Annotated in this window: 90 protein-coding genes and 1 pseudogene (1 of these 91 cut by a window edge); 51 read left to right on the forward strand and 40 right to left on the reverse strand. The window is 73.5% G+C overall.

Annotated elements, in window-relative coordinates:
• The 3 genes from ACZ4WZ_RS03825 to ACZ4WZ_RS03835 form a co-directional block, all read left to right on the forward strand.
• Positions 1–269, forward strand: the end of a protein-coding gene (locus ACZ4WZ_RS03825) for a ZIP family metal transporter (protein WP_467884673.1). The gene continues 481 nt to the left of window position 1, outside the view; the window shows 269 of its 750 coding nt (coding positions 482–750); its start codon lies beyond the left edge, outside the window; it ends in the stop codon at positions 267–269.
• 200 nt (positions 270–469) lie between these two features.
• On the forward strand, positions 470–2,041 hold the full coding sequence (locus ACZ4WZ_RS03830) for an alpha/beta hydrolase (RefSeq protein ID WP_467884675.1): 1,572 nt from the start codon (positions 470–472) through the stop codon (positions 2,039–2,041).
• A gap of 206 nt (positions 2,042–2,247) precedes the next feature.
• The gene (locus tag ACZ4WZ_RS03835; protein WP_467884676.1) at positions 2,248–3,099 is read left to right on the forward strand and encodes an MBL fold metallo-hydrolase; all 852 of its coding nucleotides are present in this window, start codon (positions 2,248–2,250) and stop codon (positions 3,097–3,099) included.
• A gap of 37 nt (positions 3,100–3,136) precedes the next feature.
• On the opposite strand, the gene ACZ4WZ_RS03840 is transcribed toward ACZ4WZ_RS03835, so the two are convergent.
• A complete protein-coding gene (locus ACZ4WZ_RS03840; protein ID WP_467884678.1) occupies positions 3,137–4,504 on the reverse strand; it encodes a family 43 glycosylhydrolase in 1,368 nt (455 codons plus the stop codon).
• Between the two features lie 322 nt (positions 4,505–4,826).
• On the opposite strand from ACZ4WZ_RS03840, the gene ACZ4WZ_RS03845 reads away from it, so the two are divergent.
• Positions 4,827–5,030, forward strand: a complete 204-nt coding sequence (locus ACZ4WZ_RS03845; protein WP_467884680.1) for a hypothetical protein — start codon at positions 4,827–4,829, stop codon at positions 5,028–5,030.
• A 96-nt stretch (positions 5,031–5,126) separates the two neighbouring features.
• Positions 5,127–6,473, forward strand: a complete 1,347-nt coding sequence (locus ACZ4WZ_RS03850; RefSeq protein WP_467884681.1) for a nucleotide sugar dehydrogenase — start codon at positions 5,127–5,129, stop codon at positions 6,471–6,473.
• Between the two features lie 15 nt (positions 6,474–6,488).
• On the opposite strand, the gene ACZ4WZ_RS03855 is transcribed toward ACZ4WZ_RS03850, so the two are convergent.
• Positions 6,489–7,916 carry a lipase maturation factor family protein gene (locus ACZ4WZ_RS03855; RefSeq protein WP_467884683.1) on the reverse strand — a complete coding sequence of 476 codons (1,428 nt, stop codon included), beginning with the start codon at positions 7,914–7,916 and terminating at the stop codon, positions 6,489–6,491.
• Between the two features lie 309 nt (positions 7,917–8,225).
• On the opposite strand from ACZ4WZ_RS03855, the gene ACZ4WZ_RS03860 reads away from it, so the two are divergent.
• The 3 genes from ACZ4WZ_RS03860 to ACZ4WZ_RS03870 all read left to right on the forward strand — a co-directional run bounded on the left by ACZ4WZ_RS03860 (position 8,226) and on the right by ACZ4WZ_RS03870 (position 13,245).
• Complete coding sequence (locus tag ACZ4WZ_RS03860) at positions 8,226–10,514, forward strand: amylo-alpha-1,6-glucosidase (RefSeq protein WP_467884685.1); 2,289 nt, start codon at positions 8,226–8,228, stop codon at positions 10,512–10,514.
• Positions 10,511–11,587: a glycosyltransferase family 4 protein gene (locus tag ACZ4WZ_RS03865; protein WP_467884687.1), complete on the forward strand. Its 1,077-nt coding sequence runs from the start codon at positions 10,511–10,513 to the stop codon at positions 11,585–11,587. Before ACZ4WZ_RS03860 ends, ACZ4WZ_RS03865 begins: the two co-directional genes overlap by 4 nt.
• Positions 11,588–11,700: 113 nt before the next feature.
• On the forward strand, positions 11,701–13,245 hold the full coding sequence (locus ACZ4WZ_RS03870) for an FAD-dependent oxidoreductase (RefSeq protein ID WP_467884689.1): 1,545 nt from the start codon (positions 11,701–11,703) through the stop codon (positions 13,243–13,245).
• 12 nt (positions 13,246–13,257) lie between these two features.
• Here the strand turns inward: ACZ4WZ_RS03870 and mmsB are convergent, their stop codons facing one another.
• The 3 genes from mmsB to chvE all read right to left on the reverse strand — a co-directional run bounded on the left by mmsB (position 13,258) and on the right by chvE (position 17,238).
• Positions 13,258–14,493, reverse strand: coding sequence for a multiple monosaccharide ABC transporter permease (gene mmsB, locus ACZ4WZ_RS03875; RefSeq protein ID WP_467884690.1), 1,236 nt, complete (start codon positions 14,491–14,493; stop codon positions 13,258–13,260).
• A 3-nt stretch (positions 14,494–14,496) separates the two neighbouring features.
• Positions 14,497–16,044: a multiple monosaccharide ABC transporter ATP-binding protein gene (gene mmsA, locus ACZ4WZ_RS03880; protein WP_467884692.1), complete on the reverse strand. Its 1,548-nt coding sequence runs from the start codon at positions 16,042–16,044 to the stop codon at positions 14,497–14,499.
• Between the two features lie 99 nt (positions 16,045–16,143).
• Entirely contained in the window at positions 16,144–17,238 is a 1,095-nt protein-coding gene (gene chvE / locus ACZ4WZ_RS03885) for a multiple monosaccharide ABC transporter substrate-binding protein (RefSeq protein WP_467884694.1), read from the reverse strand.
• A 365-nt stretch (positions 17,239–17,603) separates the two neighbouring features.
• Between chvE and ACZ4WZ_RS03890 the strand changes: the two genes are divergently transcribed.
• Positions 17,604–18,593: a LacI family DNA-binding transcriptional regulator gene (locus ACZ4WZ_RS03890; RefSeq protein WP_467884979.1), complete on the forward strand. Its 990-nt coding sequence runs from the start codon at positions 17,604–17,606 to the stop codon at positions 18,591–18,593.
• A 6-nt stretch (positions 18,594–18,599) separates the two neighbouring features.
• A pseudogene (locus ACZ4WZ_RS03895) lies at positions 18,600–18,858 on the forward strand (hypothetical protein); the annotation flags it as partial.
• 55 nt (positions 18,859–18,913) lie between these two features.
• On the opposite strand, the gene xylA reads toward ACZ4WZ_RS03895, so the two are convergent.
• Positions 18,914–20,086 (reverse strand): xylose isomerase, encoded by a 1,173-nt coding sequence (gene xylA / locus ACZ4WZ_RS03900; RefSeq protein ID WP_467884696.1) that lies wholly within the window; start codon positions 20,084–20,086, stop codon positions 18,914–18,916.
• Between the two features lie 98 nt (positions 20,087–20,184).
• Between xylA and xylB the strand changes: the two genes are divergently transcribed.
• On the forward strand, positions 20,185–21,615 hold the full coding sequence (gene xylB / locus ACZ4WZ_RS03905; RefSeq protein WP_467884697.1) for a xylulokinase: 1,431 nt from the start codon (positions 20,185–20,187) through the stop codon (positions 21,613–21,615).
• 15 nt (positions 21,616–21,630) lie between these two features.
• Positions 21,631–22,842 (forward strand): ROK family protein, encoded by a 1,212-nt coding sequence (locus ACZ4WZ_RS03910; protein WP_467884699.1) that lies wholly within the window; start codon positions 21,631–21,633, stop codon positions 22,840–22,842.
• A gap of 150 nt (positions 22,843–22,992) precedes the next feature.
• Here ACZ4WZ_RS03910 and araA read toward each other — a convergent pair whose 3' ends face one another.
• Both araA and araB read right to left on the reverse strand, forming a co-directional pair.
• The gene (araA, locus tag ACZ4WZ_RS03915) at positions 22,993–24,504 is read right to left on the reverse strand and encodes an L-arabinose isomerase (RefSeq protein WP_467884701.1); all 1,512 of its coding nucleotides are present in this window, start codon (positions 24,502–24,504) and stop codon (positions 22,993–22,995) included.
• Positions 24,505–24,588: 84 nt separating this feature from the next.
• Positions 24,589–26,283, reverse strand: a complete 1,695-nt coding sequence (gene araB, locus ACZ4WZ_RS03920) for a ribulokinase (protein ID WP_467884703.1) — start codon at positions 26,281–26,283, stop codon at positions 24,589–24,591.
• A 470-nt stretch (positions 26,284–26,753) separates the two neighbouring features.
• Here araB and ACZ4WZ_RS03925 point away from each other — a divergent pair, with 470 nt between their 5' ends.
• The 5 genes from ACZ4WZ_RS03925 (at position 26,754) to ACZ4WZ_RS03945 (ending at position 32,751) form a co-directional block, all read left to right on the forward strand.
• On the forward strand, positions 26,754–27,752 hold the full coding sequence (locus tag ACZ4WZ_RS03925; protein WP_467884704.1) for an ABC transporter substrate-binding protein: 999 nt from the start codon (positions 26,754–26,756) through the stop codon (positions 27,750–27,752).
• A gap of 93 nt (positions 27,753–27,845) precedes the next feature.
• Positions 27,846–29,405 carry a sugar ABC transporter ATP-binding protein gene (locus ACZ4WZ_RS03930; RefSeq protein WP_467884706.1) on the forward strand — a complete coding sequence of 520 codons (1,560 nt, stop codon included), beginning with the start codon at positions 27,846–27,848 and terminating at the stop codon, positions 29,403–29,405.
• A complete protein-coding gene (locus ACZ4WZ_RS03935) occupies positions 29,402–30,502 on the forward strand; it encodes an ABC transporter permease (RefSeq protein ID WP_467884708.1) in 1,101 nt (366 codons plus the stop codon). The genes ACZ4WZ_RS03930 and ACZ4WZ_RS03935 overlap by 4 nt, the downstream gene beginning before the upstream one ends.
• On the forward strand, positions 30,499–31,521 hold the full coding sequence (yjfF, locus tag ACZ4WZ_RS03940) for a galactofuranose ABC transporter, permease protein YjfF (RefSeq protein WP_467884710.1): 1,023 nt from the start codon (positions 30,499–30,501) through the stop codon (positions 31,519–31,521). The genes ACZ4WZ_RS03935 and yjfF overlap by 4 nt, the downstream gene beginning before the upstream one ends.
• A 105-nt stretch (positions 31,522–31,626) precedes the next feature.
• Positions 31,627–32,751 (forward strand): aldose epimerase family protein, encoded by a 1,125-nt coding sequence (locus ACZ4WZ_RS03945; protein ID WP_467884712.1) that lies wholly within the window; start codon positions 31,627–31,629, stop codon positions 32,749–32,751.
• Positions 32,752–32,833: 82 nt separating this feature from the next.
• On the opposite strand, the gene ACZ4WZ_RS03950 is transcribed toward ACZ4WZ_RS03945, so the two are convergent.
• Complete coding sequence (locus ACZ4WZ_RS03950; RefSeq protein WP_467884982.1) at positions 32,834–33,856, reverse strand: LacI family DNA-binding transcriptional regulator; 1,023 nt, start codon at positions 33,854–33,856, stop codon at positions 32,834–32,836.
• Between the two features lie 386 nt (positions 33,857–34,242).
• Here ACZ4WZ_RS03950 and araD point away from each other — a divergent pair, with 386 nt between their 5' ends.
• Positions 34,243–34,980 carry an L-ribulose-5-phosphate 4-epimerase AraD gene (gene araD / locus ACZ4WZ_RS03955; protein ID WP_467884714.1) on the forward strand — a complete coding sequence of 246 codons (738 nt, stop codon included), beginning with the start codon at positions 34,243–34,245 and terminating at the stop codon, positions 34,978–34,980.
• Between the two features lie 69 nt (positions 34,981–35,049).
• Here the strand turns inward: araD and ACZ4WZ_RS03960 are convergent, their stop codons facing one another.
• The 4 genes from ACZ4WZ_RS03960 to rpmB form a co-directional block, all read right to left on the reverse strand.
• Positions 35,050–36,231: a GTP-binding protein gene (locus tag ACZ4WZ_RS03960; RefSeq protein WP_467884716.1), complete on the reverse strand. Its 1,182-nt coding sequence runs from the start codon at positions 36,229–36,231 to the stop codon at positions 35,050–35,052.
• Positions 36,232–36,235: 4 nt separating this feature from the next.
• A complete protein-coding gene (gene rpmF / locus ACZ4WZ_RS03965; protein ID WP_467884718.1) occupies positions 36,236–36,406 on the reverse strand; it encodes a 50S ribosomal protein L32 in 171 nt (56 codons plus the stop codon).
• Between the two features lie 145 nt (positions 36,407–36,551).
• Positions 36,552–36,857 carry a 30S ribosomal protein S14 gene (rpsN, locus tag ACZ4WZ_RS03970; RefSeq protein ID WP_467884719.1) on the reverse strand — a complete coding sequence of 102 codons (306 nt, stop codon included), beginning with the start codon at positions 36,855–36,857 and terminating at the stop codon, positions 36,552–36,554.
• Entirely contained in the window at positions 36,857–37,093 is a 237-nt protein-coding gene (gene rpmB / locus ACZ4WZ_RS03975; RefSeq protein WP_467884721.1) for a 50S ribosomal protein L28, read from the reverse strand. Before rpmB ends, rpsN begins: the two co-directional genes overlap by 1 nt.
• 217 nt (positions 37,094–37,310) lie before the next feature.
• On the opposite strand from rpmB, the gene ACZ4WZ_RS03980 reads away from it, so the two are divergent.
• The 3 genes from ACZ4WZ_RS03980 to rpsR all read left to right on the forward strand — a co-directional run bounded on the left by ACZ4WZ_RS03980 (position 37,311) and on the right by rpsR (position 39,010).
• Complete coding sequence (locus ACZ4WZ_RS03980) at positions 37,311–37,556, forward strand: type B 50S ribosomal protein L31 (RefSeq protein ID WP_467884722.1); 246 nt, start codon at positions 37,311–37,313, stop codon at positions 37,554–37,556.
• A complete protein-coding gene (locus ACZ4WZ_RS03985; RefSeq protein ID WP_467884724.1) occupies positions 37,556–38,707 on the forward strand; it encodes a CobW family GTP-binding protein in 1,152 nt (383 codons plus the stop codon). Before ACZ4WZ_RS03980 ends, ACZ4WZ_RS03985 begins: the two co-directional genes overlap by 1 nt.
• Before the next feature lie 66 nt (positions 38,708–38,773).
• Positions 38,774–39,010 carry a 30S ribosomal protein S18 gene (gene rpsR / locus ACZ4WZ_RS03990; protein ID WP_467884725.1) on the forward strand — a complete coding sequence of 79 codons (237 nt, stop codon included), beginning with the start codon at positions 38,774–38,776 and terminating at the stop codon, positions 39,008–39,010.
• Here the strand turns inward: rpsR and ACZ4WZ_RS03995 are convergent.
• Positions 38,995–39,624, reverse strand: coding sequence for a GNAT family N-acetyltransferase (locus ACZ4WZ_RS03995; protein ID WP_467884727.1), 630 nt, complete (start codon positions 39,622–39,624; stop codon positions 38,995–38,997). The genes rpsR and ACZ4WZ_RS03995 overlap by 16 nt on opposite strands.
• A 121-nt stretch (positions 39,625–39,745) precedes the next feature.
• Between ACZ4WZ_RS03995 and ACZ4WZ_RS04000 the strand changes: the two genes are divergently transcribed.
• Genes ACZ4WZ_RS04000 through ACZ4WZ_RS04045 form a run of 10 tightly spaced genes read left to right on the forward strand, consistent with a single transcriptional unit; the run spans position 39,746 to position 51,046 of the window.
• Positions 39,746–41,020: an ATP-grasp domain-containing protein gene (locus ACZ4WZ_RS04000; protein WP_467884729.1), complete on the forward strand. Its 1,275-nt coding sequence runs from the start codon at positions 39,746–39,748 to the stop codon at positions 41,018–41,020.
• Positions 41,021–41,055: 35 nt separating this feature from the next.
• Complete coding sequence (locus ACZ4WZ_RS04005; protein WP_467884984.1) at positions 41,056–41,910, forward strand: Rossmann-like domain-containing protein; 855 nt, start codon at positions 41,056–41,058, stop codon at positions 41,908–41,910.
• Positions 41,907–43,046, forward strand: a complete 1,140-nt coding sequence (locus ACZ4WZ_RS04010; protein ID WP_467884731.1) for a PLP-dependent cysteine synthase family protein — start codon at positions 41,907–41,909, stop codon at positions 43,044–43,046. The genes ACZ4WZ_RS04005 and ACZ4WZ_RS04010 overlap by 4 nt, the downstream gene beginning before the upstream one ends.
• Complete coding sequence (locus tag ACZ4WZ_RS04015) at positions 43,043–44,107, forward strand: dipeptide epimerase (protein ID WP_467884733.1); 1,065 nt, start codon at positions 43,043–43,045, stop codon at positions 44,105–44,107. Before ACZ4WZ_RS04010 ends, ACZ4WZ_RS04015 begins: the two co-directional genes overlap by 4 nt.
• On the forward strand, positions 44,104–45,474 hold the full coding sequence (locus ACZ4WZ_RS04020; RefSeq protein WP_467884734.1) for an MFS transporter: 1,371 nt from the start codon (positions 44,104–44,106) through the stop codon (positions 45,472–45,474). The genes ACZ4WZ_RS04015 and ACZ4WZ_RS04020 overlap by 4 nt, the downstream gene beginning before the upstream one ends.
• Positions 45,471–46,304 carry a class I SAM-dependent methyltransferase gene (locus tag ACZ4WZ_RS04025; RefSeq protein ID WP_467884736.1) on the forward strand — a complete coding sequence of 278 codons (834 nt, stop codon included), beginning with the start codon at positions 45,471–45,473 and terminating at the stop codon, positions 46,302–46,304. The genes ACZ4WZ_RS04020 and ACZ4WZ_RS04025 overlap by 4 nt, the downstream gene beginning before the upstream one ends.
• Positions 46,301–47,887, forward strand: a complete 1,587-nt coding sequence (locus ACZ4WZ_RS04030; RefSeq protein WP_467884737.1) for an ABC transporter substrate-binding protein — start codon at positions 46,301–46,303, stop codon at positions 47,885–47,887. The genes ACZ4WZ_RS04025 and ACZ4WZ_RS04030 overlap by 4 nt, the downstream gene beginning before the upstream one ends.
• A complete protein-coding gene (locus ACZ4WZ_RS04035; protein ID WP_467884987.1) occupies positions 47,875–48,831 on the forward strand; it encodes an ABC transporter permease in 957 nt (318 codons plus the stop codon). The genes ACZ4WZ_RS04030 and ACZ4WZ_RS04035 overlap by 13 nt, the downstream gene beginning before the upstream one ends.
• Positions 48,828–49,643: an ABC transporter permease gene (locus ACZ4WZ_RS04040; protein ID WP_467884739.1), complete on the forward strand. Its 816-nt coding sequence runs from the start codon at positions 48,828–48,830 to the stop codon at positions 49,641–49,643. Before ACZ4WZ_RS04035 ends, ACZ4WZ_RS04040 begins: the two co-directional genes overlap by 4 nt.
• Complete coding sequence (locus tag ACZ4WZ_RS04045; protein WP_467884741.1) at positions 49,640–51,046, forward strand: ABC transporter ATP-binding protein; 1,407 nt, start codon at positions 49,640–49,642, stop codon at positions 51,044–51,046. The genes ACZ4WZ_RS04040 and ACZ4WZ_RS04045 overlap by 4 nt, the downstream gene beginning before the upstream one ends.
• A 69-nt stretch (positions 51,047–51,115) precedes the next feature.
• On the opposite strand, the gene ACZ4WZ_RS04050 is transcribed toward ACZ4WZ_RS04045, so the two are convergent.
• The 5 genes from ACZ4WZ_RS04050 to ACZ4WZ_RS04070 are packed head-to-tail and all read right to left on the reverse strand — an operon-like array spanning position 51,116 to position 57,033.
• Positions 51,116–52,537, reverse strand: coding sequence for an MATE family efflux transporter (locus ACZ4WZ_RS04050; protein ID WP_467884742.1), 1,422 nt, complete (start codon positions 52,535–52,537; stop codon positions 51,116–51,118).
• Positions 52,538–52,540: 3 nt separating this feature from the next.
• Complete coding sequence (locus ACZ4WZ_RS04055; RefSeq protein WP_467884744.1) at positions 52,541–53,569, reverse strand: cysteine synthase family protein; 1,029 nt, start codon at positions 53,567–53,569, stop codon at positions 52,541–52,543.
• A 43-nt stretch (positions 53,570–53,612) separates the two neighbouring features.
• Positions 53,613–54,989, reverse strand: coding sequence for a type III PLP-dependent enzyme domain-containing protein (locus ACZ4WZ_RS04060; RefSeq protein ID WP_467884746.1), 1,377 nt, complete (start codon positions 54,987–54,989; stop codon positions 53,613–53,615).
• Complete coding sequence (locus tag ACZ4WZ_RS04065; RefSeq protein ID WP_467884748.1) at positions 54,980–56,005, reverse strand: ornithine cyclodeaminase family protein; 1,026 nt, start codon at positions 56,003–56,005, stop codon at positions 54,980–54,982. The genes ACZ4WZ_RS04060 and ACZ4WZ_RS04065 overlap by 10 nt, the downstream gene beginning before the upstream one ends.
• 32 nt (positions 56,006–56,037) lie before the next feature.
• Positions 56,038–57,033, reverse strand: coding sequence for a TauD/TfdA family dioxygenase (locus ACZ4WZ_RS04070; protein ID WP_467884750.1), 996 nt, complete (start codon positions 57,031–57,033; stop codon positions 56,038–56,040).
• A gap of 322 nt (positions 57,034–57,355) precedes the next feature.
• Between ACZ4WZ_RS04070 and ACZ4WZ_RS04075 the strand changes: the two genes are divergently transcribed.
• From ACZ4WZ_RS04075 to ACZ4WZ_RS04090, 4 genes are read left to right on the forward strand one after another with little or no spacing between them, the layout of a single operon-like run.
• Positions 57,356–58,903, forward strand: coding sequence for an ABC transporter substrate-binding protein (locus ACZ4WZ_RS04075; RefSeq protein ID WP_467884752.1), 1,548 nt, complete (start codon positions 57,356–57,358; stop codon positions 58,901–58,903).
• On the forward strand, positions 58,891–59,913 hold the full coding sequence (locus tag ACZ4WZ_RS04080) for an ABC transporter permease (RefSeq protein ID WP_467884754.1): 1,023 nt from the start codon (positions 58,891–58,893) through the stop codon (positions 59,911–59,913). Before ACZ4WZ_RS04075 ends, ACZ4WZ_RS04080 begins: the two co-directional genes overlap by 13 nt.
• The gene (locus ACZ4WZ_RS04085) at positions 59,910–60,758 is read left to right on the forward strand and encodes an ABC transporter permease (protein WP_467884755.1); all 849 of its coding nucleotides are present in this window, start codon (positions 59,910–59,912) and stop codon (positions 60,756–60,758) included. Before ACZ4WZ_RS04080 ends, ACZ4WZ_RS04085 begins: the two co-directional genes overlap by 4 nt.
• Entirely contained in the window at positions 60,755–62,269 is a 1,515-nt protein-coding gene (locus ACZ4WZ_RS04090; RefSeq protein ID WP_467884757.1) for an ABC transporter ATP-binding protein, read from the forward strand. The genes ACZ4WZ_RS04085 and ACZ4WZ_RS04090 overlap by 4 nt, the downstream gene beginning before the upstream one ends.
• Here ACZ4WZ_RS04090 and ACZ4WZ_RS04095 read toward each other — a convergent pair.
• Entirely contained in the window at positions 62,246–62,641 is a 396-nt protein-coding gene (locus ACZ4WZ_RS04095) for an ArsR/SmtB family transcription factor (protein WP_467884759.1), read from the reverse strand. The two genes, ACZ4WZ_RS04090 and ACZ4WZ_RS04095, sit on opposite strands and share 24 nt — an antisense overlap.
• Positions 62,642–62,746: 105 nt before the next feature.
• Here ACZ4WZ_RS04095 and ACZ4WZ_RS04100 point away from each other — a divergent pair, with 105 nt between their 5' ends.
• From ACZ4WZ_RS04100 to ACZ4WZ_RS04120, 5 genes are all read left to right on the forward strand, one after another.
• Positions 62,747–64,738: a heavy metal translocating P-type ATPase gene (locus ACZ4WZ_RS04100; protein ID WP_467884990.1), complete on the forward strand. Its 1,992-nt coding sequence runs from the start codon at positions 62,747–62,749 to the stop codon at positions 64,736–64,738.
• A gap of 400 nt (positions 64,739–65,138) precedes the next feature.
• Positions 65,139–65,378, forward strand: coding sequence for a hypothetical protein (locus tag ACZ4WZ_RS04105; protein ID WP_467884761.1), 240 nt, complete (start codon positions 65,139–65,141; stop codon positions 65,376–65,378).
• A 99-nt stretch (positions 65,379–65,477) separates the two neighbouring features.
• Positions 65,478–66,284 carry a hypothetical protein gene (locus ACZ4WZ_RS04110; protein ID WP_467884763.1) on the forward strand — a complete coding sequence of 269 codons (807 nt, stop codon included), beginning with the start codon at positions 65,478–65,480 and terminating at the stop codon, positions 66,282–66,284.
• A gap of 116 nt (positions 66,285–66,400) precedes the next feature.
• Positions 66,401–68,518 (forward strand): NHLP family bacteriocin export ABC transporter peptidase/permease/ATPase subunit, encoded by a 2,118-nt coding sequence (locus ACZ4WZ_RS04115; protein WP_467884991.1) that lies wholly within the window; start codon positions 66,401–66,403, stop codon positions 68,516–68,518.
• A 1-nt stretch (position 68,519) separates the two neighbouring features.
• Positions 68,520–71,420 (forward strand): NHLP bacteriocin export ABC transporter permease/ATPase subunit, encoded by a 2,901-nt coding sequence (locus ACZ4WZ_RS04120; RefSeq protein ID WP_467884765.1) that lies wholly within the window; start codon positions 68,520–68,522, stop codon positions 71,418–71,420.
• A gap of 27 nt (positions 71,421–71,447) precedes the next feature.
• Here ACZ4WZ_RS04120 and ACZ4WZ_RS04125 read toward each other — a convergent pair whose 3' ends face one another.
• The 11 genes from ACZ4WZ_RS04125 to ACZ4WZ_RS04175 all read right to left on the reverse strand — a co-directional run bounded on the left by ACZ4WZ_RS04125 (position 71,448) and on the right by ACZ4WZ_RS04175 (position 83,332).
• The gene (locus ACZ4WZ_RS04125) at positions 71,448–72,452 is read right to left on the reverse strand and encodes a glycosyltransferase family 9 protein (RefSeq protein ID WP_467884766.1); all 1,005 of its coding nucleotides are present in this window, start codon (positions 72,450–72,452) and stop codon (positions 71,448–71,450) included.
• On the reverse strand, positions 72,452–73,864 hold the full coding sequence (locus ACZ4WZ_RS04130) for a PfkB family carbohydrate kinase (protein ID WP_467884768.1): 1,413 nt from the start codon (positions 73,862–73,864) through the stop codon (positions 72,452–72,454). Before ACZ4WZ_RS04130 ends, ACZ4WZ_RS04125 begins: the two co-directional genes overlap by 1 nt.
• Complete coding sequence (locus ACZ4WZ_RS04135) at positions 73,861–74,514, reverse strand: D-sedoheptulose-7-phosphate isomerase (RefSeq protein ID WP_467884770.1); 654 nt, start codon at positions 74,512–74,514, stop codon at positions 73,861–73,863. Before ACZ4WZ_RS04135 ends, ACZ4WZ_RS04130 begins: the two co-directional genes overlap by 4 nt.
• Positions 74,515–74,606: 92 nt before the next feature.
• Complete coding sequence (locus ACZ4WZ_RS04140) at positions 74,607–75,857, reverse strand: glycosyltransferase (RefSeq protein WP_467884772.1); 1,251 nt, start codon at positions 75,855–75,857, stop codon at positions 74,607–74,609.
• The gene (locus ACZ4WZ_RS04145) at positions 75,854–76,816 is read right to left on the reverse strand and encodes a glycosyltransferase (RefSeq protein WP_467884773.1); all 963 of its coding nucleotides are present in this window, start codon (positions 76,814–76,816) and stop codon (positions 75,854–75,856) included. Before ACZ4WZ_RS04145 ends, ACZ4WZ_RS04140 begins: the two co-directional genes overlap by 4 nt.
• On the reverse strand, positions 76,813–77,904 hold the full coding sequence (locus tag ACZ4WZ_RS04150) for a glycosyltransferase family 9 protein (RefSeq protein ID WP_467884775.1): 1,092 nt from the start codon (positions 77,902–77,904) through the stop codon (positions 76,813–76,815). The genes ACZ4WZ_RS04145 and ACZ4WZ_RS04150 overlap by 4 nt, the downstream gene beginning before the upstream one ends.
• Complete coding sequence (locus ACZ4WZ_RS04155) at positions 77,901–78,593, reverse strand: D-glycero-alpha-D-manno-heptose-1,7-bisphosphate 7-phosphatase (RefSeq protein ID WP_467884776.1); 693 nt, start codon at positions 78,591–78,593, stop codon at positions 77,901–77,903. Before ACZ4WZ_RS04155 ends, ACZ4WZ_RS04150 begins: the two co-directional genes overlap by 4 nt.
• On the reverse strand, positions 78,590–79,690 hold the full coding sequence (locus ACZ4WZ_RS04160) for a glycosyltransferase family 2 protein (protein ID WP_467884777.1): 1,101 nt from the start codon (positions 79,688–79,690) through the stop codon (positions 78,590–78,592). The genes ACZ4WZ_RS04155 and ACZ4WZ_RS04160 overlap by 4 nt, the downstream gene beginning before the upstream one ends.
• Complete coding sequence (locus ACZ4WZ_RS04165; RefSeq protein ID WP_467884779.1) at positions 79,687–81,342, reverse strand: carbamoyltransferase family protein; 1,656 nt, start codon at positions 81,340–81,342, stop codon at positions 79,687–79,689. The genes ACZ4WZ_RS04160 and ACZ4WZ_RS04165 overlap by 4 nt, the downstream gene beginning before the upstream one ends.
• A gap of 100 nt (positions 81,343–81,442) precedes the next feature.
• Complete coding sequence (locus ACZ4WZ_RS04170) at positions 81,443–82,405, reverse strand: NAD-dependent epimerase/dehydratase family protein (RefSeq protein WP_467884781.1); 963 nt, start codon at positions 82,403–82,405, stop codon at positions 81,443–81,445.
• Between the two features lie 183 nt (positions 82,406–82,588).
• Positions 82,589–83,332: an SDR family oxidoreductase gene (locus tag ACZ4WZ_RS04175; protein WP_467884782.1), complete on the reverse strand. Its 744-nt coding sequence runs from the start codon at positions 83,330–83,332 to the stop codon at positions 82,589–82,591.
• Positions 83,333–84,057: 725 nt separating this feature from the next.
• Between ACZ4WZ_RS04175 and ACZ4WZ_RS04180 the strand changes: the two genes are divergently transcribed.
• From ACZ4WZ_RS04180 to ACZ4WZ_RS04200, 5 genes are all read left to right on the forward strand, one after another.
• Positions 84,058–85,326, forward strand: a complete 1,269-nt coding sequence (locus ACZ4WZ_RS04180; protein ID WP_467884994.1) for an MFS transporter — start codon at positions 84,058–84,060, stop codon at positions 85,324–85,326.
• 773 nt (positions 85,327–86,099) lie between these two features.
• Complete coding sequence (locus ACZ4WZ_RS04185; RefSeq protein WP_467884784.1) at positions 86,100–87,122, forward strand: DNA topoisomerase IB; 1,023 nt, start codon at positions 86,100–86,102, stop codon at positions 87,120–87,122.
• A gap of 39 nt (positions 87,123–87,161) precedes the next feature.
• The gene (locus ACZ4WZ_RS04190; RefSeq protein WP_467884786.1) at positions 87,162–87,959 is read left to right on the forward strand and encodes an SDR family NAD(P)-dependent oxidoreductase; all 798 of its coding nucleotides are present in this window, start codon (positions 87,162–87,164) and stop codon (positions 87,957–87,959) included.
• Positions 87,960–88,079: 120 nt separating this feature from the next.
• Positions 88,080–90,080 carry a hypothetical protein gene (locus tag ACZ4WZ_RS04195; protein WP_467884788.1) on the forward strand — a complete coding sequence of 667 codons (2,001 nt, stop codon included), beginning with the start codon at positions 88,080–88,082 and terminating at the stop codon, positions 90,078–90,080.
• Between the two features lie 4 nt (positions 90,081–90,084).
• A complete protein-coding gene (locus tag ACZ4WZ_RS04200; RefSeq protein ID WP_467884789.1) occupies positions 90,085–91,557 on the forward strand; it encodes an ABC transporter substrate-binding protein in 1,473 nt (490 codons plus the stop codon).
• A 99-nt stretch (positions 91,558–91,656) separates the two neighbouring features.
• Here the strand turns inward: ACZ4WZ_RS04200 and ACZ4WZ_RS04205 are convergent, their stop codons facing one another.
• Positions 91,657–92,166, reverse strand: coding sequence for a hypothetical protein (locus ACZ4WZ_RS04205; RefSeq protein WP_467884791.1), 510 nt, complete (start codon positions 92,164–92,166; stop codon positions 91,657–91,659).
• A gap of 253 nt (positions 92,167–92,419) precedes the next feature.
• Between ACZ4WZ_RS04205 and ACZ4WZ_RS04210 the strand changes: the two genes are divergently transcribed.
• Positions 92,420–93,739: a polysaccharide deacetylase family protein gene (locus tag ACZ4WZ_RS04210; protein ID WP_467884792.1), complete on the forward strand. Its 1,320-nt coding sequence runs from the start codon at positions 92,420–92,422 to the stop codon at positions 93,737–93,739.
• A 76-nt stretch (positions 93,740–93,815) separates the two neighbouring features.
• Here ACZ4WZ_RS04210 and ACZ4WZ_RS04215 read toward each other — a convergent pair whose 3' ends face one another.
• The gene (locus ACZ4WZ_RS04215) at positions 93,816–95,939 is read right to left on the reverse strand and encodes a transglycosylase domain-containing protein (protein ID WP_467884794.1); all 2,124 of its coding nucleotides are present in this window, start codon (positions 95,937–95,939) and stop codon (positions 93,816–93,818) included.
• A gap of 268 nt (positions 95,940–96,207) precedes the next feature.
• Between ACZ4WZ_RS04215 and ACZ4WZ_RS04220 the strand changes: the two genes are divergently transcribed.
• From ACZ4WZ_RS04220 to ACZ4WZ_RS04240, 5 genes are all read left to right on the forward strand, one after another.
• Positions 96,208–97,353 (forward strand): amidase domain-containing protein, encoded by a 1,146-nt coding sequence (locus tag ACZ4WZ_RS04220; protein WP_467884796.1) that lies wholly within the window; start codon positions 96,208–96,210, stop codon positions 97,351–97,353.
• Positions 97,354–97,661: 308 nt separating this feature from the next.
• On the forward strand, positions 97,662–99,074 hold the full coding sequence (locus ACZ4WZ_RS04225; protein ID WP_467884798.1) for a family 2B encapsulin nanocompartment shell protein: 1,413 nt from the start codon (positions 97,662–97,664) through the stop codon (positions 99,072–99,074).
• 91 nt (positions 99,075–99,165) lie between these two features.
• The gene (locus ACZ4WZ_RS04230) at positions 99,166–100,539 is read left to right on the forward strand and encodes a family 2 encapsulin nanocompartment cargo protein terpene cyclase (protein ID WP_467884800.1); all 1,374 of its coding nucleotides are present in this window, start codon (positions 99,166–99,168) and stop codon (positions 100,537–100,539) included.
• 2 nt (positions 100,540–100,541) lie between these two features.
• Complete coding sequence (locus ACZ4WZ_RS04235; RefSeq protein WP_467884802.1) at positions 100,542–101,447, forward strand: geranyl diphosphate 2-C-methyltransferase; 906 nt, start codon at positions 100,542–100,544, stop codon at positions 101,445–101,447.
• A 502-nt stretch (positions 101,448–101,949) separates the two neighbouring features.
• Positions 101,950–102,294, forward strand: a complete 345-nt coding sequence (locus ACZ4WZ_RS04240) for a hypothetical protein (protein WP_467884804.1) — start codon at positions 101,950–101,952, stop codon at positions 102,292–102,294.
• 54 nt (positions 102,295–102,348) lie between these two features.
• On the opposite strand, the gene ACZ4WZ_RS04245 is transcribed toward ACZ4WZ_RS04240, so the two are convergent.
• From ACZ4WZ_RS04245 to ACZ4WZ_RS04275, 7 genes are all read right to left on the reverse strand, one after another.
• Positions 102,349–103,653: an MDR family MFS transporter gene (locus ACZ4WZ_RS04245; protein ID WP_467884805.1), complete on the reverse strand. Its 1,305-nt coding sequence runs from the start codon at positions 103,651–103,653 to the stop codon at positions 102,349–102,351.
• The gene (locus tag ACZ4WZ_RS04250; RefSeq protein ID WP_467884806.1) at positions 103,653–104,747 is read right to left on the reverse strand and encodes a PLP-dependent cysteine synthase family protein; all 1,095 of its coding nucleotides are present in this window, start codon (positions 104,745–104,747) and stop codon (positions 103,653–103,655) included. The genes ACZ4WZ_RS04245 and ACZ4WZ_RS04250 overlap by 1 nt, the downstream gene beginning before the upstream one ends.
• A 122-nt stretch (positions 104,748–104,869) precedes the next feature.
• Positions 104,870–105,286: a hypothetical protein gene (locus ACZ4WZ_RS04255; protein ID WP_467884808.1), complete on the reverse strand. Its 417-nt coding sequence runs from the start codon at positions 105,284–105,286 to the stop codon at positions 104,870–104,872.
• Between the two features lie 88 nt (positions 105,287–105,374).
• Positions 105,375–105,827 (reverse strand): hypothetical protein, encoded by a 453-nt coding sequence (locus tag ACZ4WZ_RS04260; RefSeq protein WP_467884809.1) that lies wholly within the window; start codon positions 105,825–105,827, stop codon positions 105,375–105,377.
• Positions 105,828–105,947: 120 nt separating this feature from the next.
• Entirely contained in the window at positions 105,948–106,502 is a 555-nt protein-coding gene (locus tag ACZ4WZ_RS04265; RefSeq protein ID WP_467884811.1) for a universal stress protein, read from the reverse strand.
• A gap of 94 nt (positions 106,503–106,596) precedes the next feature.
• Positions 106,597–108,105 (reverse strand): sensor histidine kinase, encoded by a 1,509-nt coding sequence (locus ACZ4WZ_RS04270; protein ID WP_467884813.1) that lies wholly within the window; start codon positions 108,103–108,105, stop codon positions 106,597–106,599.
• Complete coding sequence (locus tag ACZ4WZ_RS04275) at positions 108,098–108,775, reverse strand: response regulator transcription factor (RefSeq protein ID WP_467884815.1); 678 nt, start codon at positions 108,773–108,775, stop codon at positions 108,098–108,100. Before ACZ4WZ_RS04275 ends, ACZ4WZ_RS04270 begins: the two co-directional genes overlap by 8 nt.
• Positions 108,776–109,197: the final 422 nt, after the last annotated feature.

The raw sequence follows: 109,197 nt of genomic DNA on the forward strand, positions 1-109,197 counted from the left end.
TGAGGAGCGCCGGGCGCAGCCGGGCCTACGTGTTCGCCCTGTGGGGGAGCATCGCCGTGATCAGCGGACTGGCCGCCCTGGCCGGGTACGCGCTGCTGGGAGGGGCTTCCGAAGCGACGATGGCCGTGATCACCGCGGTGGCCGGCGGGGCGATCCTGGCGATGATCGCCGACACGATGATCCCGGAGGCGTACGGCAAGGTGCACCTGCTGACGGGCCTGGTCACCGTGGTGGGCTTCCTGTCCGCGTTCGCGCTGTCCCACCTGTAGCCGCCGCGTGCCGGGCGGGCCCGACCCCGGACCGTCGGCGATCCGGCGACGGCCCGCCCGGCCGGGGCGAGCCCCGGGGCCGTCCTCCCCGGGGCGGAGGCCGCACCGGGACGAGGGTCCCGGACCGGCGGCGGGCGGGACCAGGGTCCTCGTGCCCCGGGTCGATGTGCCGTACGGGGGCCCGTTCGTAGCCTCGGGGCATGCGATCACCCCGAACGGCCATCAGCCCGCCCCTGCGCAACGCCCTCGCCCTGGGCCTCGCCCTGTCCGCCTGCCTCACCGGGTCTCCCGCCCTCGCCGCGGCCGGCGAAGGGGGCACCGGGCTCGACCGGTACTACCGCCAGCGGCCCGACTGGGGCAGCTGCGCCAAGGGACCTGACGACACGGCGGGCCGCGACCTCGACCGGGCCGGCGTACGCTGCGCCGACGTGACCGTTCCGCTGGACTACTCCGCTCCCCGGGGCCGCACGATCACCGTCGCCGTATCCCGGCTCAAGGCCACCGACACCCGCCACCGCATCGGCTCGATCCTGCTGAACAACGGCGGCCCGGGCGGAGGCGCGGTCGCCTCACCGCCGGACATGCGCAAGGCGATGAAGGGCGTCGGCGCGCGCTACGACATCATCGGCTTCGACCCGCGCTTCGTCGGCCGCAGCACCCCGCTGGACTGCGGCTGGCCCGTCGGCATGACCTGGCTGTCGTCGGGCGACGGCCGGGCGGGCTTCGACCGGCAGGTCACCCTCCAGAAGAGCCTCGCCGACAAGTGCCGCGCCACCAACGCCTCCGTGCTCCCGCACGTCAGTACCCGCAACACGGCCCGCGACATGGACGTCATCCGCGGCGTGCTCGGCGAGCGGAAGATCTCCTACCTGGGCTATTCGTACGGCAGCTACCTGGGCACGGTCTACACCCAGATGTTCCCCACCCGCTACGACCGGGTGGTCTTCGACGGCGCGGTCGCCCCGGCCGACTACCGTGCCCGGCTGCTCCAGGGCACCGAGCGCGAGAACGAGCGGGCGCTCGCCGACTGGGCCGACTGGGCGGCACGGCGCCACGACACCTACGGGCTCGGCCGCACCCGCGCCGAGGTGCTCGCCACCATCGGCCGTATCGTCACGGCGTCGGCCCGCGCCCCCTTGACCATCGGCACCGGCACCGACACCTTCCGGATCGACGACAGCCAGGTGCCGCTCCTGCTCTTCTCGGGCATCTCGGACGACACCGACCCGGCGCGGGCGTCCTTCGGGGAACAGATGTCGGCCCTGGCCAAGGCCGCGGAGGGCGTGCCGAGCACGCTGTCGCCGGAGTTCGCCACGGCGCTCCGGTACGCGCTGCGCGGCGAGGGCGAGCCCACGGGCGCGCAGGCCGCGATCATCTGCGGGGACGTGGCCGCCCCGCGCGACCCGGAGCTCTACTGGCGCGACATCGAACGCAACCGGGCGAAGCACCCCCTCTTCGGCCCCCTGACCGACAACATAGGCCCGTGCGCCTTCTGGGACCGCCCGCGCGAGGAACCCACCCAGGTACGGCGGGACACCCCCGCCCTGATCGTGGCGGCCACCGGCGATCCGCGCACCACCTACCGCAGCAGCGTCGCCCTGCGCGGCCTGCTCCCCAGCTCCAGGCTGCTCACCCTGGAGGGCGCCAACCGGCACGCCCTCTTCGGGCTCTACGGCAACACCTGCGTGGACGACCAGGTCAACGCGTACCTGGCCACCGGCACCCTGCCGAAGCAGGACCGGACCTGCGCCCAGCAGGCCGGACCGCAGTGAGGAAGCCGCCGACGGCCGCCCAGGGGACCGCCGGCACCTGATGGTTCCCGGTCCCGCACGCAGGACGCCGACGCCGGACCGGGCCGCAGGCCCCGCGCGGGAGCAGCGGCCCGGGTGCGCGGCCGCCCTGCGTTTGCGGCGGCCGCGCACCGGGGCTGCACTGGATTCATGGACGCTGCGATGACTCCGTCCTAGGGAGAGCAGCGATGACAAGCACGGAAAACTTCGACCTCCTGCGGCCGTACGAGATCGCCGAGGAGACGTTCGTCATCCCGTGGGCCCTGCAGGCCCCGCCGGTCGGCCACTTCCCGATGAACTCCATGGTGATCCGGGGAGCGGAACCGATCCTCGTGGACACCGGGGCGCCCGCGGTGCGCTCCCAGTGGCTGGAGGCGGCCTGGTCGGTGGTGGATCCCCTGGACGTACGGTGGATCTTCCTCACCCACGACGACCGTGACCACGCCGGCAACCTCCTGGCGGTCCTCGCGGAGTGCCCGAACGCGACACTGCTGACGACATGGTTCTCCATCGGCCGCATGGCCGAGGAATGGGAGACCCCCGTCAACCGGTGCCGCTTCATGATCGACGGCGACACCATCGACGCGGGCGACCGCACCCTGGTCGCCAAGCGGCCGCCCCTGTACGACAACCCCACGACCCGCGCCCTCTTCGACACGAAGACCGGCGTCCTGTGGTCCGTGGACACCTTCGCCACGAACGTTCCCACCCCCATGCCCGAAACGGCAGCGCTGACGCCGGACGAATTCCGCGACGGACAGTTCTTCGGCGGACGCCTGGTCTCCCCCTGGTCCGCCCTGCTGGACGACGAGAAGTTCGGGGCGGTCGTCACCGGCTTCCAGGACCTGAACGCCGAGGTCATCGCCGGCTGCCACTGCCCGGTCCTCCGCGGCCCGCACATCCCCGAGGCCTACGACCTCCTGCGCCGGCTCCCCGGAATCCCGCCGTGGACGGAGTTCACCCAGGCCGACCTGGACCAGTGGATGGCGGCGGCCGAAAGCTCGGTTCCGCCGGAGCAGCCGCGGCCGTCGGGGACCTGAGCCGCGCCCGCCGCGCGGCGGGCGCGACCGGCGGGGCTCAGGCCAGTTCCACGCCGTCCAGCTCGGTGAAGTACTCACCCTTGGACAGACGGACCGTGTTCCATCCTCCGGAGAGGGTCACGGACGTCTCGGTCGTCTTCCAGGTGTCCCAGCCGGTGTGCCAGTAGCGGACGGTACCGGCGGCGGTGCCGTTGACCGAGAGGCGGTGGGTCGCGTCCACCGGCGTTCCCGCGGCGTCCCTGGAACCGTTGCCGAACCGCACGGACAGCAGGTGCTCGCCCGCCGACGCGGCGAAGACCGTGAACTCCACGTAGCTGTCGTCGTGGTCGATGCCCCCGACCGCCCGTCCGCCGGAACCGCCCGCGGCGTCACGGACCAGTGCGTGGTGCACGCGCGCGTCCTCCGCCTCATGGAGGACCTTGCTGCCGCGTACGACGGGCCGTCCATGCGCGAAGCCCAGGTCGGCCACGTGCATCGGCCGGCGGCCGTAGTCGGCGCTCCAGCCGTGGAAGACGATCCGGTCACGGCCGTCGGGGCCGGTCATCACGTCCTGCCCGCCGGGGCCGCGTACCCTGCCCGAGAAGCTCTCCGTCGTCATCAACGGGCCGGCCGCCTTGACGTACGGGCCCGTCAGCGCGGGTGCCACCGCGTAGCCGGTCCTGTACTTGTCACGCCGGTAGTCACCGGCCGAGTAGAACAGCACATAGTGGCCGTCCCGTTCGACGAGGGTGGGCGCTTCCACCAGCCCTTCCCCCGGGTCCTGCCCGATCAGCCTGACCGGGTCCCCGGTCGTACGGGTACCGTCCCACGAGGTGGGCTGCAGGTACAGCCAGGTGTCCATGCCGCAGCAGTTGCCGTCGTTCTTCCACAGCAGGTAGCGCTGCCCCCGCTCGGTGTGGCTGGAGGCGTCGATCGCACCGCCCTCCGAGGCCGGGCACACCAGCGGCCCGTCACCGGCCGGCCGGAAGGGGCCCGCCGCGGAGGAGGACAGCGCGACTCCGACGCACTGCTTGTCCGTCGCCCTGTCCCGGGCCGTGTAGTGCATGGTGAAGCCGTTGCCGTTGTCGTACACCTCCGGCGCCCACACGAGGTCGCGGTGGGGGACCGCCCAGTCACCCAGCACGGGCAGGACGTCACCGCTGTCGACCTGCCAGTGCACCAGGTCGCCGGAGGTCGCGTGCTGGATGTTCTTGCCGTCGCCGTTGGTGGCGTACGCGTGATACGTGCGGCCCACCCTCACGATGTCCGGGTCGGGGAAGTTCCGGTCGATCACCGGACCGTCCGCGGCGGCCAGGGCAGGGCCCCCGGCCGGGCCCAGGAATATGGCCGCGGTGACGGCGGCCAGTGCGAGACAGCGCCCGAAGCGGCGCGTGAGGCGGGGCTTGAGGTGATGAGGAAGGGGCATGGCGCTCCGATGCCGCGCGTCCGGGCCACCCGAAGCCGGTGGTACCGGCGATGGCTGGTGGCCCGAGCGCGTCAGGTCAGTGTCCGGACGGTTCCGCAGTGACAACGCGCCGGCGCGCCCGCCGTTGCGCGACACGGCGGGTCGGGAGCCCGCGGACCGCCGCCGGCGGTGCCCACGGCGGCCCTTTCCGAGGGGACGGCTGGGCCGGGGAGATCAGCTCCGGTCACGCGTGAGGGTGGTCCGGCCGCGGGCCGCCTTGTCCCCGTCCGCCGTGGCGTGGCAGCGTCACATGTCCTTGATCCGGACAGAGGGAGACGCCCGCATGACCGAGGACCTGGCCACAGACACCATCCGGAAGCTGGAGGACCTCGTGGCGTCGAACTCCCTGCCGGAGCACACCGTCGAACTGCTCCAGGTCTCCCTCGACCAGGCCCGGGCGGCGAAGGCGGCGGGTCACGACCAAGAGGCGATCACCATCGCCGGCCAGGCCCTGCAGACGGCGGAGGACGCTTCCGGGGACCGGTAGCCCTGCACGCACTCCGTCTCCCCGGCGCGGCAGGCGGACCAGGCGGACCCGGCGGACCAGGCGGAGCCGGCGGAGCTGTTCGAGTGAGGAGTGGCCGTGCGGGTGGCAGTGGTGGGCCAGGGTTACGTCGGGCTGACGGCTGCCCTCGGGCTGGCGGCGAAGAAGCACCAGGTGGTCGGGGTGGAAGCCGACCCCCGGCGGCTGCGGCTGTTGGCCGAGGGAAAGGTGCCGTTCGAGGAGCGGGGCTTCGACGCACTCCTGGCCGAGGCTCGCGGCGCCGGTACGCTGGCCTTCGCCGGGGCGCTGTCGGCGCTCCGCGATCCGCTGGACGCCGTACTGATCGCCGCGGGCTCCCCGCCGACCGTCACCGGCCGGCCGGACCTGGCCCAGGTGCGGGCCGCCCTCGCGGACGTGCTGGCGCTCCCCTCGCTGCCGGGCCTGGTGGTGGTCAAGTCCACGGTGCCGCCCGGGACCAGCGCCGACTGGCTGGCCGCCCCGGGCGCCGAACCGCTGCGCACCCGCTACGTCTACAGCCCCGAGTTCCTCAGCCAGGGCCGCGCCGCCGAGGACTGGAACCATCCCGCCCGGATCGTCGCCGGTCTCGCCGAGCCCGGACTGCTCGGCCAGGTCCGCGAGCTGTACCGGGGCATCGACGCCCCCTGGGTGGTGACCGACCCCACCACCGCCGAGACGGTCAAGTACGCCGCTAACGCCTTCCTCGCGACCAAGGTCAGCTTCGTCGGCGACCTGATCACCCTGTGCGAGGGGACCGGCGCCGACATCGACGACGTGCTGACCGGCGCCGGACTCGACCCGCGCATCGGCACGGCCTTCCTGCGCGCCGAGGCCGGCTACGCCGGATCCTGCCTGCCCAAGGACACCCTCGCGCTGCGGTACTGGTCCCGCCTCGCCGGGCATCCGCTGCCGGTGATCGAGGCCGTCATCGCCGCCAACCGCGCCCAGGTGCTGCGTCCGGTCAGGCTGGTGCGCGACCACCTCGGCCCGGTACCCCTCGCCGGGGACGGGGCCGTCGTCGCCGTCCTCGGCCTGCGCTACCAGGTGTGGACGGACGACCTGCGCGACGCGCCCTCCATGACGATCGTCCCGGAACTGCAGGCGCTGGCGGGCACCGTACGGATCTGGGAGCCCTCCGTCCCGGCGGCGGACATCACGGGGCTGTTCCCCGGCACCCAGCCGGTCGCCGACCTCACCGAGGCGCTCGCCGGGGCGGCGGCGGCCGTCGTCCTGACCGACTGGCCGCAGGTCACCACCGCCGAGTGGGCCGCCCACGGGCGGCACATGGCGGCGCCGCGGCTGCTGGTCGACACCAAGAACTGCCTGCCGCCCGCCGCCGTCGCCCACACCGGTATCCGCTACCTCTCCATGGGGCCCCGCCGCAATGACGGCCGGAGCGGCTCCTCGGCCGGTCCGGGCGACCGCTGACCCCCCCCGCGCCGCTCAGTCGGCCCTGGTCACCGGTGGGACGTACTCGGCCACGAGGCCGCGCTGCCACCAGGCGCCAGTGTCACGCCGTTCGCGTCGGCTGGTGAAGCGGTAGTGGTAGAGCCGGGCGCGCAGGTAGGTGGGGGGAGCGGTGGGGAAGGGATTCTCCCCGAGCAGCTTGAGGACCGCCGGATCGTTGTCGAGGAGCTTGCCGAGGAGCGGTCCGAACCAGCCGCGGGCGTAGGCGGGCGAGAGCGCGGCGAACCACAGGAGCCAGTCGAGCCGCAGGTGGTAGGGGGCCACCTGCGGGGGCCGCCGGCGGACGTCACCGGGCTTTCCCCTGAAGCCGTACTCCCTCCACCGCGTGTCCGCCGTGATCTCGGGCTCGTCGGTCCCCTCGATCACCACCTCCAGGCGGATCCTGCTGACGCTGCCGAAGGCTCCGTAGGTGTTGACCAGGTGGAAGGGATTGAACGAGGAGTTCATCACCTGGTGCCGCGAGAGCATGTTGCGCACCGGCCAGTAGCTGAGCACGGCCACCAGGGCGGTGACGGCGATGACCAGGCCCTGGTACCACCCCGGTGGGGCGGCGAAGGCCGGAGGCTCCGGCAGGGGGAGCACGTCGGCGGCCCGTCCGCCGTCCACGGCGGACAGCGCGAGGAGGACGGCCAGCCAGTTGAGCCAGGCGAAGTTGCCGGACGCGACCAGCCACAGCTGGGTGACGACGATGAAGCCCGCGGCCACGCTCGCGACCGGCTGCGGCGCGAACAGCAGTACCGGTGCCACCAGCTGCGCCGCGTGGTTGCCCGCCACCTCGACCCGGTGCAGGGGCCTGGGCAGGTGGTGGAAGGCCCGGCTGAGCGGTCCCGGCATCGGCTGCGTCTCGTGGTGGTGGTACAGGCAGGTCAGGTCGCGCCAGCAGGAGTCTCCGCGCAGCTTGATCAGTCCCGCTCCGAACTCCAGCCGGAAGAGCAGCCAGCGCAGCAGGAACAGGACCAGGACGGGCGGCGCCGTGCGCTCGTTGCCGAGGAAGACGGCCAGGAAGCCCGCCTCCAGCAGCAGGGATTCCCACATGAACGCGTACCACGTCTGCCCGACGTTCACGATGGACAGGTACAGCACCCACAGGGCCGCCCACATCGCCACGGAAGCCCACAGGGGCACCCGGTCCGCCGCCCCCGCGGCCAGGGCGGCGGAGAGCGCCACGCCCGTCCACGCGACGGCCGCGAAGAAACGGTCCGAGTAGTGGAGGTGGAAGACGGTCGGCGTCCGCCGGAACGTGGTGGCGGCCAGGAAGCGTGGCACCGGGAGCAGCCCGCGTTCGCCGATGAGCGCCCGGTACTGGTGAACCGAGCTGAGGAAGGCCACGAGGTACAGGACGGCCAGACCCCGCTGGAACACCAGACGGCCCAGCCAGTAGTCGGTATCCGTGAACCACTCCACGGCACTCTCCTGCGCGGCGACGCGGGCGGCACCCGCCCCGGCGGATCGCGGCCCGTACTCCCTACCAGTAAGAACACCCGGGGCCGGCCGGCATTCCTGTGCGCCCCCCGCCGAAGCAGCCGAGACGTTGGCCCAGGCGGTGGACGAGTTCCCCTGCCCGGTCGCGCTGCCTGGGTGACGCCCCGTTCCGTGCGGTACGACTTGATCGATCCCTACGTCTGCCACGGGGCTGACGGACGTCACCCCGCCCTGAGCGGCGCGGGCCGACGCTACGGCGGGGGCCATGGGCTTCAGCCATCAGGAGGAAGCATGAGCGCGGGATTCGACACGATCGTCGAGCACGAACCCGCAGTGCACACCACAGCCACGGTGACGCTGGTCGAGGGGCCGACGTTCTGTGTCTCCGGAACGTCGGGGGACATGGAGGCGGACTCCCCGCAGGGGCTGTTCTTCCGCGACACCCGTGTCATCTCCGACTGGCGGCTGCGACTGGACGACCGGCTTCCGCACGAGCTCACGGTGCTGTCCGGGGACCCGTACAGCACCACGTTCGTGGCCCGCGTCCCCCCACTGGGCTCGGAGACCGAAGTACTGCTGGAACGCCGGCGCTACGTCGGTGACGGCATGCGGGAGGACCTCCACCTGCGGAACCTCGGCAACCGCCCGGTGTCACTGGTGCTCTCCCTGCACGTGGGCGCCGACTTCGCCGACCTGTTCGACGTGAAGGAGAACCGGGTGCAGTCCCGTGGCGAGGTCACCGCCTCGCCGGACGGCTCCGGCCTCACCCTCGCCCTGCTGGCCGGAGAGGCGCGGCGCGGGGTGCACGTGGAGGCCGCCGGTGCCCGGGCCCGGCCGGACGGCCTGGATTTCAGCGTCAGCCTCCCCGCACACGGCGACTGGCGCACGACCGTCCTGGTCCAGCCGAGCATCGACGGGCAACTGATCACCGGCACGTTCCCGACGGGAGCGGAGGTGGGCGAATCCTCCCCCGCGCGGCGGATGCGGGCGTGGCGCGAGGGCGCCCCGCGCGTCGGTGAGATCGAGGACCCCGAGCTCCGGCGGACGCTGCGGCGCAGCGTGGAGGACCTCGGGGCGCTGCGGATCTTCGACCCGCTGCATCCGGAGAACGTGGCCGTCGCGGCCGGCGCGCCGTGGTTCATGGCGCTCTTCGGACGTGACTCCCTGCTGGCCTCCTACATGGCGCTGCCTCTGGACCCGAGCCTGGCCCTGGGTACCTTGCAGACCCTGGCCCGCGCGCAGGGCCGCACCGTCGATCCCCGGACGGAGGAGCAGCCGGGACGGATCCTGCACGAGACCCGGTTCGGTCTGGACTTCCCGCTGGCCCGCGGCGGCGGCAGCGTCTACTACGGCACCGCCGACGCGACACCGCTGTTCGTGGTGATGCTGGGGGAGCTGCGGCGCTGGGGGATCGCACCGGCGGCCGTCGACGCGCTCCTGCCCCATGCCGACCGGGCGCTGGAGTGGATCGAGCGGTACGGCGACCGGGACGGCGACGGCTTCGTCGAGTACCACCGGATGACGGACGACGGCCTGCTCAACCAGGGCTGGAAGGACTCCTTCGACGGCGTGAACTTCGCCGACGGCCGCCTCGCCGAGTCACCGATCGCCCTGTGCGAGGTGCAGGCCTACGTGTACGCGGCGTACGTCGTGCGGTCGCACTTCGCGCACGAGGCCGGGGACACGGCCGCGGTCGAGCACTGGGCGCGGCGGGCCGCCGCGCTGAAGGAGGCGTTCAACGAACAGTTCTGGCTGCCCGACAGGGGGTGGTTCGCCATCGGCCTCGACCGGGACAAACGCCCCATCGACTCGCTGGCCTCCAACATGGGGCACTGCCTGTGGACCGGGATCGTCGACGAGGACAAGGCGGCCCGGGTGGCGGAGCGGCTGCTGTCGCCGGAGATGTTCACCGGCTGGGGGGTGCGTACGCTCGCTTCCTCCATGGGCGCCTACAACCCGATGAGCTACCACAACGGGTCGGTCTGGCCGCACGACAACGCCATCGTCGCGACCGGCCTGATGCGCTACGGCTTCGTGGAGGAGGCCCAGCGCGTGGCGACCGGCATCCTGGACGCCGCGGAGGCGTTCGGCGGCAGGCTGCCCGAGCTCTTCTGCGGCTTCGACCGCAGTGAGTACGAGGCACCGCTGCCCTACCCGACCTCCTGCTCCCCGCAGGCCTGGGCGGCCGCGGCCCCGGTCCAGCTCATGCGGGCGCTGCTGCGGCTGGACCCGTGGATGTCGCACCGGCAGGTGTGGGTGGCACCGGCCTGGCCCCAGCGCTACGGCCGCCTGCACGTCCACAACCTGCCGCTCGCCGGCGGCCGCGCGGAGCTGTGGGTGGACGGCGCGTCGACCCGTCTGGAGGGCCTCGCCGACGACGTGGAAGTCATCCTGCAGCCGCGCAAGCCGCTCGCCGCGGCGCCGAGCCACCGGAGGCCGCCGACGGGTCCGCCCCCGGCCGGTGGCACCGCAGAGCACACAGACCACGCAGGCCACGCAGGCCGCACAGACCACGCAGCCCATGCAGACCACGCAGACCACTCAGGACCCGCGGGGTCCGCAGGGGGGAGCAGCTCATGAACCGTCCTCTGGACATCGCCATCGTTTCCACGCCCTGGTTCCAGCTTCCGCCCGCCGCCTACGGGGGCATCGAGTCGATGTGCGCCGACCTGGTCGACGGCCTCGTGGAGCTGGGCCACAAGGTGACCGTCATCGGAGTGGGCCTCAACGGGACCAAGGCCGATTTCATCGCCACCGACACCATGGCCCGGGGAGACACACGGCTCGGGAGGGCCGGACCGGAGGTGCTGCACGCGGCGCGCGCGGCACAGGTGCTCCGCACCCTTCAGCCGGACATCATCCACGACCACAGCACCGCCGGACCGCTCCAGGCGGGTCAGCGGCCGGTCCCCACCGTGGTGACCGCGCACGGACCCGTCTCGGGCGAGCTCGGGGACTACTACCAGGCGCTGGCCGGCTCGGTGAGCCTGGTGGCGATCTCCCGCGCCCAGCAGGAGCAGGCCCCCGGCCTCCCCTGGGCCGGGCAGGTCCACAACGCCGTCCGCACCCTCGACCACCCCTTCCGCGAGCACAAGGGCGACCGCGTGGCCTTCCTCGGCCGGATCGCCGCCGAGAAGGGCGTTCACCTCGCCATCGACGCCGCCCGCCGGGCGGGGAAGGCGATCACCATCGCCGGCAAGTGCAACGACCCGGACGAGGAGCCGTACTTCAGGAACGAGGTCCTGCCCCGCCTGGGCGAGGACGCCGAATGGGTGGGCGAGCTGGACCAGGCGGCCAAGCGAGAGCTGCTCGCCGATGCCCAGTGCCTGCTCTTCCCGATCTGCTGGGAAGAGCCCTTCGGCATGGTGATGATCGAAGCCATGGCATGCGGCACCCCCGTCGTGGCGCTGCGGCGGGGATCCGTGCCCGAGATCGTCGACCACGGTGTGACGGGCTTCGTGTGTGACGACCCGGCCGAGCTGGCGGACGCGATCCGCAACGTCAGCCGCCTCTCCCCCCGGGACTGCCGGGCGCGGGTGCTCGACCGGTTCGACACCTCCCGCATGGCGGCGGCGTACGCCTCGCTCTACGAGGAGCTCGCCGGCCGGCGCACGGACCGGCTCGCCCCTGGCCACGGCCTGAGCAGCACGTAGCGGGCCGTGCACGCACAGGAGCGGCCCTCCCCTTCGTCCCGTAGCGCGGGCGCGCCCCGCGCTACGGGCGAGGCGGACGCATTGCGACGGGAATCCCTGGGCAGGCGCCGGACATGAACCTAAGCCCCTCCCCGGGCCGGTCGTACTGGATGCAGACGGCCGAGATGCCCGCCTTCGCCCCCCTGTCGACCGCCACGGAGGCGGACGCGGCCGTCATCGGCGGCGGCATCGCCGGCCTCAGCGTGGCCTGGGAACTCGCCCGCACCGGGCTCAGCGTCGTCGTGCTGGAGGCCGACCGCCTCGCGGGAGGCGTGACCGGCCACACCACCGGAAAGCTCACCGCCCTGCACCCCGGGGTGTACGACACGCTGCGCAGCAGGCACGGGGAGGACGCCGCCCGCCGCTACGCCACGTCCCAGAGCGCCGCGCTGCGCCACGTCATCGAGGTGGTCCGCGACCTCGGCATCGACTGTGACCTGGAACGCCGCCCCGCCCTCACCTACTGCGAACGGCCCGACGGCGTGGAGGCGCTGCGGGCGGAGGTCGAAGCCGCCCGGGCGGCCGGTCTCGACGCCTCCTTCGTCACCGAGACCGGTCTGCCGTATCCGGTCGCGGGCGCCGTCACGCTCGGGGACCAGGCGCAGTTCCACCCCCTCGGATACCTGCGCGGTCTCGTCGACGACCTCGTCGCGCGCGGTGGGCGGCTGTACGAGCACACCCGTGTCACCGGCCTCGACGGGGGCGATCCGTGCCGCGTCACGACCTCTTCCGGGACCGCCGTCACCGCCCGGCACGTGGTCATCGCCACCCACCACCCGGTCTTCGACCACGCCGTGCTCGCCACCCGGCTCACCCAGCGGCGCGACCTGGTCATCGCGGGACCCCTGCCCGCCGGCCAGGACCCGGACGGCATGTACATCACCAGGGAAGACGCCACGCGGTCCGTGCGCACCACGCCCCTCGCGGACGGCGGCCGGCTCCTGATCGTCGGCGGAGAGGCCTTCAGCCCGGGCAGCGGACAGGACACGGCGCAGGGATACGCCCGCCTGCAGGCGTGGACCGAGCGGTACTTCACCGGTGTGCCGATCACGCACCGGTGGGCGGCCCAGGACAACAGTTCCACCGACACGCTGCCCCTCATCGGCCGCTGGGGCACCGACGGTGAACACGTCTACGTCGCCACCGGATTCGCCGGCTGGGGCATGACCGGCGGAGTACTGGCCGGGCAACTCATCGCCTCCCTCGTCACCCGCGGCGAGGACCCGTGGTCCGGGCTCTACGACCCCCGTCGCTTCGGCGCCGCCCTCCGGTCGGCCCCCGAGTTCCTGAAGGCCCAGTGGGACGTCGGGAAGCACTTCGTCATGGACCGGCTGAAGGCCATGGGCGACGGTACGGGCGGCCCGGTCGACGCGCTGCGGCCGGGTGAGGCCACGGTCGTCCGGGCCGACGGCGGGCCGTGCGCCGTGCACCGCGACGACCAGGGGGAACTGCACGCCGTGTCGGCCGTCTGCACCCACCTCGGCTGCCTCGTCGCCTTCAACAACGCGGAACGGACGTGGGAGTGCCCCTGCCACGGCTCCCGCTTCGGGGTCGACGGCGAGGTCCTCCAGGGCCCCGCACTCGACCCCCTGGAACGACGGGACCCGAAGGACCTCTGAGGAGGGGCCCGGTCAGGTGCCGGCCTTGCGCTTGTTGTAGACGTCGAAGCCGACGGCCGCGAGCAGCACCAGGCCCTTGGTCACCTGCTGGTAGTCGGTACCCACGCCGACCAGCGACATCCCGTTGTTCAGTACGCCCAGCACCAGACCGCCGGTGAGGGCACCGAGGACGGTCCCCACGCCGCCGCTCGCGGAGGCACCGCCGATGAAGGCGGCGGCGATGGCCTCCAGCTCGAAGTTGATGCCGGCCTGCGGCGTGCCGGCGTTGAGCCGCGCCGCGAAGACCAGTCCGGCCAGGGCCGCGAGGACGCCCATGTTCACGAAGGCCAGGAAGACGACCCGCTTGCTCTTCACCCCGGACAGCCTCGCCGCCGCCTCGTTGCCGCCGATGGCGTAGGTGTGCCGGCCGAGGATCGAGTTGCGCATCACGTACCCGAAGCCGACCAGCAGGACGCCGAAGATCAGCAGGACCACCGGCACCCCGTGGTAGCTGGCCAGCAGCAGCGTGAAGGCCACCACGGCCGCCGCGATCGCGCCGAGCTTCAGCAGGAACAGCCCGCGCGGAAGCAGTTCCAGCCCGTACGACGCGGCCCGTCGCCGTCCGCGCACCTCCTGGAGGACCGTGACGGCCAGCACCACGAGGCCCAGCAGCAGGGTGAGGTTGTGGTAGTCGGTGTGCGGGCCGACCGCGGGGAGGAACCCGCTGCTGATGTTCTGGAAGCCCTTGGGGAACGGCGCCACCGACTGGCCGTGCAGGAGGATCTGGGTGCCGCCGCGGAACAGTAGCATGCCGGCCAGCGTGACGATGAACGACGGGATCCCGAGATGGGCGATCCAGAACCCCTGCCAGGCCCCGGCGAGGGCCCCGATCAGCAGCGAGACCGCCACCGCCACCGGCCACGGCACGTCGTGCTCGACCATCATCACCGCCGCGGCCGCCCCGACGAAGGCGGCGAGCGAGCCGACCGACAGGTCGATGTGCCCGGAGATGATGACGATCATCATGCCGATCGCCAGGATGAGGATGTAGCCGTTCTGCTGGATCAGATTGGTGATGTTGAGCGGCTGGAGCAGGATGCCGCCCGTCCAGATCTGGAACAGCAGCACGATCAGCGCCAGCGCGAGCAGCATCCCGTACTGGCGCAGGTTGCCGCGCAGCGCTCGGGCCAGTACGGCACCGGCCGAGGGCCGTCGGCCGGTCCGCGGGACGCCGGGCTTGGTGTCTGGGGTGGTCTCGGTCTGCGCCATGCCTCACACCTGCTTGTCGGGGTATGCCGCGCTCATGGTCATGAGCCGCATGAGGGATTCCTGGGTGGCCTCCGCACGGGGCACCTCACCGGTGATCCGGCCTTCGGCCATGGTGTAGACGCGGTCGCACAGGCCCAGGAGTTCGGGGAGTTCGGAGGAGATGACGAGGACCGGCTTGCCCTGGTCGGCGAGTCCCGCGATGACGGTGTAGATCTCCGCCTTGGCGCCGATGTCGATGCCCCGGGTGGGTTCGTCGAGGATCAGCACCTCCGGCCCGGCGAAGATCCACTTGCTGAGGACGACCTTCTGCTGGTTGCCTCCGCTGAGCTTGCCGGTCCGCGCGAACACCGAGGGGGCCTTGATGTTCATGCTCCGCCGGAACGATTCGGCGATCCGGGCCTCCTCGTGCCGGTCGACCCAGCCCCGCCGGGCGACCTTGCCGAGGGCGCTCAGCGAGATGTTCCGGCTGATGTCGTCGTCGAGGTCGAGGCCGAGCTGCTTGCGGTCCTCGGTCACGTACGCGATGCCGTGCCCGATCGCCTCCGGCACCGTCCGGGTACGGATCTCCCGGCCGTGCAGCCGTACGCGGCCGCCGGTCCACCGTCCGTACGAGCGGCCGAAGACGCTCATGGCCAGTTCGGTGCGGCCGGCGCCCATGAGGCCGGCGATGCCGACGATCTCGCCCCGGCGGACGTTCAGCGAGGCGCGGTCGACCACCCTCCGCCGGTGGTCGACCGGGTGCAGGACGCTCCAGTCCTCGATCTCGAAGGCGACCTCGCCGATCTCCGGGGTGCGCTCGGGGTAGCGGTGTTCCAGGTCGCGGCCGACCATGCCGCGGATGATCCGCTCCTCGGAGATGCCCTCGGGGCCGATCGTGAGGGTCTCGACGGTCCGGCCGTCACGCAGGATGGTGACGGCGTCCGCGACCCGGGCGATCTCGTTCAGCTTGTGCGAGATGAGGACGCAGGCGATGCCCCGCGCCTTGAGTCCGAGGATCAGGTCGAGCAGCTTGCGGCTGTCCTCGTCGTTCAGCGCGGCCGTCGGCTCGTCCAGGATGAGCAGTCTGACGTCTTTGGCGAGGGCTTTGGCGATCTCGACCAACTGTTGTTTGCCGACGCCGAGATCGGTGATCCGGGTGTGCGGGCTCTCGTCGAGCCCGACCCGCCGGATCAGTTCGGCGGCGTGGGTCAGCGTCCGGTGCCAGCTGATGAAGCCCCGGGTGGCGTGCTCGTTGCCCAGGAAGATGTTCTCGGCGATGGACAGGTGGGGCACGAGCGCGAGTTCCTGATGGATGATCACGATGCCCTGCCGCTCGCTGGCCCGGATGTCCCGGAACCGGCAGGGGCGGCCCTCGAAGCGGATCTCGCCCCGGTAACTGCCGTGCGGGTGGACCCCGCTGAGCACCTTCATCAGGGTGGACTTGCCGGCGCCGTTCTCGCCGCAGACGGCGTGCACCTCACCCGCGGCCACGGTCAGGTTGACCTCGGAGAGCGCTTTGACACCGGGGAACGACTTGCTGATCGAGCGCATTTCGAGAACGGGTCCGGCCATGGCTGTGCGTCCGTATCGTTCGGGGCGGTGCGGGTGCGGGGCGATGGCCCGGGCGTCGCGCCGCCGGTTCGGCTCGGGCCCCTGGGCGGGGCCCGAAGGCTACGTGAGCTGGTCCGCGGTGTACTGGCCGCTGTCCACCAGGACCTTCCGGTAGTTGTCCTTGTCGACGCTGACCGGCTGGAGCAGCTGGGCCGGGACGGTCTTGACGCCGTTGTCGTACTGGCTGGTGTCGTTGACCTCGGGCTTGCCGCCGGTCAGCAGGGCGTCGCCCATCTGGACCGCCGCCTTGGCCAGTTGACGGGTGTCCTTGTAGACGGTCTGGGTCTGCTCGCCCGCGATGATCGATTTCACCGAGGCCAGTTCGGCGTCCTGGCCCGTGACGACGGGCAGGGGCCGGCCGGTGCCGTAGCCGACGCCCTTGAGCGAGGAGATGATGCCGATCGAGATGCCGTCGTACGGCGAGAGCACGGCGTCGACGGGGGCGGCGGTGTACGACTTGCTCAGCAGGTTGTCCATCCGGGACTGGGCGAGACCGCCGTCCCAGCGCAGGGTGGCGATCTGGTTGAACGAGGTCTGGCCGCTCCGCACGACCAGCTTCTTGTCGTCGACGTACGGCTTGAGGACGCTCATGGCCCCGTTGAAGAAGAAGTCGGCGTTGTTGTCGTCCGGTGAGCCGGCGAACAGCTCGATGTTGAACGGGCCCTTGCCGTCCTTGAGACCGAGCTTGTCGACGATGTAACCGCCCTGGAGGACGCCGACCTTGTAGTTGTCGAAGGTCGCGTAGTAGTCGACGTTCCCCGTGCCGCGGATCAGCCGGTCGTAGGAGATGACGGGGACGTGCGCGTCGGCGGCCTTCTGCAGCACGTTGGTGAGCGAGGAACCGTCGATCGGGGCGATCACCAGCAGCTTGGCCCCCTTGGTGATCATGTTCTCCACCTGGGACACCTGGTTCTCCACGACGTTGTCGCCGTACTGGAGGTCCGTCTTGTAGCCCTTGGCCTGGAACTCCTTGGCCATGTTGGTGCCGTCGTTGATCCAGCGCTCCGACGACTTGGTCGGCATCGCGATGCCGATGAGGCCGCCTTTGGCGTTCCCGCCGGTCCCGCCGTCGCCCGCTCCGTTGGCGCTCTGGCCGCAAGCCGCCAGCGACAGTGTCAGGCCCACGGTGGCAAGGCTCGCCGAAAGCTTCCGCACAGTTCCTCCAGTGGTGGTGCGCGACCGGCACGGTGCGACCCGGTCGGGCGACCGGGAGCGGTCGGGCAGGACGGCCGGGGAGTGGTTTCCTCGCCCTCGGCGAAGTCGGTTGCTGCGGCTCCTGCCTGGCGATACCTGAGTGTTAACGCTCACAAGAGTGTCGTCAAGGGGCGTGTCCGGATCATCGTCGGACGACGAGGGAGCAGGCGGCCGGCCCCTTCGGCGGGGCGTCCGCGCATCGGCCCCCGCGCTCGCCCGTGCCCGCGTGGCCTTCGGCGAGAGGCGGTGGCGTACCGTGGCCCGCAGTCGAGGAGGGAGTGCGAGTGGGAGCCGACGGTGCCGGGGCCGAGCAGCGCCACCCCGTGATGGCGGACGTGGCCAAACTGGCCGGCGTGTCCCACCAGACGGTGTCACGGGTGCTCAACGGCGCCCCGCACGTACGGCCCGGCACCCGGGACCGGGTGCTCGCCGCCATCCGTGAGCTGGACTACCGCCCGAACTCCGCCGCCCGGGCCCTGGTCACCCGCCGCTCGCAGAACCTCGGGGTGGTCAGCTTCGGATCGACCCTCTACGGCCCCGCCTCCATGCTGGACGGTATCGAGCAGGCCGCGCGCGGCGCGGGGTACTCCGTCAGCGTCACCAGCCTGCGTTCCCTGGACGGCCGCTCGGTCCAGGAGGCCGTCGACCGGCTCCGCGACCAGGGTGTGGAAGGCGTCGTCGTGATCGCGCCCCAGATCTCCGCCGTCAGCGCGGTGGCCGGGCTCTCCAGCTCCGTGCCGGTCGTCGCGGTCGGATCGGGCAGCCGTTCGCGGGTTCCCATGGTCTCGGTGGACAACCGGTCCGGTGCCGAGGCAGCGACCCGGCACCTGCTCCAGCTGGGCCACCGGACCGTGCACCACCTCGCCGGCCCGGCCGGCTGGCTGGAGAGCCAGGACCGCGAGGAGGGCTGGCGCGGCACGCTCGAGGCCGCCGGGGCCCCCGTGCCGCCTGTCGAGCGCGGCGACTGGAGCGCACGCTCCGGCTACCGGGCGGGCCTGCGGATCGCCGGGCTGAGCGACGTCACCGCCGTCTTCTGTGCCAACGACCACATGGCCCTGGGCCTGCTGCGCGCCCTGCACGAGGCCGGCCGCTCGATCCCGGGCGACATCGGCGTCGTCGGCTTCGACGACATTCCCGAGGCGGCCTACTTCACCCCGCCCCTGACCACCGTGCGGCAGGACTTCGCCGAGCTGGGCCGCCGGGCCCTGGAACTGCTCGTCGAGGAGCTGGAGGGCGTCGCGCACACCCCCACCCACGTGCGGATCGCGCCCGAGATGGTGCTGCGCCGCAGCGCGGGCCCCGCCCCCCGCCGTTGAGCCCGCACCGCCGGCGGGCGCGGCACCGGCTTCGCCACCGACGCCGCCGGCCGGCACTTCGTGTCCGGACAGCTCTCCCTCGGGGTGGGGGAGCCGGGGTACGGGCTGCGGGAGCGGTTCACCCGTTCGCGACGAGGCCACCGTCAACCGCTTCGTCGACGGCACGGCGGGGCGCGGCATCCCGCTGAGCGTCTTCCGCCTCGGCCGCTTCTGGACGCGCGAGTACCCGTGGTGCGACGTCGCGCGGCACCCGGACGCCTTCCCCGGGGAGGGCGCCCCCGGCCGGGCCGTGGCACGCCGGCCCGGCTCCTGACTGCGCCTCAGCGGGCGCCGAGGAGGTGTTCGAGGGCGAGCTGGTCCAACTGCTCGAAGGCCATGCCGCGGCGGGCGGCGGCCTCGGCGTCGAACCCGTCGGAGGCGGAACGGTCGGCCAGCAGTCCGGCCAGGCCGTCCTCGGCGGTGGGCAGGGCGAGCTCGGGCAGCCGGGAGGCGTCGAGGGCGGCCCGTACGTCCGGGTCGGCCCGGAAGGCGCGGGAACGCTCCGCCAGCAGCAGGTAGTTGCGCATGCAGGCGGCCGCCGAGGCCCACACCCCCGCGGAGTCCTCGGTGCGCGGCGGCTTGAAGTCGAAGTGACGGGGGCCGTCGTAGCCGGCCGACTCCAGCAGGTCGACCAGCCAGAAGGCCTGGCGCAGGTCGCCCGCGCCGAAGCGCAGGTCCTGGTCGTACTTGATGCCGGACTGGCCGTTGAGGTCGATGTGGAACAGCTTGCCGTGCCACAGGGCCTGGGCGATGCCGTGCGGGAAGTTCAGCCCGGCCATCTGCTCGTGGCCGACCTCCGGATTGAGGCCGACCCGGTCGGGCCGCTCCAGCTCGTTGATGAACGCCAGGGCGTGGCCGATGGTGGGCAGCAGGATGTCGCCGCGCGGCTCGTTGGGCTTCGGCTCGATGGCGAAGCGCAGATCGTAGCCCTGGGCCTCGACGTACTCGCCGAGCAGGTCGAAGGCCTCCTTGAGCCGGTCCAGCGCCGTGCGGACGTCCTTGGCCGCGCCCGACTCCGCGCCCTCGCGGCCGCCCCAGGCGACGTACACCGAGGCGCCGAGTTCCACGGCCAGGTCGATGTTGCGGATCGTCTTGCGCAGCGCGTAGCGGCGTACGGCCCGGTCGTTGGCGGTGAACGCGCCGTCCTTGAACACCGGGTGGGTGAACAGGTTGGTGGTGGCCATCGGCACCTTCAGCCCGGCCGTGTCCAGTGCGGTGCGGAAGCGCTTGACCGCCTGCTCGCGGGTGGAGTCGTCGGCGCCGAAGGGGATCAGGTCGTCGTCGTGGAAGGTGACGCCGTAGGCGCCGAGCTCGGCCAGCCGCCGCACGGCCTCGACCGGGTCGAGGGCGGGCCGGGTGGGATCGCCGAAGGGGTCCCGGCCCTGCCAGCCGACGGTCCAGAGGCCGAAGGTGAACCTGTGCGCGGGAGTGGGGACGAGCGGGTCGCTGGTCATGGGGCGCTCCGGATCCATGCCGAGGGAGGGCTATTTGTTATGGCAGAAAACAAATTAGTATGCCGAGACGTCAGAAGGAAACCCCACCGGAGGAACGCATGTCCGCCCAGCGTGTCGTGATCGGTGTCGACAGCTCCACCCAGTCCACCAAGGCCCTCGCCGTCGACCTGGACTCCGGTGCCGTCCTGGGCGAGGGCCGCGCCCCGCACACCGTCAGCGCGGGCGCCGGACGCGAGAGCGACCCCGAACGGTGGTGGCGGGCGCTCGGCGAGGCCATGGCCGCCACGGGGTGGGCCGACCGCGCCGCCGCCTGCTCGATCGCCGGCCAGCAGCACGGCCTGGTCACCCTCGACACGGCCGGCCGGCCGGTGCGACCGGCACTGCTGTGGAACGACGTACGCTCCGCCCCGCAGGCCGCCGCACTCGGGGCCTCGTTCGGGCCGGCGGAACTCGCCCACCGCACCGGCAGCGTCCCGACGGCCGCCTTCACCGCCGCCAAATGGGCCTGGCTGCGCGCCAACGAGCCCGCCGCCGCCGACCGCGTCGCCGCCGTCCGGCTTCCCCACGACTACCTCACGGAGCGGCTGACCGGAGAGGCGGTGACCGACCGCGGTGACGCGTCGGGAACCGGCTGGTGGGGCCCGGACGGCTACGACCGGGACATCCTCGGCCGGATCGGCCTCGACCCCGGGCTGCTGCCCCGGGTCCTCCCCCCGGGCGCCCGGGCCGGCGTCGTCCGGGCCGGGATGCCGCTGCGCGAGGGCGCGCTGGTGGCCACCGGAACCGGCGACAACATGGCCGCCGCCCTCGGGCTCGGCCTGACGCCCGGACGGCCGGTGCTCAGCCTCGGCACCTCCGGCACCGTCTACGCCGTCGGCCGGACCCGGCCGGCCGACCCGAGCGGAACCGTCGCCGGCTTCGCCGATGCCCTCGGCGGCTGGCTGCCGCTCGCCTGCACGCTCAACTGCACCCTCGCCGTCGACCGCTTCGCCGCCCTCCTCGGCCGCGACCGCGAGGACGCCCAGGGAGGCGGCACGGCGGTGGTGCTCCCGTACCTGGACGGCGAGCGCACCCCGGACCTCCCGGGTGCTTCCGGCCTCGTCCACGGCCTGCGCCACGACACCACACCGGGACAGCTGCTCCAGGCCGCCTACGACGGTGCCGCGCACGCCCTGCTCGTGGCCCTGGACGACGTGCTGCGCGCCGGAGGCGAGACGCCGGCGCCCGACGAACCACTGCTGCTCATCGGCGGCGGCGCCCGCGGCAGGGCCTGGCAGCGGACCGTCCTGAGGCTGTCCGGCCGGGCGGTCCAGGTGCCCGAGGCCCGGGAACCGGTCGCGCTCGGGGCCGCCGCACAGGCCGCCGCACTGCTCACCGGAGAGCCCGCCGACGCGGTCGCCCGGCGCTGGCGGACCGCCGGGGGCCGGGTACTGGACCCCGTCACCCGTGACGACGACACGCTCGAACGGATCACCAGTACGCTGCGTCGGGCGCGGGCGTTGCAGGAGGTCCCGCCGGAAGGGCGATAGGGAGGGCGGCGGCTCATGACGGCGAGGGGCAGGGCGGGCGGGGGCGCGGAGGCCGTGCCCGCCTCGCAGCAGGGGATGCGCCGGCAGAACCTTGCGGCGGTGATCGGCGCGGTCGCCGCGCACGGCCCCCTCTCCCGGGCGGACGTCGCCGGGCACACGGGCCTGACCAGGCCGGCCGTCTCCTCCATGGTCGACGAGCTCATCGGCCGGGGAGCCCTCACCGAAACGGAGACCGCGCCCAGCGGACGCGTCGGCCGCCCCGGCCGGGCACTGGCCCTGAACGACCGGGGTCCCTCGGGCCTCGGCCTGGAGATCGGCGTCACCCACCTCGCCGCCTGTGTCGTGGACCTGCGCGGCGAACCCCGGGTGTGGCGCCGGGTCGAGCGGGCCAACGCGGGCCGGCCGGCCGGGCGGGTCCTGGCGGAGGCCGCCGCACTGGGCGCCGAGGCGGAGTCCGAGGCCGCCGCCCTCGGCCTGCGCGTCGAGGGCCGTGTCCTGGCCGTGCCGGGGGTGGTGCCCAACGCGCCGGGCGGGCTGGTCGAGAACGCGCCCAACCTCGGCTGGCAGGCGGTCCGCCCCGCCGACCACTGGCCCGACCGGGCGGCCGTTCCCGAGCCGGAGAACGAGGCCAACCTGGGGGCGCTCGCCGAGCAGTGGCACCAGGGGAACCCCGCCGAGACCTTCGTCCACGTCTCCGCCGAGGCCGGAATCGGGGCCGCACTGGTCATCGGCGGGCAGCTGTTCCGGGGCGCCCGCGGCTTCGCCGGCGAACTGGGTCACCTGCCCGTCCACCCGGAGGGCCCCCGCTGCGCCTGCGGGGCCCGCGGCTGCCTGGAGCAGTACGCGGGCCGGGCCGCCGTGCTGCGCGAGGCCGGGCTGGGTTCCGCCGGCGATCCGGTGGCCCTGCTGGCCGAGCGGGCGGCCGCCGGGGACGCGCCGGCCCTGGGCGCCCTGGACCGCGCGGGACGGGCCCTGGGCCTCGCCCTCACCTCGGCGGTGAACCTGATCGACCCGGACGCGCTCGTCCTGGGCGGAGCCTACGCCGAACTCGCCGACTGGCTCCTCCCGCCGGTCCGCGCCGAACTGGCCGCCCGGGTCACCGTCCGCCCCTGGGCCCCGGAAGCGGTGCGCCCCTCGGCCCTGGGGCGGCGCGGGCCGGTGCTGGGCGCGGCATGGTCGACCGTCCGGCGGATCATCGCCGACCCCACCCGCCTGCCCATGGGCTGAGGGCGTTCCGTTGATCCCGGCCGGGATCAGGAGACGGCCGAGGGCGCGGGTCCTCCCGTCGATTCGTGACGCGTGCGTGGACGGGGCCGGGCTTCTGATCCCCCCGTCCGGATCGGCATCGGCCAGGGGCCGCTCCGTGCTCCGCCGGGTTCACAGCCCCAGTGCCAGCCGGTAGTACGCCTGGCTCCAGCGGAGTTCACGCCGGAACCGCTTCGGGGTGGTGGTCCCGTCGATGAGGACGAGTTCCATGCGGAGCATCTCCGCCAGGTCGTCGAGGTGGTCGGAGGTGAGGGCGGTGCTGAGGACGGTGTGGTGCGGCCCTCCGGCCGTCAGCCAGGATTCCGTGGAGGTCCGCAGGTCGGGGTGGGGCCGCCAGACCGCGCGGGCGACGGGCAGGGCGGGCAGCGGCCGGGGCGGTGCCACCACGTCGATGTCGTTGGCGATCAGACGGAACCGGTCGCCGAGGTCGGCGAGGCCCACCACCACGCCCGGCCCGGAGGCCGCGTCGAAGACCAGGCGCACCGGGTCCTCCCGCCCGCCGATGCCGAGGGGGTGGATCTCGCACCTGGGCCGGTCGGCCGCGATGGTGGGGCAGACCTCCAGCATGTGCGCCCCGAGGATGAGCTGGTTGCCGGGCGTCATGTCGTAGGTGTAGTCCTCCATGAAGGAGGTGCCGCCCGGGAGGCCGGCGGCGGCCGCCTTGAGGGCGCGCAGCAGGGTGGCGGTCTTCCAGTCGCCCTCGCCCCCGAAGCCGTAGCCCTGGGCCATGAGCCGCTGGACCGCCAGGCCCGGCAGCTGGCGCAGGCCTCCCAGGTCCTCGAAGTTGGTGGTGAAGGCCCCGAAGCCGCCCGCTTCGAGGAAGGTGCGCAGACCGGCTTCGATGCGGGCCGCGTAACGCAGCGCGTCGTGCCGTTCTCCTCCCGGCCGCAGTTCCGGCGCCAGGTGGTACAGGTCCGCGTACTCCTTGACGAGGGAGGTCACGTCGGTCTCGTCCGCGGCGTCGACGACCTCCACCAGGTCGTTGACCCCGTAGGTGTTGACGGAGACGCCGAAGCGCAGCTGGGCCTCGACCTTGTCGCCCTCGGTGACGGCGACGTCGCGCATGTTGTCGCCGAACCGGGCGACCTTGAGGACGGCCAGTTCGGACCGCGCGGCGGCGGCCCGCGCCCAGACCGCGACGCGCGCGGTCGTCACCGGATCGCTGACGTGCCCGGCCACGGTCTTGCGGGGTACCCCGAGACGGGCCTGGACGTGCCCGAACTCGCGGTCCCCGTGGGCGGCTTGGTTGAGGTTCATGAAGTCCATGTCGATGGTGTCCCAGGGCAGGGCCACGTTCGACTGGGTGTGGAGGTGCAGCAGCGGCTTGCGCAGCGCGTCCAGTCCGGCGATCCACATCTTGGCCGGCGAGAAGGTGTGCATCCAGGCGATCAGTCCGATGCACCGGTCGTCGGCGTTCGCGTCGAGGCACGTCCGGCGGATGGCGTCGGCGCCGGTCAGTACCGGCTTCCATACGACTCGGGCGGGAAGGCCGGAGACGCCGGCCAGGACGGTGGCGATCCGCCGCGACTGTTCGGCGACCTGCTTCAGGGTCTCCTCCCCGTACAGGCCTTGGCTGCCGGTGAGGAACCAGATTTCCTGGGCGGGAGACGTTCGGCTGGGCACATGGACTCCTGGAGGTGACGTCCCGCCACGGGAGTGGGGGCGGCGGGCGGGCGGGAAAGTGGTGACGGACGGCGGGGCGAGGGGTCAGCCGGCGTTGCGGGCCGTGTCGCGGATGCTCCTCAGCCGGTGCAGCATGCCGCCGGTGCCGAAGTGGTCGTGCAGGAGCCGGTACTCGGCGAAGAGGGCGTCGTAGGCATCGGCCCGTGAGGCGTCGGGCGTGTAGACGGCGGGCCGTCGGCGGCCCATGGCGGCGGTGGCCGTGCGTACGTCCGCGTGGGCACCGGCGGCCACGGCGGCGTGGATGGCCGACCCGAGGGCGGGGCCCTGGTCGGACGCGGCGAGGGAGACGGGGCGGCGCAGCACGTCGGAGTAGATCTGCATCAGCAGTTCGTTCTTGGCCAGTCCGCCGGCGACGATGAACTCGCGCACCGGTACCCCGCCCGCCTCCAGCGCCTCCACGATGACGCGGGTGCCGAACGCGGTCGCCTCGAGCAGCGCCCGGTAGACGTCCTCGGGGCGGGTCGCGAGGGTGAGGCCCACGACGACCCCGGAGAGGTGGTGGTCGACGAGGACCGAACGGTTGCCGTTCAGCCAGTCCAGGGCGACCAGTCCGTGGCCGCCGACCGGCTGACCGGAGGCCTTCCGGGTCAGCAGGGTGTGCAGGTCCTCGCCGCGGTCGGCGGCCTCGGCGAGGTACTCCGCGGGGACGCCCTGGTCCAACACCCAGGCGAAGACGTCGCCGACCGCGCTCTGGCCGGCCTCGTAGCCGTAGGTCCCCTCGACGATGCCCCCGTTGACGACACCGCAGATGCCGGGGACGTCGGCGAGGACGGGGGCGTTCACGACGTGGCAGGTGGAGGTGCCCATGATGGCGAGCAGCTGCCCGTCCTCGACGGCCCGGGCCGCCGCTGCGGTGACATGGGCGTCGACGTTGCCCGCGGCCACCGCGATGCCGGGGCGCAGCCCCGTCCACGCCGCCGCCTCCGTGCTCAGCGAGCCCACGCGGGAGCCCAGCGCGGAGAGGGGGAACTCGAGGCGGGTGCGCGCGAAGTCGGCGAACCGGGGGTTCAGCGCGGCCAGGTACTCCTCGCTCGGGTAGGCGCCGTCCTGGTGGATGCCCTTGTACCCGGCCGTGCAGGCGTTGCGGGACTCGGTTCCGGTGAGCTGCCACACGATCCAGTCGGCGGCCTCGATCCACCGCGCGCAGGTGTCGTAGACGAGCGGATCCTCCTCCAGCACCTGGAGGGCCTTGGCGAACTGCCACTCGGCGGAGATCCTCCCGCCGTAGCGGGCGATCCACTTCTCCCCCCGGGCATGGGCGAGTTCGTTGATCCGGTCGGCGTACGGCTGGGCCGCGTGGTGCTTCCACAGCTTGGGCCACGCGTGGGGCCGTACGGCGAGCCCGGTCTCGGCGAGGGGCGTCCCGTCGGCCAGCGCGGGCAGCACGGTGCACGCGGTGAAGTCGGTGGCGATGCCGATCACCGCGGCGGGATCCACCCCGGCCGCCGCCACCGCCTCCGGGACGGCGCGGCACAGCACGTCCCGCCAGTCCTGCGGGTGTTGCAGGGCCCAGTCCGGAGGCAGCTGCGCACCGCCGTGCGGCAGGTGCCGGTCGATGACCCCGTGCCGGTAGGCGTGGACCGCCGCGGCCAGCTCCTGACCGTCGCGGACCCGCACCACTACGGCGCGGCCCGACAACGTGCCGAAGTCGACGCCGACCGTGTACTGCTCCGGTTCCTCGGAACACGGGGTGGGCGCGAGGGGATGGGGTGACGTCAAAGGAGTGCCTTTCGATGGAGTCGGAGGGGCAGCGGGCGGCCCGGCGGGCGGAGTGGCCCGCCCGCGCTCCCGGCAGTCGGCCCGCGTGATCGGCGGTCCTCGCAGTGTGAGCGCTAACAATGTCGCGAGGCAAGGGGTTCGGGCGGTCGTGTGCGGGCTTCGTCGGTGGAGCGGCCGCCGCGCGCGCCGGACGGGCGAGTCGATCTGCCCCCGCGACAGCGCGGGTTGCCGCTCTCCTCGGGCGGCGGGTCGGGCGGCGTCGCGGAAAGGCGGGGCCCGACCCGCCGCCGCACCCGGGATGGTCACGGACAGGTAACGCACGCAAGGGGCTTGAGAACGTGACTTGTTAGCGCTCACAATGCGACGGCGCCCCTTCCCCCAGGTGACCCCTCTCCTGTCGATCCCGACTCCGGCCGCCCCGGCCGTCGTGCGCCGCCGCCTTCTCCGTGCACCCCGAAAGGACCCCCGACATGGCTCGCAGAGCAGCCCTCGTACTCGCCGCCGCCCTCCTCGCCTCCACCGCGCTGACCGCCTGCTCCACCGAGAACCCCGGCTCCTCCTCAGCCCCGGGGGCCAAGAAGGGCTCCGGCGGGGCCATCACGCTCGGCTTCGCCCAGGTCGGAGCCGAGAGCGGCTGGCGCACCGCCAACACCAAGTCGGTCCAGGAGGCGGCGAAGAAGGCCGGGATCGACCTCAAGTTCTCCGACGCCCAGCAGAAGCAGGAGAACCAGATCAAGGCGATCCGCAACTTCATCCAGCAGAAGGTCGACGTCATCGCCTTCTCGCCGGTCGTGGAGTCCGGCTGGGACACCGTGCTGAAGGAGGCCAAGGACGCGGGCATTCCGGTCATCCTCACCGACCGCGCCGTGGACACCAAGGACACCTCCCTCTACAAGACCTTCCTGGGCTCGGACTTCGTCAAGGAGGGCAAGTCCGCGGGGGAGTGGCTGACCGGCGCGTACGCGAACGAGCAGGGCCCGGTGAACATCGTCGAACTCCAGGGCACGACGGGTTCCGCACCCGCCAACGACCGCAAGGCCGGCTTCGCCGAGGTCATCCGCGCCGACGGCAAGTTCAAGATCGTCGCCTCGCAGTCGGGCGACTTCACCCGCGCCAAGGGCAAGGAGGTCATGCAGGCGTTCCTGAAGTCCGAGAAGGACATCGACGTCCTCTACGCCCACAACGACGACATGGCCCTCGGCGCCATCCAGGCGATCGAGGAGTCCGGCAAGAAGCCCGGGACGGACATCAAGGTGATCTCGGTGGACGGCATCAAGGACGCCTTCGTCGCGATGACCGAGGGCAAGATCAACGTCGTGGTGGAGTGCAACCCGCTGCTCGGCGACCAGCTGATGGAGCTGGCCAAGAAGGTCGCGGCGGGCGAGGACGTGCCGCCCCGGGTCGAGACCGAGGAAGGCGTCTTCCCTCAGGACAAGGCCGCGGCCGCGCTGCCGTCCCGGAAGTACTGACGCGGCCCGTCCGGTGACGCGGGAGGACCGGACCCGGTGCCTCCTCCACCCTCCGGAGCCCGCTCCACCACCCCATCCACGAGAGGAGGGCGGATGGCATCCCCGTCCACCCCGCGGCCCGCGGACGCCGGCGGCCCGCCGCCGGTCCTGGAAGCCCACGGCATTCGCAAGCAGTTCCCGGGGGTGCTCGCCCTCGACGGAGTCGCCCTGCGGCTCTTCCCCGGTGAGGTGCACGCCCTGATGGGCGAGAACGGCGCCGGCAAGTCCACCTTGATCAAGGTGCTCACCGGTGTCCACCCCGCCGACGGCGGCACCGTCCTCGTCGACGGCCGGCCCCACACGTTCGGGGACCCCCTCCAGGCGCAGCAGGCGGGCATCAGCACCGTCTACCAGGAGGTCAACCTCTGCCCGAACATCTCGGTCGCCGAGAACATCCTCATCGGGCGCGAACCGCGCCGGTTCGGCCTCGTCCACTGGTCCGCGGCGCGGCGGCGGGCGGCAGAGCTGCTGACGGAACTGGACCTCGACCTCGACGTCACCGGTCTGCTCGGTTCGCACTCCCTGGCGGTGCAGCAACTGGTCGCCATCGTCCGGGCCGTGGACGTCTCGGCGAAGGTGCTCGTCCTGGACGAACCCACCTCCAGCCTGGACCGGGAGGAGGTCGCCCAGCTCTTCACCCTGGTACGGCGCCTGCGGGACCGCGGTGTGGCCATCCTGTTCGTCACGCACTTCCTCGACCAGGTCTTCGACCTCTGCGACCGCGTCACCATCCTGCGCAACGGCCGCCTGGAAGGCGAGTACCCCATCGGCGAACTCACCCCGGTGACGCTGGTGCAGCGCATGATCGGGGGCGAACTGGCCACCCTCGACCAGCTGTCCGACCGCGCCCACGAGACGGCGGTCGAACGGGCGGCCGGCGAGCCCTTCCTCCGGGCGCGGCAGCTGACCCGCACGGGCTCGGTCGAACCGTACGACCTCGACATCCATGCCGGTGAGGTCATCGGCCTGGCCGGCCTCCTGGGCTCGGGCCGCACCGAGGTGGCCCGCCTCCTGTTCGGCGCGGACAGCGCGGACGCCGGGGAAGTGAGCATCGAGGGCGAGAAGGTGCTCCTGCGCACCCCCCGCCACGCCATCGCCCGGGGCATCGCCTTCTGCTCCGAGAACCGCAAGTCCGAGGGACTGGTGGGCGAGCTCACGGTCCGCGAGAACATCGTCCTCGCCCTGCAGGCCGCCCGCGGCTGGACCAGGCCGCTGGCCCGTGCCAAACAGGACGAACTGGCACGCCACTGGATCGAAGCCCTGGACATCCGCCCCGCCGACCCCGAAGCGCAGGTACGCCACCTCAGCGGAGGCAACCAGCAGAAGGTCCTCCTCGCGCGGTGGCTGCTGACCGGACCCCGGCTCCTGATCCTCGACGAACCCACCCGGGGCATCGACATCGGGGCCAAGGCGGAGATCCAGAAGCTCGTGGCCCGCCTGGCGGGCGAGGGCACCGCCGTGCTGTTCATCTCGGCGGAACTGGAAGAGGTCCTGCGCCTGAGCCACCGCATCGCCGTGCTCCGCGACCACCGCATGGTGGCCACCCTCAGGAACGACGACACCGTCACACACGAACGCATCCTCACGACCATCGCCACCGGAGCGGACTCATGACCCCCCAGCCCGCCACGTCCGGGGCGGCCGACGGAATCCGGAGACGACTGGCCGGCCACCGCCTGCTGTGGCCGACGCTCGTCCTCCTCGCCCTGCTCCTCGGCAACCTCGCCTTCCACCACGACTTCTTCTCCGTCCGCGTACGCGACGGCCACCTCTACGGCAGCCTCATCGACATCCTCCAGTTCGGCGCGCCCCTCACCCTGGTGGCACTCGGCATGACCCTCGTCATCGCCACCCGCGGCATCGACCTCTCGGTGGGGTCCACCGTCGCCATCGCCGGGGCCGTGGCCTGCGCGCACATCTCCACCGCCGCGCGTCCCGGAAGCGTCGCCACCATGCTCACGGCCGTCGCCCTCGCCCTCGGCGTCGCCCTCGTGCTGGGCCTCGCCAACGGCTTCCTGGTGTCCGGGCTGGGGGTGCAGCCCATCGTGGCCACACTGATCCTCATGGTCGCGGGCCGCGGCGTCGCCCAGCTGATCACCGACGGCCAGATCATCACGGTGAGCAGCGGCCCGTACAAGATGATCGGAGGCGGCTACTGGCTGACCCTCCCCTTCGCCGTCCTCCTGGCCGCGGCCCTCGTCGCGCTCACCGCCTTCGTCACCCGTCGCAGCGCCCTCGGCATGCTGATCGAGTCCGTGGGCGGCAACCCCGCCGCCAGCCGTCTGGTCGGCATCCGGGCCGGCGGTCTGCTCGCCCTGGTCTACGTCTTCAGCGCGCTGTGCGCCGCCGTCGCCGGACTGATGATCAGTTCCAACGTCTCCAGTGCCGACGGCAACAACGCCGGCCTGTGGATCGAACTCGACGCCATCCTCGCCGTCGTCGTCGGCGGCACCGCCCTGACCGGAGGTCGCTTCTCCCTCGGCGGCACCGTCCTGGGCGCCCTGATCATCCAGACCCTCTCCACCACCGTCTACACCCTCGGCGTCCCGCCCGAGACCACCCTCGTCTTCAAGGCCTTCGTCGTCATCGTCGTCTGTCTCGTGCAGTCCCCCGTCTTCCGGGCCAAGGCCCTGCGCCGCCGCGGGACGCGCACCCCCCGATCGCACACCACGGCGGGCGCCGCCCCGCAGCAGCAGGAGGTACGCGCATGAGTACCGGCATCGCGGCCGCCGCCGCGCAGCTCGCCCGCCCCTTCGCGACGGTGTCCCCGCGCACCCGCACCCGTATCCCGCTGATCGTCACGGCCGTCCTGCTGACGGGCATGTTCGGCGTCGGATCGGTGCACTACGAGGGCTTCCTCTCCGCGCAAGTCGTACTGAACCTGCTGATCGACAACGGATTCCTGCTGGTCGTCGCGGTCGGGGCGACCTTCGTCATCCTCACCGGCGGCATCGACCTGTCCGTCGGCTCCATGGTGGCCCTGTCGACCATGCTCACCGCATGGCTGGTCGAGTCGCACGGGTGGCCCCTGGCCACCGTCATTCCCCTGGTCCTGCTGGTCGGCGCCGCGAGCGGGACGCTCATGGGCTGGATCATCCACACCTTCGAGATCCAGCCGTTCATCGTGACCCTGGCCGGCATGTTCCTCGCCCGCGGGCTCTGCTACACCATCAGCACCGAATCGATCACGATCGGCGACCCCACCACGGCGGCCATCGCGCAGACCCGCCTGTACGGCCCGGGAGGACTGTTCGTCTCCATCCCGGTCGTCATCGCCCTGGCCGTGCTGCTGACCGCCTTCGTCGTACTGCACCACACCCGCTTCGGCCGCACCGTGTACGCGCTGGGCGGCAACGAGTCCTCCGCGCGGCTGATGGGTCTTCCGGTGGGCTCCACCAAGATCGCCGTATACGCCGTCAGCGGCCTGTGCTCGGCGCTGGGCGGCCTGCTGCTGACCTTCTACATGCTCTCCGGCTACGCCCTGCACGCCATGGGCATGGAACTCGACGCGATCGCCGCCACCGTGATCGGCGGCACGCTGCTGACCGGGGGCTCCGGCTTCGTCCTGGGCACCGCCCTCGGAGTGCTCGTCCTCGGCATGATCCAGACGGTCGTCAACTTCCAGGGAACGCTCAGCTCCTGGTGGACCCGGATCGTCATCGGCGCCCTGCTGCTCGTGTTCATCGTGCTGCAACGGCTGATGGGCGGACGCCGCCCCGCCGCCGACTGATCCCCCGCCCCCTTCCGCCCGTACCTCCCGTGCCCACGCGTTCGGGTGCCGCGGCCACAGCCCGCCGCGGCCCCTCCGAGGGACCGACTTCCAGGGAACACCGCCGTGACCCACGCATCCGAACCCGCCGGCCGGACCGCCGGGTCCCCGCGGACCGCCCCCGGTCCGCGGACGGGCCGCCCCCTGCGCACGGCGGATGAGGGATCGGGGGAGAGATGGCGGTTCGGCTTCCCCGGCCGGGCCCGCGCGGAGGTCCACACGCGCGGCGCCCGCCTCCATTCCCTCACCGTGCCGGACCGCTGGGGCCACCCGGCCGATGTGGTGCTCGCCGCCCTCGACCCCGCCGCCCTCGAGGGTTCCGCACGCTACTTCGGTGCGACGGTGGGCCGTTACGCCAACCGCATCGCGGGCGGCCGGCTCGTCGTCGACGGCGTCACCCACCGGCTCGCCACCCAGGAGAACGGGCACACCCTGCACGGCGGTCCCGACGGGTTCGACCAGCGCGTGTGGCGGTGCGAACCCTTCCACTCCGCTCACCGCACCGGTGTCCGGCTGTTCCTGCACAGCCCCGACGGCGACCAGGGATTCCCCGGTGCCCTGGACGTCCGCGTGACCTACACGCTGGACCGGCGGGACAACCTGACCGTGTCGTACCGGGCGGTCGCCGACGCGCCGACGATCGTCAACCTCACCAACCACACCTACTGGAACCTCGAAGGAGAGGGACGCGGCACCGTCCTCTCCCACCATCTCCAGGTGGAGGCCCCCCTCTACACCCCCGTGGACGCCGAGCTGATCCCCGACGGCCCCCACCGCCCGGTCAGCGGCACCCCGTTCGACCTCCGCCGGCCCCGGCGGCTCTCCGACGCCCTGACCCGTACGGATCCGCAACTGGCCCTCGCAGGCGGCGGCTTCGACCACAACTGGGTCCTCGACGGCGCCCGGCGGGCCCGCCCCCGGAAGGCCGCCGTGCTGTACGCGCCCGCTTCCGGCCGCCGTATGGAAGTGCGCACCACGGAACCGGGCATCCAGGTCTACACCGCCCAGGGCCTGACCGGTGACATCACGGGCAAGGGAGGCAGGCCGTACCGGGCCTACGCGGGCGTCGCGCTGGAAACCCAGCACTTCCCCGACTCCCCGAACCGCCCCGACTACCCGACGGTCCTCCTGCACCCGGGCCTGCCGTACCGCTCCACCACGGTCCACGCCTTCACCTCCGTCGCCGCCTGACGGGCCGCCGTACGCGGTACCGCGGGGGCCGCCCGACCCCACCGCCCGTGGGGGAGCGGGCCCCGGGCGGTGGCGGTGGAGGTCATTCCCCGGCGGGTTGGATCCTGCGGGCCGTACTGGCGCGCACGATGAGCTCGGGCGCCACGACCAGGTGCGTCGGCTCGTCCGTCCGGCCCTCGATGTGGTCCAGCAGCAGCCCGATGCTGTCGCGGCCGAGGGAGGCGAAGTCCTGACGGATCGTCGTCAGCGGGGGCGGGAAGAACTCCGCCTCCGGGATGTCGTCGAAGCCGGCGACCGCCACGTCCTCCGGCGTGCGCAGGCCCGCTTCCCGCAACGCCCGCAGGACGCCGAGGGCCATCTGGTCGTTGGCGACGAACACCGCGGTGAGGCCCGGCCCCCGCCCCCGTGACGCCCGCACCCGACCGGCGAGCTGCTGGCCGGCCTGGTACCCCGACAGTGGACTCCAGTCGCCGCGCAGCAGGGGCGGCACCTCGGCGCCGGCCTCCCGCAGCGCGTCCTCCCACCCCTGCGTACGGGCCTCGCTCTCCAGCCAGTCGGGCGGGCCCGCGACGTGCCACACGGTGGCGTGGCCCGACGCGAGGAGATGCTCCGTGATCAGGCGGGCGCCGAGGTTCTGGTCCAGCGACACCCCGGGCAGGTCCAGGGTGTGGCCGCCTTCGACGGTGACCACCGGACACGGTGCCTCCAGTGCCGCCAGGGCCCTCACCGCGTCGCGCTGCGGAGTGACGGCGACGATCCCCTCCACCCCCCACCCGGCGAGGTGCTGCATGGCTTCGGCGAGGGCCGTCCGCGTGGCGGTCCGGAGCGTGACGGCGGAGGTCAGGTAACCCCGCTCCCGGGCCGCCTCCTGGACTCCCGCCACGGTGCTGGCGGGCCCGTGCAGCGTGGTGTTCACGGCGATGACGCCCAGCGTGTGGGTCCGGCGCGTGGCCAGGGCCCGGGCCGCCGAGTTACGGCGGTACCCCAGCTGCTCGATGACCTGCGTCACCGCGGCCCGGGTCTTGGCGCTGACGTTCGGGTGGTCGCTGAGCACCCGGGAAACGGTCTGGTGGGACACGCCGGCGACGCGCGCGACGTCCGTCATCGTGGGCGCTCGCGGGACGTCTGGGAGCTGGGTCAACTCTCTTCCTTTCCTCGTCGAGCGGCCTTCCCTCAAGGTACCGAACCGGCCGCGGCCCGCACACGTCCCGGACCGATCGGGAGAACGGCGGCACGGTATCGATGTTGGCGCTCACATTATGCAGCGATGACCGTGCGGGGTGGGCAGGAATCTTCTCCTCTCCTCTTGAGGTTTCTGCGTGTTAACGCTCACAATCTGAACCGGGGAAACCGCACCGGGGAAGCTGCGCTCGCGCAGCCGCGACGCCTGGCGCGGCCCCGATCGGTCCAGCCCATCCATGCGCGGCCGCGGGACCTGCCGGACGTCGGCACGGGAACCGGCGCGCATGCCGGAGAGACGGTGAGAGCGTAGTGAGCGAGACCCTCCTCAAGGACCTCCGTCGCGAGGTCCTCGCGGCCAACCTGCGCATCCCGGAAGCCGGACTCGCCACCCTCACCTGGGGAAACGTCAGCGGAGTGGATCGCGACGCCGGTGTCTTCGTCATCAAGCCGTCCGGGGTCTCGTACGCCGACCTCACCGAGGAGGACCTGGTGGTGGTGGCGCTGGAGGACGGGCGGGTGGTCGACGGGCACCTCAGGCCGTCCACCGACACCGAGACCCATCGGTGCCTCTACCGGGCCTTCCCCTCCATCGGCGGCGTCACCCACACGCACTCGGCGCACGCCGTCGCCTTCGCCCAGGCGCGCCGCCCCATCCCCGTGCTGGGCACGACGCACGCCGACACCTTCAACGGGCCCGTTCCCGTGACGGCGGACCTCACGGCCGAGCAGTGCGCGAAGGACTACGAGTACAACACCGGACAGGTGATCGTCGCCCGGCTCGACGGCGACCCCCGCCGGGCCGACGAGGTCCCCGGAGCGCTCGTCTCGCGGCACGGCCCCTTCACCTGGGGCGCCACGGCGAAGGCCGCGCTGGAGAACGCCGTCGTCTGCGAGGCGGTGGCGGAGATGGCGCTGCACACCCTGGCCCTGGGGTCCCGCCTCGGGCACACCTCCGAGCCGCCGGCGCACCTGCTGGCGCGGCACTTCACCCGCAAGCACGGACCGGACGCCTATTACGGCAACACCCCTCCCGCCCCGCGCCCCTGAGGGGGCGGCCAGGGCGGGTGTGCCGGGCCGGGTGGTGCCGTGGCTGCGACCACCACCCGGCCCGGAGTCTCAGACGGCCGCCGTGCCGGAAGCGGCGGCGTGCTCGTGCTCGCAGGCGTCGTCGATGCCGTACGTCTCCCACGCCGGGAACTCGTCCCCGGCGGGGACCGGTTCGTCCGGGCTGAGCAGACAGGCCTCGAGCGCCGCCCGGAGCGCGTCGGCGCGCAGGCCGGTGCCGATGAAGACCAGTTCCTGGCCCTGGGAGGAGTCCGGGCCGCGGGCCCCCGAGGGCTCGAACCGGGCCACCGCTCCGGCCTGGGACCACAGGCCGGTCACCCGGGGGCGGCTGGCGAGCCAGAAGAACCCCTTGGAGCGCAGGACCCGGCCGAAGGTGCCGCTGTCGAGGCCCTTGGTGACGAACGTCCACAGCCTGCCGGGGTGGAAGGCCGCGTCGGCGCGGAACACCAGCGAGGAGATGCCGTACTCCTCGGTCTCCGGGACGTGGTCCCCGTTGAGCTCCTTGACCCATCCCGGGGCCTGCTGGGCCCGCTCCACGTCGAACAGCCCGGTGCCCAGGACCTGTTCGAGCGCCACGTGGCCGCGTACGGCCGGCACGAGCCGGGCCTCGGGATTGAGCCGGGCGAGGGTGGCGCGCAGCCGGGCGGCGTCGTCCGGTCCGACCAGGTCGAGCTTGTTGAGGACGATGACGTCCGCGAACTCGACCTGGTCCATGAGCAGATCGCTGACGGTCCGCTCGTCGTCCTCGTACTGGTCGAGACCGCGCGCCACGAGTTCGTCCCCGCCGGCGAGTTCCCGGAGGAAGTTGGCGGCGTCGACGACGGTGACCATGGTGTCGAGGCGGGCGAGGTCGCCGAGGGTGGCGCCGTCGTCCCGGGGGAAGGAGAAGGTGGCGGCCACGGGCATGGGTTCGGAGATGCCGCTGGACTCGATGAGCAGGTAGTCGAACCGGCCTTCGCGTGCCAGCCGGTCGACTTCCTCGAGCAGGTCGTCGCGCAGGGTGCAGCAGATGCACCCGTTGGTCATCTCGACCAGCCGCTCCTCGGTGCGCGAGAGCGCCGCCTCGCCGCCGCGCACGAGCTCGGCGTCGATGTTCACCTCGCTCATGTCGTTGACGATGACCGCGACCCGCAGGCCTTCGCGGTTGCCGAGGACATGGTTGAGCAGGGTGGTCTTCCCGGCGCCGAGGAAGCCGGACAGAACCGTCACCGGCAGGCGGTCGTACGGGGCCACGAGGTCAGCCTTCGGGGTGGATGAGGCCGCGCTCGTACGCCTTCACCAGGCGTTGCGGGACCTGGTGGACGGTGCCGTCGACGGTGACCGGCACGAGCTGGGGCGTGGTCGCCTTCCACTGCGCGCGGCGGTGACGGGTGTTGCTGCGGGACATCTTCCGCTTGGGGACGGCCATGGTGTGGGGCTCCTCGTCTCGGTTACACGGGACGCTATATGAAAATGGATCCCATTACCAAATCAGAGGTGCGCGTACGCGTGCGGCATCCCGGGGCCCCGTGCCCCTCGGCGGGGTGCCGCACGCGTACGGAGGTGGAGGCTCGCTACCAGGAGGACTTGGTCACTCCGGGCAGGAAGCCGGCGTGCGCCTGCTGCCGGACCCGCACGCGGGAGAGTCCGAACTTGCGCAGGTGGCCGCGGGGGCGCCCGTCCACGCTGTCGCGGTTGCGGACGCGCGTGGCACTGGCGTCGCGCGGCTGGCGGCGCAGCTCCGCGAGGGCGGCGTCGCGTTCGGCCGTGGTGGAGGAGGCGCGGCGGATGGCCTCCTTGAGCTCGGCGCGCCGCGCGGCGTACCGCTCGACGGTCTCCTTGCGCTTCTCGTTCCGTGCGATCTTGCTCTTCTTCGCCATCAGGCCTTGCCTCCCCGGGCGCGGATCCGGGCCACGGCGGCCTCGATGCCGATCGCGTCCACGGTCTTGATCGCCTTGGCGCTGAGCGTCAGGCGGACGTGGCGCCCCTCGCTGGCGAGCCAGTACCGCTTGCGCTGGATGTTCGGGTCGAAGCGGCGCGAGGAGCGCCGGTGCGAGTGCGAAATGGTGTTGCCGAAACCGGGCTTGGCGCCGGTCAGCTGGCAGTGGGCGGACATGGTTCTGCTCCTTCTCCGAGGGGTCCCCTTGTTGATAATGGAAACCATTGTCATATACTAGCGGCATGAACGCGGCGGAATCCGCCCGTCACCGGGCTCCGCCCCATCGCGGGCGGCGCGTTCACCCACGTCACCCGCGAGAACCGGCCGCCGCACCTCCTTCCGCGAAGGGTGCCGACCCCGCGCCCCCGCCCCACCCTCGAAAGGCCCCCCTGCCATGAAGCCCGGGATCCACCCCGCCTACGGGCCCGTCGTCTTCCGCGACTCCGCCTCCGGCACCGCTTTCCTCACCCGCTCCACGATGACCAGCGACAAGACCGTCGACTGGGAGGGCGGCCACACCTACCCCGTCGTGGACGTGGAGATCTCCTCCGCGAGCCACCCCTTCTACACCGGCACCGCGCGGGTGCTCGACACCGCCGGCCGCGTCGAACGGTTCGAGCGCCGCTACGGGGCCCGCTGATGGCCCGCGGTCACCAGCTTCCCGTCGTACTCGTCGCGGGCCTCCACGCCGAGGCCCGCACGGAGGTCGTCGAACGCCTGCTGCGGAGCGTCCAGGGCAGCGTGGCGCTGCACCACGACCTGGCGGCGGCACCGGACGGCACCGTGCTCCGCCTGGTGCGGGACGCCTCGGGCGTCCTGTCCCGGGCGGAGACGCCCCTGGTCAACGACTGCGCCTGCTGCGCGCTGCGCGAGGACCTGGTGCCCGAGCTGGAACGCATGGCGGACGACGGCCTGACCCGGCTCGCCGTGGTCGAGCTGTGGGACTCGGTCGAACCGAAGGCCATGGCGGAGGTCATCGCCGGGCACGGCGGCGAACGGCTGGCCGTGACGGGCGTGATCACCGCCGTGGACCCCGCGCTCGTCCTGCCCTGCCTCACCAACGGCGACGACCTCGCCGAGGCCGGACTCGCCGCGGCCCCCACCGACCAGCGGACCGTCGGCGACACCTGGGCCCGCCAGCTGGAGTACGCGTCCGTCCTCGCCGTCGTCGACAGTGACGAGGCCGACGACGAGGACCACGCCCTGCTCGCACAGCTGCACCCCACCGCCCGCCGCGTCCCGGCCGCGTCGGCCGACCTCGCACGGGCCGCGTTCGCCGGTTTCGACGTCGAGGCCGCGGCGGCCGCACAGCACCCCGCCTGTGCGCTCCTGCCCCAGGACGCGGACGAGGCCGGGGTCACCACGTTCGTCTGGCACCGCCGCAGGCCCTTCCATCCGGAACGCCTCTACCGGGCGCTCGAGGACCTGTGCTGCGCCGCCGCCCGCAGCCGCGGCCGGTTCTGGCTCGCCGACCGCCCGGACACCCTGCTCGCCTGGGACGCGGCCGGCGGAGCGCTGTGCGTGGAGAGCGCCGGGCCGTGGCTGGCGTCACTGCCCGACGCGGCCTGGGAGATGGTCCCGCCCGTGCGCCGGGCGGCGGCCGCACTCGACTGGCACCCCGACCACGGTGACTGCTGCCAGCACCTCGTGTTCACCTCGCCCGGTCTCGACCGCGACGGCCTCGAACGGCTCCTCGACTCCTGCCTGCTGACGGACGCGGAGTACGAGGCCGGGCGTGAGGGCTGGAAGCGCCTGCCCGCCGCCTTCGACTCCCTCCTCGACGCCGCCTGACCCGTACGCCCTGCCCGCGGCCGCCCGCGGCCGCAGCCGAAACGTCCAGAACAAGGAGACACCGCCATGGCCCGAACCCCCCAGCCCCGCAAGCCCGTGAAGTCCCGCCCCAACCCGCTCGACGCCGCCGGGATCACCTTCATCGACTACAAGGACACCGACCTGCTGCGGAAGTTCATCTCCGACCGGGGGAAGATCCGCAGCCGGCGCGTCACCCGGGTCACGGCCCAGCAGCAGCGGGCTCTCGCCGCCGCCGTCAAGAACGCACGGGAGATGGCCCTGCTGCCCTACGCCGGCCGCTGAACCGCCGCGCCCGCCGGGGAGGAGGCGAAGGCGGGCGACGGCACGGCCCCCGCCGCGGGGAGCGGCATCTCGAAGTGGACGGTGCCGAAGCCTCCGTGTTCACCCGTGGTGCGGGCGTCGAAGACCTCGGTGGCCATGCTGCGCCAGAAGTGTTCCGCGCCGGGGATGTCGACGTTGGTGTGCAGGTAGACGCGTTCGTAGCCGGGTACGGCCGCGGCGAACGCACAAGCGGTGTGCACCATGGCGCGGGCGAGTCCGTGCCGCCGGTGGTCGGGGCGCACGTACACCCGCAGCAGCTGCGCGGTCCGTCCCGGGGGGTAGCGCTCGGTGAGGCTGCGCGGGTGCGGCGGATGGGCGGGGCCGCGCGAATGGAGTGCGGTGGTGCCGACCACCCCGCCGTCGTCGCGCACGGCCACGACGAGGGTGTGGCGGGGGTGCCGCAGGTAGGTGCCGTCGAGGTCGACGACGTCGGAGTGCCAGTCCGGCACGTACCCGTAGCCGAACTCCCGGTAGAAGGTGTCCAGCATGACGCTCCGGGCGCCGGGCAGGTCCTCGGCCCTCGCCTGCCGCACCGTGTACGGCCCGACCCTCTGATCCCGCGTCAGCACCTTCATCACACTCCGCCTCTCGTGTTCCGGGGCCGCAGGCTATCGGAAAACCGAGCTATTGGAAATGAAAACGATTTCTTATAACGTCTGCGTCGCACAGAGCCGACGCAGTCCGGGAGGAAGTCCTGTGGGACATCTGCTGGTGATCGAAAGCTGGGTGGGGTCGATGAGCAGGCTGCTGCCCAGGGCCATCCGAGAGGACGGGCACGAGTTCACCTTCGTGACCCGCGACCTGCACCACTACCTGCGCGCGCACCCCGAGGGGGACGGGCCGCATCCGCTGCTCACGGCCCGCAACGTCATCACGGCGGACACCAACGACACGGCCGCGCTCCTGGAACGGGTGGAGGGCCTGCACGCCGTCCTCGGCTTCGACGGTGTGGTCTCCTCGTGCGACTACTACCTGCCCGCCGTCGCGCACACCGCCCGCCGGCTCGGCCTGCCCGGTCCCTCCCCGGAGGCCGTCGAAGCGGCCTGCCGCAAGGACCTGACGCGCCGTGTGCTCGCTGACGCCGGGGTACCCGGGCCCCGGTTCGCGATCTGCGAGGGGGCCGGGGAGGCGGCCGCCGCCGCTCGTGAGATCGGGTACCCGCTCGTGGTCAAACCGGTGGACCTGTGTGCGGGCATGCTGGTCCGCGCGGTCGGCGACGAGCGCGAACTGGAGCGCGCCTGCCAGGCCCTCGCCGAGTTCCCGGTCAACGCGCGCGGTCAGGACCGTGCGCCGGTCATCCTGCTCGAGGAACTGCTGCACGGGCCCGAAGTCAGCGTCGAGACCGTCTCCTCCGGCGGTGCCACGCACGTCGTGGGCGTCACCGACAAGAGCGTCGGAGGGGCGCCCGCCTTCATCGAGACCGGCCACATGTTCCCGGCGGGCATCGACGGGACCATGGCGTCGGAGGCAGCCGGTACCGCGCTGGCGGCGGTCAAGGCCCTGGGCCTGGACCAGGTGGTCTGCCACACCGAGATCAAGCTGACGCCCGACGGACCCCGGCTGGTCGAGGTCAACCCCCGCCCGGCCGGCAACCGCATCACCGAACTCGTCCGGCACGTCACGGGCGTCGACCTGGCCGCCGCATGCGTCGACGTGGCGCTGGGGCGTACGCCCGACCTGACGCCGCGCCCGACCGGCGTACGCAGCGCCGCCATCTCCTTCCTGCTCCCCGGCACCGACGGCGTCCTCGCGGGCATCGAGGGCGCGCAGGCCGTACGTGCCCGGCCCGAGGTGCTGGAGCTCAGCCTCGCCGGACCGGGGCGCACCGTGCGGGCCGCCACCAGCAACAACGAGTACCTCGGCCACGTCATGACCGCCGACACCGAGGGCGGCGGCGCCCGCGCGGCCGCCGAGCGGCTCCTCGCCGGCCTGCGCCCGTGTTACGATCCCTCCCCGGCGGTGCCCGCGTGACCCTGCCCTCCCCGCCCGCACGCCGGACCGGAGTAGTGCCGCCCGGCGGCCGCGCGCAGGCCGACCCCGCCGTCCGGACCGTCGGCCAGCTGGTCGACGCGGTCCTGGCCGGGGCGTACGGCACCGACCCCGCCCGCGAGCGGATCTCGCTCGCCTTCACGACCGCCCAGGCCGTCCGGCACGAAGGGCGCGGCGGCGGCTACCGCAACGAGGTGCTCAGCCTGCGGCTCGACGCGGCCGTCGGATCCTGCGCGGTCGAGCCCGGAGCGCTGCCCGAAGGCGCCCTCGACGACTGCGTGGGCGCCACCGTCGCCGACCTCCTCGGCCACCCGCTCCTGCCCGTGCGGATCGCGGCGCTCGACGCCTACCTGGCTCACGCCCGCCCGCACACGCCGGACAACGGCGCCCGCCCCCACCCCCTGCCGGCCGGCAGCTCGCTCAGCCGGTCGCGGGCCCGGGCCCGGGCCGTCGTCGACCTGCTGCCCGCCGCACCCTCCCCGTCCGGCGGGGACCGGCCGGTCCTGGTGGTCGGAGTGGTCAACTCGCTCCTGGAGCAACTGCGCGCGAGGGGCCTCGACTACCTGCCGTGCGACCTCAAGGGCGGCACCACCGAGTGGGGAGAGCCCGTCCTCACCGACACGGCCGCACACCTGGAACGCTGCGGCGCCGTCCTCGCCTCCGGCATGACCCTCGGCAACGGCTCCTTCCAGACCCTGCTCGAGCACACCGCCGCGACCGGGAAGCCCCTCGTGATGTTCGCCCAGACCGGCAGCGCCGTCCTGCCCCGCTTCCTCGGAGCCGGGGTGAGCGCGGTGTCCGCCGAGCCGTACCCGTTCTTCTGGCTCGACGGCGGCCCCGGAGTCATCCACCGCTACGGAGGCCGTCCATGACCCTCGCTCCGCCCGTGCACCGGTCCCGGTCCGCCGCCAACCCGGACCTCCTGCCCCTGCTGGGGCGCACTCCCGTCGCCCGCGTCCACACGGAACTGCCCCACCCCCACCCCGGATTCTGGGCCAAGCTCGAATGCCTCAGCGCCGGGGGGATGAAAGCCCGCGCGGCGATGTCCATGCTCACCGGCGCCCGCAGGCGCGGCGAACTGCGCCCCGGAGCACCGGTCGTGGAGTCGACCTCCGGCACCATGGGCATCGGGCTCGCCTTCGCCGGACAGGCCCTCGGCCACCCCGTCATCCTCGTGGGCGACACCGAACTCGAACCCTCCATGCGCCAGTTGCTGCGCACCTACGGCGCCCGCCTCGAGCTCGTGGACCGCCCCGCGCCCCAGGGCGGCTGGCAGGCCGCCCGCATCACCCGGCTCCGCGAGGTCCTGGCCCGCACCGAAGGCGCGTACTGGCCCGACCAGTACAACAACCCCGACAATCCAGCCGGTTACCGCTCCATGGCCGCCGAACTCATCGCGCAGCTCGACCACCTGGACGTCCTGGTGTGCAGCGTGGGCACCGGCGGGCACAGCGCCGGCCTGGTCGGCCCGCTGCGCGGCCGCTGGCCCCGGCTGAAGGTCATCGGCGTCGACTCCGTCGGCTCCGCGATCTTCGGGCAGCCCGCCAGGCCCCGCCTGATGCGCGGACTCGGCAGCAGCATCCACCCCTCCAACGTCCGCCACGGGGCGTTCGACGAGGTGCACTGGGTGGGTGCCGCCGAGGCCGTCGACGCCTGCCGCCGGCTCGCGCGCGGCAGCTTCGTCAGCGGCGGCTGGAGCACCGGAGCCGTCGCCCTGGTCTCCGCCTGGGCCGCCAGGGCCGAGCCCGGCGCCGTCGTCGCCACCGTCTTCCCCGACGGCCCGCACCGCTACCTCGGCACCGTGTACGACGACGACTTCTGCCGCGCCCAGGGCCTGACCGCCACCGCCCCGGCCACCCGCCCGCGGGAGATCCCGCACCCGCGAGCGGCCGAGGCCCTCGGCTGGACCCGCTGCCGGACCGTCGTCGATCCCGCCACCGCCCTCGCCGCCGTCCCCGGCGGCGAAGCCCGCGCTCCCCGCGTTCCGGCCCCCGGAGGTGCCGTATGAAACTCACGTGCCACACGGCGTCGCTCGAACTGGCGGAACCGCTGCGCATCTCCCGCTCCGTGATGGCCCGCCGCGACGCGGTCTGGGTCTGCCTGGAACACGGCGGGCTGCGCGGCTGGGGGGAGGCCGTGAGCAGCGTCTACCTCGGGCTGCCCGCCGACCGCATCCGGCGCCACCTGAGCGCCCTGCGCCCGGCGCTGGAGCGCCTGCCGGACCCCGAGACCGCCTGGGCGGAACTCGCGCCCGAGGGCCCCCTGGGCGCGGAACTGCCCGCGGGAGTCCTCGCCGCCGTCGAGTCGGCCGTACTGGACCTCGTCGGCAAGCGGGCCGGCGAACCCGCGCACCAACTGCTCGGCGGTCCCCTGCCGCCGTCCGCGGTCACGGCACGCACCATCGGCATCGTCGCGCCCATCACCGCGGCCGCCCAGGCCAGCCGGCTCGCCGGGAGCGGCTTCACCATCATGAAGGTCAAGGCCGGATCACCCGACCCCGCCGAGGACCTGGCCCGGATCGAAGCCGTCCGCGCCGGAGCGCCTGACGCGGACCTGCTGCTCGACCCCAACGGGGCCTGGACCGAGGACCAGGCCCACGCACTGCTGCCCCGCTTCGCGGCCCTCGGCGTCACGGCCGTGGAACAGCCCATCGCCGCCGGACAGCCCGATGCCCTGGCCCGGGTCGCCACCGCCTCCCCGGTCCCCGTGATCGCCGACGAGGACGCGGTCTCCTACGAGGACGCCGCGGCCCTCGCCGGACGGGTCCACGGGGTCAACGTCAAGCTCGCCAAGTGCGGGGGCGTGCGGAACGCCCTGCGCATCCACGCCGCGCTGGACGGCAGCGGCACCGACCTCATGCTCGGCTGCCTCACCGCCAGTTCGCTCGGCATCGCGCCCGCCGTACACCTGGTGGACCGGGCCCGCTGGGTCGACCTCGACGGGCACCTGCTCCTCGCCGACGACCCGTGGTCCGGCATCGGCGGCACCGACGGCACCGTGGCCCCCTCCGCGCGCGGCGGCCTGGGCGTGCTGCCCCGCGCCGCCATACCCGTGGGCGCGGCACGATGAGAACCCTCGCCGCGGTGCGCGGCTTCCCGCCGGCCGTGCGGCTCCTGCTCGTCAACCAGCTCGGCGTCAACATCGGCTTCTACCTGCTCATCCCGTACCTGGCGACCCACCTCACCGACGACCTCGGACTGTCGGCGGCCGTGGTCGGCCTGGTCCTCGGCCTGCGCAACCTCAGCCAGCAGGGGCTGTTCCTGATCGGGGGCTCCGCCGCCGACCGCCTCGGCGCCCGCGGCGTGATCATCGCGGGCTGCGGCCTGCGCACCCTCGGCTTCGCGCTGTTCGCCCTCGGCGACGCACTGCCCGTGCTGATCGCCGCATCGGTGCTGAGCGGGCTGGCCGGCGCCCTGTTCAACCCCGCCGTACGGACCTACGTCGCCCAGGAGTCCGGCGACCGCAAGGCCGAGGCGTTCTCCCTGTTCAACGTGTTCGCCACGGCGGGCGCGCTGATCGGGCCGCTGCTGGGGAGCCTGCTGCTGTACGGCGGCTTCCGGGTGGCGGCGCTCACCGCGGCGGGGGTGTTCGGGCTGCTCACCCTCGCGCAGGCCGCGGTCCTGCCCTCCCGGCCCGTGCCGCGTCCGGCCGGCTCCGTCCTCGGCGACTGGCGGGAGGTCACGGGCAACCGCCGCTTCGTAGCCTTCTCCCTCGCCATGGTCGGCATGTACGGCATGGAGAGCCAGCTCTACCTGCTGCTGCCGCACGCCGCGCGGCAGGCCACCGGCTGGGCGGGATCGGTGGGGCTCGTCTTCGTCGTCGGGACCCTCGCCAACCTCCTGTTGCAACTGCGCATCACCCGCGGGCTGACCGCGCGCGGCGACGGCCGTGGCCGGTGGATCGCAGCCGGGCTGACCCTCAGCGGGCTGGGCTTCGTACCGCCGATGCTGACGGGGGCGGCCACGGGGACGCATCCGGCACTGCTGCTGCCGGTCCTGGCGGGGGCGCTGCTGCTGTCCCTCGGACTGATGACCGCCCAGCCGTTCGTCATGGAACTCATCCCCGCCTTCGGCCGCGGGCAGCTCACCGGCACCTTCTACGGCCTGTTCTACGCGGTCTCCGGAGTGGCCGCCGCGGGCGTCGGCGCGGGCGTCGGGTGGGCCATGGACGCCGTCACCCGCGGCGGCCCGGCCTGGCTCCCGTACGCCTGCTGCACGGCCCTCGGCCTCGCCTCGGCGACGGCCGTCACCGTGCTGCACCGCCGCGGGGCCCTGCCCAGCCCCCCTGCCGCCGCGGCGGACCCGGCCGCCGCCGAATCCCCGGACCCCCGCCCCGCGCACCCCCACTCCCCGGAAGCAGACACCCCGGGCCCGCCACCGGGCGCGGCACCCTCCGCCCCGCACGGCGACCCCAGTCCCCTGAGCGAGGCCAGATGAGCACCGGAAACCTCCTGACCGACCACCCCGAGCTCTACGAAGAGCGCTTCCCCGACCCCGACCGGGTCGCCGCACGCTGGGCCGAGGACACCCTGCGCCGGCACGGCGCGGGAGCCCGGGTCCTGGACCTCGGCTGCGGCACCGGCCGTGACGCGGCCTGGCTCCACCACCGGGCCGGGCGCCAGGTCACCGCGATCGACACCGCGGAGGCCATGCTCGCCCACGCCGGCCGCAGCCACCCCGGCCCGGAGTACCGCCGCGCCGACATGCGGGACTTCGACCTCGGCCGCACCTTCGACGCCGTCCTCTGCCTGGACAGCGCCCTGCTCCACTGCCACACCAACGAAGAACTCGCCTCCTGCCTCGCCGCCGTCCGCCGCCACCTCGACCCGGGCGGACTGCTCATCGCGGAGATGCGCAACGGCGCCTTCTTCCTCGGCAACACGGAACTCCTCGACGGGCCGCGCACCGCCTCCTTCGCATGGCGCGGCACCACCCACACCTCGCACACCACCCTGTGGATCGACCACGGCGCGCAACTCCTGCGCCGCCGCCGCACCTGGACCGCCGACGACGGCACCCCGTCGAGTGCGCGGCAGGAGCAGCACTCCGCCTGGCGGCTGCTGTTCCCCCAGGAACTCCGGTACTTCCTCACCACCGCCGGCTTCGAGGTCCTCGACCTGTACGACAGCCCCGGCCCCCGGACCGAACCGGCCTGGCGCGAAGGCGACGTACCGCACACCACCGTCACCTCCGACCGCCTGCACCTCGTCGCCCGGCTCGCCCCCCGGCCCAACCCGCAGCACAGCAACGGAGACAGCACACCGTGAACCACCACCGCACCGGCCCCGCCCGCCGAGGATTCCTCCTCGCCACCGCCACCGCCACCGCCACCACCCTCGCCCTCGCCCTCACCGCCGGCTGCGCGGCCGACACCGGCAGGACCGCCGACAAGGGGAACGCCGCCGGGACCGGCAGCCCCAAGCGCGGCGGCACGCTGCGCGCCGCCTTCGCGGGCGGCGGGGCCAACGAGACCCTCGACCCGCACGCCGCCAACCTGTTCGTCGACGCCGCCCGCGCCAAGGCCCTCTACGACAAGCTCGCCGACTTCGGCGCCGACCTCGCGCCGGTCCCACGGCTCGCCGAGCGCTGGGAGCCCAACGAGACCCTCGACACCTGGAAGATCACCTTGCGCAAGGCGTCCTTCCACGACGGACGCCCGGTCACCGCCGAGGACGTCCTCTACAGCTACCGGCGGATCGCCGACCCCAAGGGCACCTTCCGGGCCAAGGCCTCCCTGGAGCCCATCGACCTCGCCGCCAGCCGCGCCCTCGACACGAACACCGTCGAGTTCAGGCTCAAGCGCCCGTACGCCGAATTCCCCAACGTCCTCGCCGCGTTCGGCGCCCACATCGTCCCCGAGGACACCACCTCCTTCGACAGGCCCGTCGGCTCCGGCCCGTTCGCCTTCGCCTCCTTCACCCCCGGCAAGTCCCTCGTCGTCAAGCGCAACGACGCCTACTGGGAGGGCGCACCCCACCTCGACCAGGTCGAGTTCGTCGTCGCCACCGAGGAATCGGCCCGCACCAGCGCCCTGCTCGGCGGCCAGGTCCAGTACGCCCACGAACTCAGCCCGGCCACCGCCCGCACCCACGAGGGCAAGGGAAGGATCGAGGTCGTCCGGCTGCCCGGCAGCTCCATGCAGGGCTTCGTCATGAAGACCGACCGGCCGCCGTTCGACGACAAGCGGATCCGCCAGGCGTTCTTCCTCATCGCCGACCGCAAGGAACTCGTCGACGGTGCGCTGTCCGGCGCCGGCGAGCCCGGCAACGACCTCTTCGGCAAGGGCTACCAGTACTACGCCTCGGACCTGCCGCAGCGCACCCAGGACCTCGACCGGGCACGCGCCCTGCTCAAGGAGGCGGGCGCCGAGAACCTGAAGGTCACCCTGGACACGGCCCCCGCCGCCACCGGCTTCGTCGAGGCCGCCGGGATCTTCAGGGAGCAAGCCGCCAAGGCCGGGGTCACCGTCGACGTCAAGGTGGGCAACAAGGACACCTACTGGAAGGACATCCTGGACAACGGCACCTTCGCCTCCTACCGCTCGGGCGCCATGCCGATCGAGTCGCACATCTCGCAGCGGCTGCTCACCGGCTCCACCACCAACGCGACCAAGTGGCGGCAGAAGGACTTCGACGACCTGTACCAGCAGGCCCAGTCCACCCGCGACGAGAAGGAGCGGGCCGCCCTGTACGAGCGGATGCAGCGCCGCCTGCACGACGAGGGAGGCTTCCTGATCTGGGGCTTCGCCGACTGGATCGTCGCCACCGCGCCCACCGTGCGCGGCGTCTCGGGGAAGGCACCCGCCAACACCCTCGACTGGGCCCGCTTCGACAAGCTCTGGCTCGCGTGACCCGGCACCTGAACTGGGCCGGCCGCCGTCTGCTCCTCGGTGCGGGGCAGACGGCAGCCGTCGTCCTGTTCGTCTTCGTCCTCACCGAGGCACTGCCCGGTGACGCGGCGGTCGCCCTGGCCGGCGACCAGCCCGACCCCGAGCGCATCGCCCGGATCCGCGCGGCCCTGGAGCTGGACCGGCCCGCCGCCGAACGGTTCCTGGACTGGGCCGGCGGACTCCTCCGGGGCGACCTCGGCACGTCCCTGGTCAGCGGCCGGCCCGTCGCCGGCTACCTGACCGGCGGCCTCGGGCCCACGGTGACGCTCGCCTGCGCCACCCTCGCCGTACTGCTGCCGCTGTCCGCGGGGCTCGGCGTGCTGTGCGCCCGCCGCGAGGGCGGCCCGCTGGACCGGGCCCTCAGCGCGCTGACCCTGGCCGTGCACTCCGTCCCCGAGTTCGCCCTCGGCGTGCTGCTGGCCACGCTGTTCGGACTGTGGCTGGGCTGGCTTCCGCCCACGGCCGTCGGCGCCGACCCGCTCACCGAGCCGGCCGTGCTGGTCCTGCCCGTCCTGGTGCTCGTCTCCCGGCCCGTCTGCACCATCAGCCGCCTGGTCCGCGCCGGGATGATCGACGCGATGGCCTCGCCGTACGTCGCCCAGGCCCTGCGCTACGGCGTCGGCGGCGCCCGGGTCCGCTGGACGCACGCCCTGCCCAACGCCCTCGCCCCGGCCGCCCAGCAACTGGCCCGTACCTGCGACTGGCTGCTCAGCGGGGTGATCGTCGTGGAGGCCCTCTTCGTCATCCCGGGCCTGGGCACCGTGCTCATCGACGCCGTCGCCGCCCGGGACGTGCCCGTCGTCCAGGGCATGGCCGTCGTCTTCGGGGTGGTCACCGTCCTGGCCAACCTGGGGGCCGACCTCGTCGCCCGCCGCTTCGCCCCCCGCGCGGAGGTGGTCGCGTGAGGCGCCCCGCGTCCGGATACGCCCTCGCGGTGGGACTCATCGCCGTGCCCCTGCTGCTGGCGGCCCTCGGACCGCTGTTCGCCGGACCGGCCGGCCCGCGCTCGGTGTCCTTCGAGTCCGGTGCCGGGCACTGGCTGGGCACCGACTTCTCCGGCCGGGACGTCTGGCGGCAGGTCCTGCTCGGCGGCCGCTCCGTGGTCCTCGTGGCGCTCGCCGCCACCGCACTCGCCTACCTGGTGGCCGTCCCGCTCGGGCTGACGGCCGCGCTCACCGGCCGCCCCTGGCTGGAGGAGACCCTCATGAGGCCCCTCGACGTCCTGATCGCCGTCCCCTCGCTCCTGCTGGTGCTGCTGGTGGCCGCGACCCTCACCCCGGGGCCGGCCGGCCTAGCCGTCCTCGTCGGCCTGGCCGCCGTACCGGACGCCGCGCGCGTGGTGCGCGCGACGGCGGCCGAGGTCTGCGCCCGGCCAGCCGTCGAGGCCCTGCGGATGCAGGGCGAGTCCTGGTGGCGCACGGCCTTCGGCTACGTGCTCCGCGGCATGCGCAGGACCCTCGCCGCCGACGCCGGGATCCGGCTGACCGGGGCCCTGTACCTGGTCGCGACGGCGGCCTTCCTCGGGATCGGCGTCGAACCGGACGCCGCGGACTGGGCGGTGATGGTCGACCGCAACCGCACGGGCCTGTTCCTCCAGCCGTGGGCCGTGGTGGTGCCCGCGCTGCTCATCGCGGCCGTGTCGATGGGCACCAACCTGCTCTTCGACGCCGCACTGCGCACCGGGCCGAAGGCCGCCGGGAAGGGAGACCGAGGATGAACCCGGTAGCCGAACTGAAGGACCTGCGGGTGGAAGTGGCCGGCAGCACGCTGGTCGACGGGGTGAGCCTCACGGCCCGCGCCGGGCGGATCACCGCCCTCGTCGGCCCCTCGGGCAGCGGCAAGAGCACCACCGGACGCGCCCTCCTCGGCGAGTTCCCCGGCGGCGCCCGGATCGACGGCCGGATCAGCACCCCCGGCCCCGGCTCCGTCGGCTACGTGCCCCAGCACCCCGCCGCCGTCCTCAACCCCGCCCGCCGGGCCGGAGCCCTCCTGCGGGACATCGCCGCCCTGCGGGGCGGAACCCGCCGCGAGATCCGGGACCGCGTCGAGCACGCCCTGCGCCTGGCCCAGCTGCCCGACCCGGAGACGGTGCTGCGCCGCTACCCCCACCAGCTCTCCGGCGGGCAGCAGCAGCGGGTCGTCATCGCCCAGGCACTGCTCCTGGGAGCCGAGGTGATCGTCGCCGACGAACCCACCACCGGCCAGGACCCGGCCACCAAGCAGGGCATCGTCGAGGCGCTGGCCGGTGTCGCCCGACAGGGCATCGCCCTGGTCCTGCTGAGCCACGACGCGGACGTCGTACGGCGACTCGCGGACGACGTGGTCGTGCTGCGGGCCGGCCGGGTCGTGGACCGGGGTCCCGCCCACGAGGTGCTGCCCGCCCCCGCGCGGCCCGTGCTCCCCGGGCCACGGGCCGCCACCCGGCCCGCCGCCACCAGGATCGCGGTACGGGAGCTGACCGCCCGCCACCGCACGGCGCACGGCACCGTCGCCGTCCTGCACGGCGTCACGCTGTCGGTCGCGCCGGGGGAGTGCCTCGCCGTGACCGGCCGGTCCGGCAGCGGCAAGACCACCCTGGGCCGCTGCCTGTCCGGCCTGCACTCCGCGTACGACGGTGCGGTCCAGCTCGACGGGGTCCCCCTGCGGCGCGGTCTCCGCGCCCGTACCCGCACCGAGCTGGCCGCCGTGCAGTACGTGTTCCAGGACCCCAAGGCGGCCTTCGACGAACACCGGCCGGTCCTCGACCAGGTCGGCCGCACCGCCGTCCGGCTGCGCGGCGCCGACCGGGACACCGCCCGCCGGACCGCCGTACGCACCCTGGGGGAGCTGGGGCTGGCCGAGGACCTGACCCTGCGCCGCCCGGGCGCGCTCTCCGGCGGCGAACTCCAACGGGCGGCTCTGGCCCGGGCCCTGCTGGCCGCGCCCGCGGTCCTGGTCTGCGACGAGATCACCTCGGGACTCGACGCGGCGACCCGCGACGCCATCCTCGCCCACCTGGCCGGGCTGCGGGACCGGGACGGGCTGAGCCTGGTGTTCATCACCCACGACCGGGCGGCCGCCGAGGCCCTGGCCGACCGGACCGCGGTCCTCGACGCCGGCCGGCTGGTCCCCTCCCGGTAGCCGCCCGCTCCGCATCGCCCCGACGGCCGGGACGGCCCGTCACACCGGCCGGGCGAACCCTCCCCGGCGCTACGCGGGGGCCGTCATGGCCGTCGGGTCGCCGCGCAGGGCGAGCGAGGCGGAGTAGCGGCGCAGCAGCAGGACGGCGGTGGTGGCCAGGCCGGTGAGCAGGCCGAGCCAGATGCCGAGGAGGTCGAGGCCGAGCACGTAGGCCAGGAGCCAGGAGGCGGGCAGTCCGACGGCCCAGTAGCCGATGACGGTGATGCGGAAGCCGCTCTTGGTGTCGTCGAGCCCCCGCAGGAGTCCGACCCCTATGTTCTGGGCGCAGTCGAAGAACTGGAGGAAGGCGGTGACGATCAGCAGGTGGGTGGCGATCGTCAGGGCCTGCCCGGAGCCGGGCCCGGAGTCGAGGAAGGGGGCCAGGACCAGGCGGGGGAGCGTCAGGTAGAGGACGCCGACGGCGGCCATGACGGCGGCGGCGCAGGCGAGCGCGGTGTTCTTGATGCGCCGGGCGTGGTCGGTGCGGCCCAGCGCCAGTTCGCGGCTGACGTTGATCGAGGCGGCGTGCGAGAGCCCGACCGCGACCTGGAAGACGATGTAGACGAGCTGGTTGACGGCCGTGTGCGCGGCGAGGGCGTCGGGGCCGAAGGAGCCGGCCATCAGCGCGGTGATGGAGAAGAACCCGGCTTCGGAGCCGTAGGTGGCGGCGATGGGGACGCCCAGCGCGACGAGGCGTCTGATGGTGGCCGGGTCGGCCTTGAAGACGTTCAGCGTGAGCAGCGGCGCCAGCTCGCCGTCCCTCCTCGCGGAGAGGTACAGGGCGACGAACGACAGGAGGTAGACCGTCGAGGTGGCGACGCCGATACCGGTCAGACCCAGCCGGGGCAGACCCCATGTGCCGTGGACGAGGACCCAGTTCAGGCCCGCGTTGACGGCCACGGACGCGAGGGTGATCCGGAGCAGGCCCTGCGGGCGGCGCATGCCGACGGTGAACTGGCGGACGGCCTGGAACCACAGGCAGGGCAGCAGGCCGGGGGCGAGGGCGAGGAGCATCGTCCGCGTGCGCTCGACGACCGCGGCGTCCTGGCCGAGCCAGATCAGCGCCTGGCCCATGAGGACCATGAGGACGGCGCCGGCCGTGCCCGCGAGCGTGGCGACGGCCAGGCTCGCGCGGACGATGCCCCGGACCTCCTCGTTCGCGCGGCCTCCGTCCGCCCCGCCGCCACCGGCCCCGCCCTCGCCGGCCCGCTCGGCTCTGGCCGCGGCGGCGGCTATCTGGTTGCCCACGGCGGTGACCAGGCCGACGCCCATGGTGCGGAGCTGGTTGAAGATGACGATGGCCAGGCCGCCGGCGGCGAGCTCCTCGGTCCCGAGGAAACCCATCATCACCGTGTCGGTGGTCGTCAGCGCGACCTGCGCGAGCTGGGTGAGGACGAGGGGCACGGCCAGGGAGGCCAGTGCGCGGCTGTCACGGAGGAGGATGGTCAGCATGGGTCACCGGTTCCTGCGGAGTTTGGTGAGGAGTTCGTCGATCTCGCGCTCCGCCTGGGGGTCGAGGAGGCCGCGCTCCCGCATCCATTGGTCGTCGAAGACGGTGTCCATGTACTTCTCACCGCCGTCGTTGACGAGGGCGACCATGGTGGAGCCCGGGGGCAGGGCGGTCAGACGGGTCAGCGCCTCGTACACGACGCCGCCGGCGGAGCCGCCGATGAGCAGACCGGTACGGGCCACCGCGCGGCAGGTCGCGAAGGCCTCGACGTCGCCGACCTTGACCCCTTCGTCGATCAGGTCGAAGTCGACGAGGGCACCGATCCCGGCGCCTTCGGGAGTGCCGGTGCCGGACTGGTAGTAGTCGTGGGCCGGGCCGCCGAAGGCGACGGACCCCTTGGGCTCGACACCGATGACCGTGAAGCCGGACATCAGCGTGCGCAGCTCCCGGCTGGTGCCGCAGAGGGCGCCGCCGGTGCCGACCGAGCCGATCAGGACGTCGAGCCCGCCGTCGAGGGCCTCGTGCAGTTCGTGGGCCACGGGGAAGTAGCCGACGCCGTTGGCGGGGTTGTTGTGCTGCTCGGTGAAGACCGTGTTGTCCCGGCCGCGGGCCAGTTCCTCGGCGAGTTCCTCACGGGCGGCGGTGGCGAGCTCGCCGGTGCCGGCGTCGGGGACGTGGACGAGTTCGGCGCCCAGGGCCTTCATGGTGCGGAGCTTGTCCGCGCAGGCGTGGTCGTCGACGACGGCGGTGAAGGCGTAGCCGCGTTCGGCGGCGATCACGGCGAGTCCCAGCCCGGTGTTGCCCGAGGTGGACTCGATGACGCGGCCCCCGGGACGCAGCTCGCCGGCCCGCTCGGCCGCGTCGACCATCGCACGGGCCATACGGATCTTCGCGGTGCCGGTCGGGTTGAACATCTCCAGCTTCAGCAGCAGGCGGCTGCCGGTTCCCGTGGCGGCGAGTTCCAGCAGGGGGGTGCGGCCGATGAGGTCGGACACGCGGGAGACCACGGCGGGGCGCTGAAGTGCTCCGGGCATCGGAAGCTCCTGTGAGGGGGAGGGCGGTCGGATGGTCTCCGGCTCAGGCGGAGTGGCGGTCGAGGCGCCAGCGGGGGCGGGGGCCGCCGGTGCGGTCGATGACGACCTTGGGCGGCAGGGCGAGGTCGTGGAACGGGGACTCGTTGGAGTCCATCTGGTACCCGGCCGTGTTCGGGTAGACGAGCAGGTCGCCCGCGCGGGGGCGGCGGGTGAAGCCGACCTTGCGCCAGGTGAGCATGTCGGACTCCAGGCAGGTGGCCGCCCCGACGCTCGCCGGGTACACCCCGGCGGGCCCGGTGGTGTCCTGGGACAGGAGGTGGGGGTCGGGCAGGTACTCGCTGTTGAACCACTGCTCGGACAGGCTCAGGCTGGTGCCGTCGACGGTGAGGATCCGGTACCCCTCGCGGTCCTTGACGCCCTGGATCCGGAAGACGGTGGCCCCCGCCCGGTCGAGGAGGGCCCGCCCGGGCTCCAGGAGGAGCACCACCCCGGCGTCCCTGAGGAGGCCGGCGAGCGGTCGGCCGTGGCCTTCGGGGCGGGCCGCCAGCAGCGCGGCGAGGGCGCCGGGGCCGGAGTCCGGCGAGTGGTAGGGGTAGAAGTCACCGGTCCGGAACGTCTTGCCCGCGTGGTACTGGCGGCTGTGGTGCCGGGCGAGGAAGGTGTGCCAGCTGTCGGCGTCGGTGTAGCTGACGGGCAGGCCGCCGCCGATGCTGACGCGGCCGGCCTCCAGGCCCTGGGCACGGGCCTTGAGGCACAGGTCGACGAGGTGCCCGGCGAGGTCGGCGCGCGGCTGGAGGGCGTAGCCCGACAGGTGGAAGCTGAAGCCCTCCATCCGGACCGCGTCACCGGCCCGGACGCAGCGGTCCGTCGCGGCGGCCAGTTCGGCACCGGTCATCCCGAAGCGGCTGTGCGGCTGGGCCGGGGGAAGGCAGCGCAGCAGCACGCGGGCCGGACGCACCGGTCCGGTCCGGGCGATGGTGACGAGGGCGTCGAGCTCGTCCAGGGCGTCGACGGCGATCAGGGCGCCCTGCTGGACGGCCAGGCGGAGCAGGACGGGGTCCTTGGCCGGGCCGGTGACCACGAGGTGCTCGCCGCGGACGCCGTGCCCGAGGGCTTGGCGCAGCTCGCCGGCGGAGGCCACGTCCACCCCTGCGCCGCCCGCCGCCGCCCGTTCGGCGAACACGGCGGCCTTGTTGGCCTTCTTCGCGAAGTACACGAAGCCGTCCACGCCCGCGGAGGCGAGGGCGTCCCGCAGGGCACGCAGGTTGGCGTCGAACGCCTCGGGCAGCAGGAAGTGGAAGGGGCCGCCGAAGGCGTGGGCGAGTTCGGGCAGGAGGCCGCTGGCCAGCACCGCGTCCGTCGCGGCGTCGGGGAGGGGAGGGAGGGCGGGGGAGTGGCCGGTGCCGGGTCTCACCGCCACAGCGGCACCTCGGTGCCCAGGCCCTGGGCGAGGGCCAGCTGGGCGAAGCGGTGACCGAGGGCGATGTCGGTGACCACCAGCCCGCTGTTGTAGGCGAAGACGCGTTCGGTGCCGCTCCGGCGACCCGCGGCCTCCCCGGCCAGTACGGGCGCCAACTCGGCGTCGACAGCGGGGAACTTGCCGTCGGCGTCGGCCATGTCGGTGCCGGTGACGTGCATCTGCGCCTCGCTGGTGGCGATGACCCGGTCCGCGTGGTGCAGGGTCGAGGGCGCGAGCCCGTGTCCGACGAGGACGGACAGCGTGCCGGGCCCCAGCCAGTCGGCCTCGATCGCGGCGGGGGTGTGGGCGCCGGCGGTCGCGACGATGACGTCCGCTTCGGAGGCGGCCGCCCGCAGGTCGGTGACGATGTCCACGTCGCGGTCGGGGAAGTGGGCGCGCAAGTGCTCGCGGACGGCGCCGATGCCCTCGGGGCGGGTGCCGAACAGCATCAGCCGGTCCAGTTCCGGCAGCGTGGTCAGCAGGAACGGCAGCGCGAGGCGGCCCTGGGTCCCGGTGCCGACGACCAGCGCGGACCGGGCTCCGGGGGCCGCGCACTCCCGGGCCAGCAGGGCGGAGACGGCGGGGGTGCGCAGCGAGCCGATGCGGGAGCAGTCCATCATGGCCACGGGGAGCCCGGTGGTGTCGTCGTAGAGCGTCAGCGCGGTGTAGTAGTGCTGTTCCTCGCGGCCCTTGTCCAGACCGTGCTTGTACGAGGTTTTGATCGCCACGACGTCGCGGGAGCCGTCCCGGCCCAGCATCGCGTAGGAGACGGAGTGTCCGTCCTGCGGCTTGACGGTCAGCTTCCGCGGATTGTCGGACCGGCCGGCGTGCAGGGTGCGGTAGGCGCCCTCGACGGTGGCGACCACGTCGGCCAGGGACACGTCGATCCCGGCCAGGTCGGTGGTCGACAGGACGCGCAGGTGTGTGCCGTCGCCGTCCGCCGGGGTGGCGGCGGGTGCGGCCGAGGTGTCCGTCATGGTGGGTCACTCCTCCGGTGCGGGGCGGGAGTTCAGCTCGCGTGTGCTTCGAGGGCGGTCTGGCCGTATCCGTGCTCGCCGGCTTCGGCGGCGGGGCGGGTGCGGCGTCCGGGTACCCGGACCGAGGCGCGCTTGAGCCAGCGGTCGGTGCCGTCGTACCGGGCGCGGAAGGGGACGCGGCCGTGGACGACGAGGTCGTTGTCCACGACGAGGACCTCGCCGGGGCCGAGGCTGACGGCGACCGAGACGCGGGCCAGTTCCTCCGACAGGCGGTCGTACGCGGACCGGTACGCGGCGTCCGCTTCGTGCAGGGGGGTGTACGCGGGGTCGAAGCGCAGGGTCATCCCGTCCTCGGTGGCGTAGAGGGCCGGTACGGCGGGCGGGGCCCCGCGGGTGTAGCCCTGGGCCGCCCGGTAGGCGTCGTCGGGCAGGATCGGCAGGACCGGCCGGGTCAGCAGGTCGATGTCGGTGTCCGCGAGGCGGGTCCTGCGGATGCTGGCGGCGGTGGTGGCGATGCCGTCGGGGTTGCGCATGCAGCCGAGCATCAGCAGGTGGGCGCGGCCGGGGTGGAAGGCGTCCTCGGTGTGCGGGCTGAGGAGCACCGTGCTGGAGGCGCCCGTCTGTTCGGTCTCGTGTCCCCGGGACGGGACGATGTTGTGGACGAAGCGGCCGTCCTGCTGTCCCTGCCAGGCGATGGGGTTGCCCATGACGGTGGCGAGCAGGAGGAGCGCGATGTCGTACACCGCGCCGCTGTCGTGCGCGGTGGCCCAGCCGGCGGGCGTCGGGCCGATGGCCCCGTCGTCGACGGCGAGGCCGCGCAGGACGAACAGGCCGTCGGCGGTGTCGACGGGGCGGCACTGGTGGCGCAGGGCGTCGCCGAAACCGCCGGCCGCCTCCTGGATCCGTGCCAGGAGGGCGGGGCTCGTGGCGGACGTACCGAACGTGGCGAGCAGTTTCTCCGCGGCGTCGCGGAGTTCTCCCGCGGTGTGGGTGTTGAGCTGGCGGACTGGGGCGGCTGCCGTGCTCATGGCGAAGGAATCCGTTTCGTTCGGATGGCAGGGGGGAACCCGGTTCCCTGGCGCGGTTCATCTCTCCATGACCGGGCGGGAGCTGTCAACTGGCAAGGTCTCAACGGCAGTTGGCGGGCCAGCCGTGAACCTGCGGAACCGGCGAACGCTTCGAACGCTAGCAGGAGATGAAGGTAAGGCAAACCTTACTAACGGGTTGACGTTCGCCCGGATTCGGATATGCGTCCCATCGTGAACGACGGCTTGCGGAAATGGTTGTCATTAGGGTAGGCAAACCTAAGAACATCCCAGTCCGCTCAGTGGATCGAGGACGTACGTGAAGATGAACAGGCGTCAAGTTCTGTGGTCGGGTGGAGCGTTGGGTGCGGCGGCCCTCCTCGCCGCCTGCTCCTCCGGGGACGCCGGCACCGCGGACGACCCCGCGGCAGGTGAGGGCAAGCCGAAGAGCGGGGGCACCCTCCGCGTCGGCGCACTCGGCCGCGCCGGCGCCATCACCCGCGACCCGCACGGTTCGCAGAGCAACGAGAGCGACTACCTCGTCATCGCGCTGGTCTACGACACCCTCACGACCCCCGGAGCCAAGCCCAACACCCGGCCCCGGCTGGCCGCTTCGTGGGAGCCGTCGGAAGACCTGAAGACCTGGAAATTCAAGATCGCCAAGGGTGCCGCCTTCCACGACGGCAGTCCGGTGACGGCCGAGGACGTCGTCTGGTCGCTGCGGCGCCTGCGCAACACCCCCTCGGGCGCTTCGCGCCTGCCCGGCATCAAGCCGGAGAACATCACGGCCGAGGGAACCGACACCGTCGTCCTCGTCTCGGACCACGCCAACGCCGAACTGCCGCTCCTGACCCGCCTGACGACCTTCGTCCTGAAGAAGGACACCGCCGACAGCGCGCTGGAGAAGGCGCCCGGCACCGGCCCGTTCAAGCTGGACTGGTACCGCGGCGGCAACGCCCGCCTGGTGCGGAACGACACGTGGTACGGCGGGACCGTCCACCTCGACGCCATCGAGGTCACCATGTTCGAGACCCCCCAGGCGATGGCCAACGCCCTTCTCGCCGGGCAGATCGACGTCGCCTCCAACGTCGGCGCGGTCGCCGCCCGTACCGCCGAGGCGCGCAAGGACGTCCAAGTCCTGCGACGACCCAACGACATGGCCATGCCGATCGTCATGCGTACCGCCGCGGGCAGCCCGTTCGCCGATCCCCGCGTCCGCGAGGCCATGCGTCTGATCGTCGACCGCGACGCCATGGTCAAGCAGGTCCTCTCCGGCTACGGCACCGTCTCCAACGACATCATGGGCACCGGGGACCCGAACTTCGCCAAGGACATCCCGCAGCGCGCGCGGGACCTGGCCAAGGCCAGGAAGCTCCTCACCGAGGCGGGATTCGACCTGTCCAGGACCTACGACCTCGTCACCACCGAGGACATCCCCGGACTCGCCGAGTCCGCGACCCTCTTCGCCAATCAGGCCAGGGAGGCCGGCGTCAAGGTCCAGGTCGTCAAGCAGGAATCCGGCACCTTCTGGGACAAGACCTGGAAGACCGGCGACTTCTACACCACCTACTGGGGCACCAACGACTCGGTCGTCTTCTTCGCCTCGAAGACCATGGTCAGCGAGGCCGCCACCAACGAAGCGGCCTGGGCCGACAAGGAGTTCGACACCTCCTACCTCAAGGTCGTCGGCACCGCCGACGAGACCGCACGCGCCGCGGCCCTGAAGGAGCTCCAGCGGATCGAGTTCGAAAGGTCCGGCTACCTGCTGTGGGGCATGGCCGACGGCATCGACCTGGCCGCCGCCAAGGTCCGGGGTCTGCCCAGGCTCGCCGGATACGGCCGGGTCCAGCTCGAGGGCGTGTGGCTGCGTTGAACCACCCGGCCCAGGACGAGGGGGCGGCCGCCCCCGCACGCGCCGGGGCGGCCGCCGCCTCGCGTCATGCCGCGGCACTGGTCACCCGGGCGGCCGGGGCGGCGGCCCGGCGGGCCCTGCTGCTCGTCGTGCTGCTGGCCGTCGTGTTCGCCGCCGTCGAAGCGCTGCCGGGCGACGCGGCCGCCGCCGCCGCCGAGCGGGGCGAGAGCGCCGCCGACCTGGCGGCGCGACGGCACCTGCTCGGACTCGACCGGCCGCTGTGGGAACGCTTCCGGGAATGGATGACCGCCCTGCCCACCGGCGACCTCGGCACCTCGGCGCGGGGCCGGCGGGTCACCGAGCTGCTGGCCGACCCCCTCCCCAACACCCTGCTGCTGGGGGCGACCGCGTTCGTCCTGACCGTCGTCCTCTCCCTGGCCCTCGGCTGCTGGGCGGCCTCCCGCCCCGGCCGGCTGACCGACCGGATCATCGGCCACACGGCCACCGCCTCCTTCGCCGTACCCGAATTCGTCATCTCCGTCCTGCTCCTGCTGCTCCTGTCGCTGTGGACGGGGTGGCTGCCCGCCGTCACCGTCACGGGAGCCGACGGGGCTCCGGCCGCCTGGACCATGCTGGTCATGCCGGTCATCGCCCTGGTGATCCCCCAGACCGGCTGGAACACCCGCATCGTGCGCGGCGCCCTCGCCGACCAGGCCGCGACCCCCCATGTCGAAGCCGCCGTCCTCGACGGGCTGCCGCCCCGCCACGTCCTGCTGCGCCACGCCCTCCCGGGCGCGGTACCGGCGATCGCCACGGGCATCGCCACCTCCACCGGCATGCTCCTGGGCGGAGCGGTGGTGGTGGAGACCCTCTTCAACTACCCCGGCATCGGAACCGTCCTGGCCGGCGCCGTCGCCGCACGCGACACCCCGCTCATCGCCGGGGTCGTCATCTGCGCCGGTGCCGTCATCAGCCTCGTCCTGCTGGCCGCGGACCTGCTCCGCGCCCGCACCCTGGGAGTCCGCGCATGAGCGCCGCCACCGCCGCCACGAGGACGCGGCCCCTACCCGGCCGGATCCGGGCCGTGCGCGGCATCGCGCCCGCACTGCTCCTCGTCCTCCTCGCCCTCTGCGGGCCCTTCCTCGCCCCGCACACCGTCGACACCCCCGTCACCGCCCCCTACGCGACCCCCGGCCGGGACGCCCTCCTCGGCGGGGACCAGCTGGGCCGCGACGTCCTGAGCCGTGTGCTGCACGGCGGCACCGCACTCATCGGCAGCGCTCTGATCGTGGCCGTCACCGTCACCCTGCTGGCGACCCTGCTGGGCTGCGCCGCCGTGCTGCGCCCGGCGCTCGGCCGAGCCGTCGAACGCACCGCGGACGTGTCCATCCTGCTCCCGTCCGTCCTCGGCATCATGCTCATCGCCCTGGCCTGGCCCGGGGGCGGCCGCGGCCCGGTCGTCATCGCCGCCACCGTTCTCGGCACCCCGTACGCGGTGCGCATCGTCGCCGGCGCCGCGGCGCCCCTGGCGAACTCCGGTTACGTCGAGGCCGCCGTCACCCGCGGCGAGGGACTCGCGTACATCGCCGTGCGCGAGCTGCTGCCCAACCTCCGCGCCACCGTCCTCGCCCTGTTCGGCCTGCGGTTCGTCGAGGGCATCTACGTGATCTCCATGGCCGGTTTCCTCCAGATCGGCCCCCAGCCACCCGCCGCCGACTGGGCCCTGATGGTCCGGGAGAACGCCCCCGGCATCCTCCTCAGCCCCTGGGGAGTCCTCGCCCCGAGCCTGGCCATCGCCGTGCTCGCCATCAGCGTCAACCTCGCCTCCACCTCGCTCGCCCCCCACTCCGTACGCAAGGCGGTGACCACCTCGTGAGCGACGCCGCACCCCGGGCGGAAGCACCTCGGGCCAAGGCCCGGGCCGTCCCCGACACCCCGCCCCTGGCCGCCGCGACCGGCCTCGAAGTATCGATGAAGGACGGGAGCGTCCTGCTGCGGCCGACCTCGGTACGCGTCCACGCCGGCCGCGTCACCGCCCTCACCGGCAGCTCGGGCTCCGGCAAGACCACCCTGCTCCGCGCACTCATCGGCCACCTCCCGCCCGGCGCCGCCGTCACCGCCGGCACGCTGGACGTCCTGGGGCACGACCCCGTCGCCCTCGCCCCCGGCCGACTGAGGCAACTGCGCCGCTCGCGCGTCGCCTACGTCGGGCAGGACCCCGGCTCGGCCCTCAACCCGCGGATGACCGTGCGCCGGCTCGTCGCCGAAATGGCCCGCGACCGCGGCCACGCCACCGTCCTCGGCCTCCTGCGCGAGTGCCGGCTCCCGGTCGGCGACGGCCTCCCCGACCGCCGGCCCACCGCCATCTCGGGAGGCCAGCAACGGCGTGTCGCCCTCGCCCGCGCGCTGGCCCGGACCCCCGACATCCTGCTCCTCGACGAGCCGACCGCGGGACTGGATCCCGCCCTGCGCGACGAGATCGCCGAGCTGCTCCGCGACCTCGCCGCCGACCGGGGGCTGGCCGTCGTCATGGCCACCCACGACCCCGAACTCGTCGGTGCCTGCGCCGACCACACGGTCCGCCTGACGCCCGCCCGGCCCCCGGCCGTCCCCGCACCCCGGACCCCGCCACGCTCCTCGGCCGGACCTCCCGCCGCCGCCCGGAAGGAGGGCCAGGGGCTGAGCGCACGAGCCGTCGGCGTCACCTTCCGGCACGGCGGCGCCCGCCACCGCGTCCTCGACGCGGTCGACTTCACCGCACCCCCCGGATCCGCCACCGGCATCGTGGGCCCGTCCGGCTCCGGCAAGACCACGCTGCTGCGGGTGCTCGCCGGGCTGCACCCCGCCGACACCGGCAGCCTGGAGCTGGACGGCCGGCCCCTGGCGTCGCTGGCGCGCAAGCGCACGCGGGAGGACCAGCGGCGCATCCAACTGGTCCCGCAGAACCCCCTGGCCGCCCTCAACCCCGCGCGCACCGTCGGTGCGGCACTGTCCCGGCCCCTGCGCATGCACGGCGGCCTGTCCGGGGCGGCCGTACGCGGCCGGGTCGCCGAACTCCTCCAGCAGGTGGAACTGCCCGCCGGGTTCGCCGGCCGCTATCCGGCCGAGCTCTCGGGCGGTCAGCGCCAGCGGGTCTCGATCGCCCGCGCCCTGGCCGCAGGCCCCGACATCCTGCTGTGCGACGAGATCACGTCCGCCCTCGACCCCGACACGGCCTGCGCCGTCATGGAGCTGCTGACGCGCCTGCGTGCCGAGCACGCGCTGAGCGTGGCCATGGTCTCCCACGAACTCCACCTGATCGGCGCCTACACGGACACCGTGCACATCCTGGAGGCGGGCCGCCTGACCGGGCGCGGCCCGACCTCAGCGCTCGTGCCCACCGGCTGATCCGGGGTACGCCTCGCCGGGGGCGTCGCGCAGGCCCAGACGCAGGTGCTCGACGTGGAAGAGGGCCTGGTCGAGCAGTTCGGCGACATGGCCGTCGTACAGCTCGTAGACGATGGAGCGGCCCCGGCGCTCACCCGTCACCAGGCCCAGGTTGCGCAGCAGCCGCAGCTGGTGGGAGCAGGCCGACTGCTCCATGCCGACGGCCTCGGCGAGTTCGCCGACCGGGCAGGGGCCCTCCTGGAGCCGGGCGAGGATGTGCAGCCGCGAGGGCGTGGCCAGGGCCTGGAGCGTCGCGGCGACATCGGAGGCGCCCACGGCGTCCAGCCGCTCGCGGGTGCTGACCGTGCTCTTCGAATCGACTCCGTGGCCCATGGGCACCATCCTACCGGCGATACATGAAGAGATGTTCATTCGTTCCTGTATCCTGGCGGTGTCGCCCCTCCCGTGCCCGTGAAGGGTCTCTTCGCCATGCCTTCCTTGCCTTCCACGCTCACCGAGCGCTCCTCCTCCCCCTCGTCCGCGAGCCGCCCGGGCGTGCCCCGGCCCCGCCGTACCCGGGTCCTCGCGCTGGCCGAGGCCCGCTGGGCCGCGACGGCGACCGCCGCGTTCCTGCTCGCGCTCCCGCTCCAGCTGACCGGGGCTCCCCCCTGGCTCTGGGGGCCGCTCTACGCGCTCGCGTATGTGACGGGCGGCTGGGAGCCGGCCTGGGCCGGCGTGCGGGCACTGCGGGAGAAGACCCTGGACGTGGACCTGCTGATGATCGTCGCCGCGATCGGGGCCGCGGCGATCGGACAGGTGATGGACGGCGCGCTGCTGATCGTCATCTTCGCCACCTCCGGCGCCCTGGAGGCCCTGGCCACCGCCCGCACCGCGGACTCGGTGCGCGGCCTGCTCGACCTCGCCCCGGCCACCGTGACCCGGCTGCTCGACGCGGGCGGGACGGAGACGGTCACCGCCGAGGATCTGGCGGTCGGCGACACCATCCTGATCCGCCCCGGTGAGCGGGTCGGCGCCGACGGCCGGGTCCTGTCCGGGGCCGGCGAGGTCGACCAGGCCACCATCACCGGGGAGTCACTGCCCGTGCCGAAGGGGGCGGGTGACGAGGTCTTCGCCGGCACCCTGAACGGGACGGGCGCGCTCCGGGTGAGGGTGGAGCGGGAGGCCTCCGACTCCGTGATCGCCCGCATCGTCGCGATGGTCGAGGAGGCCTCGGAAACCAAGGCCCCGACGCAGCTGTTCATCGAGAAGGTCGAGCAGCGGTACTCGATCGGCATCGTGCTCGCCACCCTCGCGGTGTTCGCCGTACCGCTCGCCTTCGGCGACGACCTGACCGGCGCGCTGCTGCGGGCGATGACCTTCATGATCGTGGCTTCTCCGTGCGCGGTGGTGCTGGCGACCATGCCGCCGCTGCTCTCGGCGATCGCCAACGCCGGACGGCACGGCGTCCTGGTGAAGTCGGCCGTGGTGATGGAGCGACTGGGTGAGGCCGACGCGGTGGCGCTGGACAAGACGGGCACCCTGACCGAAGGCACCCCGCAGGTCACCGACGTCCGCCCGCTGCCCGGCAGCGGTCTCGACGAGGACGGTCTGCTCGCGCTCGCGGCAGCGGCCGAGCACCCCAGCGAGCACCCCCTCGCCCGTGCCGTCGTCGAAGCCGCCCGCCGGCGGGGCCTGAGCCTGCCGCCCGCCGAGGACTTCACCTCCGCTCCCGGTGTCGGCGTACGGGCCACGGTCGGCGGGCGCGCGGTCGCGGTCGGCGCCCCCCTCCGGCTGGCCGATGCCCGCGGACACGGAGTGGCGGCGGACGCCCTGGCGGTGGCCGGCAGCCTGGAGGACGGCGGTCGTACCGCGGTACTGGTCCAGCGGGACGGGACGCCGGTAGGGCTCCTCGGCATCACCGACCGGCTGCGCCCGGACGCCGCCGCCACCGTCGCCGCCCTGGCCGCCCTCACCGGCGCCGCCCCGACGCTGCTGACCGGGGACAACCCCCGCGCCGCCGCCCGCGTCGCCGGGGAGGTGGGCATCACCGACGTACGCGCCGGGCTGCTGCCCGAGGACAAGGTCGCCGCCGTGAAGCGGCAGGAGGAAGCCGGCCGCAGGGTTCTGGTGATCGGTGACGGTGTCAACGACGCCCCCGCGCTCGCCGCCGCCCACACCGGGATCGCCATGGGCAGGGTCGGCTCCGACCTCGCCCTGGAGGCGGCGGACGTCGTCATCGCCCGGGACGAACTCGCCGCGGTCCCCACGGTGGTCGCCCTGTCCCGTGCGGCCCGGCGCCTGGTGACGCAGAACCTGGTGATCGCCTCGGTGTTCATCTCCGCCCTGGTGATCTGGGACCTCGTCGGTCACCTGCCCCTCCCGCTCGGCGTCCTCGGCCACGAGGGGTCCACGGTCATCGTCGGCCTCAACGGCCTGCGGCTGCTGCGCGAGGCCGCCTGGCGGCGGGCGGAGGCGGCGGCCGGCCGCTGAGCGGACGCACTGCGCGTCGCGGATCGGAATGTCGTCTTCCGAAAATCTCCACATGGTGTGCGCGAATCCGGACGGGCCCCTTCCGTCGCTGTCCGGACCGCCGGACCGCGCGATGCGCTTGCTGGTGGTATGCCCATATATCTCCCCGGGGCGGGGAGGGCCGTCCGTATCTGTTACTCGATCTCACGGAGAGGCTGTGGTCATTGGGTGAACATAGCTGCACGCCGATGGGCGGGAGTGAAGGCCGGGGCGTGAGGGGGCGTCAACTCAATTAGGCCGCTCACCCGGTGGCGTGCTTTTATCTGCGCACCGCGGCGGTTCGAAAGAACAGCGGCCGGCATTTCCGGCCGTTGAACCGCCGTGGCCGTGGAACATTTCGATGAATGAAAGGTGCGCACGCATGCGTAACGACATTGAGACCCGTGAGATGGACGACGCCGAGCTGGACGCCGTCTCCGGTGGCGTCGTCAGCGTCAACGGTGGCCTGGCCGGCGCCGTGACCGGCGACGTCCACACCGTCCTGGGCGCCGTGGGCTCCCTCCAGACCGTCCAGGCCGCACAGGGCCTCGTCGGCGCCGCCCCCGGTCTGGTCTCGGGTATCACGGGCGTTTCGGTGCACACCGGTATCGCCGGTCTCTGATCGGAATATGTCCGCGGACCCCGGAGTGCCCCCCACGGCTCCGGGGTTCACGGCTGCCCGTAATCCCACTTCATTCGAATGCGGTTGAAGGAATAGTTCGTGCAGTTCCGCCAAAAGGCGCTTTCCAAGCTGCAATCGCCCGAAGAACTCGACCTGCCCGTACGCTTCGCGCGCCCGCAGGGGCGCCTCGTACTGGCCGTCACGGTCGCCGTCATGGCCGCCGCGAGCTTCTGGGCCCTCACCGGCACCGTGTCCGCGAAGCAGAGCGCACCCGGCATCCTCACCCATGCCGAGGGCAGCTACACGCTGCAGAGCCCCGTGTCGGGCCAGGTGACCGAAGTCCTCGCCGAGGAGGGCCGGATCGTGTCACCCGGAGCGCCACTGCTCACCGTCCGCACGGACCAGGGCGACCGGCCCGTGCGCGCCGTGGCCGGCGGCCGGGTGAGGACGATGGCGGCCAGGACGGGCTCGGTCGTCACGACCGGTGCGGATGTGGCCACCCTGGAACGGGTGCGCGGGCCCGAAGACCCGCTGGTGGCCGTGGTGTACGTGCCCGCCGGCAGCGGCCCGGCCATCCCGGTCGGCGCCGCGGTCGACCTGAGCGTCCAGTCCGCCCCCCGGCAGCGGTTCGGCGTGCTGCGCGGCCGCGTCAAGGCGGTCGGCCGCGTCCCCCAGACCGAGACCCAGCTCAGGGGCTTCCTCGGCGACAGAAGACTCGCCGAACAGTTCTACCGGCTGGGCGACCCGGTCGCGGTACTCGTACACCTGGAGCGCTCCACCACCACCAGGTCGGGCTACGCGTGGTCCTCCACGGACGGACCCCCGTACACCGTCGACTCCGCGACGCCGGTCACCGGCTCCGTCCACCTCGCCGCGCAGCGCCCCGTCGACTGGCTCCTGCCGTGAGCGCCCCGCGCCGTCGCCGCCCGGGACCGGCGGCCGGGAACACGGGACGCCGCCGACCCGCGCGCACCCCCGGGGGCAGGACGCCCCGCGCCGTACGCACCCCGACCGTGCTCCAGATGGAGGCGGTGGAGTGCGGCGCCGCCGCCCTGGCCATGGTGCTGGGACACTACGGACGCTTCGTCCCGCTGGAAGAGCTGCGGATCTCCTGCGGTGTCTCCCGTGACGGCTCCCGCGCCGGCAACCTCCTCAAGGCCGCCCGGGGATACGGCCTGCGGGCCAAGGGCATGCAGATGGATCTGGCCGCGCTGGCCGAGGTGCCCGCCCCGGCCGTCCTCTTCTGGGAGTTCAACCACTACGTCGTCTACGACGGCATGGGCCGCCGCCTCGGCCGCAGGGGCGTCTACGTCAACGACCCCGGCAAGGGCCGCCGCTTCGTACCCCTGGACGAGTTCGACAGCAGCTTCACCGGCGTCGTGCTCACCTTCGAGCCCGGTGACGGATTCCGCCGCGCCGGCCGCAAGCCCGGCGTCCTGGGCGCCATGCCGGCCCGCCTGCGCGGCACGTCCGGCACCATGGCGGCCGCCGTGATCGCCAGCCTCCTGCTCGTCGTCGTCGGCTCGGCCGTACCGGCGCTGAGCCGCACGTACATCGACATGTTCCTCATCGGCGACCAGACCTCCCTGCTGGGCGTGCTGTTCGCGTCGATGGCGGTCGCCCTCGTGCTCACCGCGACGCTCACCGCGCTGCAACAGGCCAACCTGCTGCGCGGACGCGTCATCTCCTCCACCCTGGGCAGCGCCCGCTTCCTGCGGCACCTGCTCAGGCTCCCCGTCGCCTTCTACTCCCAGCGCAGCCCGGCCGACCTCGTCCAGCGCCTCCAGTCCAACGACGCGGTCGCCGAGACCCTCGCCCGCGACCTCGCCGCCGCGGGCGTGGACGCCGTGGTGGTCGTGCTCTACGCGGTACTGCTGTGGACGTACGACCCGCAACTCACCGTCCTCGGCGTGGCCGTGGCGCTGCTCAACGTCGCGGCCATGCGGATCGTGATCCACCTGAGGTCCACCGGCACCCAGAAGCTGCGCGCCGAGAGCGCCCGCCTGACGAACACCTCCTACAGCGGTCTCCAGCTCATCGAGACGATGAAGGCCACCGGCGGCGAGGACGGCTTCTTCCGCCGCTGGGCCGGACAGCACGCGCTCACCCTCGAAGTGCAGCAGCGGCTCGGCGTGCCCAGCGCCTGGCTGGCGGTCGTCGCACCCACGCTGGCCGCGCTCAACAGCGCGCTCATCCTGATGCTCGGAGGCCTGCGGGCGGTCGAGGGGCACCTCTCCGTCGGACTGCTCGTCGCCTTCCAGGCACTGGTGACCAGCTTCACCGCGCCGATCACCCGCCTGAACGGGGTCGCCGGACGCGTCCAGGACTTCGCGGCCGACGTCGCCCGCCTCAAGGACGTCGAGAACTTCCCCGTCGACCCGGTCCACTCGCGGCGGGAGCCCGCCGCCAGCACGCGCCGGCTCACGGGCCACGTCGAACTGAACGACGTCACCTTCGGCTACAGCGCCCTGGACGCCCCCCTGCTCAAGGACTTCTCGCTGAGGGTCGGCCCGGGACAGCAGATCGCCCTCGTCGGCGGGTCCGGCAGCGGCAAGTCCACCGTGTCCCGGCTGATATCCGGCCTCTACACCCCCTGGTCGGGCACCATCCGGATCGACGGCATGCGGCTGGCCGACATCCCCCGCGGCGCGCTGGCCGCCTCCGTCTCCTTCGTCGACCAGGACGTCTTCCTCTTCGAGGGCACCGTCCGCGACAACGTCACCCTGTGGGACCCCTCCATCCCGGACGAGGCCGTCGTCGCCGCCCTCCAGGACGCCGCCGTGCACGAGGTGGTCGCCCGCCGCCCCGGCGGCATCCACAGCCGCGTCGAGCAGGACGGCCGCAACTTCTCCGGCGGCCAGCGCCAGCGCCTGGAGATCGCCCGGGCGCTGGTCCGCCGCCCCAGCGTCCTGGTCCTCGACGAGGTGACCAGCGCCCTGGACGCGGCCACCGAACAGGTCATCATCGACAACCTGCGGCGCCGGGGCTGCGCCTGCGTGGTCATCGCCCACCGGCTGAGCACGGTGCGCGACAGCGACGAGATCCTCGTGCTCGACGCGGGCACGGTCGTGGAACGCGGGCGGCACGAGGACCTCCTCGCCGCGCGGGGCCCGTACGCCGAACTGGTCAAGGAGCACTGAGGTGACGACCCACCACCACCCCGCGGCCCCGGCCGCACAGCCGGGCACGGCCCCGGGCGGCAGCACCGGACCGGAAGCCGACCCGGTCGTCACGGCACTGGGCGGCCTGGGCACGCCGGTCGACCGCCCCGGCCTGCGCAGCCTCTTCCTGGAGGGCCCGCTCGTGCTGTGGCTCGTCGTGCACGGCGCGCTGGACCTGTTCGCCGTCGACACCGCACAGGCCGGGCCCTGGCACCACCTGGGCCGGCTGGAGGCGGGCGCGCTGCTGATGGGCCCCGCCGAGGGCACCGGGCACACCCTGGTCGGCCGCACCCCGCACGGCTGCCGGCTGCGCCGCATCGAGCTGCGGGAGCTGTACCGCCCGCCGTACGGCGACGAGTGGCACGGGTACGGATACGGGAGCCCCGACCAGGGGCCGTACGGGTACGCCGAAGCCGGCGGCCGGCTCAGCCCCCTGGAGAACGCCTTCGCTCTCGGCGTCGGCCGCGGCCTGCGCGTGCTCTACGAGGCACCGCTCGACGGCGGCGCCACCACCGGGTACGCGGGGGCCGACGACGAGGTCCTGTGGATGCGGATCACCCCGGGCAGCGTGCAGTACGGCGCCGCGTACGAGGCGGAGCCCGTCGGCACCCTCCTCCTCGACGGGGCGATGTGGCAGGGCATGGTCGACCAGCAGTACCGGCTGCTCCACGCCCTGGACGACTGGATCGAAGAGCTCGAGCGCGCCCACGAGGGCCGCACCGCGGCCGGCATCGAAGCCGGCCGGGCGGCCCGCGTCCAGGCGGACCGGGCGCTGCTGTCCTCCATCGGCGGCTCCGGCCGGACGCCCGGCCGGGGGGCGGGCGACGACGAGACCCTCGGCGTGTGCCGGCTGGTCGCCGCCGAGGCCCGCATCACCCTGTCCCCACCGGGCGGCACGGCCACCGTCGCCGAGCACACGGACCCCGTCGAAGGCATTGTGCTGGCCGCCCGGATCCGCACCCGCCCCGTCCGGCTGGGCGGGCGGTGGTGGCGGGAGAACAGCGGTCCCCTGGTGGGCCGGCGCGCGAAGGACGGCACACCGGTCGCCCTGCTGTGGCGGCGCGGCCGGTACGAGGCGGTCACCGCCTCCGGCCGCCGCGAGCGCATCAGCGCGACCACCGCCGGCTCCTACGAACCTCGGGCCGTCATGTTCTACCGGCCGCTGCCCGAGGGGAAGCCCGGCCTGCCGGCCCTGCTGCGCTTCAGCCTCCACGGCACCCGCGGCGAACTGCGCGGCCTCCTGCTGGGCGGGCTGGTCGCGGTGCTCCTCGGCGCGCTGGTCCCCATCGCCACCGGAAAGGTGCTCGGCCAGTACGTCCCCGAGGCCGAGACGGGCCTCATCGTGCAGACGACCCTCGCGCTCATCGCGGCCGCCGTCGTCTCGGCCGCCTTCATGCTGCTGCAGAACACCGCCCTGCTGCGCATGGAGGGACGGATCGAGGCCACGCTCCAGCCCGCGGTGTGGGACCGGCTGCTGCGGCTGCCGACGACGTTCTTCGCGGGCCGCTCCACGGGCGAACTGGCCAGTGCGGCCATGGGCATCAGCGCCATCCGCCGCGTACTCTCCGGCATCGGCCCGGTCTGCGTACAGGCGGGCACCGTCGGCACCGTCAACCTCGTCCTGCTGTTCGTCTACAGCGTGCCGCTGGCGCTGGCGGCGATCACCATGCTGCTCGTCATCGCGGCGGTACTGCTGGGCCTGGGCCTGTGGCAGCTGCGCTACCAGCGCCGGCTGGTCACGCTCGGCAACAAGCTCAACAACCAAGCCTTCCAGACCCTGCGCGGACTGCCCAAACTGCGCGTCGCCGCCGCCGAGAGCTTCGCCTACGCCGCCTGGGCCCGGGAGTTCGCCCGTACCCGCGAACTCCAGCAGCGCGCCGGCCGGATCCAGAACCTCATCACGGTGCTGGGCGCGGTCCACCTGCCGCTGTGCACCCTGGTGATGTTCGTGCTGCTCGCAGGCCCGGCCCGCGGCACCATGTCGGCCGGCGAGTTCCTCACCTTCAGCACCGCCGTGACGATGCTGCTGTCCTCGGTCACCCAGCTGACCGGCGCGCTCCTGTCGGCCGCCGCCGTGCTGCCGATGTACGAGCAGGTCAAGCCGGTGCTGCGGGAGACCCCCGAGGTCCGCGGAACCAGCACCGCGCCGGGCGTGCTGAGCGGCGCCGTGGAGGCCCGGCAGCTGTCGTACCGGTACACCGACGACGGCCCCCTGGTACTCGACGACGTCAGTCTCCGTGTGGAACCCGGCGAGTTCGTCGCCGTCGTCGGCGCGAGCGGCTGCGGCAAATCGACCCTGCTGCGCCTCCTCATCGGCTTCGACAAGCCCTCCGGGGGCAGCGTGCTCTACGACGGCCAGGATCTGGCGGCCCTGGACCAGGCGGCCGTCCGCCGTCAATGCGGGGTGGTCCTGCAGAACGCCCAGCCCTTCAGCGGCTCGGTCCTCGACTGCATCCGCGGCGCCGGGGCGTACTCCCTCGAAGAGGCCTGGGAGGCCGCCGCCATGGCGGGTCTGGCCGAGGACATCAAGGCCATGCCGATGGGCATGCACACCATGGTCTCCGAGGGCGGCGGCACCTTCTCGGGCGGCCAGCGGCAGCGGCTGATGATCGCCCAGGCCCTCATCCGCAAGCCGCGGGTCCTGTTCCTGGACGAGGCCACCAGCGCCCTGGACAACGAAGCGCAGCGCGTGGTCATCGAATCCACCCGCACCCTGCGCGCCACCCGCGTCGTGATCGCCCACCGGCTGTCCACGGTCATGGACGCCGACCGGGTGATCGCCATGGCGGACGGGCGGATCGTCCAGCAGGGACGGCCCGCGGACCTGCTCGCCGATCCGGCGGGCCTCTTCCACGAGCTGGTACGCCGTCAGCTGCGCTGAGGCGCGAGCCCCGGCGGGAGGCGCCCGTCACGGATCCCGTGGGCGTTCCGGCAGCGCCGCGACCGCCGCCAGTACCTCGTCCACCGTGATGCGCAGCAGCCGGACGTCCGGTTCCGAGCCGTGCGGGTCGCCCGGGCGGAAGGGGTCCTCGCCCGGGTCGAGCCGCCACAGAGCGCGGTGCGGGCCCTGCGCCGGTGGCCCCCACAACCGGGGCGAGACCGGTCCGAAGAGCACGACGGACGGGGTGCCCAGTGCCGAGGCGAGATGGGCGAGGCCGGTGTCCCCGGCCACGAGGCAGCGTGCCTGTGCGACGAGCGCGGCGAGGTCGGTGAAGGGGACGTCCCCGGCACCGCCGATCACCGCCTCCGGAGGCAGTCCGGCCTGCCGGGCCACCTCGTGCGCCAGCCGCCCCTCGCCGTGACCCGCCGTCACCAGCACCTCGGCCCCGGCCCGGGCCAGCCGGCGGCCCACCTCGGCGAACCGCCGGGCGGGCCAGCGCCGGGCACCCGCGTCGGCGCCCGGGTGCAGCAGCACGGCGCCCGGCGCGGGGGAGGGGCGTCCGGGTGCGGTGATGCGCAGGTCGTCCGGATCGGCGTCGAGTCCGTACCAGGCCAGCAGGCGGCACCAGCGGGACCGTTCGTGCTCCCGGTCGTCCCAGGGCGGTCCGGGCGGCTCGGGCTGTTCGGGATGCCGGAAGGCGAGGAGCAGTCCGGGCCGCAGGGCCCGCAGCGGCAGGCGGCTCGGGGGTCCGTTCCCGTGCAGGTCCACCGCGACCTCGGGCGGCGGTCCCCGCCAGGGCAGCGTCGTCGGGACCTCACGGCCCGGGGCGCTGGTGGGCAGGAGGCGGTCCACCGCTCCCGTGGACAGTGCGGCGGTGCGCAGGCGTTCGGGAGCGGCCAGCACCAGTTCGTGGGCGGGCCAGGCCCGCCGCAGCGCGCGGAGCGCCGGTACGGCGGCGAGCAGATCGCCCAGGCCCAGCGCGCGCAGGACCAGGACGGCCGGCCGGCGGGAGCCGGATCCCTGCCCGCCCATCAGCCGGCCGGCGGACGGACCGCCGCGGACGCGAGGGCGGCGCGCCGGGCGAGGCCGGTGGTGGAACGGCCGTCGAGATACGGCAGTACGACGGCCTGGCCGCCCCAGGTCGCGAGCACGCCCGCTTCCGGCAGGTCTTCGCACGAGTAGTCGCCGCCCTTCACCCAGACGTCCGGGCGCAGCGAGCGCAGCAGGGCTTCCGGGGTGTCCTCGTCGAAGGGGACGACCGCGTCTACGCTGCCCAGGGCGAGCAGGACCCGCAGCCGGTCCTCCAGGGGAGTGAGCGGACGGCCCGGCCCCTTCAGCCGCGTCAGGGACGCGTCCGAGTTCACGCACACGATGAGGCAGTCGCCGATGCTCCGGGCGCTGTCCAGCAGCCCCACGTGCCCCGCGTGCAGCAGGTCGAAGCAACCGCCCGTCGCCACGACGGTTCCTCCCCGCGCCCGTACGGCGTCGGCGAGGGCGAAGGCGTCCGTGTCACCGCCGCTGTCGTCGGTGCGGCCGGGGCCCGCTCCAGGATCCTGCCACAGGGTGTGCGAGGAGACCCCGCCCGCCGTGATGAAGGCGGCGGCCCCGGCCGTCCCGCGCGTCACCGCCTCCTCCGGCAGGGCTCCGTCCGCCAGCGCGCAGGCGGTCAGCGCGGCGAAGCAGTCCCCGGCGCCGCAGGGGTCGCCCTTCGCCCGGTAGGGGGACGGAACGAGCAGGGGGGCCGCCGCGTGGGCGCGGACGAGCAGCGCGCCGCGGTCGCCCAGGGTGATGGCGACCCCGGCCGCCCCCCAGCGCCGCGCCAGCGCGGATCCGCGCCGCGCGTGGGCACCCCACGAGTCCCCGTCGTCCGGGACGAGGGCCGCGGCCTCGGCCGCGTTCGGGGTGACGAGCCGGGTGCCCGGCACGGGCGGGCCCCCGCGCGGGTGCGGGTCCCACACCACCGGTACCTGACGCACGACCCCGGACAGCAGCGGACGCATCGCCTCGACGGTGCCGCGCCCGTAGTCCGCGACCAGCACGGCGCGGGCCGCCGCCAGTGCCTCCCGGGCCGCCTCGGGGGGCGGGCCCACCGTCCCGCCTCCCCGGTCGACCCGGACGAGGGGCCTGCCGCCGGCCATCACCCGTGCCTTCACCGGCAGCGTTCCGTGCAGGGGCAGCTCCACCAGCCGCAGCCGGCCGCTCAGGGCGTCCCGGACCTCCCGGCTGGCCGCGTCGTCACCGAGGGCGGTGATCAGGGTGACCTCCCGGCCGGTGCGGGCCGCGAGCAGTGCGGCGAGCCCGGCCCCGCCGGGACGGGAACGGTCGGAGGTGACGTCGACGACCGGTGCGGGGGCGTCCGGGGCGAGACGGCCGGCGACCCCGTCGATGTCGCGGTCGAGGAGGACGTCGCCGACGACGACCACGGGCTGGTGGCGCTCGCTCACGAGGCCCCCTCGGCGGCCGCCACGGAGGGCTTCACGGCGATCTTCAGCCTGCGGGAGGGCCTCGGGGCGGCGGCCGCGTCGAAGGACTCGCAGAGCAGGTGGACCGCCACCAGGTGGGCCTCCTGCACCGTGGCCGTCGAATCCGCGGCGATGCACAGGGCGTCGTCGGCTGCCTCGGCGAGCGGGTTCGGAGCAGGCCCGGTCAGGGCCCACACGCGTACGCCGCTCGCGCGGGCCGTCATCGCGGCGGACAGCAGGTTCGTACTGCGGCCCGAGGTGGACAGCAGGACCAGGACGTCACCGTCCCTGCCGTGCGCCGCGACCTGGCGGGCGAAGACCTGATCGAAGCCGTAGTCGTTCCCGATGGCGGTGACGCTGGACGTCTCGGCGTGCAGGGCGATCGCGGAGTACGCGGGGCGTTCCTGCCGGTACCGGCCGACGAGTTCGGCCGTGAGGTGCTGGGCCTGCGCCGCGCTGCCGCCGTTGCCCGCGGCGAGCAGCCTGCCCCCGGCGCCCAGGACGGCCGCCAGGTGGGTGCCCCACTGGGCGATCCGGTCGAGGCCGTCGCGGCGCAGGGCGTCGAGCGCCTCCTGCAGTGCCCGGCAGTGCCGGTGCGCTTCCGGGGTTCCGTGGGAAAGGTTCGGATTCATGGCGTTGACCCGGCCGCCGCGGTGGGCCGGCCGGGCCGCACCTCCTTCTGACTTCGGAACGGGGGAGTCGTTCGGCGGGGGCGGCGGACGTTTCACACCGGCTCCGCGACGCTGAACCGGGCGGTGAGGACGGACCGGTAGACGGCTTCCGTGGCGGCCGCCACCCGGTCCCACCCGTACCGGTCCAGCACCCTGCGGCGGCCGGCCTTCCCGTACGCCAGACGCCTCGCCGGGTCGTCCAGCAGCACGGCCACGGCCGAGGCCAGCGCGGCGACGTCACCGGGCGGGACCAGCAGACCCGTCTCGCCGTCGGCCACGGTGTCCAACTGGCCGCCGACGGCGCTGGCGACCACGGGGCGGCCGCACGCCATCGCCTCGAGCGGCACGATCCCGAACGGTTCGTAGTCGGCCGGGCACAGCACCACGTCGCAGGTGCCGATCAGGCCGGGGACCCGGTCGCCGGACACCGCGCCCAGGAAGCGCACCCGGTCGGCCACGCCGGCGCCCCGGGCGATGCCCCGGAGCCGGCGGACCTCCGGGTCGCGGTCGAGCGCGTCGGAGGGCGGCCCGCCGGCGATGAGCAGCTCGGCCCCCGGCAGGTGTGCCAGCGCGGCGATGGACAGGGCCGCTCCCTTGCGGGGGACCAGCCGGCCCAGCTGCAGCAGCCGGTACCGGGGTCCGGAGCGCTGCTCCGCGCCGGGAGCCGGCGGGCGGAAGCGCTTCGGATCGACCCCGCAGGGCACGATGTCGGCCTTGTCCGGGCCCACCCCCATGAGGGCGAGCTCGGAGACCTCGTCCCGGCAGGTGGCGATGACCCGGTCGCACCGCAGCCCGACCTCCTTCTCCAGGGCGATCCGGGCGGCCGGACTGGTGTCGGAGCTTCCCTGGTGGCGCTTCTTGACGCTGCCCAGGGCGTGGTAGGTGTGCAGGAGGGGCAGGCGGTGTTCCTGCGCCGCGAGCAGCGACGCCACGCCCGACATCCAGAAGTGGGCGTGCACGATGTCCGGTGCCCCCGCCTGCCACTCGTTGACGAGGTGGTAGCCGAAATCCCGCATGTGGGGGAGGAGTTCGTCCTTGGGGATCGGCTCCGCGGGGCCGGCCGGTACGTGGTGGACCTCCACGCCCGGGCGCATGCGGGTCCGCTCCGGCAGGTCATGGCCGTCCCGCCGGGTGTACACGGTGACGTGGTGGCCGCGGTCCGCCAGTGCGCCGGCGAGGGCGGCGACGTGCACGTTCTGGCCGCCCGCGTCCACGCCTCCGAGGGCCGCGAGGGGGCTGGCGTGCTCGGAGACCAGGGCGATCGACAGCGGGCGGGGTCCCCGGGAGCGGCTGGACACCCTCATGACCGCACCTCCGAGAACAGGCGTTCCCAGTCGTCCAGGAAGCGTTTGAGCCCGTACCGTTCGAGGGCCGCCTGCCGGGCCCGGGCGCCGTCCTCGGCGGCCGCTTCCGGCTCGTTGACGTAGTGGCGTGCCGCCCGGGCCAGTTCCTCGGGCCGGGTCGAGAGGACACCCGCCCCGGCGGGTACGGCTTCCACCGCCTCGGTGGTGGCGAGGGTCACGACGGGCATGCCCAGGTGCATGGCCTCCAGGAGCGACAGGCCGAGCGAGGTCCACCGCACCGGGTGCAGGTAGAGGCGGCGTTCCGCCATCGCGGCGTGCAGGTCGCGCTGCGGCAGGTCCTGGGCGCGGCAGCGGTCGGCGGGCAGGCCCAGGTGCGCGGCCAGCCCCTCCGTGCGCATGCCGAAGACGTCGAGCGGCGCCGCTTCGGCCAGCCCCGGAAGCAGATCGGTACCGGTGAACCGGCCGCGGCGGACGGGGTCGTTGACGACCACCGCCGCCCGGGGGAGCCGCCCGGTGTACAGGTGGCCGGGGTCGACGATGCCGTGCTCGATGACCACGGTGCGGGTACCGCCGTTGTCCCAGAACAGGCGGTTGAAGTGCGTCACGTGGACCAGCGTCAGGTCGGGGCGGTCGGCGAACGGGTGGCGGGTGTCCGGCACCGCCCCCGCCGGCGCGTTGTGCTCCAGGTAGACCGCCGGCACGTCGCGGCCGGGCCGTCTGCCCAGCCAGCGCTCGGCGAGTTCCCACTCGTGCGGCCGTTGCAGTACGACGAGGTCGACCGGTGTCCGCCGCAGTTCGTCCACGGCGACCTCGCGCACCGACTCCGGCCACTCGAAGGTCCGGGCCCGGCCGAGGCCGTCCGGGCCGCGGTCCGCCGTGACGGGGACCAGGTAGGAGTGGGGGCCCTGGACGAACGCCGTGGTCCAGGAACCGTGCACGTGCCACAGCAGGATGTTCATACGTTCGCTCCTCGCTCGGTCTCCCGGGGTTCCGCAGGGTGCGGCCGTCCGCCCCCGGCCCGCCCGGCCGCCGGGTCCGGTGCGATCAGGGACTCCAGGGCCGCGAGCACGTCGGCGTCGGTCACCGAGTCGAGGCAGGGGTGGCCCGCGACGGGACAGTCACGGGCCCTGCTCCCGGCGCAGGCGGCGTGCTGATCGCCGAGCAGGACGTGCGGCACGCGGTACGGGCGCCAGCGCTCGGCGGGCACCACCGGCGCGAACAGGCACGCGACCGGTGTGCCGACGGCGGCCGCGAGGTGGGCCGGGCCGGTGTTCCCGGTGACCACCGCGCGGGCCCCGGCGAGGACGCCCGCCAGCTCGTGCAGGTCCGTCGTCACCCCGCCCAGGTCCAGCGCGTGGTGGCCGGCGACCCGGGACGTCAGCTCCTTCTCGGCGGCGCTGCCCGTGATCACCACCCGGTGCCCGGCGGCGTGCAGGGCGGCACAGGCGCGGGCCGCACGGTCGGGGCTCCACGAACGGGCCGCGACGGCGGCTCCCGGATGCAGCACCACGTACGGTTCCGGACCGGTCAGCCGGGTCGTGTCGGGCGGCGCGCCGACCCGGAGCGCCCCGTCGTCACCGGCCGGCAGGGCGAAGCCGAAGTCCCGTACCAGGTCGAGGGCGGCCTCGGTCTCGTGCCGTCCGGGCAGCCGGTGGTGGCGCAGCGTGAGCAGGGACCCGGGGTAGTCCTCGCAGTCGGCCGCCACGGACGGCACGCCCGCCATGGCGAGCAGCAGAGCGGCGGGCAGGGGGCTCTGGTGGTAGGAGACCAGGATGACGGCGCGGTCGAAGTGCTCCGCCGCCAGCGCGTCCACCAGCATGTCGCACTCTTCGCGGGAGGTCCGGGCGGGCCGCAGCCCGACCCAGGCGGCATCGTGCACCAGGATCCGGTCCACGCCCGGCAGCAGCCGGGCGGCCGCGATTCCGGACGAGCCGCACAGCAGCGCGGTGTACGAGGAGCCGGCGGCCACGGCCCGTACGGCTGGACCGCTGAGCAGGACGTCGCCGGCGCTGTCCAGCCGCACCACCAGGGTGCGCGGGGCGCTCACCGCGCCCGCCCCGAGGACCGGCCGCGGGTGGCGAAGGGCCCGACGGGTTCGGAGCCGAGGGCCAGGCGGACCGCGGCCATCAGGTCGGCCGCGCAGGCGTCGGCCCCCGCGACCTCCTCGGGACGGGTGGCGGGGGTGGGGACGAGCACGGCGCGGGCCCCGGCCGAACGGGCCGCTTCCAGGTCGGAGCCGATGTCGCCGATCACCACGGTGCGCCCGGGCGACGCGCCCAGCCGCTCGCAGGCGGCGGTGACCAGGCCCGGAGCGGGCTTGCGGCAGCCACAGCCGGAATCGGGTCCGTGCGGGCACACCGCCCACAGCGCGAACGGGCCGAACAGCGCGTCGACGCGGCGCCGGACCGCCTGCACCTGCTGCCGGGTCAGCAGCCCGCGGGCCACGCCCGACTGGTTGCTGACCACGCCCAGCGGGACGCCCAGCCGCCGCAGGGCCGACACGGCGGCACGGGCCGACGGCATGGGGGTCACCCGGGCGGGGTCGCCGTTGTAGGGCACGTCCACGACGAGCGTCCCGTCGCGGTCGAAGAGGACCGCGTCGGGGAGCGTCGACTCCGCGCTCGCGCCCCGCCCGCGCGCGGCCGCCGTACCCGGGCCGCCGCCGGGCGGCGCGGGGGCGGGACCGTCCCACAGCCACGGGCCGCCGGCGGCGCCCCGCGTGCCGCCGCCGGTCACGACCCCACCTGCGCGCGCGACGCCTCCCCGGACCCGGGTCCCACCGCGACCGGCACCGCGGCGGCCGCCGGTCCGCGCGCGGGCGCCCCGCGCGGGACGGCCCGGTGCGCGACGTGGCCGCGCAGCCAGTGCCAGGCGGCGACGGGCGGGATGAGGAGGCTCGTCACGGCCATGGTGAGGACCTCGGACCGGGTACGGGGCCCGGGGGCGATCCTCGCGGCCGCGAATTCCGCGGTCCCGGCCAGCCAGGCCGCGCCGCAGACGGTGGCGGCGCGGCCCCTGCCGGACAGCGCGCAGCCCACGGTCAGGCCGGCCGCCGTGCTCACCGCGAGGTGGCGCGGGAGCCGGCCCCGCGGCGCCCCGGCGCGGTGCCACCAGTCGCGCCCGTGCAGCCTGCTCATCAGTACGTCGTCGGCGTTGCCCTCCTGGAGGCGCACGGAGATCCACCGGTCGGCGGGCCGTACCGGGTGGGTGGTCCGCCGGGTGCCCGAGGCCAGCGTCCAGCCGCCGTCCAGCAGGCGCAGGGCCAGGTCGGCGTCCTCCCGGAAGGCGCGCCGGAAGCGTTCGTCGAAGCCGCCGGACGCCTCAAGGGCCGTACGCCGGAAGGCCATGTCGGCGGTGATCCAGCGCGCGGTCGCCAGCCCGGCCGTATTGCGCTCCCAGTCCGTGGGGCGCCGGCGGACGGGCAGCGGTACGTCGATGCGGGCGGTGACCGCGGCCGTGTCGCGGGAGGCCGATGTCAGATCGCGGGCCAGCTCGCGACCCCATGCCGGCCCGGGGACCACGTCGTCGTCCAGGAAGACGATCCAGGGTGCCGGGCCGGCCTCCCGCATCCCGGCGTTGCGGGCCGCGGCCGGCCCGCGCCCCGCCCCCGGCACCACGACAGTGACCTCGCGCAGCCGTTCGGGCACGTCGACGGGCGGCACGGTTCCGTCGGGTGCCGGCCGGTCGTGCACGATCACCACCCGGTCGGGCCGCGGTCCGTCCGCCGTCGCCGCGTCCAGGGCCTCCAGGCAGACGCGGAGGCTCGGCCGTCCCACCGTGGGCACGACCACCGCGTAGGGCGGGACCGACGCGTACCCCGTCGCCGCGCTCACGCGCCCTCTCCCGCCGCGAAGAGACCGCCGCGCCGGACGGCGTACGGTCCGATGGCGAGCAGGTCGACCGGTGAGGAACCGAAGCACTCCAGGGCGTCCCGGGGATCGTCCACCATCGGCCGCCCGGCCGTGTTGAGGCTGGTGTTGACGACCACGGGCAGTCCGGTGCGCCGCTCGAACTCGGTCAGCATCCGGGCCACCAGCGGTTCGCGCGCGGAGCTGACCGTCTGGATGCGCGCCGTGCCGTCGACGTGGACGACCGCCGGGACGCGCTCGCGCCACTCCGGGGCGACGTCGTGGACGAACAGCATGTACGGGCTGGGCAGCGGCCCGTCGAAGATCTCCGCGGCGCGGTCCTCCAGGACCATGGGCGCCACCGGACGGAACTGCTCGCGCCCCTTGACGTCGTTCAGCCGTTCGAGGTTCCCGGCGTGGCCGGGGTGCGCGAGCAGGGACCGGTGCCCCAGGGCCCGCGGCCCGAACTCCGAACGCCCCTGGAACCAGGCCACGATGGCGTTGTCCGCCAGCGCCTCGGCCACCGTCGCCGCGATGTCCGCCGGCCGCTCGAAGGGCACGCCCGCCGTCTTCAGCCATCCGCCGAGCTCCGCGTCCGACCAGTCGCGGCCCAGGTCGGCGCCCGCCATGGGCTCCACGGCGTCACCCTCCGTGGCGGCCACCAGCAGGGCCGCCCCCAGCGCCGTACCGGCGTCGCCCGCGGCGGGCTGGACCCAGACCCGGGAGAAGGGGCCTTCGCGTGCGATCCGGGCGTTGGCGACGCAGTTCAGCGCGACCCCGCCCGCAAGGGTGAGCACCTGGTCGTGCGTGCGGCCGTGCAGCCACCGGGTCAGGTCGAGCAGGGTCTCCTCCAGGACCGCCTGGGCGCTGGCCGCCGTATCGGCGTGCTCCTGCGTCCACGGTTCGTCCGGGCCGCGCGGCGGGCACAGCTCGTGCCAGGGGACGTCCGAGGCGTGGAACCCGCCGTCGCCGGTGGGGAAGACGTGGCGGCGCAGCTCGGGCAGCATCCGGGGCCGGCCGTGCGACGCCAGGGCCATCACCTTGAACTCGTCGCTGGACCGCAGGAAGCCGAGGTGGTCGGTCAGTTCCTCGTACACCAGCCCCAGCGAGTGCGGCAGTTCCTGCGCGCGCAGCGGTTCCAGCCGGTTGCCCCTGCGGGTCGCCGCCAGGTGGGAGCCGCGCTCCCCGCGTCCGTCCAGGACCAGGACGGAGCTGCGTTCGGCCCCGTCGGCGGCGAAGGCGCCGGAGGCGGCGTGGGACATGTGGTGCGGTACGAAGCGGACGATGCCCGGGTCGAGGCCCGGAAGGGCCGTCGCCAGGAACCCGGGCGCCTCGCGCGCGTAGGTCTGCCGCAGGTGGTCCCAGGGGTCGTGCAGTCCCATGTCCGCGGCCGGCAGGGCCAGTTCCGGGTCGTAGGCGTAGGCGACCACGTCGAGGTCCTGGGGGCGCAGCCCGGCGTACCGCAGGCACCAGGCCGCTGCCCGTTCGGGCAGTTCCCAGGCGGAGAAGGGCACGGGCCGCTTGCCGTGCTTGCGACGGGAGAAACGTTCCTCCTCGGCGGCGGCCACGGTCGTGCCGTCGATGACGAGGGCGGCGGAGGGGTCGTGGAAGAGTGCGTTGATGCCGAGCACACGCATGGCGGTACGAGCCTTTCGGCCGGCGGGATCGGGGCACCGGGACGGGGCGCCGGACACCGCCCGCCCGGACAGGGCGTGCGGTACCGGGAGCGTCCGCCGGTCAGTCGTCGAGATGGGCGCGGAACCATTCGATCGTGCGGCGCAGGCCTTCCTCGGCCGCCACCGCCGGCTCCCATTGCAGTTTGTCGCGCGCCAGCGTGATGTCCGGGCAGCGCACGGCGGGATCGTCGGTGGGCCGCTCGATGAAGGCGATCTCCGAGGGGGAGCCGGTCAGGTGCCGGATGTAACGGGCCAGCTCGAGCATGGTGATCTCGACCGGGTTGCCGATGTTCACCGGTCCCCGCATGCCGTGCGCCGCCATCGCGAGGATCCCGGCCACGGTGTCGTCGACGTAGCACAGCGAGCGCGTCTGGAGACCGTCACCGGTGACGGTGAGCGGCGCGCCGGTGAGCGCCTGCCGGATGAACGTCGGGACGGCGCGCCCGTCGTACCCCCGCATCCGGGGGCCGTAGGTGTTGAACAGCCGGACGATGGCCACGTCCGTGCCCAGGGCCGTCGCGTGCGCCGTGGCCAGTGCCTCGCCGAACCGTTTCGCCTCGTCGTAGACGCTGCGCGGGCCGACCGGGTTCACATTGCCCCAGTAGCGCTCGTTCTGCGGGTGTTCCAGGGGGTCGCCGTACACCTCGGACGTCGAGGCCAGCACGAAGCGCGCCTCGCTGCGGTGCGCCAGCTCCAGCGCGTTGCGGACACCGAGGCTGCCGGCGTCCAGGGTGTGCAGCGGCAGCCGGAGGTAGTCGGCGGGAGACGCCGGGGAGGCCAGGTGCAGGACGAGGTCGGGCGCACGGTCCACCGTGAACCCCTCGGACACGTTCGCTTCGCGCAGGACGAAGTCCGCGCGCCCGATGAGGTGCTCCACGTTCGCCCGGCGGCCGGTGCTGAAGTCGTCGACGCAGGTCACCGCGGTGCCGGAGTCCACGAGGGCGGAGCAGAGGTGGGATCCGACGAAACCGGCGCCGCCCGTGACGACGGCGTGCGACCAGCGTCGGGCCGGGGGACTACCCATGGTCATCTCCTATGGGAACAGGGAGCCGCGCGACGCGGAGGTCTCGGTGGGGCGGCAGCGGCCCCGTACGCGTCGGCCGGCCCCGCAGGGCCGCCAGAGGATCCCAGCGTGCACGCGGACCCGGCCGTCGGCACGTTCACGCCGCATTGGAGTGATGACGCCGCGTGACCCCCCCGCTCCGGATCAGGGCCAGGACGGCTCGCACCGCGGCACCACGACGAGCTCGGGCACCACGCTCCCGACGGGCACCGACAGCGCGTACATGACCGTGTCGGCCACGATGTCCGGGCTCTGCAGCATCGACACGTCGGCGTCCGGGAAACGCTCCAGGATGAAGCCGGTCTCCATGCCGCCCGCGATGACGCCGGTGATCCCGATGCCCGCGCAGTCCCGCTGCGCCTCCTTGAAGAGCGTGTGGGTGAAGGCCCGCAGGCCCGTCTTGCTGGCGGCGTACGGACCGGCCTCGGTCCACGTCCGGTTGGCCGCGGTCGACAGGATGTTCACGATGTGGCCGCCGCCCCGGGCCACCATGCGCCGGTAGGACTCCAGACAGAGGTACATCGGCCCCAGCAGGTTGGTCGTGACCACGCGCGTGACCTCCTCCGCCGACAGCTGCTCGACGGCCTTGGACACGTCCACCGCGGCGTTGTTGACCAGGATGTCGACCGCCCGGCCGTCCTCCTCGATGTCCCGGAACACGGCCGCGACCGCTTGGGGGTCACACACGTCCAGCTCCACGAACCGCGCCTGGCCGCCGGCCACCAGCAGGTCCGCGCACAACTCCTGCGCGAGGTCCTTGCGCACGTCCGCCACCAGGACGGTGGCTCCCGCCGCGGCCAGCCGCCGCGAGATGGCCGCGCCCAGCCCGCGCGCCCCTCCCGTCACCAGCGCCAGCTTGCCGCCCAGATCTGCCTGTGCTGCGGTCACGTGCCACTCTCCTTCCGCGCCGCCGTACGGGTGGACGGGCCGGGCGGCCCGCCGAGGACGGCACGGCCACACTGTGGCAGTGACCTTCGGGGCGGACGGGCCGGACCGCGCCGAAGTGTCGCGGAGACGGCGGACAGCCGTGCCCGGCCGCGTACGTCCGGACGGGTGAGGGCCCGCCGGACCGGAGGACGCGGTGCCCGCCCTGCGCGTCCCCAGCGGCCGGCGCGGCGTCGCGTACGGGCCCTGCCGGCGGCGGAGGCACTGATCACCGCCGGCCCCCTCCCCCCGGCGCGGCCGGTGACGGGAAGTCGCGGCCGCGCCGGGTGCGCCGTATGCGCCGTATGAGCCGTGTGAGCCGTGTGAGCAACCCCACCCCGCGCCCAACTCGCCCCGAGACCCGGGGACCTGGGGCAGCCGGCCGTCCGCCGGCCCCCCGGAGACCGGGACGGGCCGGCAAGGTCTGCCACCATGGTTGCGGCGCGCTCGTCGCCGTCCGCCGCACCGCAGCCTCAGGGCCGTGCGCCGCCGGGGCGGAACACCGCCCGCCGATCCCTGTCGCCAGCCGCACCCCGCGGCCGTTCCCGAGTGCCGCCCCTGTGTCTGCCACATCCTCCGCCCTGCCCTCCTCCCCTTCTCCCGTCACGTCCTCCGCCGCGGAGTCGCCGTCCGCCCGGCCCGACGCCCCCGCCGACCGCTCGCCGTGGCGCTGCCTGCGCTACCGCAGCATGCGGTGGTGGGCGGCGGCCAGCCTGGTGTCCAACGCCGGCACCTGGATGCAGCTGACCGTCCAGAACCTGCTGGTCCTCCAGATCACCGGATCCGCCGCCGCCACCGGACTGTCCATCTCGGTGCAGGCCGCTCCCGGTCTGCTCTTCGGCCTGCTCGGCGGCGCCGCGGTGGACCGCTGGCCCCGCAAGCTGACCGCGGCCGTGAGCCAGGCCGTGCTCGGAGCCGTGGCCCTGGTGACCGCCGTCCTCGTCGGGCTGGACCTGCTGAACCTGCCGGTCCTGATGGGCCTGGCCGCCGTCACCGGGCTCATCGCCACCGTCGACGGACCGGCCTGCTCGCTCCTGGGCAATGACCTCGTGCACACGCGGGACGTGCCCTCGGCCATCGGTGTGGGCTCGCTCGTCCACAGTGCCGGAAGGCTCATGGGCGCCGCCCTCGCGGGCCTCGCCGTCGGCGTCATGGGCACGGCCTCGGCCTACGTGGCGAACGGCCTGTCGTTCCTGTTCGTGGCCGGTGTCATCCCCTTCCTCAAACCGGTGCGGCCCGCCGTCCCGCCCGCCGCCCCGGCCGCCGTCCCGCCGTCGGTGGCCCCCGCGGCCGAGACGCTGAGCGCCCGCCAGGGTCTGGCCTACTTCATGAGCCGTCCCCGTCTCGTGGCGCTCGCCGCCATGAACGCGGTGAGCGCGCTCTTCGGCCGGAACTACTCGCTGACCCTGGTCGTGCTCGTCGCCGGGCCCCTCGCCGGCAACGCCGGCTCCTTCAGCAAGGTCTCCACCGTCCTGGCCGTGGGCGGCCTGCTCGGTGCCGTACTGGGAGCCAGGCTGCGCAACCCAGGGGTTCGGATGGTGGGCGTGCTGACGGCTGCCGGAGGACTCCTCCAGGCCCTCGCGGGCGTGTCCCCGTCCCTCGCCGCGCTGATGGTGATCGTCCTGCCGATGGCCGTCGCGGAGTCGGTGGCCGACACGGCGCAGTCCACCGTCCTGCAGACCGACCCCCCGGCCCGGATGCGGGGCCGTGTCCTGGGTGCGTGGTCCAGCATCCGGACGGTGTGGAGCCTCGCGGCGCCGCCCACGCTCGGCCTGCTGATGGAGCTGGCGGGGGTCCGGGTCACCCTGGTCGCGGGCGGCCTGATCGTGGCGGGTGCCGTCGCCTGCGGATACCTGCTCAAGGGCCGCCGGCCCCGACGCCCGACGCCGCCCGTGGTGATGGCGGACACCGCCGTGTCCCGCCCGGCCGCCCCGGTGGCGGTGGGCGCGGCGGCCTGACGGCCTCCGGGCCGGGTCCTGCCGGGGGGCGGCCTTCCGGTCCGGGCACGGCCGGGTAGGGCGTTCCGGTCCGGGTTCCGGCAGGGGTGAGCTTCCGGTCCGGGCACGGCCGGGTACGGCGTTCCGTTCCGGGTCCCGGCAGGCACGGCCTTCGGCCGGGTCCTGGCAGGGGCGGCCTACCGGTCCGGGACCTGCCGGTTACGGAGTTCCGGTCCGGGTCCTGTCGGGCATGGACCGCGGCGGGCCCCGGTACCGCACCCCCGTGAGCCGGCCCCTCGCCGTAGCTGCCCCCGACCAGCGCGCGGCCGACCGCACCCGGCGCCGCACGCCGGGCTGAGCCGGCGCCGTCGGCACCGCCCGCCGTGCGACGGACGCCCAGCGCCCTGCGGGCCGTGCGTGCCGGCCGGGTTACCGCATGCGGGTCGTCCCGGCCCTGTGGGTCGGGCGGTTACCGGCATCCGGGTCAGTCCCGGCCCTGTGGGCCGTGCGTACCGGCGGGGTCGCCGGCATCTCGGCCAGTCCCCGCCCGCGCGGCCGTCCGCACCGGCCGGGTCACCGGGACCCCGGGCAGACCCGGCCCGCACGGGGCCCTCCGCACCGGACCCGGACCCGGCCCCGGCCCGCGCGCCCCGCATGCCGCCGCGCCCGCCCGGGTAGGCGGCGGGCATGAAGAGCCCCGATGCCGGCGGGCACCGCTTCCCGCCGCCGCCCGATGACGGCTCGGGACGGGCGCGGACCCCGCGCACCCGGTGCGACGCGGACCGACGGCTGTCGTGAGGCTGCGGACCAGTGATCCCCACGCGCCCGGATGGCGACGGGTACGCCACGGGCGCGGATTCCGGTACCTGGACACCCACGGCCGGCCCCTGCCCGAGGCGGACGCGGAGCGGGCCCGCGCGCTCGTGATCCCCCCGGCCTGGCGGGAAGTCTGGATCTGCCCCTGGTCCAGCGGGCACATCCAGGCCGTGGGCACGGACGCGGCGGGCCGGCGCCAGTACCTCTACCACCCGCGCTTCCGTGAGCAGCAGGACGCCGCCAAGCACGAGCACGTCCAGCGCGTGGCCCGGGCACTGCCACGGCTCCGGGAAGAGGTGACGCGGGACCTCGCGGGACGGGGACTGCCCCGCGTGCGGGTCCTGGCCTGCATGACCCGCCTGCTCGACCTGGGCTTCCTGCGGATCGGCGGCGAACGCTACGCCCGGGAGAACGGCAGCTACGGCCTCACCACCCTGCTGCGCGAGCACGCCGTCTGCCGCGGCGGCGAGATCCGCCTCCACTTCCCCGCCAAATCGGGCCGGACGGTCGACCGCACGCTGGTCGACGCCCAGGCCCACGCGGTGGTCCGGGCACTGCTCCGCCGCAAGGACCCCGGCCCGCGGCTGTTCGCGTACTGGGAACGGGGCGCGTGGCACGAGGTCCACGCCGAGGACCTCAACGCCTACCTGCGGGAACGGGCACGGGAGGACGTGACCGCGAAGGACTTCCGGACCTGGTACGCCACCGTCCTGGCCGCGGTCGCCCTGGCGGTCTCCGAGGCCACCTCGGACGCCTCCCGCGCCCGGCGCGGGAAGGTCGTCGCGCGGGCCGTGCGCGAGGTGAGCGAATACCTGGGGAACACGCCCGCCGTATGCCGGGCCTCCTACATCGACCCCCGTGTCATCGAGCTCTACGAGGAGGGCGAGACCGTCGCCGCCTCCCTGGACGAGCTGGGCGAGGACGGCCTCTTCGGCCGGCCCGCCACCCACGGCGCAGTGGAGCGGGCGGTCCTGGACCTCTTGCGGACGGGCCGGGCCTGAAGGGGCGATGGGACGCCCGGGTGCGGGTAGGCGCCGGCCATGGAGACGACCAACCCCCTGGCAGTCGTCACCGGTGCGTCGAGCGGCATCGGTTTCGAACTGGCCAGGCAATTCGCCGAACACGGCTTCGACCTGATCATCGCCGCGGAGGACGACGCCCTCGCCTCGGCCGCCGCCGCTCTGACCGGCCACGGCACCCGCGTGGAGGCCGTCCGGACCGACCTCGGCACCCGGGACGGCGTCGAGGAGCTCCACCGCGCCGTCACGGCCACGCGCCGGCCCGTGGCGGCCGTCGCGATGAACGCGGGAGTCGGGCAGGGCGGACCCTTCCTGCGGACCGGCCTGGCGGACGAACTGAAGATCATCGAACTGAACATCACGTCCACCGTCCACCTCGCGAAACTGCTGCTGCCGGGCATGGTGGAGGACGGGGAGGGGCGCGTACTGATCACGTCGTCGATCGCGTCCACCGTGCCGGGTTCGTTCCACGCCGTGTACAACGCCGGCAAGTCGTTCCTGCAGTCGTTCGCCCAGGCGCTCCAGAACGAGCTGAAGGACACCGGGGTCACCGTCACCGCGCTGATGCCCGGCCCGACCGACACGGAGTTCTTCGAACGGGCCGGCATGCTGGACACGAGGGTCGGCCGGGCGCGTAAGGACGACCCGGCCCAGGTGGCCGCGCAGGGTTTCGAGGCGATGATGGCCGGCAAGGACAAGGTCGTCGCCGGCTCCTGGAAGACCAAGGCCCAGGGCCTGGCCAACCGCGTCCTGCCGGACAGCCTGAAAGCACAGGTACACCGGGGCATGGCGGAACCCCGCTCCGGCACGGACGGCTGAAGGGCGACGCGGGCCCGCGCGGAGACCGAAACGATCCAGGAGCGGAAACCCCTGTCTGACTCCCGCTCCGGATGGCAGTCTCTACTTCTCGGAAGCGTCGTCCTGGGGGGATCACGAGTGATGGAGCCGGGTACCGGCATGGGCCTGCGGGGCCGCAGCGGCATCCTGTCCCTGGTCGACGCGTGCCTTAAGGAGAGCCCGACGGCCGAGCGGCCCCTGACCGTGCTCCTCGGCCCCGCCGGCAGCGGAGCCAGCGAGGCGCACAGCGCGCTCATGGAGCACTTCGGGCCCGACTACCCCTTCGCCTTCGTCAACTTCGGCGGGGCCCAGTCCCTGCTGCCGCGCTACGCCCTCGGCCTCCTGGCCCGCCAGCTCGAACGCAAACTGCCCCGCTACGGCCGCTCCCACTTCCCGCTGCTCAGCCTCGGCCTGCTCGCCTCCGACCAGGAGTTGAGCATGCGCAGCCTTCCCGAGGGACGGCGCGCGGTGCAGCGCCGGCTCGACCGGTTCCAGGAGGAGAACGAGGCCAGGCACGGCGACTACCTGGCCGCCTTCTTCGAAGTCGGCATGGGCGCGGTCGGCATGCCCGAAGGCGCCTCCACCGCCGCACTCGCCCTCTTCCAGGACGCCCTGCGGCGCGGCCGCCGCACCGTGCCCGGACTGTTCGGCGGCAGACTGGGCAACCGGCTCACCGCCGGCGCCCACTGGTACGGACGCCACCCCATGACCCGCAGCGCGGACCCCATGGAAGCCCTCGTGGAGCTCAACCTCTGGCGGCACGAGGGCGACGAGAACGAACAGGAACGGCTCGACCTCATCCTCTTCTCCGCCTTCCTGGAAGACCTCAGACGCAACACCGCCCGCAATTTCATGCCCCGCTCCTACCTGCTGCTCCTCGACAACTCCCACACCGAGTACGGCCGCCGCTTCCTCGACCTGCTGCTGCGCTCCCGCCACGACGAGACGGTCGTCGCCGGCCGCACGAGCGACCCGCTGACCGTCGTCGCCAGCTCCAACCGCTGGCTGCCCCGCTGGGGTCCGGCCACCGGGGAGTCCTGGCCCTGGCAGCTGCGCGGACCCGACCGGGCCTCCCTCGCCGACTGGAACGCCCACCGGCCGACCCGCGACAGCGAGGACTCCTGGTGGTACCCGTTACGGCTGCGCGACCTCAACCTGGACGAAGTGCGGATCCGGATCGAGCTCCAGCTCGGAGGGCACAGCGACCTGGCCCAGCTGACCCGCCTCACCCCCTTCGTGCACCGCCTCACCGGAGGACTGCCCCGCGCCGTCCACCAGGTACTCGACGTACTGCGCCAGGCCGGGCCCCCCAGGGACCCGGGGCCCGGGCAGGACCGCTGGCTGCGCACGCTGCCGGACCGGCCGCTGCGCACCGGGGAGGACTCCGCCACCCTGGCCGACACGGCCCTCGGCCACCTCCTGCGCGACTTCGACAGGACCCAGCGCACCGCCCTCGCCGAATGCGCCGCCGCCCGGGACTTCTCCGTCGCCACTCGGCTGCTCAGCCCCGACGACTCCCTCTTCGGCGACATCCGCTCCCGCTGGCTGCTGAGCGGGCCCGTCTCCGTCGTCCCCGTACTCCACCCGTGGCTGCGCCGGCTGCTGCTGTGGCGGCTGGCCGCACGCCCCGACGGGTGGGACGCCGTGCACGAACTCCTCGCGGAGTACTACCACGGCGAGGGCAAGCCGGTGCAGGAGATGTACCACCAGCTCGCCCGCGGTCGGACCGAGGAGGTCACCGCCCACCTGGCGCGGCGCTTCACCGCCGTACCGGCCGCCCAGTGGATCTCCGAGTTCGACGCGATCACCGCCGCGCCGAACCGCCTGCCCGCCGACAGCGGACCCCTGGAACTCCTCGCGGGACTCGTCCCGCGCCGGCCCGGGCGGGTGATGGACACCGAGTCCGTGATCCACACGCTGGTGACCACCCGCTGGGTGTGGAGCGATCCGCTCGCCGACCCCGCCATGCGGCTCAACGACATGATCGCCGACGGCTACACCCAGCTGTCCCAACTGCGGAGGAACGACATCGTGGCCCTCTTCAACGAGTCGGAACGGTACCGCCACTGGCGCGATCCCCAGACGGCCGGCTGGGAGGGCTGAGCACGTGCCCAGACTCGAATGGCCCCTCCACGTCGTGCGCCGCGTCGCCCTCGCCACCGCGGCCGTCGTCGCGCTGGCCGCCGGGCTCTGGCTGGGCCTCGGCTGGCTCCAGGACCGCCAGGCACGATGCGGTGACGGGGTCGTCGAGCGCGGCGCGCAGGACGAGTGCGTCGGAGTGACCGACGGCTCCTACGTCTTCGCCCCGCACCTCGACGCCGTCAGCGAGAAGATCGAGGAGGAGAACCGCAGGGTCCTCGCCGACGAGGAACCGTACGTCAGCGTCGCCTACTTCACCTCCTTCACCACCACGGCCGAGGACAGCAACTCCGCCGAGGGCGTCCGCCACGAACTCCAGGGCGCCTACCTCGCCCAGTACCGGCACAACCGGGGCGACCTCGCCGCCACCCCCAAGATCCGCCTGCTGATAGCCAACCCGGGCAGCAGGTCCGCGCAGTGGAAGCACACCGTCGACGAGCTGATCGCCCGCAAGGACTCCCCGGACCGGCTCGTCGCGGTGACCGGCCTCGGTCCCAGCACCAACGAGAACCTCGCGGCCATAAAGCGCCTCTCCGAACACGGCATCGCCATGGTCGGTGCCACCCTGACCGCGACGAACATCCAGGACATCAACGGCTTCGTGCGGATCGCCCCCACCAACGAGGACGAGGCGTACGCGGCCGCCGGCTACCTCAAACGGCACGGGGTCGCCACCGCCGTCGTCCTCCAGGACGTGGCGGAGGGAAACCTCTACGCCTCGACCCTGGGCACCGCCTTCACCAAGGCCTTCCACGACGGCGACAAGCACCGACTCGTCTCCGAGCGCATGACCTACGACTCCTCCGTCAGCAGCGCCTGGCAGAACGAACTGCGCTACATGCCCGGCCAGTTGTGCCAGCAGCGGCCCCAGCTCGTGTACTTCGCGGGCCGCGGCCGGCACCTCACCCACTTCCTCGACGCGCTCTCCAACCGCAGCTGCACCGATCAGCAGTTCACGGTGTTCGCCGGGGACGACACGACCAACCTGAGCGCCGAGCAGCTCGCCCACGCCGCCGAGACCGGCATCCAGGTGCTCTACACAGGCCTCTCCCACCCCGACATGTACCGCTCCGCGCCCCAGGCGGTGTCCGCGCCGTCGGCGAAGAACTTCCAGCCGGGCGGACTGCTGCACCAGTGGTTCCCGCACGACCCGCGCGAGGACGGCGGGGCCCTGATGGGACACGACGCGGTCCTCGCCGCGGCCCACGGCATCCAGATGGCCGCCCGCTGGCAGGGACAGGTCGCGGGCGACGCGGTGGCCCGGATGTTCCACCAGATGGACGGCACCCAGCAGGTGGCCGGCGCGAGCGGATTCATCTCCTTCCAGAACAACGGCAATCCGCGCAACAAGGCCGTCCCGATCCTGCGCCTCAACGGCAAGGGCCAGGTCGAGTTCGTCGAGGTGTCCGCGGCGGAGGGGAAGCCGCCGCAGGAACGGTGACGCGGGCCCGTCAGGCCGCGGGCCTGCCGGGCCGGTGGCGGGTCGCGCAGTGCGGCCAGGGCGCGTCCGACCCCGCTGCCGCCCGCCCGCCGGGCGGTGTCAGTGGCGCAGGGCCGTGCCGGTCCGGGCCTTCACCGTGCCGGACAGCTCGTGCGTGCTGCGCGCCGTGCCCCGGCCCGTGCCCCCGCCCGCGACGTCCGCGACCGTGACCACCACGGTGTCGAGGACCTTGCCGCTCTCGTCCTCGAACTCGACCTGCACCGCGAAGGACTTCTGCCCCTCGTCGGTGTTGCGTACGGTCACGGGGACCGACGTACGGCCGTCGGCGTCCTTCGTCACCGTCCCCAGGGACACCTGGTCCTTCGCGTCGACCCCGTCCTTGACCTCGGCGAGCTTGTCCTTGGCCACGGCGGCGGCGGACTCGGCGGCCCTCGCCGCCTCGGCGGCTGCCGACGAGACGGCCTCGCCGGCCGATTTCACCGCCTCGGCGGCGCTCGACACCGCACCGGACGGCACGCCGCCGTCCGAACAGCCGGCGGCGCCGAGCGCCACCGCCGCCAGCACCACACCGCCCGCCGCACCACGCATCCACACGACCGCCGCCACCACGCCTCCAAGGGTCTTCCGGGCTCCCAGTCAAAACCCCGGCGGCCCGGATGCCCACCGGAAGGGGCAACCGGGTGACCGCCGGAACGGGCGGCTCCCCCCGCGGCTCCTCCCGCGCCTGCCCGCCCCCTGTGGACCGGCTGTGAAACCGGTCGGTACGGGGGGTGTGGTACTAGAGCCGTGCCGAGAAGTTCTATATTCGTATGAAGCATCCACGCGCGGCCCGGCTGCGGAGATTCAGGGGGGTACGACCGCGATGGCCGAGACCGACGCCGGTGCCCGGGCGAAGTCCCGTACGGCCCGCAAGGCCCGCCGCAAGACGCGCAACCGCAAGCGCCTGGGCATAGCCGGGGCCGTACTCGTCGCGGGCGGGGCGGGCGTCGCGTTCGCGGTCGGCCTCCCGGGATCCTCCGACGCCGAGCACGACGCCAGACTGGCGGCCCCGGCGGGGGCGGGCGCGGTGACCGGCGGGCCCGGCTTCGGCAAGGGCCCGAAGCCCGACTGGGACGGCAAGGTCGAGGTGCTGGGCGACGGCTCCACCTCCTACACCGGGCCGCAGCCGGGACAGCTCAAGCCCGAGAAGCTGAAGCCGGGCGAGAAGCCGCCGCAGTTCGTGGTCTTCTCCTGGGACGGCGCGCTGGAGGGCGACGACCACCTCTTCTCGCACTTCCGTCAGGTGGCCAAGCAGAACAAGGCCCACATGACCTTCTTCCTCACGGGCATCTACCTGCTGCCGGAGAGCAAGAAGTCGCTCTACCGCCCGCCGCAGCACGGCCAGGGCGCGGCCGCCATCTCGTACCCGACCGTCCCGCACGTGCGGTCCACGATCCAGCAGCTGCGCGGCGCCTGGACCGACGGCCACGAGATCGGGTCCCACTTCAACGGGCACTTCTGCGGCCCCAAGGGCGGCGGGGACTGGAGCCCCGAGGAGTGGAAGAGCGAGATCGACCAGACGTACGCCTTCATGAAGGGGTGGAAGACCAACACCGGCTTCACCGGTGAGGCACCCCTCCCGTTCGACCCCGACCGGGAGGTCGTCGGCGGCCGCGCGCCCTGCCTCGAGGGCCAGAAGAACCTCGTGACCGCGATCAAGCAGTACGGCTGGCGCTACGACGCGAGCTCTTCGGGCGACTTCCAGATGTGGCCGTCCAAGATGGACGGCATCTGGAACTTCCCGCTCCAGCTCGTCCCCTTGCAGGGCAAGGAGGTGCAGGTCCTCTCCATGGACTTCAACTTCCTCTACAACCAGTCGGGCGACAGCACCCAGGGCGACCCGGCGAAGTTCGCCGGCTGGCAGGCGCAGGTACGCGGCTCCTACATGAACGGCTTCAACCGCGTCTACAACGGCAGCCGGGCGCCGATGTTCATCGGCAACCACTTCGAGGACTGGAACGGCGGCATCTACATGAAGGCCGTCGAGGACGTGATGAAGGACGTCTGCAACCGCCAGGACGTGCGCTGCGCGTCCTTCCGGGAGGTGGCGGACTGGATGGACGTCCAGGACCCGAAGGTCCTGGCCCAGCTGCGGATGCTCGACCCCGCTCAGGCGCCGGACTGGAAGACGCTCATCAAGTGACCCGGGCCGGCGCACACGGCGCGGCCGGGACACGCGGCGCGTGCCGGGCCCGTCGTACGGCCGCTCCCGGCGCCGCCTACTTCACGGCCTTCGCGTAGTCGGCCCACAGGCCGACCGCCCGTGCGCTGCCGGGCGTCGTGGGGGCGTCGCCGGCCAGTCCCGTCAGCGGCAGCGGGATCAGGTCCAGCAGCGACATCCGGTAGACCACCACGGCCGTGGTCTCCTGCGCGGTGGTACCCACGAACCAGCCCGCCGTGTTCGCCGCGGTCGTGCCGGTCTTGCCCGCCGCACCCGGCTGGGCCTTGGCGGCGGCCTTGGCCGAGCCCTCGCTGACGGCCGCCCGCAGGGCCTCCGTCACCGTGCGCGCGGTCTTCTGCGACATCGCCCTGGCCGCCTTCGGCGGGTCCAGCGGCACGGCGGCGCCGGCGCGGGTGGCCGACCGCACCGAGTAGGGGTCGGTGTGCATTCCGTCCGCCGCGAAGGTCTGGTAGGCGCCGGCCATCCGGATCGCGCTGGGCGTGGAGTTCTCCCCGAGGGCGAAGGAGGGGATCCGCGGCCCGAGGCTCGAGGCGAGCAGCCCCGAGCGCTCGGCGTACGACTCCACCCGGTCGAGCCCGACGTCGAGGCCGAGCTGGAGCATGGGGGTGTTGACGGAATGGGCCACCGCCTGCTGGAGGGTGATCTGCCCCCAGCTGCGGTCGCCCTCGTTGTGCCCCTTGACCACCTTGCCGCTGCGGTCCCAGTACGGACCCTCGGGCGTGTGCACCGTCGCCTGGTCGTTGCCGTCGTACACGCTGGAGGGGGAGACCGGGGTACGGGCCTGGCCGCGCGTGCGCAGCACCCCGTCCTCGAGCGCGGCGGCGTAGACGAGGGGCGTGAACACCGTGCCGGCCGGGATCGTCGTCGCGTTCGCCTCGTTGAAGCCCTGCTTCAGGTAGTCGGGGCCGCCGTACACGGCGAGCAGCCGGCCGTCGCGGGCCACGCTGGCCGCGCCGATCTTCGCGTACTTGTCGGTGTCGGGACGCCGCTCGGGGTCGATGTCCTTCTGGGCCTGCTGGACCGCGGCGGTCAGGGCCGCCATGCGGTTCTTGTCGAAGGTCGTGTAGATCTGGTAGCCGCCGAGGTCGAAGTCGGACTCCTTGAGGTGGCCGGCCTTGATCGCGTACGCCTTGGCCATCTCCACCAGGTAGCCGTTCTGGGCCCCGGGCATGCCGACGAGGGAAGCGGCGGAGGGCTCCGGGAACTTCGTGTACGTGGCGCGCTCGGCGGGGGAGAGGTGGCCGGTCTTGACCATGCGGTCCAGGATCCAGCTCCAGCGCTCGACGGCCCGCGCGTGGTTCTCCTTGCCGAGGGAGGGGTCGAAGAGGCCGGCGCCCTTGAGGAGGGAGGCCAGGAAGGCGCCTTCGCTGGCGTTGAGCTGCGAGACGTCCTTGCCGTAGTACGCCTGGGACGCGCGCTGGATGCCGTAGGTGCCGCGGCCGAACCAGCTGGTGTTGAGGTAGTCCTCCAGGATCTGCTTCTTGCCCGCGCGGCTGTCCAGCTTCACGGCGAGCAGCAGCTCGGTGAACTTCCGGGACAGGGTGCGGTCCTGGTTCAGGTACGCGTTCTTCACGTACTGCTGCGTGATGGTGGATCCGCCCTGGGTCTCACCGCCGGTCACCGCGGCGCGCATCGCGCGCAGCACGCCGGACGGGGAGACCCCGGGGTCGGAGTAGAAGCTGGCGTTCTCGGCCGCGAGGACGGCTCCCTGGACCTTCTGGGGCACCTTGTCCAGAGGCATCTCCTGCCGTTGGACCCAGCCCGTGCGGGCCATGGTGGAACCGTCGGACCAGTAGTAGACATTGTCCTGTTGTGTGGCGAAAGAGTTGAGGTCGTCGGGTATGTCCGTGGTTGCGTAGGCGATTCCGACGAAACCCGCCATGCCGACGAACAGGTACAGGAGGGCGCCGGCCCATTGACGGCCCGAGGGGGCCCACCGGCGCCAGCCGCCGCGCCCCGGCCTCGGGTACGCCGGCCGCAGACGGCGCAGCCCGGGGCGCGCCGCGGCGAGGACCGGCGCGAGCACCGCCGGGAGACGGCGGGCCGGGCCGGAGCCGGGCCGCGCCCGGCGGCTCCCGGCCTTCCTGCGGCGGCCCGAGGCGGCCGCTCCGCCGTCCTTCGGGGCCGCCCGCCTGCCCCGTGATCGCCCTCTTGAGGACATGTCCTGCCCGCCCACTCCGAATGCCCCCTGTGCCGTGCTTCCTCCTACACCCTAGATGCACCTCCTGTGAAGCCGGAGGGGAGGTGGGGTGAAGGCGGACGGATCGCCGGGACGCCGCCCCGCCCGGAAGTGGAAGCGCGCGGACCGGCGCCTGGCGTGATCATTGCCGGGCGAGACGGGACGAAACGGAACACGGCCACGGCGTCGCCCAGTTGTGCGAAGATTCCGTCGCCCGGTCCGTGCGGACCGGGTGACAAGGGGATGCACAGTGATACCTAAGAGGTTCAGGCTGGCCGCCATCGGCGCTCTGACCGTGGCCATGGCGTCCGGCAGCCTGTTCGCCTACTCCGCGAGCGCGGGCACGACGGAGGAAGCCGACCGCGCCACCGCGGACGCTTTCGCCCGCATTGCCGACGACGTGCTCTCGCAGCGCACGCAGGCCCTGGTCGACGGTCACGTGCGGCACCGTGACGCCGCGCCTTCCTCCAAGAAGAAGGCCCGGCTGTCGGACAGGCTGAAGAAGGACGAGCACGCGGCCATCGCGTCGCTGAAGTCCCGCAAGACCCGCCTCGCGGAGCTCGGTGAGGCCTACACGGCCGCCGACACCAGCGTCGTGGTGGACCGAGCCACCCTCACCGGCGGCAAGGCGACCGTGCAGGTCACCGAGCAGACCACGCTCACCTACAAGAAGGTGCGCGGGGACGAACCGGACACCACCGACTTCAAGACGCGCTACGAGCTGACCCTGACGGGCAAGAAGGGCGGCTCCTGGGAGCTGACCTCGATCAAGTCCCAGGACAGCGCGAACGCCCCCGTCGCGGTCAACGAGCCCGTGGCGGCCGGGGTCGCCGTCGTCAAGGACGACGGCAACCAGTACCCGGACGGCACGCCCGCGTCCACGAAGTACCCGGCCACGCCGAATCCGAAGAAGACCACCGGCGGCGCGTACGACTACAACGCCATGGCGAAGTACGCGGAGAAGTACTGGAGCAACTACAACCCGGCGTACCGCAAGTTCAACGGCGCCGGCGGTGACTGCACCAACTTCGTCAGCCAGTCGCTGAAGGCCGGCGGCTGGAAGCCCGTTCCGGGCTCCTCCTCGGACTACCGCAACTGGTGGTACGACGGCACCCGCCAGTCCGTCTCCTGGATCGGCGTGAACGAGTGGGCCTGGTTCACGCTCTCCAACCAGCGGGCCACGAACCTGGCGAACGTGTACCAGATGGACATCGGCGACGTCATGCAGGTGGACTTCAACAAGGACGGGTCCAAGGACCACTCCATGATCGTCACCTACCGCAGCCGTGCCGGGATGCCGTACCTCACGTACCACTCCACGAACACGTACCGGAAGTCGCTCGCGAGCATCATCGCGTCCTACCCGGACGCGCGCTACTTCGCGTACCGCACCTGACGGTCGCCCTCCTGGGCCCCTCCCGCCGGCGGAAGCCGGCGGGAGGGGCCCTTTTTTCGTGCCGGTGGGGAAGGGGTGCGCGGCACCGGAGGGTCCGGCTCCCGCCGGCCGCCGGATCAAACCTCCAGTCACCCAAGATCACTGCATTGAGGTAATGCCCTCGGCATTCCAAGGTCATCCGGGTCGGCCGCTGGTTACTGTTCCCCGAGATCTGGACGGATTCCCGGATATTCGCCCCCCTTTTTTTCCTTTTCACCGGTGACGTGCGCCTGTGCCCATCGCCGTGCTTACGAAGGAGAGCTCGCCCCATGACCGTTGACACCAGCCCGGAAGCGCAGCTGGATCCGCCGCAGCAGTCCAGCCTGAGCACCGCGGCCGCCCGCAACCTTGCCTCCACGACCAAGTCCGCCCCGCAGATGCAGGAGATCACCTCCCGGTGGCTGCTGCGGAGCCTGCCCTGGGTGGAGACCAAGGGCGGCACCTACCGCGTCAACCGCCGGCTGACCTACACCGTCGGCGACGGACGCATCGAGTTCGTCCAGGACGGTGCCTCGGTGCGGGTGATCCCCCGGGAGCTCGGGGAACTGGCCCTGCTGCGCGGTTTCGACGACCTGGAGGTGCTGACCGCGATCGCCGGCCGGTGCGTCCAGCGCGACTTCCGGGCCGGTGAGGTGCTCGTCGAGCGCGGTGCCCCGGCCGACCGGATCCACATGATCGCGCACGGCCGCGTCAGCCAGACCTCCCTCGGCAAGTACGGCGACGAAGTGGCCGTCGCCACGCTCGCCGACGGCGACAGCTTCGGCGAGAACGCCCTGCTCGACGACGACGCCGACTGGGACTACACCGCCACCGCCGAGACCCCGGGCACCCTGCTCAGCCTCTCCCGCGAGGACTTCGCGGCCCTGGCGTCCTCGGCGCCGAGCCTCCAGGCCCACCTCCAGCGGTTCAGCTCGCTCCCGCAGCAGCGGCAGAACCGTCACGGCGAGGCCGAGATCGCGATGTCGGCCGGCCACACCGGCGAGTACGAGCTGCCCGGCGCCTTCGTCGACTACGAGCTCAACCCCCGCGAATACGAGCTCTCCGTCGCGCAGACCGTCCTGCGGGTCCACACGAGGGTCGCCGACCTCTACAACGGCCCGCACAACCAGACCGAGGAACAGCTCAGGCTCACCATCGAGGCGCTGCGCGAGCGCCAGGAGCACGAGCTCATCAACAACCGGGAATTCGGCCTGCTCCACAACGCCGACTTCAAGCAGCGGATCCAGACCCACTCCGGCCCGCCCACCCCGGACGACCTCGACGAGCTGCTCTGCCGCCGCCGCGGGACCAAGTTCCTCTTCGCCCACCCCAGGACCATCGCGGCGATCGGACGCGAGTTCAACGCGCGCGGGCTCTACCCGGACCACGTCGACGTCGGCGGTCAGCAGGTCCCGGCGTGGCGCGGAGTGCCGATCCTGCCCTGCAACAAGATCCCCATCAGCAAGGAGAACACCAGCTCCATCCTCGCGATGCGCACCGGCGAGGACAACCAGGGCGTCATCGGCCTGCGCCAGACCGGTCTGCCCGAGGAGTACGAGCCGGGCCTGTCGGTGCGCTTCATGGGCATCAACGAGCAGGCGATCATCTCCTACCTGGTCACCACCTACTACTCCGCCGCCATCCTGGTGCCCGACGCCCTCGGCGTCCTGGAGAACGTACAGATCGCCCGCAAGCGCGACTAGGCCCCCGGCCGCAACGGCCCGGCATCCTCCCGGGCGGGCCGCGCGCGCCCGGGATCCGGGCCACCTCACCCACCTCACCAAGGAGTCACGGATGCCCGAGCCCGGGCCTTCCCCTCTGCAGTCGAGCCTGCCCTCCGCCGCGGCGCACTTCGGGGCGCACGTCCTCACCAACGCCCTCGGCCGGGGCCGCGTCCCGGACCACGCCCCCGTCGCCGAGGCGGCGGCCGCCGAGACCGCCGTCGTGGCGGCACCGGCCGCCGAAGCCCCCGTCGCCGCCCGCCCCGCCCTGCCGACCGCACCCGTCCTGCCCTTCGGCACCGCCCCCGCCCCCGGGGCGGTGCCCGCACCCGCGGAGGACGCCGCGGCGGTGGGGCGGGCGGGCCCCGCCGCCCTGGAGCGGATCCTGCGCGGGCCCAGCGGCCTCGGTACGGCCGCCCTGCACCTGGCCGGGACCGGGACACCGGCGGCGGCCGCGACCCCGGCCGAGGGCCGGCCCATCCCGGGCCTCTACTACCACCCCGTGCCCGAGCCGGACCCGGTGCGGGTCGAGGAGGTCAGCCGCCGCATCAAGCGCTGGGCGGTGGACGAGGTCCAGGCGTACCCCCCGGAATGGGAGGACCAGTTCGACGGCTTCTCCGTGGGCCGCTACATGGTCGCCTGCCACCCGGACGCACCGACCGTCGACCACCTGATGATCGCCACGCGGCTGATGGTCGCCGAGAACGTCGTGGACGACGTCTACTGCGAGGACCACGGCGGCTCGCCCGTCGGTCTCGGCGGAAGGCTCCTGCTGGCGCACACCGCCCTCGATCCCGTCCACACGACGCGGGAGTACGCGCCGGCGTGGGAGAAGTCGCTCCTCTCGGACGCCCCGCGGCGCTCCTACCGCTCGGCCATGGAGTACTTCGTCCGGGCGGCCACCCCCTCCCAGGCCGACCGGTTCCGGCACGACATGGCCCGGCTGCACATGGGGTACCTCGCCGAAGCCGCCTGGGCCGAGACGGAGTACGTCCCGGAGGTGTCCGAGTACCTGGCGATGCGCCAGTTCAACAACTTCCGGCCCTGCCCCACCATCACCGACACCGTCGGCGGCTACGAACTCCCGCCGGAGCTCCACGCCCAGCCCGCCATGCAGCGGGTCATCGCGCTCGCGGGGAACGCCACGACCATCGCCAACGACCTGTACTCGTACACCAAGGAACTCAACTCCCCCGGCAAACACCTGAACCTTCCCGTGGTGATCGCCGAGCGCGAGGGGCTTTCCGACAAGGACGCCTACCTGAAGGCCGTCGAGGTCCACAACGACCTGATGCACACCTTCGAGGCCGAGGCCGCACGACTGGCCGCCGCCTGCCCCGTACCGACCGTGCTGCGCTTCCTGCGGGGAGTGGCCGTATGGGTCGACGGCAACCACTACTGGCACATGAGCAACACCTATCGCTATAGCCTGCCCGATTTCTGGTAAGGATGGACTTATCCGTGACTAGCACCGATCTCACCACCACTGCCACCTCTTCCGCCGGCTCCGTGCTCATTCCCGCGCCGAGCACGCCCTACCAGGGGGACATCGCCCGCTACTGGAACAACGAGGCCAGGCCCGTGAACCTGCGCCTGGGCGACGTCGACGGCCTTTACCACCACCACTACGGCATCGGCGACATCGACCACGCCGCCCTCGGCGACCCGGCCGACAGCGAATACGAGAAGAAGCTGATCGCCGAGCTGCACCGGCTGGAGTCGGCCCAGGCCGAACTGCTCCTGGACCACCTCGGCCCCATCGGGCGCGACGACACCCTCGTGGACGCCGGCTGCGGCCGCGGCGGCTCGATGGTCATGGCCCACCAGCGCTTCGGGTGCACGGTGGAGGGCGTCACCCTGTCGGCCAAGCAGGCCGACTTCGCCAACCAGCGCGCCCGCGAACTCGGCATCGAGGACCACGTCCGCGCCCGGGTCTGCAACATGCTGGGCACCCCCTTCGAGACCGGGCAGGCCGCGGCCTCGTGGAACAACGAGTCGAGCATGTACGTCGACCTGCACGACCTCTTCGCCGAGCACGCCCGGGTCCTCGAGGTCGGCGGCCGCTACGTGACCATCACCGGCTGCTGGAACCCCCGTTACGGCCAGCCCTCCAAGTGGGTCTCCCAGATCAACGCCCACTTCGAGTGCAACATCCACTCCCGCCGGGAGTACCTGCGGGCCATGGCCGACAACCGCCTCGTCCCGCAGGCGGTCATCGACCTGACCCCCGACACCCTGCCCTACTGGGAGCTGCGGGCCACCTCCTCCCTGGTCACCGGCATCGAGGAGGCGTTCATCAACTCCTACAAGGACGGCTCCTTCCAGTACGTCCTGATCGCGGCCGACCGCGTCTGAGCAGGCACTGACGGGGCTCCGGCCGAGCCCCGGCCGCCGCCCCGAGGGGCCGGGACCGTCAGCCGACGGACCCGGCCCCTCCCCGGCATGTGACCATGGCCCCCGGTCCATCCGCACCACCTGGGGGAAGCATGTCCACCCGCACCACCGCCGCGCGTCCGCTCGCCGCCGCGCTCGCCGCGCTGTTCGTCCTGGCCGGCTGCACCTCACCGGACAACAGCCCGCGGGCGGCGGCCAGTTCCCCGGCGGCCACGCCGGCACCCCCGCACCGGGCGGCACGGGGGCCGGGTACGAGGGACCGCGGCCGCAGGACCAGAACCTGCTGGCGTGGACCGGCGACCCCAACGACGCGGGGCACGTCACCGCGCAGTCGGCGGCCGGCGTCGGCGGACGGGTCACCCTGGTCCGGGTCGTTCTGCGCCAGGAGATCACCTGGTCGAACATCTGGCTGGGGCTGGCCGGCCTCGACCAGGGGGCCCGGCTGTCCGACTGCTACCTCGGCGTGTACGACGCCACCGGCACCCTGCGCGCGGCCACTCCCGACATCTCCCCGCAGCTGATGACCGACCCCGTCGCCAAACCGCTCGCCCTGGCCAAGCCGTTCGCCGCCGCCCCCGGGACCTACTTCATCGCCCTCCTCCTCAACGGCAACTGGGCCACCAACGCCCTCACCCTGAAGTCCACGGGAGCCGGCATCTCGGTCAACGCGGGCCTCACGCCCCCGAACCTGCGCTACAGCACCATCCTGACCGGCCAGAGCTCCCTGCCGCCCACCGTGAACCTCGCCGAGCAGTCCACCAGCACCATCAACACCGGCTGGGGCAGCCAGTGGTACGGCATCTCCTGACCCCGGCACCGGTCGGCGGGCGGCACCCGGCCCGCTCGCCGGCCGGGCCGGAGGTCAGGCCGCCACGGTCTCCGGCTGCGCCTGCCGGGCCGGCGCGGCGAGTCGGCCCGTGCGGTCGAGTCCGTACAGGGCGGCCGTGCAGCCGAGGCCCAGGACGAACAGGGCCAGCCAGGGGAGCGCCGACATCCCGGCCGAGCGGGCCGCGTCCAGCGCCGCCCCGGTGAGCAGGTTGCCGACGGCGATGCCCACACCGCAGACCGTGTTGTACAGGCCGTAGTGCGTGGCGACCAGGCGGTCGCCGCAGAGGCGGACGATGGTGTCCATCTCGAAGGGGTACGCGATCATCGTCCCGGCGGCCAGCAGCAGCGCCGACAGCACCGGCGGCACCGCCGCCAGCAGCCGTGTCCCCCACTGCGACTCAGGTACGGGCAGTGCCGTGGCCGCCAGCAGGGGCAGGAAGGCCACCCCCATGGTCAGCAGGCCCGCGGCCAGCGCCCGGCCCGGCTCCAGACGGGCCTTGCACCAGGCCGTGACCCGGGTCTGGAAGAGGATCGTGCTCAGTCCGGACACCGCGAAGAGCACCGCCACCGAGGCCGTCCCGAAGCCCCCCTCACCGCCGACCCGCCGGACCTCCAGCGGCAGCGCCATGTAGACCTGGAAGGTCATCACGTACGAGCCGATCATCGCCACGGAGAACAGCAGGAACGGGCGGTTTGCGAGGATCCCCCGCCACTGGGCCAGCACTCCCTCCCGGGGGCTTTCGGCGCGCTCGGCGGCGTCGTTGCCGCGGCGGGCCGGCAGGGCGCGGATCTGCACGGCGCTCAGCACCGCGAAGATCCCCGCCGCCACCAGGCAGGTGACGCGGAAGTCGACGCCCGTCAGCACCATGCCCACCAGCGGGCCCAGCAGGATGCCGGCCTGGTAGAAGACGTTGAACAGGGCGAAGGCCTCCACCCGGCGCTCGCCCGCGTCGGCCGCCAGATAGGCGCGGGTGGCCGGGTTGAACAGGGCCCCGGCCAGGCCGGTGGCCGCCGAGGCGGCGATGAGCGCCGGCACGGAGTCGACCAGCCCGAGCGTCGCGAAGCCGGCGATGCGCAGCGCGAGCCCGGTGATGATCATCGGCTTGTAGCCGAGGCGGTCGGCGAGGGTGCCGCCGATCAGGAACATGCCCTGCTGGCTGAAGTTGCGCACCCCGAGGATCAGCCCGACGGTCCAGCCGGCCAGCCCCAGCGGACCGGCCAGGTGCGTGGCGAGGTAGGGCATGAGCATGTAGAAGCCGAGGTTGATGGTGAACTGGTTCACCATCAGCAGCTGGACGCTGCGCTCGTACGTGCGGACCTGCGCGAGGGTGCCCTTCATCACGCCGCGACCTCCGGCGCGCGCAGGGTCAGCGGGTCCACCACGTTCGTGCAGCGGGTCCAGCGGGTGACCTCCTTCTCGTCCAGACGGCCGATCGTCTCGGGTTCGGCGGCGGGAGGCGAGTCCATCAGCCCGTGGGCGGCGCAGTAGTCGTCGTCGTACACGGTGCCGAGGTAGCGCTGCGGGCCGTCGGGGAAGACCGCGGCGATCCGGGTGTCCCCGGGCAGGGTCCGGGCCAGCCAGCCGGCGACGAGGGCGACCGCGCCGACGCTCCAGCCGCCGGCGGCGTAGTGGGACGCGGCGAGCTGGCGGCAGGTCCACACGGCCTCGCCCGGTGCGACCCAGTGCACCTCGGAGAACTGCTCGTACGCGACGTTGCGCGGGTAGATGCTCGATCCGAGACCGCGCATCAGGCGGGTCCGCGCGGGTTGGCCGAAGATGGTGGAGCCGACGGTGTCCACGCCCACGAGCTTCAGGTCGGGGTAGAGCTGGCGCAGCACCCGGGAGACGCCCGCCGAGTGCCCGCCGGTGCCGACGCTGCACACCAGGACGTCGATGTGGTGGAGCTCGGTGGCCAGTTCGAGGGCCAGCGGGGTGTACGCGGTGGTGTTGTCCGGGTTGTTGTACTGGTCCGGGCACCAGGAACCGGGATGCACCCCCAGCAGCTGGGTGACGCGGTCGCGGCGGGCCTGCTGCCAGCCGCCGGCGGGGTGCGGCTCGGAGACGACGTCGACCTGTGCCCCGTACGCCGTCAGCAGGCGGATCATCGACGGTTCCAGGCCGGGGTCGGTGACCAGGGTGACGGGGTGCCCGTGGACCATGCCCGCCAGGGCGAGGCCGAGGCCGAGGGTGCCGCTGGTGGACTCGATGATCCGGGCGCCCGGCTTCAGTTCGCCCCGCGCGCGGGCCCGTTCGACCATGTGCAGGCCGGGGCGGTCCTTGATGCCGCCGGGGTTGAAGCCCTCGAGCTTCGCCCAGAAGCCGCGCCCCGCCGGGGCCAGGGGCTCCGAGACGCGCAGCAGGGGGGTGTTGCCGACCAGCCCGGAGAGTCCGGTGCGGGCGGGAGGAGTGACGTCGGTGGCCGAAGAATGCATTGTTCCGCTCTCGTTTGATGGTGCTTCGGGTGGTCGCGCTCGTGGGAATGCCGAGCCGGGGCAGGGCAGGGTCCGCCCGTTGGGCATACGTCAGCCGTTGCGAACGGGCTTACGGGAGCGGACTAGAGCCGCCATCGACAGACGATGGTCAGAGTGGAGCGTCCCGAGCGGACGGACGCCGGTCCGGTGGTGCTCGCGGGTACGGCCCGGGCGGCCGCCGGAGCGGCGCCCGCACCCGCCGAGGGCCGCGCGGGCCCTGCGGGCAGCGGGCTCGGGGCCTGCACCGAGGTGGCCGGGCCGGAGGAGGCGCAGCTCGTGCCGTGCCCCGGATGCGGGTGCGCGTGGCCCAGGGGTTCTGCGGGAGGTGTCAGTCCCGGCTGCAGCGCGGCTCCAGCGGCCGACGAGCGGTACGAGACGTCGGCGTGCCCCTGCGAGGAGCAGACGAGGGCCGCGGACAGCAGCGCGCCGAGGGTGACGACCACCAGCGTGCCGAACCAGGATGAAACGGGAAAAAAGGGGTGTGCGGGGGGACGGGTCAACAGAGTTCCTCCGTGCGGCGGGCACCCCTCGGCCCGGAGGGCGCGGGGGCGGTGGGGATCGCGGGACGGGCCCGGACGGATCCCGGGCCTACACCTGGAGGACGGCGGAGGCTCTCGAGTGCGCCGGGGGCGCGGCTGCGGCCGGGTGGCGGGCCGTGCCGCCGTGGCCGGCCCCGTCCCGGTGGGCCGCGAGGGCCGCCCGGGCGACGGCCGCCGGCGGGGGAGCGGCGGTCGCGTCGGCCGGGGAGCCGGCCCGGGGAGGCAGGGGGGTGCAGCCGTGGACCGGGTGGGAGGGGTCGTGGCGGTCGGCGGGGGCCGCCGAGACCGGGGCCGTGGTGCCGGGCGGCGCCGCCGGCACGGCCGGAACCGGTGTGGCGGACGCGCGGGTGGGGGACGTCGGGGCGGTGGCGTGGGCGGCGCCCTGGGAGCCGGTGCCGTGTGCGCAGAGCAGACCGATCAGCAGCAGGGCCAGCCCGAGCAGGTGCGCCAGGCCCGCTGAGGTGCGGACCCGCTGCGTACGGGAGGACCGGGCTGTGACCACGCCGTGATCGTAGCTCGCCCCCCGCGTGATGTACGGGCCCGAACCGGACAATCGCCGACCGCGCCGTGGCCGGGGGCGTGCCCCCCCGGACCGCGCCCGGCCGGGACGCCGCGGGAGGGTTCACCCGGCCAGCTTTCGCGCGTCCAGCGGGAGGTGCCACGCGTTGCGGCGGCGCACCCTCTGCAGCTGGGCCTCCAGCGGGTTCGGCGGCACGGCGAGTACGGGGCACGGCGCGTGCGCCAGGCAGTGGCGGGCCACCGAGGGCCGCAGGGCCCGCAGCAGCCGTCCGCGGCGGCCGGCGCCGACCACCAGCAGGTCGTCGGCGTCCCGGGCGGCGTCGGCCAGGACGGCTCGCGGGGTGCCCCGTACGATCTGCGCGGTCAGGGGGACGCCCGGACCGCCCGCCCCGAAAGCGGCCACCAGGGCGTCGCGCAGCCGCCCGGCCGCCGCGGCCCGGTACTCCGGGTAGGAGTCGCAGGCGCAGGCGCCCGGGCTGCCCGGAGCCCCGCGCGGGGTCTGCCAGGCCAGCACCGCCCACAGCTCCGCCCCGCGCAACCGGGCCTCGTCCGCGGCCCGGTGCAGGGTCGTCGCACTCCCCGGACCGCCGCTCACACCCGCCACTACCCGTCGCCCCACCGCCGGCCCCTCCCGAGTCGCCCGCCGTCCGGCTTCCATTGAACTCCCGCCGGGGCGGCCCGTACGTCAGCGGTGCGTACGGACCCGGCCGGGCGGCGTCAAGTTCCCGTCAGAAAGGGACGACCGCGCTCCGCTACACGTCCGAGGAGTCGCCGTTCCGGCACGGGCGGCGCGCCGGGAGCCACTCCGGCGCCGTCGGCAGGACCGCTCGCAGGCGGGCACCGCGGGCCGAGGGTTCGGCGGTGAGGGTGCCCCCGTGATGGGCGGTCAGGTCGCGGGCGATGGCGAGGCCCAGCCCGGCGCCGCCGTGGTCGCGGCTGCGGGCGTCGTCCAGCCGGGTGAACCGCTCGAAGACCCGCTCCCGGTCGCCGGGCGGGATGCCGGGACCGTCGTCGATGACCTCCAGTACGGCGGTCCGCGCCCCGGAGCCGCCGGTGGTGGTCAGGACGATCTCCACCCGCCGGCCGGCGAACCGCTGGGCGTTGTCGAGCAGGTTGGTCACCACCCGGGTCAGCCACATCTCGCTGCCCTCCACCGTCACACCGCCCTCCAGCTCCATGCGTACGGGGACCCGGTCGCCCATCCGTGACTCCACGGCGGAGCGCACCACGGCACCCAGGTCCAGCGGGACCGCCGCGACGGGCCGGGCCGCGTCGATCCGGGCCAGCAGCAGCAGGTCGGAGGCCAGGTGCTGGAGCCGCTCGGTGTCCTCGAGCGCCCCGCCGATGAGCTCCGGCCACAGCTCCGGGTCCCGGACGGCCAGGGCCACTTCCAGCTGGGTGCGCAGCACGGTGAGCGGGCTGCGCAGTTCGTGCGAGGCGTCGGCGATGAACTGGCGCTGGCGGTTCCCGGAGGACTCCAGCCGGTCCAGCGTGGCGTTCATCGTCTCCGCCAGCCGGGCCACCTCGTCACGGGTGGGCGGCACCGGGACCCGGCGGTGCAGGTGCCGGTCGGTGATCTCGGCGACCTCCGCGCGGATCGCCTCGACGGGCCGCAGGGCGCGGCCGGTCACCCGCCAGGTGACCAGGGCCACCGTGGCGAGGAGCAGCGGCCCGCCGACCGCGAGGGCGGCGGCGGTGGTGTCGTCCGCCGCGTCCACATCACGCAGCGAGGTGCCCACGTACACCGTGATCAGGCCCTGCGGGGTGTCCGTGGTGACCTGCACGACCCGCAGCCGGTGTTCGCCGCCGAGCGGCCGGACCCGCCAGGTGTGGAAGGCGGTGCCGGGGCGCGCCGGCCCGCCGGGGCCCAGCGCGGGCGCGCCGGCCAGGTTCGGGGTGGCCCGCAGCACCCGGCCGCGCGCGTTGACCACCTGGACGAAGTCGGCGCCGGGCAGGGGTGCGCGCATCCGGTCGAGGCCGCCGGTGGCCGCGAGCCGCGCGATGGTCACGGCCTGCCGCTCGGCGTCGCGCTCGGCGTTGCGCAGCAGGTTGGCCTCCAGCAGCCCGATCAGCGCGAACGAGGCCAGGGCGAGGGCCGCCGCCACGACGAGGACGGCGCCGGCGGTGGCGCGCCCGCGGACGGTGGTGGGCCCGATCCGGCGCAGCAGGCGGCGTACGGGTTCGCGTACCGGGCCGAACGGGCGGGGTGCGCGGGGCTTCGGGCGCGTCCCCGGCCGCGCCTCCGGGCGGGGCTCAGCCACCGTCCGCCGCCAGCCGGTACCCGGCGCCGCGCACGGTCTCCAGAGAGGACCGGCCGAACGGCGCGTCGATCTTCCGGCGCACCGCGCTGACGTGCACCTCGACCACGTTCGGATCGCCGTCGAAGGCGCTGTCCCACACCTGTTCCAGGATCTCCCGCTTGGGCACCACCTCGCCGGCGTGCCGGGCCAGGTACTCCAGCACGGCGAACTCCCGGGCGGTCAGCCGTATCTCCGTCCCGCCCCGGGAGCACAGGTGGCGCGCGGGGTCCACCAGCAGGTCGCCGAACTCCATGGACCGCGGGCCCCGGCGGCCCGTGCGCCGGGCCAGCGCGCGGAGGCGGGCGACGAGGACGAGGTAGGAGAAGGGCTTGGAGAGGAAGTCGTCGGCGCCGGTGTCCAGGGCCTCGGCCTCGTCGTACTCCCCGTCCTTCGCCGTGAGCATCAGGATCCCGGACTCGTTGCCGGCCGCGCGCAACCGGGCGCAGACCCGGTAGCCGTTGAGGCCGGGCAGCATGATGTCCAGCACGATCAGGTCGTAGTCGTGCTCGCAGGCCATCCACAGGCCCTGCGGCCCGTCGTGGGCCACGTCCACCGAGAAGCCCTCCGACTGGAGCCCCCGCTGGAGGGCCAGGGCCAGTCGTCGTTCGTCCTCCACCACCAGTACGCGCATGCCGCCCAGGGTCTCAGGCGGGGTCCGGGCTTTGCTGAAGGGGTCTTCAGGCGGCTTCAGGTGGGCTTCAGCATCGCCTCGGCATGCTCGGTGCCGAGCCGGGTGCGGTGCCCGGTTGTGCCTGAGGAGTCCCGCCATGTCTGAGTCCTTCCCGCAGCCCGAACAGCCCGAGCAGCCCACGCGTGCCGCCGAGCCGGCGCAGCCCGCGCAGCAGCCGGCGAAGTCCCCGCGCCAGGGGCTGGGCGCGGCCGTCACCCGGGGCGCGGCCGCGCGCTGGGCGCTCGGCGTCGGCGCGGTCGCGGTGATCGTGGGCGGCGGGGTGGGGGGGGGGGGGGGGGGGGGGGGGGGGGGGGGGGGGGGGGGGGGGGGGAGGGGGGCGGGGGGGAAGGGGGGGGGGGGGAAGAGGGGGGGCCGCGGGAGTG

It is taken from the genome of Streptomyces sp. NPDC029122 (assembly GCF_055569445.1).

What these genes read in the sequence shown, in the direction of transcription:
- ACZ4WZ_RS03830 (WP_467884675.1), top strand. Translation starts at nt 470, where the DNA reads ATGCGATCACCCCGAACGGCCATCAGCCCGCCCCTGCGCAACGCCCTC.
- ACZ4WZ_RS03835 (WP_467884676.1), top strand. Translation starts at nt 2,248, where the DNA reads ATGACAAGCACGGAAAACTTCGACCTCCTGCGGCCGTACGAGATCGCC.
- ACZ4WZ_RS03840 (WP_467884678.1), bottom strand. Translation starts at nt 4,504, where the DNA reads ATGCCCCTTCCTCATCACCTCAAGCCCCGCCTCACGCGCCGCTTCGGG.
- ACZ4WZ_RS03845 (WP_467884680.1), top strand. Translation starts at nt 4,827, where the DNA reads ATGACCGAGGACCTGGCCACAGACACCATCCGGAAGCTGGAGGACCTC.
- ACZ4WZ_RS03860 (WP_467884685.1), top strand. Translation starts at nt 8,226, where the DNA reads ATGAGCGCGGGATTCGACACGATCGTCGAGCACGAACCCGCAGTGCAC.
- ACZ4WZ_RS03865 (WP_467884687.1), top strand. Translation starts at nt 10,511, where the DNA reads ATGAACCGTCCTCTGGACATCGCCATCGTTTCCACGCCCTGGTTCCAG.
- ACZ4WZ_RS03870 (WP_467884689.1), top strand. Translation starts at nt 11,701, where the DNA reads ATGAACCTAAGCCCCTCCCCGGGCCGGTCGTACTGGATGCAGACGGCC.
- mmsB (WP_467884690.1), bottom strand. Translation starts at nt 14,493, where the DNA reads ATGGCGCAGACCGAGACCACCCCAGACACCAAGCCCGGCGTCCCGCGG.
- mmsA (WP_467884692.1), bottom strand. Translation starts at nt 16,044, where the DNA reads ATGGCCGGACCCGTTCTCGAAATGCGCTCGATCAGCAAGTCGTTCCCC.
- ACZ4WZ_RS03890 (WP_467884979.1), top strand. Translation starts at nt 17,604, where the DNA reads ATGGCGGACGTGGCCAAACTGGCCGGCGTGTCCCACCAGACGGTGTCA.
- xylA (WP_467884696.1), bottom strand. Translation starts at nt 20,086, where the DNA reads ATGACCAGCGACCCGCTCGTCCCCACTCCCGCGCACAGGTTCACCTTC.
- xylB (WP_467884697.1), top strand. Translation starts at nt 20,185, where the DNA reads ATGTCCGCCCAGCGTGTCGTGATCGGTGTCGACAGCTCCACCCAGTCC.
- ACZ4WZ_RS03910 (WP_467884699.1), top strand. Translation starts at nt 21,631, where the DNA reads ATGACGGCGAGGGGCAGGGCGGGCGGGGGCGCGGAGGCCGTGCCCGCC.
- ACZ4WZ_RS03925 (WP_467884704.1), top strand. Translation starts at nt 26,754, where the DNA reads ATGGCTCGCAGAGCAGCCCTCGTACTCGCCGCCGCCCTCCTCGCCTCC.
- ACZ4WZ_RS03930 (WP_467884706.1), top strand. Translation starts at nt 27,846, where the DNA reads ATGGCATCCCCGTCCACCCCGCGGCCCGCGGACGCCGGCGGCCCGCCG.
- ACZ4WZ_RS03935 (WP_467884708.1), top strand. Translation starts at nt 29,402, where the DNA reads ATGACCCCCCAGCCCGCCACGTCCGGGGCGGCCGACGGAATCCGGAGA.
- yjfF (WP_467884710.1), top strand. Translation starts at nt 30,499, where the DNA reads ATGAGTACCGGCATCGCGGCCGCCGCCGCGCAGCTCGCCCGCCCCTTC.
- ACZ4WZ_RS03950 (WP_467884982.1), bottom strand. Translation starts at nt 33,856, where the DNA reads ATGACGGACGTCGCGCGCGTCGCCGGCGTGTCCCACCAGACCGTTTCC.
- rpmF (WP_467884718.1), bottom strand. Translation starts at nt 36,406, where the DNA reads ATGGCCGTCCCCAAGCGGAAGATGTCCCGCAGCAACACCCGTCACCGC.
- rpsN (WP_467884719.1), bottom strand. Translation starts at nt 36,857, where the DNA reads ATGGCGAAGAAGAGCAAGATCGCACGGAACGAGAAGCGCAAGGAGACC.
- rpmB (WP_467884721.1), bottom strand. Translation starts at nt 37,093, where the DNA reads ATGTCCGCCCACTGCCAGCTGACCGGCGCCAAGCCCGGTTTCGGCAAC.
- ACZ4WZ_RS03980 (WP_467884722.1), top strand. Translation starts at nt 37,311, where the DNA reads ATGAAGCCCGGGATCCACCCCGCCTACGGGCCCGTCGTCTTCCGCGAC.
- ACZ4WZ_RS03985 (WP_467884724.1), top strand. Translation starts at nt 37,556, where the DNA reads ATGGCCCGCGGTCACCAGCTTCCCGTCGTACTCGTCGCGGGCCTCCAC.
- rpsR (WP_467884725.1), top strand. Translation starts at nt 38,774, where the DNA reads ATGGCCCGAACCCCCCAGCCCCGCAAGCCCGTGAAGTCCCGCCCCAAC.
- ACZ4WZ_RS03995 (WP_467884727.1), bottom strand. Translation starts at nt 39,624, where the DNA reads ATGAAGGTGCTGACGCGGGATCAGAGGGTCGGGCCGTACACGGTGCGG.
- ACZ4WZ_RS04010 (WP_467884731.1), top strand. Translation starts at nt 41,907, where the DNA reads ATGACCCTCGCTCCGCCCGTGCACCGGTCCCGGTCCGCCGCCAACCCG.
- ACZ4WZ_RS04015 (WP_467884733.1), top strand. Translation starts at nt 43,043, where the DNA reads ATGAAACTCACGTGCCACACGGCGTCGCTCGAACTGGCGGAACCGCTG.
- ACZ4WZ_RS04020 (WP_467884734.1), top strand. Translation starts at nt 44,104, where the DNA reads ATGAGAACCCTCGCCGCGGTGCGCGGCTTCCCGCCGGCCGTGCGGCTC.
- ACZ4WZ_RS04025 (WP_467884736.1), top strand. Translation starts at nt 45,471, where the DNA reads ATGAGCACCGGAAACCTCCTGACCGACCACCCCGAGCTCTACGAAGAG.
- ACZ4WZ_RS04045 (WP_467884741.1), top strand. Translation starts at nt 49,640, where the DNA reads ATGAACCCGGTAGCCGAACTGAAGGACCTGCGGGTGGAAGTGGCCGGC.
- ACZ4WZ_RS04050 (WP_467884742.1), bottom strand. Translation starts at nt 52,537, where the DNA reads ATGCTGACCATCCTCCTCCGTGACAGCCGCGCACTGGCCTCCCTGGCC.
- ACZ4WZ_RS04055 (WP_467884744.1), bottom strand. Translation starts at nt 53,569, where the DNA reads ATGCCCGGAGCACTTCAGCGCCCCGCCGTGGTCTCCCGCGTGTCCGAC.
- ACZ4WZ_RS04065 (WP_467884748.1), bottom strand. Translation starts at nt 56,005, where the DNA reads ATGACGGACACCTCGGCCGCACCCGCCGCCACCCCGGCGGACGGCGAC.
- ACZ4WZ_RS04070 (WP_467884750.1), bottom strand. Translation starts at nt 57,033, where the DNA reads ATGAGCACGGCAGCCGCCCCAGTCCGCCAGCTCAACACCCACACCGCG.
- ACZ4WZ_RS04075 (WP_467884752.1), top strand. Translation starts at nt 57,356, where the DNA reads ATGAACAGGCGTCAAGTTCTGTGGTCGGGTGGAGCGTTGGGTGCGGCG.
- ACZ4WZ_RS04085 (WP_467884755.1), top strand. Translation starts at nt 59,910, where the DNA reads ATGAGCGCCGCCACCGCCGCCACGAGGACGCGGCCCCTACCCGGCCGG.
- ACZ4WZ_RS04095 (WP_467884759.1), bottom strand. Translation starts at nt 62,641, where the DNA reads ATGGGCCACGGAGTCGATTCGAAGAGCACGGTCAGCACCCGCGAGCGG.
- ACZ4WZ_RS04105 (WP_467884761.1), top strand. Translation starts at nt 65,139, where the DNA reads ATGCGTAACGACATTGAGACCCGTGAGATGGACGACGCCGAGCTGGAC.
- ACZ4WZ_RS04115 (WP_467884991.1), top strand. Translation starts at nt 66,401, where the DNA reads ATGGAGGCGGTGGAGTGCGGCGCCGCCGCCCTGGCCATGGTGCTGGGA.
- ACZ4WZ_RS04125 (WP_467884766.1), bottom strand. Translation starts at nt 72,452, where the DNA reads ATGGGCGGGCAGGGATCCGGCTCCCGCCGGCCGGCCGTCCTGGTCCTG.
- ACZ4WZ_RS04135 (WP_467884770.1), bottom strand. Translation starts at nt 74,514, where the DNA reads ATGAATCCGAACCTTTCCCACGGAACCCCGGAAGCGCACCGGCACTGC.
- ACZ4WZ_RS04140 (WP_467884772.1), bottom strand. Translation starts at nt 75,857, where the DNA reads ATGAGGGTGTCCAGCCGCTCCCGGGGACCCCGCCCGCTGTCGATCGCC.
- ACZ4WZ_RS04145 (WP_467884773.1), bottom strand. Translation starts at nt 76,816, where the DNA reads ATGAACATCCTGCTGTGGCACGTGCACGGTTCCTGGACCACGGCGTTC.
- ACZ4WZ_RS04165 (WP_467884779.1), bottom strand. Translation starts at nt 81,342, where the DNA reads ATGCGTGTGCTCGGCATCAACGCACTCTTCCACGACCCCTCCGCCGCC.
- ACZ4WZ_RS04170 (WP_467884781.1), bottom strand. Translation starts at nt 82,405, where the DNA reads ATGGGTAGTCCCCCGGCCCGACGCTGGTCGCACGCCGTCGTCACGGGC.
- ACZ4WZ_RS04180 (WP_467884994.1), top strand. Translation starts at nt 84,058, where the DNA reads ATGCGGTGGTGGGCGGCGGCCAGCCTGGTGTCCAACGCCGGCACCTGG.
- ACZ4WZ_RS04190 (WP_467884786.1), top strand. Translation starts at nt 87,162, where the DNA reads ATGGAGACGACCAACCCCCTGGCAGTCGTCACCGGTGCGTCGAGCGGC.
- ACZ4WZ_RS04195 (WP_467884788.1), top strand. Translation starts at nt 88,080, where the DNA reads ATGGAGCCGGGTACCGGCATGGGCCTGCGGGGCCGCAGCGGCATCCTG.
- ACZ4WZ_RS04210 (WP_467884792.1), top strand. Translation starts at nt 92,420, where the DNA reads ATGGCCGAGACCGACGCCGGTGCCCGGGCGAAGTCCCGTACGGCCCGC.
- ACZ4WZ_RS04215 (WP_467884794.1), bottom strand. Translation starts at nt 95,939, where the DNA reads ATGTCCTCAAGAGGGCGATCACGGGGCAGGCGGGCGGCCCCGAAGGAC.
- ACZ4WZ_RS04225 (WP_467884798.1), top strand. Translation starts at nt 97,662, where the DNA reads ATGACCGTTGACACCAGCCCGGAAGCGCAGCTGGATCCGCCGCAGCAG.
- ACZ4WZ_RS04230 (WP_467884800.1), top strand. Translation starts at nt 99,166, where the DNA reads ATGCCCGAGCCCGGGCCTTCCCCTCTGCAGTCGAGCCTGCCCTCCGCC.
- ACZ4WZ_RS04235 (WP_467884802.1), top strand. Translation starts at nt 100,542, where the DNA reads ATGGACTTATCCGTGACTAGCACCGATCTCACCACCACTGCCACCTCT.
- ACZ4WZ_RS04245 (WP_467884805.1), bottom strand. Translation starts at nt 103,653, where the DNA reads ATGAAGGGCACCCTCGCGCAGGTCCGCACGTACGAGCGCAGCGTCCAG.
- ACZ4WZ_RS04250 (WP_467884806.1), bottom strand. Translation starts at nt 104,747, where the DNA reads ATGCATTCTTCGGCCACCGACGTCACTCCTCCCGCCCGCACCGGACTC.
- ACZ4WZ_RS04265 (WP_467884811.1), bottom strand. Translation starts at nt 106,502, where the DNA reads ATGGAAGCCGGACGGCGGGCGACTCGGGAGGGGCCGGCGGTGGGGCGA.
- ACZ4WZ_RS04275 (WP_467884815.1), bottom strand. Translation starts at nt 108,775, where the DNA reads ATGCGCGTACTGGTGGTGGAGGACGAACGACGACTGGCCCTGGCCCTC.